Genomic DNA, 111,814 nt, shown 5'->3' on the forward strand with positions numbered 1-111,814 from the left:
CACGTGTTCCTCGCGCATGCGGGTGACGAGGAAGACCTGGTAGTCCATCGCGAGCCCGAACAGGACACCGATCAGCAGGATCGGCAGCATGCTCATGATCGGTCCGGTGGTCTCGACGCCGAGCACGTCGGACAGCCAGCCCCACTGGAACACCGCCACCACGGCGCCGAACGTCGCCACGACGGAGCCGAGGAAGCCGACGGTGGCCTTGAGCGGCACCACCAGCGAGCGGAACACCAGGGTCAGCAGCACGAACGCGAGCCCGACGATGAGTGCGAGATAGGGCAGCAGCGCGTCCGACATCGTCTGCGAGACGTCGATGTTCATCGCCGTCTGCCCCGTGACGGCCACGTGGTCGCCGGTCCGGTCGCGGATCGTCTCGACGAGGTCCTCGGTGGCCTGGCTGCTCGGGCCGCTCTGCGGGATGGCCGTGAGCAGCGCGGTGCCGCCCTGCGGGCTCAGCTGCGGCGGCGTCACGGCGGCGACGTCCGGCAGGTCCCCGATCAGCCGTGCCGTTTCCTGCGCCGCGGCACTGGCGCCGTTGCCCGCGTCCTCGACCACGATCGTGAGCGGACCGTTGGCTCCCTCCCCGAAACCGGAGCTGACCAGCTCGTACGCCGCGCGCTGGGTGGTGCCGGGCGCGGCCGTGCTGTCGTCGGGCAGGCCGAGCTGCATGCCGGACGCGGGAATCGCCACGACGCCCAGCGCGGCGACGGCGGCGACGAGCACCGGGATCCGGCGGCGGGCGACAAACGACGCCCAGCGGGCACCCACCCCGCGCCGGTCGCCGTCGCGGCCACGCAGGCCGGGGATACGGCCGCCGAGCACCCTGGCGCCCGCGAACCCGAGCAGCGCGGGCAGCAGCGTGAGCGCGATGAGCACGGCGATGGCCACGGTCACCGACGCGGCGAGGCCCATCTCGCCCAGCAGCGGGATGCCGACCACGGTCAGCCCGGCCAGCGCGATGATCACCGTGAGCCCGGCGAACACCACGGCCGAGCCCGCCGTGCCGACGGCGTGGGCGGCGGCGTCCTCGGGGGCGCGGCCCTGCTGCAGCTCGTGGCGGTAGCGGGACACGATGAACAGCGCGTAGTCGATGCCCACGGCCAGGCCCAGCATGAGTGCCAGCACCGGGGTGTTGGAGTTCAGCTCGAGCGGGCCGGAGGCGATCCAGATCGCCGACATGCCGACGCCGATGCCGAGCAACGCGGTGAGCAGCGGCAGCCCCGCCGCGATCAGCGAGCCGAACGTGATCACCAGGACGAGGGCGGCGACCGCCACGCCGATGCCCTCGGTGGGCTCGGTGACCGGCATCGGCTGCACGGCGTCGCCGCCGAACTCGACGGTCAGCCCGGCCTGGCGGCCGGTGTCCGCGGCCGCCATGAGCGCGTCGCGGTCGGCCTCGGTCAGCTCGAACGCCTGCACCTGGTAGCTGACCTGCGCCAGGGCGACGCGGCCGTCCGGCGAGACCGAGCGCGACTGGAACGGGTCGGCGACGTTCACGACCTTCGGCGCCTCGCGCAGCGCGCCGACGACCTCGGTCACGGCGGCCCGGTTCGCGGGCTCGGCGAGCGTCTCGCCCTCCGGCGCGGCGATGGCCACCCGCGCGGTCGCTCCGCCGACGGCGGCCTGCGGGAACTCGTCCTGCAGGCGGTCGATCGCCTGCTGCGACTCGGTGCCCGGCATGCTCACCGAGTTCGTCATCTGGCCGGACAGCGTCATCGCGCCCAGCCCGAGCAGCACGAGCAGGGTGGCCCACACCGCGGTGACCAACCCGCGCCTGCGGAAGGAGAACCGGGCGAGCCGGGACAGGAGTAGTGCCACGCCAGAGGCTCCGTTCTGCTGCGTTCACTCGTACGGGTAGCGCCCCCGAAGCTAGCCGATCGGCAAGGCCACGTCCAAGCCGTTCGGCAAGTATGTGACTTGCCGAACAGCTAGTGGCGAACTTGCCGATCGACAAGTACGGGGTTTGCCGATCGGCAAGCGACCGCGTAGTGTCGGCTGGCTCATGGAGGAGGACGATGACTGCCGGCACCGTTGCGGACACCCGGTCGCGTCTGCTGGCGACGGCGCTCAAGCTGTTTCGCGAGCACGGCGTGGAGGGCACGTCGCTGCAGATGATCGCCGACGAGCTCGGGGTCACGAAGGCGGCGGTGTACTACCACTTCCACACGAAGGACGAGATCGCGGAGGCCGTGGCGGCCCCGGCGCTGCGCGAGCTGCTGGAGATCACGGAGGCGGCGGCCGCCCACCGCAGACAGGGCGCGCGGGTGGATCACGCGCTGGCCGGATTCGTGGACCTGGTGGTGCGTCATCGCGCGCTGCTGGCGCTGTGCAACAGCGATCCGGGCCTGGTGCGCGCGATCGACCGGACGCTGAACGGCCTCGACGACTTCAAGGTGCGCCTGCTGGACGTGCTCGCCGGGCCCGACCCCGACCTCGAACTGATGATCTCCGTGCACGTCGCGCTGGCCGGCATCGCGCTGGCCGGCGGCTCGCCGGATCTGGCCGACGTGGACGACGAGACGCTGCGCGAGCACCTCACCGGCATCGGCAGGCGGCTGCTGCGCCGCCCCCGGCGCCGGGCCTGACCGCGCCGCACCGGACGCACCCAAGGCGCGCACCCAATGTGGCTTTCGGTGCGTTGGGCGCACCCAATGTGGCGTTCGGTGCGTTGGATGCACCCGATGTGGCTTTCGGTGCGTTCAACGCAACCGATGCCACATTGGGGAGCTTCCCGCGGCGCGGTCAGATGCCGCCCTCGGTGGCCGGCTTGAGCAGCGGAGCGCCGGGGCCGAACCGGGCCAGCCGGTCGTCCACGTTGTGCAGCGCGCACGTGCGCAGGGACAGGCAGCCGCAGCCGACGCAGCCGGTGAGCTGATCGCGGAGCCGCTGCAGTGCGTCGATCCGGGCGTCGAGTTCGTCGCGCCAGTTCCGCGAGAGCTTGGCCCAGTCCGCCTTCGTGGGGGCGTGGTCCCTCGGCAGCGTGGCGAGCGCGTCACCGATCTGCTCCAGGCTGAGACCCACCCGCTGCGCCGCGCGGATGAACGCGATCCGGCGGAGCACGGTGCGGGGGTAGCGGCGCTGGTTGCCCGCCGATCGCTCCGACGTGATCAGCCCTCGCTCCTCGTAGAAACGCAACGTGGTGTGAGGTACGCCACTGCGTTCCGCCACCTGTCCGATGCTCAGGTAATCGGCAAGCTTCGTCACACACCCAGCCTACCTGGACTTACAGCTAGGTCGAGGTTCGCGTGGACGTGTCGTCCCAGGTCGGCGTGTCGCGGGGTGGAGGGTCGTCCTCGATCCGCCGGCGGGTCTGCCGGGGCAGCACCACGTCGGTGATGACCGGGAAGGGCTCGCTGTCGACGTCCTCCCGCCACGCCCTGAGCAGGCGTTCCAGCTTGTCGTCGGCCATGGTGGCCTCCCGAGGCAGCGGATACCAACAGTGTATACCCGCAGGGGGCCGGGTTAAACCTCGAATCCGGTCCGGCGACCGGCCGCCGCCCTGGTCGAGGCGGCCAAACGATGTCCACAGTGGACTATTCCGGCTCGGGTGCGGGCGGCGCCGTGCTCGCCCGCACCACCACCTCGCCGGGCAGCCGGACGACCCGGCTGCGCTTGCCCCGGTTGTCGCGGATCGCCAGCTCCATCGCGCGCTCGCCGAGCTCCTCCAGCGGCAGGGCCACGGTGGTCAGCGGGGGGGTGAGGTCGCGGACCACGGGGATGTCGTCGAACCCGGCCAGCGACACGTCGCCGGGGACCCTGAGGCCCGCCTCCCTCACCGCGGTGAGCGCGCCGATCGCCATCACGTCGGTCACGGCGAACACGCAGGTCGCGCGCAGACCTCTGGCCAGCAGCTCGGTCATCGCCGCGTGCCCGCCGTCGCGGGTGAAGGCCGACTCGACGATGTCCTCCTCGGCGAGCTCCACGCCGGCCTCGGCGAGGGCGTCCCGGAACCCGCCGAGCCGGTCGACGACGGTCGTGAGCGCGCGCGGGCCCGCCAGCACGGCGAACCTCCGGTGGCCCTGCTCGAGCAGCGTCCGCGCGAGCGCGGCGGCGCCCTCCCGGTTCTCCGGCTGCACGCAGTCGACCCGGAGGCTGCGGTGCCTGCTGACCACCGCGACCTGCCCGCCACCGCGCCGGTACGGCTCGATCTCGGCGGACAGCGCGCGCTCCCACGCCCGGTCCTCGAATCCCGAGCCGATCAGCAGGATCGCCGAGGCTCGCTGCGCCCGCAGCGTCGAGACGTACGCGATCTCCTTCTGCGGGTCGCGGAAGGTGCTGGCCAGCATGACGAGCAGCCCGTTGTCCCCGGCCACGCGCATCACGCCGCGCGCGATCGCGGCGAAGTAGGGGTCGCTGACGTCGTGGCAGATCACCCCGACCGTCCGGTGCGAGGCGCCCGCGAGCGCCTGCGCGTGCGCGTTCGGCGTGTAGGCCAGCCGTTCGGCGGCCGCGAACACCCGGTCGCGCAGGTCGGCACGGACCTTCGTGGTGCCGTTGAGCGCCCTGGAGGCCGTGGCCAGGGACACCTCGGCAGCCCGGGCCACGTCCTCCAGCGTCACGTGCGGGCGGGCTTCCATGCTGTCTCCTGTGCCTGGGGAGGGGGTACGGCATCGTCCTGGGCCGGACCGCTCCGACCGTCCCACTGTACCTGAAAGCGCATTCAGAAAGCGCATTCAGATCCGCTTTCACCGGTTCGGTCCGGGTTTCCGCGCTCGCCGGAAACGGAGGGCAGGACCGATCACGGATGGTGACTGTCGGGCACCCTCGGTGACATCGGGTCGGGTCGGCATCCCGCCGAAGGTACCTCCCGTGACTCTCCACAAAGGAACCGGACGGCGGGGGAGCCGGTCCCGTCGATTCCTGGCATCCTGATCAGTGACCGCACCTTCGGTGAAGGGAACGAGTGGATGCTTTTCGGTGACGAACACGTCCGGCGCTACGAGGAGACCGACGGGGAGGTCGGGCACGACTGGGAGGGCGGCGCGCCCTGCCTCGTGCTCACCATGAAGGGCCGCCGGACGGGGGAGCCCCGCAAGTTCGCCCTGATCTACCAGGAGCACGACGGCGACTACGTCGTCGTGGCGTCCAAGGGCGGGGCCGACTCGCACCCCGGCTGGTACCTCAACCTCCAGCAGGACCCCGACGTGCAGGTGCAGGTGCGGGCCGACCGCTTCCCCGCGAAGGCACGCACCGCGACGCCGGAGGAGAAGGCGCGGCTGTGGCCCAAGATGGTCCGCGTGTGGCCGGACTACGACGAATACCAGAAAAAGACTGACAGGGACATTCCGGTCGTCATACTGGAGCGTGTGGCCTGACTCCGGACGAAGGGGGCGACCATGGCGCGGCAGTCCACCGTCGACGTCGCCGGTCTGCTGGCCAAGCTGGCGGAGGCGCAGCACCAGGCCGAACGGGGCGAGCTGAACCCCGCCGAGCTTCCGGGCCTGGTCAGAGCGCAGCGGATCGTGCGGGAGGCGGCGGGCTGGCCGATCGAAGCCGACTCCGACCGCTGAGCCCGCGTGGGCTGCCCCGCCGTGGGCGCGGCTTCTGGTTCGGCCTCGCCATCGACGTCCTGTGGCCGCTGCTCACGCTGGCGACGCGGTTGCGGGTGGGCGGCACGCGGCACGTCCCCCGCACCGGCGGGGCGCTGATCGCGAGCAACCACCTGTCCAACGCCGACCCGATCACCGTCACCGCGTTCTGCCTGGTCGCCGGGCGGGTGCCCCGATTCCTCGCCAAGGCGGTGCTGTGGCGGGTGCCGGTGGTCCGCGCCGTGATGCGGTCGGGAAGGCACATCCCGGTGCACCGGGGAAGGGCCAGCGCGCTCGACTCGTACCGGGACGTGGTGGCCGCGGTGCGCGAGGGCGACTGCGTGGTGGTGTTCCCCGAGGGGACGTTCTCCGACCGCGCCGACGAGTGGCCGATGCAGGGCAAGACCGGGCTCGCGCGGATCGCGCTCACCACCGGCGCGCCCGTGGTCCCGGTCGCGAACTGGGGCACGCACCACGTCCTGCCGGACGGCGCGCGGTGGCCCCGGCTGCGGCCGCGGCGGAGGGTCGAGCTGCTCGCGGGCCCGCCTGTGGACCTGTCCGACCTGGCGGGGCCCAAGCCGTCGGCCTCGCAGTTGCGGGAGGCGACGACGCGCATCATGACAGCCATCACAGTCCTGCTCGCCGAGGTGCGCGGGGAGTCCCCGCCACCCGAACAGGTGAAGGCATAATCCCGGCCATGAGCGAACACTTCGACGTTGTGGTGCTGGGTGCCGGCCCGGGCGGCTACACCGCGGCCGTCCGGGCGGCGCAGCTGGGCTACGACACCGCGATCATCGAGGAACGCTACTGGGGCGGGGTGTGCCTGAACGTCGGCTGCATCCCGTCGAAGGCCCTGCTGCGGAACGCCGAGCTGGCCCACCTGTTCACCAGGGAGGCCCGGACGTTCGGCATCCAGGTCGACGGCGAGGTGACGTTCGACTACCTGGCCGCCTTCCAGCGCAGCCGCAAGGTGGCCGACGGGCGCGTCAAGGGCGTGCACTACCTGATGAAGAAGAACGCGATCACGCAGTTCGAGGGCAGGGGCACGTTCACAGGCGACAGGTCGATCGAGGTGCGGCGGGCGAGCGGGGAGACCGAGACGGTCACGTTCGACCACTGCATCATCGCGACCGGCGCCTCGGCGAAGCTGCTGCCCGGGACGTCGCTGACCGAGCGGGTGGTGACGTACGAGGAACAGATCCTCGCCGCGGAACTGCCGGAGAGCATCGTGATCGCCGGTGCGGGCGCGATCGGCGTCGAGTTCGCGTACGTGCTGCACAACTACGGCGTCAAGGTCACCATCGTCGAGTTCATGGATCGCATGGTGCCCCTGGAGGACGAGGAGGTGTCGGCCGAGCTGGCGCGGCGCTACCGCAGGCTGGGTATCGACGTGTTCACCTCCACCCGCGTGGAGTCCATCGAGGACCACGGTCCGCAGGTGCGGGTCACCGTGTCCCAGGACGGTGAGCAGCAGACCATCGAGGCCGACAAGGTTTTACAGGCCATCGGATTCCAGCCCAATGTGGACGGATACGGGCTGGAGAACACCGGCGTTCGGCTCACCGAGCGCGGTGCGATCGACGTGGACGGCCGCTGCCGCACGAGCGTGCCGCACATCTTCGCGATCGGCGACGTCACGGCGAAGCTGATGCTCGCGCACGCCGCCGAGTCGATGGGCATCGTCGCCGCCGAGACCATCGCCGACGCGGAGACGATGGAGCTCGACTACCGGATGATCCCGCGCGCCACCTACTGCCAGCCGCAGATCGCCAGCTTCGGGCTCACCGAGGAGCAGGCGCGTGCGGAGGGCCACGACGTCCAGGTGCAGAAGTTCCCGTTCACGGCCAACGGCAAGGCGCACGGCCTCGGCGACACGGTGGGCTTCGTGAAGATCCTGTCCGACGCGAAGTACGGTGAGCTGCTCGGCGCGCACCTCATCGGCCCGGAGGTCACCGAGCTGCTGCCGGAGCTGACCCTGGCCCAGCAGTGGGACCTGACGGTGCACGAGGTGGCCCGCAACGTCCACGCCCACCCGACCCTCGGCGAAGCCGTGAAGGAAGCCATCCACGGCCTTGCCGGCCACATGATCAACATGTGAGCCGGGACCCCTGCGAGCTGGTTTCCCGGTTCGCAGGGGTCCCGGCCAAGCTGGGCGACTTCCCGTGGTGCGGACGACGAACAGGCTCGTCCTCGGTCGTGCTCACTGACGCGTCGCGGCGGAAGCACTCACGATGAGTTGCGCGGTGATCTCGTCGGCCTTACGGCTCTCCCGGCCAGCCCAGTACAGCGCCTCGTGGTGATGGCCCCGGTCGATCTCAGCTACCCGCGCGTAGGTGGCGGCGCTCCGCCGATAGTAGTCGCGCCACACCTGCGGTGCGGCGTCGTCGGGCGGCCGGATCGAGCTTAGCGCCTCATGAGCCTGCATCAGCGTCCGGACCTCCCGGGGACCGCCTGTGTCTGCCATGCGGTTCACCTCCTCTCGCCGTTTCGGATCAGCCAGTCGCCGTCGCTTCCCGGCCGAGATCGCCATGGAAACTCCTTCGTGGGGTTATCACCTGGGCCCGTCCCGGCAATCTGCCCCCACTATCGGCGAGATCGGCGGACGTGATCACCACCAGGTAGGACATCTCGGGACGTCCTTGGTACGGTTCGAAGACGTCCCTACAAGTCCCCTGGGGTTGACATGCCGAATGAGCGGCTCAGAGACGCGCTGATGCGCAACGGGTTGGCGCTTGACCAGGTAGCCAAGGCCGTGAATGTCGACCCGAAGACGGTGGAACGCTGGATCACCAAGGGGCGGCTTCCGTACCCGAAACACCGGCACAAGATCGCCGCGATGACACGGGAGCCGGAAAGCTACCTCTGGCCGCAGGCGATCGATCCGGAACGGAAGGCGGAGAGTGCCGTCGCTGAGGTGGTCCGTGTGTTCCCCCACCGCAATGCGATTCCGGCCGAGCTGTGGGACCGGCTGATCGACGAGGCCGAGCACAACGTCGACATCCTTGTGCACGCCGGACTGTTCCTCGTGGAGCGGCCGACGTTCGTCAAGGATCTGGCGCGTAAGGCGAAGGCCGGAGCGACGATTCGGCTGTTGTTCGGCGACCCCGACTGTGACAGTGTGGCGCTGCGCAGCGAGGAGGAACAGCTCGGGGAGGGCACACTCGCCGCGCGTATCCGGAACGCGCTGGCATTCTACCGCCCGCTGCAGGACGTCGACGGCGTCGACATGCGGTTCCACCACACGACGCTGTACAACTCGATCTTCCGTTTCGACGACGAGATGATCGTCAACACGCACGTCTATGGGTTCCAGGGCGCGCACGCGCCGTCGCTGTACCTGCGCAGGCTCTCGGCCGGGGACCTGTTCGACACCTACTCGGAGAGCGTCGAGGCCGCCTGGACCCGCTCCCGCCCGGCCACCTTCTAGGAGGCACGATGGCCCGCCGGGACTACTACAACGACCCGAACGCACCGGCCGCGAACAGCATCGCCATCGCGGTCAGCGTGTTCATCCAGGACGAGCAGGGCCGGATACTCATGATCCGCCGAACGGACAACGACTACTACGCCATCCCCGGCGGGCAGTTGGAACTAGGGGAGACGCTGAGCCAAGCCGCCGTGCGGGAGGTCCGCGAGGAGACCGGCATCGAGTGCGAGGTCACGGGCCTGATCGGCATCTACTCCAACCCGAACCACGTCATCGCCTACGACGACGGCGAAGTCCGCCAGGAGTTTTCCATCTGCTTCCGCGCCAAGCCGCTCGGTGGGGAGCTACGCACGAGCAGCGAGAGTAGGGAAGTGCATTGGCTCGAACCTGGCCAGCTCGCAAGGCTGAACGTCCATCCGTCAATACGTCTGAGGCTGCGTCACGCTCAGCACGTTCGAACGGAACCATTCTTTACGTGATCGGCGGTTCTTTGCCGTGCCTCCTTCGGATGTTTCGCCCTCCGTGGTGAACCCGTGGCACAGAGCCGTTCCGGTCCGGCTTCGCCCACAGGGATCCGCCTCGGTCAAGGACGGTCGGCCAGCCAGCGTTCCAGGGTCTCGGCCTTGGCCGGCCGGTTCATCAGCCGGTACGCCCGCGCCCAGACGGCGGGGTCCGCGAGCGGCACGCCGCGCCAGCGACCGGTGACCCTGGCGGGCAGCCGTTCGGTGCCGCCCGGCGTGCGGATCGCGAAGTTGACCAGCAGATCCAGGTCGTGGTCACCGCCGTCGACCACGTACCGCCGTTCCGTGGCGTAGAAGTCGTGGTCGGTGCCGTCGCGGTAGGGCAGCCCGGTGTGCTCCAGCGCAGCGACGACGGGCGGGACCTCCGCGTCGACGGTGACGTCCCAGTCCCGCGCGGTGTCCGCCAGCCCCAGCGCGACGAGCAGTCCCGAGCCGCCCACCGCGGGTGCCAGTCCCTGCTTCTCGAACGTTGCGACGAGGTGCAGCAGCGGGTCGAGTGGAGGAATGCGCACGCGACCCAGGAAACCACGTCCGGCGTTCACCGGGGCCGGGCGACCAGGAGCCGGAAACCCACGTCCAGCTCGTCGCGGCGCAGCAGATCGGCGTGCCGCTCCTGCCAGCGACCCGACTCCAGATCCCGGCGCAGGCGCGCCATCCCGCGCTCCACCGCGACCGGATCCGACTGGGCCAGCGCGGAGCAGGCCCGCCGCACGCCCGGTTCCAGGTACGCCGCGGGCCTGCGCCAGTGCGCGGGGAACACGCCGTCGGTGAAGTCCCACGGCACGGGCAGCGGGATCACCTCGTCCGCCTCGAGCTCCTCCGCGATGTCGAGGACCGACGGCCGCGCCCGCTCCAGCCGCGCGATCTCCGGCACGTACTCCCGCACCAGCCAGAACTCGGCGTGCCGGGCCGGGTCGTACGTGAGCACGACCTGGCGGTGCGATACCCGGCGCAGCTCGACGACGCCGCGTCGCCAGTCGCTCCAGTGGTGGACGGTCAGCACGGCGAGGGCGGCGGCGGCCGCGCCGTCGCGCAACGGGAGCGCCTCGGCCACCGCCCGGACGACCGGCGCCGCACCGTCCGGCCGCTGCCGGATCATCCGCGCGGAGGGTTCGACCGCCAGCACGGTCGACGCGGGTTCGTAGCATCCGGTCCCCGCACCCACGTTCACCACCGAACGGGCCCCGGACAGCGCCGCTTCGACGGCGGCCAGCCACCGGCCGTCCGTGCGGCGCACTTCGGAGTAGCCGATGCCGATGCGGTCGTAGATGTCCTCCTGGCCCGGCATCTCCCCACCGTAGTGACGCGCCACCCGGTCGGCACGCGGCTGGTGCGTCAGAGGGGCAGGTTCAGCCGGGCCAGGCGCTCCGGGTCGGCGAGGATGTCCAGCGCGATGATCCTGCCGCCCGCCACCGTGAACGCCGCCAGCGACACCGGCTCGCCGTCCGCGAACGCGACCGCTCCGGGTCCGCCGTTGACCAGCACGGGCCGGGTGAACTCGGTCAGCCGGGTGAACGCCATCGCGCCCTTCGCGACAGCGGCCACGCCCCGCAGCACCGTGCTCGGCCGTGCCGTCCCGCCGTCGGTGCGCACCACAACCTCCGGGTCGAGCACGCCGATCAGCGTCGCCAGGTCTCCGTCGCGCGCGGCGGCGAGGAACGCGTCGACCACCGCCCGCTCGCGGCCGGGGTCGCCGTCCCGCTTCGGCGCCGCCCGCTGCACCCGCCTGCGCGCGCGGCTGGCCAGTTGCCGTGCGGCCGCCTCGGTGCGGCCGACGATGGGCGCGATCTCGTCGAAGGGCACACCGAACATGTCGTGCAGCACGAACGCGAGCCGTTCGGCCGGGCTCAGCGTCTCCAGCACCACCAGCAGGGCGAGGCCAACCGAGTCGGCCAGCACCGCCTCCCGCTCCGGGTCCTGGCTCTCCGCGGTGCTGACCACCGGGTCCGGTAGCCGGACGTCGAGCGGTTCCTCCCGCCTGCGGTCGCGGGAGCGCAGCATGTTCAGGCACACCCTGCTGACCACGGTCGTCAGCCAGCCGCCCAGGTTCTCGACGCCCGCGGTGCCCGCGCCGCTGACCCGCAGCCACGCCTCCTGCAGCGCGTCGTCCGCCTCGCTGAGGGAGCCGAGCATCCGGTACGCCACGGCGCGCAGGTGGGCTCGGTGCTGCTCGAACTGGCTGGTCAGGAACGTGTTGTCGGTCATCGGTCGCGGTCGCCCTTCGTTCCGGTGTCAGCACACTGACCCGCCGGGCCCCGCGAGTGTGACCGGTGCGGACCGATGAGTTCTCGCCCGGCGCATCGTCCACAGTGCCAGAACTCGTGGAGGTGTGCCCATGGCCAGACTGCTGTACTCGGCGACCATGTCACTGGACGGCTTCATCGCGGGTCCCGGCGGGGACATGTCGTGGCTGACCGGGTACCTCGGCCCGAACCCGACGATCGAGGCGCTCCTCGCCGAGATCGGCGCGATCCTCGTGGGGAACCGCTCGTTCCGCGGCGACGACCCGCACCGCGGCGACACCGAGAAGGAAGGCAAGGCGTTCGGCGGCGGCTGGGAGGGCCCGCAGTTCGTCCTCACGCACCACCCGCCCGCGACGCCGGTGCCGGGCATCACGTTCTGCACCGACCTCGACAGCGCGGTCGTCGCCGCCAGGTCCGCCGCGGGGGACAGGTACGTCAACATCATCGGCGCCGACGTCGCCCGGCAGTGCCTCGCCGCGAACCTGCTCGACGAGGTACTGGTGTGCGTCGCCCCGGTGCTGCTCGGCGACGGCGTCCGGCTGTTCGCCGAGCCCGGCGGGGCGCAGGTCGAACTGGAACGGCTGCGCTCGGCCGAGGCGCCGCTGGCGAACGTGCTCCGGTTCCGCGTGGCGCGCTGACCGCGGCACGCGCGAGCGGAAACGCAGCACTCGCGGTCCGGACGGGGGACTCGCGGTATGGTAGAACTCGTTCTAGTTCGGGAGGTGCCGTGCGCTACGGGATCGTGCTGTTCACCAGTGACCGGGGGATCACGCCGGCGCGGGCGGCCCGCGCCGCCGAGGAGGCCGGGTTCGACTCGTTCTCGGTTCCGGAGCACACGCACATCCCGGTGCGCCGCGACGCGGCACACCCGGGCACCGGCGACGGCAGCCTGCCCGACGACCGCTACCTGCGCACCCTCGATCCGTGGGTCGCGCTCGGCACCGCGGCGGCGGTGACCGAGCGGATCCGCCTCGCCACGGCGGTCGCGCTGCCGGTGGAACACGATCCCATCACGCTCGCCAAGACCGTCGCCTCGCTCGACCACCTCTCCGGCGGCCGGGTCACGCTCGGCGTCGGCTTCGGCTGGAACACCGACGAGCTCGCCGACCACGGCGTCCCGCCGGACCGGCGGCGGGCGGTGCTGCGCGAGTACCTGGCGGCGATGCGGGCCCTGTGGGCGGAGGAGCAGGCGGCCTACGAGGGCGAGTTCGTCCGGTTCGGCCCGAGCTGGGCGTGGCCGAAACCCGTGCGGGGCGCGGATGTGCCCGTACTGGTGGGCGCGGGCGGGACCGCGCGGACGTTCGCCTGGATCGCGCGGTCCGCCGACGGGTGGATCACCACGCCGGGCGAGGAGGACATCACGGCCAAGGCCGACCTGCTGCGGAAGGTGTGGCGGGAACACGGCCGCCAGGGCGAGCCCGGGATCACGGTGCTGGCGGGCAGGCCCGACCCGGACGCACTGGCCCGGTGGGCGGACGCGGGCGTCTCGGAGGTCGTGTTCGGCCTCCCGGACCGGGCCGAGGACGAGGTCGTCGGCTATGTGCGGCGGCTGGCGGAGAAGCTGGCGCTCGGGGCGGGCGCCACGCGGCCCTGCTGAGCCTCCTCCGCCACGTCGCCTAAGGTCGCGGCATGGTCGAACAGCAGCCGGCTCGGGCCCGATCGGCTGCCGCACCGTCCCCCGCGCCCGAGCCGCCCGCGCCGGGCGCGCCCGCGCCGTTCGCCCGACTCCCCGTCCTCGCGATCGCGGGCAGCGCCATGGGTGTGCTGCTGGCGTTCGCGGGCCGCTACGGCTACCACGGCGACGAGCTGTACTTCCTGTCCGCGGGCAGGCACCTGGCCTGGGGCTACGCCGACCAGCCGCCCCTGCTGCCGCTGCTCGCGCGGCTGATGGACACCCTGTTCCCCGGCTCGGTGGTGGGCCTGCGCCTGCCCGCCGTGCTGTTCACCGGCATCGGGATCGTCGTCGCCGCCCTCACCGCCCGCGAGCTGGGCGGCGGGCGCCGCGCCCAGGCGCTGGCCGCCGGTGCGTTCGCCTGCTCGCCGTTCCTGCTCGCCGGCGCCGGGCACATCCTCGCGACGCACATGGTGGACGCGTTCCTCTGGACGGTCGTCGTCTGGCTCGTCGTCCGCTGGGTTCGCCTGCGCGCCGACCGGCTGCTGCTCGCGGCGGCGCTGGTCACCGCGGTCGCGTTGCAGGTCAAGTTCCTCATCCCGGTGTTCTGGCTCGTGCTCGGCGTGTCCGCGCTCGTCCTGGGCCCGCGTGAGCTGCTGCGCAGGCCGCTGCTGTGGGCGGGCGCGGCGGTCGCCGTGCTCGTCACCGTGCCCACTCTGCTGTGGCAGGCCGACCACGGCTGGCCGCAGCTGGAGATGGACGCCACGGTGGCCGCCGAGGTGTCCTTCGCGGGTGGCCGCACCACCTTCCTGCCGATGGCCCTGCAGCAGGCGGGGATCGGCGTGGGCGCGCCGCTGTTCGTGCTCGGCGTGTGGTGGCTGCTGCGCTCGCCGCGCCTGCGGCCCTACCGGTTCCTCGGCCTGACCGTGCTCGGTGTCACCGCCGTCTTCTGGCTCAACGCGGGCAGGCCGTACTACGTCGGCGGCCTGTTCGCCCTGTGCTTCGCGGCGGCGGCGGTCGAGCTCGACCTGCGCCTGCCCGCCCGCTGGCGCTGGGTCTACGTCCCCGTCTACGCCGTGTCCGCCGCCGTCGCGATCAGCTGGCTGCCGGTCAAGCCGATCGCCTCCTACGCCGGTGAGCCGTACAGCCCGATGAACATGGAGCTGGAGGAGTTCGGCTGGCCGCAGGTGGCGGCCGACGTCGCCCGCGCCTACCGGGAGCTGCCCGCCGGCCAGCGGGCGCGGACCGCGGTCGTCACCGACAACTACTGGCAGGCCTCGGCGATCGAGCACTTCGAGCCTGGCCTGGCCCCGGTGTACAGCGGCAGCCGGGGCTACTGGTACTTCGGCGCGCCCCCGGACTCGGCCACCGGCGCCCTGTTCGTCGGTTCCGACCGCGACCGCCTGCTCGGCTACTTCGCGTCGGTGCGGCAGGTCGCGACCCTCGACAACGAGCACGGCGTGAACAACTCGGCCCAGGGCACGCCCGTGTGGCTGTGCGAGGGGATCCGCGCGCCGTGGTCGGAGCTCTGGCCGGAGTTCCGGCACATGAGCTTCGGCTGGTGAGCCCTATGCGCGGCCCCGTGCCCCGGGCATAACAACTCGGCGTCTTCCCGCGGATACATCAACTTCGTCTTGACGGGTGTCGGCGGCCACTCTACTTTTGCATGTCAAAGGACGAAGTGGGGCTGATGTGAATTTAAGTCTGCACACGCCGAGCGAAGAGGCTGGTGGTGCACCCCTGCTGCACATGCGGGGCATCGTCAAGCTCTTTCCGGGCGTCCGCGCGCTCGACGGCGTCGATCTGGAAGTCAGGGCGGGTGAGGTGCACTGCCTGCTCGGGCAGAACGGGGCGGGCAAGTCCACGCTGATCAAGACGCTGGCCGGCGCCCACCAGCCGGACGCGGGCGAGATCATCTGGCAGGGCGAGCGCGTCTCGCTGTCCTCGCCGGTGGCCGCGTTGAAGCGCGGCATCGCCACGATGTACCAGGAGCTCGACCTCATCCCGACCCTTTCCGTCGCGGAGAACATCTTCCTCGGCCACGAGCGTGCGCGGTACGGATTCACCCGTCCGGCCGCGGCCAGGGCGGAGGCGAGCGCGCTGCTGGAGCGGCTGGGGCACGCGGAGATCTCGCCGGACACCGAGGTCGGCAAGCTCTCCGCCGCGGGCCAGCAGCTGGTGTCCATGGCCAGGGCGCTCGCGCACGACGCGCAGCTGATCGTCGCCGACGAGCCGACCGCCGCGCTGGCCAGCGACGAGGTGGACAACCTCTTCCGGATCATCGAGGAGCTGACCGCCGAGGGTGTCGCGGTGGTCTACATCTCGCACCGAATGGAGGAGATCCGCCGCATCGGGCACCGGGTCACCGTCATCAAGGACGGCCGCACCGTCGCCGCCAACCTCGACGCCCGCGAGACGCCGGGCAACGAGCTGGTCGACCTGATGGCGGGCCGCAAGGTCCAGGCCGCCTTCCGCGAGGGGGGCGAGGGCTCGGCCGAGTTCGGCGACGAGATGCTGGTGGTCGAGGGACTGACCCGCGCGGGCGAGTTCCGCGACGTGTCGTTCACCGTGCGGGCCGGGGAGATCGTCGGCCTGGCCGGGCTCGTCGGCGCGGGCCGCAGCGAGGTGCTGGAGACGATCTTCGGCGCGCGCAGGCCCGACGCGGGCACGGTCGTCGTCGGCGGGAAGAAGCTGCGGCCCGGCAGCGTCTCGTCGGCGGTGCGCGCCGGGGTGGGGCTCGCTCCCGAGGAGCGCAAGAGCCAGGCCCTGCTGCTGGACATGTCCGTCGCGCACAACGCCACGCTCGCCAGCCTGCCCGGCTACAGCACGCTCGGCTTCAGCCAGCGGGCCAGGGAGCTGCGCGACGCGACGGCCACCCTGGAGCGGCTCGACCTGCGGCCCGCCGACCCGCGGCGGCCCGCGGGCACGCTCTCCGGCGGCAACCAGCAGAAGGTGGTGCTGGCGCGCTGGCTCGTCCGCGGCTGCCGCGTGCTGCTGCTCGACGAACCCACCAGGGGTGTCGACGTCGGAGCCAGGGCGGAGCTCTACCGGCTCATCCACGAACTCGCCGCCAGCGGCGTGGCGATCGTGCTGGTGTCCAGCGAAATTCCCGAGGTGCTCGGCCTCGCCGACCGCGTCCTCGTCCTGCGCGAGGGCGACGTGCTGGCGAACCGGCCCGCGGGCGAGCTGAGCGAGGCGGATGTCCTCGACATGGTTATGGAAGGGAGTGCCGCGTGACCAAGGCACTTGACCGGCCACCCGTCAAACCGGCGGCCACGGGTGCGGGACGCCGCGCGTTCCCCGTCGACGTGCGGCTGCTCGGGCTGACCGGTGTCCTCGTGCTGCTCTGCCTGATCGGCTACGTGACCAACCCGGACACGTTCCTCACGGAGGGCAACATCTCGATCATGCTGCGGCAGGCCGCGGCGATCGGGGTCGTCAGCGTCGGCATGACGTTCGTGATCCTCACCGCGGGAATCGACCTGTCCGTCGGCTCGCTCGTCGCGCTCGCCAGCGTGTGGATGACGACGGTCGCGACCCAGTCCTACGGGCCCTTCGTCATGGTGCTCTGCGGACTGCTGGTCGGGCTCGTTGCGGGGCTGGTGAACGGCATGTTCATCGCCTACGGCAAGGTGGTCCCGTTCATCATGACGCTGGCGATGATGGCGTCGGCCCGCGGCCTCGCCGAACGCATCAGCGGCAGGCAGACGCAGGTCGTCACCGAGCGCGGGTTCACCGACTTCTTCGGGGCCGATTTCCTCGGCATCCCCGTGCTCGTGTGGATGCTCGCGCTCGTCTTCGCCGTCGGCTGGGTGGTGCTCAACCGCACGACGTTCGGCAGGAGGACGTTCGCCATCGGCGGCAACGCGGAGGCCGCGCGCCTCTCCGGCATCAACGTCAAGCGGCACGTCGCGCTGGTGTACGGGATCAGCGGGCTCTGCTGCGGCATCGCCGCGATCATCACCGTCGCGCGGACGACCTCCGGAGCCTCGACCGCCGGCATGTTCTACGAACTCGACGCGATCGCCGCGGTGGTGATCGGCGGCACGTTGCTCTCCGGCGGGCGTGGCAGCCTCATCGGCACGCTGATCGGTGTCCTCATCTTCACCGCCCTGAGCAGCATCTTCACCCAGAACAACCTGGACACCGACATCCAGAACATCGCCAAGGGCGCGATCATCGTCGCCGCCGTGCTGCTGCAGCACACCACCGCCCGGCGGCGCAAGGCGAAACCACGAGGCCCCGCAGAAACCCCAACCGAAGCAACCGGGAGCGAGAAATGACAGGATCGAACTTAGCGCGGCGTGGCTTCCTCTTCGGCGCGGCAGGCGTCGGCGCCGGTGCGGTGCTGGCCGGCTGCACGTCGAACGAGCCCGCCGGGTCCGAGCAGCCACAGCAGGCCGCGGCGCAGGGTGACAACGCGGAGCCCGGCAAGCAGGTGACCATCGGGTTCTCCGCGCCCGCGGCCGACCACGGCTGGATGGCGGCGGTGACCATCAACGCCAAGCAGATGGCGGAGCAGTTCTCCGACGTCACGCTGAACGCCACCGAGGGCACCAACGACGTCAACCAGCAGATCGCGCAGGTCGAGTCGCTCATCAACGGCGGCGTGGACGCCCTGGTGATCCTGCCCTACGACGGCAAGGCGCTGACGTCGGTCGGCAGGAAGGCCATGGACAACGGCATCCCGGTCGTCAACGTCGACCGCGTCTTCGACACGGCGCTCGCCTACCGCATGTGGATCGGCGGCGACAACTACCGCATGGGCGTCAACGCCGGCTACTACATCGCCCAGCGGCTCAAGGACAACAACGTCAGCAACCCGGTGATCGCCGAGGTCGCCGGGCTCGACTCGCTGCCGCTGACCCAGGAGCGCAGCCAGGGCTTCAAGGACGCGCTCAACACGGAGGGCTTCAAGGTGACCCGCCGCGTCGCCGCCGAGTTCACGCCGGAGACGGGCGAGCAGAAGACCGCGCAGCTGCTGCAGGCCGCGCCGAAGATCGACGCGCTGTGGAACCACGACGACGACCAGGGCATCGGCGTGATGGCAGCCATCGAGAACGCGGGCCGCGACGAGTTCTTCATGGTCGGCGGCGCCGGTTCGAAGAACATGATGGAGCGCATCAAGGCCGACGACTCCGTCATCAAGGCGACCGTCCTCTACAGCCCGTCGATGGCGTCCTCCGCGATCGCCATGGCCCGGCTGATCGCGCAGAACAAGGGCATGTCCGACCTGGCCGAGCACGAGGTCCCCGCCAGCATCACGACCTACTCCGCCGTCGTGACCAAGGAGAACGTGGACCAGTACATGGATGTCGGGTTCGACTCGTGACGGGGGCGGACACCGAGAACGGAAAGACGCTCGGCGTCGCCATGATCGGCCACGCGTTCATGGGCGCGGTGCACTCGCAGGCGTGGCGCAACGTGCACCGGTTCTTCGACGTGCCGGTCACCCCGCGCATGGTGGCGCTCGGCGGACGGGACGAACGCAGGACGAAGGAGGCCGCCGACCGGTTCGGCTGGGCGTCGTTCGAGACCGACTGGCGAAAGCTGGTCGAGCGGGACGACGTCGACCTCGTCGACATCTGCACGCCCGGCGACACGCACTGCGAGATCGCCGTCGCCGCGCTGGCCGCGGGCAAGCACGTGCTGTGCGAGAAGCCGCTGGCCAACACGGTCGCCGAAGCCGAGCAGATGGCGGAGGCGGCCGCGCGGGCCGACGCGCGGGGTGTGCGCTCGATGGTCGCGTTCAACTACCGCAGGGTGCCCGCGCTCGCGCTGGCCAGGCGGTTCGTGGCCGAGGGCAGGCTGGGCGAGCTGCGGCACGTGCGGGCGGCGTACCTGCAGGACTGGCTTTCCGACGCGGAGGCGCCGATGACCTGGCGGCTGCGCAAGGAGCAGGCCGGTTCCGGCGCGCTCGGCGACATCGGGGCGCACATCGTGGACGCCACCCAGTTCGTCACGGGTGAGCCGCTGGTCGGCGTCTCCGCGCTGACCAACACGTTCGTGCCGAAGCGCCGCTCGGCGGGCGGCGGCGAGGAGGACGTGACCGTGGACGACTGCGCGCTGTTCACCGGCCGGTTCGCCTCCGGTGCGGTGGCCAGCTTCGAGGCGACGCGGTACGCGCTCGGCCGGAAGAACGCGATGCGGCTGGAGATCAACGGCTCCCGAGGCAGCATCAGCTTCGACTTCGAGTCGATGAACGAACTGTGGTTCTACGACGGCGACGAACCGGCCGAGCGCGCGGGCTTCCGGCGCATCCTCGCCACGGAGGACGCGCACCCGTACGTGTCCGCGTGGTGGCCGCCCGGCCACCTGCTGGGCTACGAGCACACGTTCACGCACGAGGTGGCCGACCTGCTCACCGCCATCGGCGGCGGGGAGCGGCCGAGCCCGAGCTTCGCCGACGGCCTGCGGGTGCAGCGCGTGCTGTCGGCGGTGGAGAACAGCGCGGCCAACGGCTCGCGCTGGGAAGCAGTGGACAGCTAGCCGACGGCAAGTAGGAGGAACACCGAGAACCCGGCATTCACCGAGTCCCCACCGGTTGATCAAGGGAAGGTACACGTGCGACGAAGCAGTAGTACCCGGAAGGCAAGATCTCCCCGAATGCTGTGGCGCGCCGGCGCCGCCGCCCTGGCCCTCTGCACGGGCCTGGGCGGCGTGTCGGTCGCCTCGGCGCAGGAAACCGAGCAACCCAGCGTCCTGGTGTTCTCGAAGACGGCGGGCTACCGGCACGCCTCGATCCCCACGGGCATCAGCACCATCCAGCAACTGGGGGCCGACAACGGCTTCACCGTGGAGGCGACCGAGGACGCGACGGCGTTCACCGACGAGAACCTGGCGCGCTTCGACGCGGTGGTGTGGCTTTCCACCACCGGCGACGTGCTGAACGACGCCCAGCAGTCCGCGTTCGAGCGGTACGTCGAGGGCGGCGGCGGTTACGCGGGCGTGCACGCCGCGTCCGACACCGAGTACGACTGGCCCTGGTACGGCGACCTGGTGGGGGCGTACTTCGACTCCCACCCGCAGATCCAGGAGGCGACGGTCAACGTCGAGGACCGCCAGCACCCCTCGACGTCGCACCTGCCGTACCAGTGGACCCGGACCGACGAGTGGTACAACTTCCGTGCCAACCCCCGGCAGGAGGTGCACGTCCTGGCTTCGCTGGACGAGTCCAGCTACGACGCGGGCGGTGGCGCGATGGGCGACCACCCGATCGCCTGGTGCCACACGAACAGCGGCGGCCGCGCCTGGTACACGGGCGGCGGGCACACCGAGGCCTCGTTCGGCGAACCGGAGTTCCGGCAGCACCTGCTCGGCGGCCTCCGGTACGTCACCGGGCTGGCCGACGGCGACTGCTCGACGCCGGACCCGGGCACCGGCACCCCGGAGGACTCCGACTTCGACCAGGTCACGCTCGCCCGCGGCCAGCAGGTCACCGGTGAGCCGATGGCGCTGGCCGTGCTGCCGGACCGCCGGGTGCTGCACAGCTCCCGCGACGGCCGGGTCTTCCTGACCACACCGGACGCCAACACCAAGCTCGCCGGGACGATCCCCGTCTACAACCACGACGAGGACGGCCTGCAGGGCATCGCGGTGGACCCCGACTTCGAGACCAACCGGTGGGTGTACGTCTACTACGCGCCCCCGCTGGACACCCCGTCCGGGGACGCGCCGGAGACCGGCACCGCCGCGGACTTCGCGCCGTTCCAGGGGCACAACCAGCTGTCGCGGATGAAGCTGGCCGACGACGGCACGCTCGACCTCGCCAGCGAGCAGAAGATCCTGCAGGTCCCCGCCGACCGGGGCATCTGCTGCCACGCCGGTGGTGAGATCGACTTCGACGCCGAAGGCAACCTGCTGCTGTCCACAGGGGACGACACCAACCCGTTCGCCTCGGACGGCTACACGCCGATCGACGAACGGGCGGACCGCAACCCCGCGTTCGACGCGCAGCGCAGCTCGGCCAACACCAACGACCTGCGCGGCAAGCTGCTGCGCATCACGGTCGAGGCCGACGGCGGCTACTCGATCCCCGAGGGCAACCTGTTCGCGCCGGGCACCGAGAAGACCCGGCCGGAGATCTACGCGATGGGCTTCCGGAACCCGTTCCGGTTCGCCGTCGACAAGGAGACCGGCTGGATCCATCTCGGCGACTACGGCCCGGACGCCGGTTCCGCCAACCCGGACCGGGGCCCCGGCGGCACCGTCGAGTTCAACCTCATCAAGGGGCCCGGCAACTACGGCTGGCCGTACTGCGTCGGGGACAACCTGGCGTACAACGACTACGACTTCGCCACCGGGACCTCCGGCGAGAAGTTCGACTGTGCGGCGCCGCGCAACGAGAGCCCCCACAACACGGGGCTGGTGGAGCTGCCGCCGGTGCAGCCGGCGTGGATCCCGTACGACGGCGGGTCCGTGCCGGAGTTCGGCACCGGCAGCGAGTCGCCGATGGGCGGTCCGGTGTACCACTTCGACCCGGAGCTGGACTCCCCGACGAAGTTCCCCGAGTACTTCGACGGCAAGAACTTCGCCTACGAGTGGGAGCGTGGCTGGATCAAGACCATCGAGGTCGGACCGGACGGCGAGCGCGGTGCGATCGAGCCGTTCTTCGAGTCGATGGAGCTGGTGCGGCCGATGAACATCGAGTTCGGTCCCGACGGTTCGCTGTACGTGCTCGACTACGGCAGCAGCTACTTCGGCGGGGCACCGGACTCGGCGGTGTACCGGATCGACTACACGAAGGGCAACAACACGCCCAGCGTGCAGGTGTCCGCCACGCCGACGTCCGGCAGCGCGCCGCTCGAGGTGAGCTTCGACCCGGCGGGGACGTCCGACGAGGACGGTGGCGAGCTGTCCTACGCCTGGGACTTCGACGGTGACGGCAGCACGGACTCCACGGAGGCCGGCCCGGTGACGCACACCTACACCGAGCGCGGGCAGTACAGCGCGAAGCTGTCGGTGACCGACCCGACCGGCCTGGTCGGTTCGGCCAGCGTCGTGGTGACCGTGGGCAACACGGCCCCGAGCGTGACGCTGGAGAAGCCGGTCAACGGCGGGTTCTTCGGGTTCGGTGACCAGGTGCCGTTCCAGGTCACCGTGACCGATCCGGAGGACGGCGAGATCGACTGCTCGAAGGTGACCGTGGAGTACGTCCTCGGCCACAACGACCACGGCCACCCGCTGTCGCGGGCCACCGGCTGCGAGGGCGTCATCGAGACCCCCGCGGACGAGGGCCACGGGCTCGACGCCGACATCTTCGGTGTGATCAACGCCTACTACACCGACAACGGCGCCGAGGGCGCTCCGGCGCTGGAGGGTTCGGACGAGGTCGTCCTGCAGCCCAAGGCGAAGCAGGCCGAGTTCGCGTCCGAGCAGAACGGCATCCAGATCGTCGAGGCCTCCGGGGCCAGCGGCGGCAAGCGCGTCGGCTACATCGACGACGGTGACTGGATCAAGTTCGACCCGGCGAACCTCACCGGGATCGGCGCCATCGGGTACCGGGTGAGCTCCGGCGGCGCGGGCGGCACCATCGAGGTCCGCGCGGGCGCCGTCGACGGTCCGGTGCTGCAGACCGTGCCGGTCGAGAACACCGGTGGCTGGGACAACTACGTCGACATCGACCCGGTCCCCGTCGAGGACACCGGCGGAACCAAGCCGCTGTACCTGGTGTTCAAGGGAAGCGGTGGCGGCGGCCTGTTCGATGTGGACGTCCTGCGGTTCACCGGGCACGGGGTGGCGCTGCCCGCCCCGGCGTGCGAGCCCGCGCAGCCGGACGAGGGCTACCGGATGCTCTTCGACGGCACCGAGGCGAGCACGGCGGGCTGGAAGCAGGCCGGGCCCGGCTCCTTCGAGCTGACCGATGACTGCACGCTGAAGTCGGTCGGCGGCATGGGGCTGTTCTGGTACGAGCAGCAGTTCGGTGCCTACAGCCTGAAGCTGGACTGGAAGCTGGCCGGGGACGACAACTCCGGCGTGTTCGTCGGGTTCCCGGACCCGGGCGACGACCCGTGGGTTGCGGTCAACCAGGGCTACGAGGTGCAGATCGACGCCACCGACGCCCCGGAGAAGACCACCGGCTCGATCTACGACTTCCAGTCGGCCGACATCGCCAAGCGGGACGAGGCGCTCAACCCGCCGGGTGAGTGGAACTCCTACGAGATCGTGGTGCGGGGCCAGACCATCCAGGTCTACCTGAACGGGGTGCTGATCAACGACTTCGTCAGCACCGACCCGAACCGCGACCTCACCAGGGGCTTCGTCGGCATCCAGAACCACGGCGACGCCGACGACGTCTTCTTCCGCGATATCCAGGTCAAGGAGCTGGACACCGTCGCGCCGGTCACCGAGGCGGCCTTCGGCGGCCCCGGTGGCGAGGGCGGCTGGCAGCGTGGCGAGGTCCCGGTGACGCTCACCGCGACCGACGAGGGATCCGGTGTCGACCGGATCGAGTACCGCCTGGACGGTGGCGAGTGGACGGCCTACACCGAGCCGGTCGTGATCTCCGGCGACGGTGAGCACACGCTGCTGTACCGGGCCGTGGACAAGGCGGGCAACGTGGAGGCCGACAAGGCGGCGACGGTCAAGATCGACGCGACCAAGCCGACCCTGATGGTCTCGGGCGTGGCCGACGGCCGGGTCTACGGGGACGCGACCGACCTGTCCGTCGCGTGGCGGGCCGAGGACGGCACGTCCGGCGTCGTCGAGCGGTCGGCACGGCTCGACGGCGAGGCACTCGAGTCCGGGTCGGTGATCCCGCTGCACACGCTCGACCTCGGTGAGCACCGGATCACCGTGTCGGCCACCGACGCGGCGGGCAACACGGCGGAGCAGTCGCTGACGTTCACGACGACCACGTCGATCCGGGACATCGGGCTGCTCGTCGACCGGTTCCGGGACGCGGGCCGACTGTCGTCGCGGGACCACGTGCGGCTCTCCGTGCACCAGTCGCTGGCCGGATGGATGCACGACCGGGGCTGGGACGGGCAGGCGGTACGGGCGCTGCAGCGCTTCGTCCGCGTGGCCGACCGCGTCGGCGACGAGGGTGTGCGCGCCACTCTGGTCCGGGACGCCCGGGCGGTGATCGCGCACATCGAGGGTGACTCGACGCTCCCGGAGGCGTCCGGCACCGAATGATCCACTCCCGGGTGGGTGCCCGCGGCGCGGCGGGTGCCCACCCGGGAGCTTCCAACCATTGGACCCGGCGAAGAACTGAGGTTGGGATTATGGGAACCACAGGGTTGTGGTTGGTCGGCGCGCGAGGCTCGGTGGCCACCACGGTCGTGACCGGTCTGCTCGCACTGCGGTCGAGGGTCGTCGGACCCACGGCCTGCGTCAGCGCGCAGCCGGAGTTCGCGGAGCTCGGGCTGCCGGACTGGGACGACATTCTCGTCGGCGGGCACGACATCGTGGACACGCCGCTCGAGAAGCGGGCCGAGCAGCTCACCGAGGCGGGCGTGCTCCCGCACCGGGTGCTGGAGTCCGTCCGTTCCGGACTGTCCGAAACAGACGCCGAGATCCGGCCGGGCTACCATCCCGCGACCCACTCGGGTTCCCAGGCCGACGCCGCGCGGCGGCTCGCCGACGACATCGGCGAGTTCGCCGAGCGGCACGGCCTCGAACAGGTGGTGGTGGTCAACGTCTCGTCCACCGAGCCGGTGTTCCCGGGGTTGCCCGAGCACGGCACGCTCAAGGCACTCGAGTCCGCGATGGCGGTGCCGGGACGGACGGTGCTCCCGCCCAGCTCGGTCGCCGCCTACGCGGCACTGCGGTCGGGTTGTCCCTTTGTCGACTTCACGCCGTCGACGGGGATCCGGCTGCCCGCCCTGGAGGAGCTGGCCCGCCGCCAGGCCCTGCCCTACGCGGGCTCCGACGGCAAGACCGGCGAGACGCTGGTGCGCAGCGCGCTCGCGCCGATGTTCGCCTCCCGGGCGCTCGACGTCCGGTCGTGGGCCGGCACGAACCTGCTCGGCGGCGGTGACGGGCTCACCCTCGCCGACGCCGAGCACGCGGGCAGCAAGCTCGCGTCGAAGGGCCGCGGCCTCGCCACGTTGCTCGGCAAGGACGTCACCGCGCCACTGCACATCGACAACGTGCCCGACCTCGGCGAGCAGAAGGTGGCGTGGGACAACATCTCGTTCGAGGGGTTCCTCGGCGTGCGGATGAGCCTGCAGTTCACCTGGTCCGGCTACGACTCGGCGCTGGCCGCGCCGCTGGTGCTGGACCTGGCCCGGTTCGTGGCCAAGGCGCACGAGGCGGGCCGGTCCGGTGCGCTCGGTGCGCTCGGGTTCTTCTTCAAGGACCCGATGGGCACCGACGAGCACCGGCTCGCCGAGCAGTACGCCGCCCTGCGCGAGTGGGCGGCCACCCTATGACCGCCGTGGAGCCCGCCCGGCGAGCAGTGAAGGCCACCTTCACTGCGTCCAACGCACGCGGGGTGGCCTTCACCGCCCGCGGTCGCGGGGGGAAGGTGGGGGTGTTCGTGCAGTTGGTGCGGGCGCCCGCCGCGCTCACCGTCCTCGGCGACACGATCGCCGGTGGCGCCGCGGCGGGCACGCCGCTGCATGGCAGGCGGTGGACGCTGCCGCTGGCCTCGGCCTGCTTCTACTGGGCCGGGATGGCGCTCAACGACTGGGCCGACCGGCGGCTCGACGCGGTCGAGCGGCCCGAGCGGCCGATCCCTTCGGGCCGGATCACCCCGGGCACCGCACTGACCACTGGGGGTGTGTTGACCGCCGCCGGGCTCGGCCTCGCCGGGTTCGGCGGCGGGCAGCGCGCGCTCCGCGCGGCCGTGCCGCTCGCCGCCGCGGTGTGGGCCTACGACACCACGCTCAAGGGCACCGCGGCCGGACCGCTCGGCATGGCCACCTGCCGCGCCCTCGACGTGCTCATGGGTTCCGGCGGGCGGTGGCGGCGGGCCGCCCCGGCCGCCGCCGCGCTCGGCGTGCACACGGCAGGCGTCACCGCCGTGTCCGCGGGCGAGGTGCACGGCGGCTCGCCCGGAACGGGGGCGCTCGCGCTGGCCGGCACGGCGACCGCCACCGGGCTGGCCGTCGCCGGGCGCGCGGGCGGGCGCACCGACCGGATCGCCGCGCTCGGGTACGGCGCGGGTTACGCGGCCACGGTCGGCCGCGCCCAGTACCGCGCCACGACGACGCCGTCCGCGGACCGGGTGCGGGCCGCCACCGCGGCCGGTATCCACGGCATGGTCCCGCTGCAGGCGAGTCTCACTGCCCGGTACGGCTCCGGTCGCGTGGCGGCGCTGCTGGCCGGGGCGCTGCCGCTGGCCCGCCGCCTCGCGCGGAAGGTGAGCCCCACATGACATCGGCCCGCCGTGGCGCGTGTCCGCGATCTGTGCACGCGTGTCCGCGTCGCGCGACGCGGACACGCGTGCACAGATCGCGGACACGCGCGAGGAAGGGGAGGCGTCCATGAGCGGCCTGCGACTCGGCTACGGCACCAACGGCTTCGCCAGCCACCGCCTCGACGACGCGCTCGACGTGATCGCCGGGCTGGGCTACGACGGCGTCGCGCTGACCCTCGACCACGCGCACCTGGACCCGTTCGCCGCCGACCTGCCCGGGCGCACCAGCGCGGTCGCCGCCCGGCTCGGCCGCCTCGGCCTCGGCGTGGTCGTGGAGACCGGCGCGCGGTACCTGCTCGACCCGTGGCGCAAGCACCAGCCGACCCTGCTGTCGGCGGAACCGGTGGCCAGGGTCGACTTCCTCCGCCGCGCCGTCCGCGTCGCCGCCGACCTCGGCGCCGAATGCGTGTCCTTCTGGTCCGGGGTGAAAGAGCCCGGCCTGGCCGACGAGACCGCGTGGCAGCGGCTGCGCGACGGGGTGTCCGCCGTCCTGGAGGAGGCGACGGAGCGGGGCGTGCGGCTCGCGCTCGAACCGGAGCCGGGGCACTTCGTGCAGCACCTCGACCAGGCGCTGCGGCTGCGTCACGACCTCGGCTCGCCCGAACTTCTCGGCATCACGCTCGATGTCGGGCACTGCGTGGCGGTGGAACCGGTCGACGCGGCCGAGTGCGTGCGCAGGGCGGGCGCGCTGCTGTTCAACGTCCAGCTCGACGACATGCTGCCCGGTGTGCACGAGCACCTGGAGTTCGGCGCGGGCGAGCTGGACCTGACCGCGACCCTCGCCGCGCTCACCGGAATCGGCTACACCGGCCTGGCGGCCGTGGAGCTGCCCCGGCACAGCCACGCGGCGCCCGAGGTGGCGCGCCGCAGCCTCGCGGCGCTGCGCGCGGCCGAGTGGACCGGCGACGCCGAACGCCGGATCGCCGCCGACCCGGCGAGTGTGCGCACGCTGTTCCCCGCGGCGGGCCGGAAGGCCGGGCGCGCGCCGCTGCACCCGGAGACCGATCCGCAGGGGCTCGTGCACGGCACGCGGGACGACGAGGCCCGCGGCCGCCTGCTCGCGGCGCTCGCGCGGGCGCTGCCGCCCGAGGACCTCGCGAAGGAGGTCGGCGAGCTGTACCGCTACGGTGACGGCGCCGAGCGCAGGGGCGTGCTGCGGAACCTGCACCGGTTGCCCACGGGGGACCCCGAGTACTCGGTGGTCCGCGACACCGGGCTGCGGCTGGTCGAGGACGCCCTGCGCGCCAACGACACCGGGCTCGTCGCCGCGGCGCTGGGGCCGTTCGCCGCCGCGCACCTGGACGCGCACTCCTGGCGGCACGGCGTGCTCAAATGCCTTTTCGTCGGCGTGCCGGTGGCCGCCGTCGCCGGTCTCGCGGAGCGGACCGACGACGAGCTGGTCCGGATGGTCACCGACTACGTGGCGGAACGGAAGGCGGCGGGCCGGGACGTGCCCCCTGATGCCGACGCGATTCTCCAGGAGGCTGGGCAATGAGTGCGATGAGGATCTTCGACCCGCACATCCACATGACGTCGCGGACGACCGACGACTACGAGGCCATGTACGCCGCGGGAGTCCGCGCTCTGGTCGAGCCCGCGTTCTGGCTCGGCCAGCCGAGGACCAGCGTGGGGTCCTTCGTGGACTATTTCGACGGGCTCATCGGCTGGGAGCGGTTCCGCGCGGCGCAGTTCGGAATCCGCCACCACTGCACGATCGCGCTGAACCCCAAGGAGGCCAACGACCCGCGCTGCGCCGACGTGCTCGACGTGCTGCCCCGCTACCTCGCCAAGGACGGGGTGGTCGCGGTCGGCGAGGTCGGCTACGACTCGATGACCGCCGCGGAGGAGAAGGCGTTCCAGCGCCAGCTCGCCATGGCCGTGGAGCACGAACTGCCCGTGCTGGTGCACACGCCGCACCGGGACAAGCGCAGCGGCACCCAGCGCACGCTCGACGTGGTGCGCGAGTCCGGCATCGCACCGGAGCTCGTGGTGGTCGACCACCTCAACGAGCTCACGGTCGGGCTCGTCGCCGAGTCCGGCTGCTGGATGGGATTCTCGATCTACCCGGACACCAAGATGGACGAGCACCGCATGGTGACGATCCTGCGGGAGTACGGCACCGACCGGGTGCTGGTGAACTCCGCCGCCGACTGGGGGCGCTCCGACCCGCTGAAGACGAAGTACACGGGCGAGGCGATGCTCGCGGCCGGCTTCACCGAGGACGACGTGGACAAGGTGCTGTGGCGCAACCCGGTGGAGTTCTACGGGCAGAGCGGCAAGCTCCTGCTCGACCCGCTCGAGCAGGCCGCTCCCACCGGGGAGACGTTCGAGGGCAACTCGGTGCTGCGTGGCGCGCGGCCGGACAGCGGTGCCTGATGTTGCTGTCCTACTGCACGAACGTGCACCCCGCCGAGGACCTCGACGGCATCCTGCGGCAGCTGGACGCCTACGCGGTGCCGGTGCGGGAACGGCTCGGGCAGGACCGTCTCGGCGTCGGGCTGTGGCTGGCCGCCGAGGTCGCCGCCGGGCTCGCCGCCGACCGGGAGAGCAGGCGCAGGCTCGCCGCCGAGCTGTCCGCGCGCGGGCTCGTCGTGCAGACCCTCAACGCCTTCCCGTACGGCGGGTTCCACGCCGACGTGGTCAAGCACGCCGTGTACGTTCCGAAATGGACCGACGCGGCCCGGCTGCGGTACACGCTGGACTGCGTCACCGTGCTCGCCGATCTGCTGCCCGCCGACGCCGCCTACGGCAGCATCTCGACGTTACCGCTGGGCTGGCGGGAGCCGTGGGGTCCCTCGCACGACCTGCGCGCCGGGATCGCCTTCGAGGAGGTCACCCGGGTCCTGCGGACGGCGCTGGCACGCCACGAGCAGCCGATCCGGCTGGCGGTCGAACCGGAGCCGGGGTGCGTGCTCGACACGGTCGCCGACGCCGTGACCTGGCTGGCCGACCGCGTCGAGCCCGAGTACGTGGGGCTGTGCCTGGACACCTGCCACCTCGCGGTGTCCTTCGCCGACCCCGCCGAGACGGTGGCGCGGATCCGCGCCGCGGGCCTGGACGTGGTGAAGGTGCAGGCGTCCGCCGCGCTGCACGTCGAGGACCCCGGCACCGAGGACGCCCGCGCGGCGCTCGCCGAGTTCGCCGAGCCCCGCTACCTGCACCAGGTGCGGGAACTGACCGGCACCGGCGACGTCCTCGCCGCCGACGACCTGCCCGAGGCACTCGACCGGCTGCCCGCACGGGGGCCGTGGCGCGTGCACTTCCACGTGCCGTTGCACGCGTCGCCGGAACCGCCGCTGACCTCGACCACCGGGGTGCTGCGGGACGCGGTGGCGGCGCTGGCCGAGGGGGGCGGGCCGCTGCCGCACGTGGAGGTGGAGACCTACACGTGGAACGTGCTGCCCGCCGCGCAGCGGCAGGACCTCGCGGACGGGATCGCCGACGAGCTGCGCTGGGCACGGGCGCGGCTGCTCAGCCAGGAGGTGCGCACATGACCAGGTTGCTCGTGCTCGACGTCGTCGGGATGACCCCGAAGCTGTTGCGGCACATGCCGAACCTCGCCGCGCTCGGCGGCCGGGGCTGGCGGGCGGAGCTGGGCACGGTGCTGCCCGCGGTGACGTGCAGCGCGCAGTCCACCTTCCTCACCGGGCGGATGCCGTCCGGGCACGGGATCGTCGGCAACGGCTGGTACTTCCGGGACCTCGGCGAGGTCTATCTGTGGCGGCAGCACAACCGGCTCGTGCAGGGGGAGAAGGTGTGGGAGACGGCGCGGGCCGCGCGTCCCGGCCACGTCTCCGTCAACCTCTGCTGGTGGTACGCGATGGGGATGTCGACCGACTTCACGGTCACTCCCCGCCCGATCTACCACGCCGACGGCCGCAAGTCGCCGGACTGCTACGCCCGGCCGCCGGAACTGCACGACCGGCTCACCGCCGAACTCGGCCCGTTCCCGCTGTTCCACTACTGGGGGCCGACCGCCTCGATCACCTCCACCCGCTGGATCGTGGCGGCCGCCCGCAGGTTGTTCTGGGACGAGAGCCCCGACCTGCAGCTGGTCTACATCCCGCACCTGGACTACGACCTGCAGCGGTACGGGCCGGACTCGCCGCAGGCCGTGCGCGCCGCGAAGGCCGTCGACCGGGAGCTGGCACCGCTGCTGGCCGACGCCGAACGCGCCGGTGCCACCGTCGTCGCGCTGTCGGAGTACGGCATCGCGCCCGCGGACACCCCGGTCGACGTCAACCGGGCGCTGCGCCGCGAGGGCCTGCTGGAGGTCTACACGCAGGACGGCATGGAGTACCTCGACCCGTGGACGTCCCGGGCCTTCGCCGTCGCCGACCACCAGGTGGCACACGTCTACGTCGCCGACGAGGCGGACATCCCGAAGGTGCGCGGCCTGCTGGCGGCCCTGCCCGGCGTCGACGAGGTGCTCGACCGCGAGGCGCAGGCGGCCTACGGCCTCGACCACGAGCGCTCCGGTGAGCTGGTGGCGGTGGCCGAGCCGAGGGCGTGGTTCACCTACTACTACTGGCTCGACGACACGCGCGCGCCGGACTTCGCCAGGGGAGTGGAGATCCACCGCAAACCCGGTTACGACCCGGCGGAGCTGTTCTTCGACCCCGACGACCGGCTCGCGAAGGCGAAGGCCGGGCTCAACCTGCTCCGCAAGAAGGCGGGCCTGCGCTACACGATGAACGTGGTGCCCACCGATCCCCGGCACGTGCGCGGTTCCCACGGCAGGCTGCCGGACTCGGCCGACGAGGGACCGGTGCTGCTGTGCTCCGACCCCACCGTGCCGTCCACTGTGGAGAGCACCGGTCGCATGGCGGCGACGGAGGTGCGTGACCTGTTGCTGACACTGCAAGGAATCCCGGAGGTGGCGAAACGATGAGCCGACCGATCACCCTGTTCACCGGCCAGTGGGCCGACCTGCCGTTCGAGGAGGTCTGCAGGCTGGCCTCCGAGTGGGGCTACGACGGCCTGGAGATCGCCTGCTCGGGCGACCACTTCGAGGTCGACCGCGCGCTCGCCGAGGACGACTACGTCGAGGGCAGGCACAAGCTGCTCGAGTCGTACGGCCTGAAGGTGTGGGCGATCTCCAACCACCTGGTCGGCCAGGCCGTGTGCGACGACCCCATCGACGAGCGGCACCGCAACATCCTGCCCGCACGGATCTGGGGCGACGGCGAGCCCGAGGGCGTGCGGCAGCGGGCCGCCGCCGAGCTCGCCGACACGGCGCGGGCGGCCGCGAAGCTGGGCGTGGACACCGTCATCGGGTTCACCGGCTCGAAGATCTGGAAGTACGTGGCGATGTTCCCGCCGGTGTCCCAGGACATGATCGACGACGGCTACGCCGACTTCGCGGCCCGCTGGAACCCCATCCTCGACGTGTTCGACGAGGTCGGCGTGCGGTTCGCGCACGAGGTGCACCCCAGCGAGATCGCCTACGACTACTGGACGACCCAGCGCGCGCTGGAGGCCGTGAACCACCGGCCCGCGTTCGGGCTGAACTGGGACCCGTCGCACTTCGTGTGGCAGGACCTCGACCCGGTCGGGTTCATCCTCGACTTCGCCGACCGGATCTACCACGTCGACTGCAAGGACACCAAGAAGCGCTTCGACGGGCGCAACGGCAGGCTCGGCTCCCACCTCCCGTGGGCCGACCCGCGCCGTGGCTGGGACTTCGTGTCCACCGGGCACGGGGACGTCGACTGGGAGAGCGCCTTCCGCGCGCTCAACTCGATCGGCTACACGGGGCCGATCTCCGTGGAGTGGGAGGACGCGGGGATGGACCGGCTGCGTGGCGCGGCCGAGGCCGTGCACTACATCCGGAACCTCAACTTCGACAAGCCGGCCGCGGCGTTCGACGCGGCGTTCAGCACGGAGAAGGAGTGAGCAGGTGAGTTCGACCAGCGAGGGCAGGCACCTTTCCCGGAGGTCGCTGCTGCGGACGGCCGCGGGCGCGGCCGCCGTGGCGGGCATGACCGGGGCGCTGTCGGGTACCGCGAACGCCGCCTGGAGCGGGCCGGGGCGGCGGCTGCCGCGGGAGCGGATCGCCATCCAGCTCTACACGCTGCGGCACGCGCTGGAGGCCGACCTGGAGGGCACGCTGGAGGCACTGGCCGACATCGGGTACCGCAACGTCGAGCTGGCAGGCACCTACGGCCGGTCCGCGGAGGAGTTCCGCGGCCTGCTGGACACCTACGGGCTGCGGGCGGTGTCCGCGCACGTCGGCTTCGACGGCGCGGACATCGACCAGCTCGTCGCCGACGCGCGCGTGCTCGGCTACCACTACGCCGACTGCGCCTGGGCCCGCTACGGCACGCTCGCCGAGTGGGAGGCGTTCGCGCGGCGGCTCGACCGCGCGGGGGAGGCGTTCCGCAAGGCCGGGATCCGCTACGGCTACCACAACCACGCCCACGAGTACGAGCCGATCGACGGCGTGCGGCCGATCGACGTGATCGCGCGCAACACCAGTCCGCGCAACGTCCACTTCGAGTACGACCTGTACTGGGTGGTCACCGGCGGCGCCGACCCGGTCGCCGAGTACTACCGGTACTTCGGGCGGGTCAAGCAGTACCACGTCAAGGACCGCGCGCCCGGCGGCGGTTTCGCGAACCTCGGGGAGGGCACGATCGACTTCGCGGAGATCTTCCGCAGGACGTGCGCCGGGGCCGTGCAGCACTACATCGTCGAGCACGACTCGCCGAGCGACCCGCTGCACACCGCCCAGGTCGGCTTCGACTACCTGGCGAACCTGCGGTTCTGAGGCCGGTCACCCGCCGGACGCGAGGAGGACGGACACGGCCCGGACGGTGGCGTGCCCCCGCCAGTCGAGCGCCGCGGCGGGGGAGTAGCTGGTGAAGTCGACGGCCCAGCCACCGTCCGGCCGCTGTTCCGCGGCGAGGCGGCGCAGGTCGGCGGCCACGACGCCGGGACCGAACAGGGCACGGGCAGGCCGGTCCGGCAGCGGCGCGAAGTCGAGCGGCCGCAGGGACTCGCCGTCGGCGCCGCCCGCCACGGGCACCCGCCCGTCGGCGGGCAGGTGCGCGCGGAGCCCGTCGAGCAACGGGGCCGCCTCCGGCTCGCGGTCGTGCACGGCGTCGAGCAGCTGGACGGAGAACGCCAGCTCCAGCGCGTGCGGTGCGGTGAGCCCGGCGATCTCGGCGAGGCAGAACCGGGTGGCCCCCGCCAGCCACGGGTGGGCGGCGACCGCCGGGTCGTGGCGGGCGACGCGGTGGGCGACGGCGGCCACCACCGCGGTGATCTGCAGGGACGACGTCGTGCTGTCGGCCCCGGCCCAGAACGGCGCGCATCCGGTGGGATCGGTCACCGGCAGCGCGAACGGCAGCCCGCCGTCCGGCAGCGTCACCGACTCCAGCCAGTCGCACAGCCCGGCCGCCCAGGGCGAGGTGTGCGGCGCGATGTCGGCGAACACCTCGAACGCGTGCAGCGCCGCGCCCGGCTGGCTCTCCGGTGAGCGCAGGTCGGGTTCGAGTCCCCAACCGAAACCGCCGTCGGGGTTGCGGTAGGCGCCCAGCGCGGCGAGGGTGGCCTCCGGGTCGCCGGTGCCGAGCACGAGGCGCAGCCGGTGCCGGTCGAGCAGCCGGGCGTGCGTGCTCTGGAAGGCGGTGGCGGCTGCGGTGTCGATGTCGAGTTCCCTGTCCATGCGGTACAGCATCGCCGCACCCCGGCCCCCGTTCTTGAACGGACCGGACACGCCCGGGCGGAAAGCTCCCCAATGTGGCATTGGGTACGTTGAACGCACCCGATGCGGCATTCGGTGCGTCGAGCGCAACCGATGCCACATTGGGGAGCTTTTCCCGGGCGGGTGGGTCGCTCACGGGCCGTCGCGCAGACGCGGGACCCGCACGCGCAGCGCGTCGGCGAGCCGTCCGGGATCGGTGACCCGCAGCGTCAGCGAGCGGTGCCGCAGCCCGATCGGCTCGTGACCGTGCACCGGCTCCCGGAACACCAGCGTCACGCGGTCCTCCGCGAGCCGGACGGCGGCCAGGTTGGTCAGCGGGGTGCCGAAGCACCACGGGCCGAAGTGGACCCGCAGCCTGCCGTCGGTGATCCGCAACCGCGAGTTCGCCCGGCGAACTCCGAACAGGGACAGCACCGTGCCGAGGCGCCCGGCGAACGAGAACGTGAACGACGGCGACCCGTCCGCGCGCGGCCACGCCGTCCCCGCGGCGCGCTCCAGGTCGCCGCAGGTGCGGGCCTCCAGGCGCAGCCGGCGTGCGCGGCGTCGGATGTAGGCGGTCACGCGCACCGGAGTACCCCCGGAGCGCCGAGGTACTCACCGCCCGCCGGGGGCTTCCTCGTCCGCGCGCAGCGCGGCCTCGAGCGAGGGATGCAGCACGAGCGTGTCGTCCAGGCCGACGGCCTCGACCGGGCGGCTGATCGCCCGCTGCCGGGCCACCACCCGCAGCGGGGTGCCGCGCGCGGCGGCGCGTTCGGTGCTGGACGCGAGCAGCGCCAGGCCACACGAACCCAGGAACGCGACCTCGCTCAGGTCGAGCACGAGCGGGGCGGGCGGTACCAGCGAGTCGAGGGCGTCCTGCACGTGCCGTTCCACCTCGGGAGCGGTGCTCAGGTCGATCTCACCCTTGACGCGGACGACGAGGGCGATGCCGTGGTGCTCCCGTTCGATCGCGAGGAGCGGGCTGGGTGGTGGAAGGTCGGACACGGAGCCTCCAGCGGTGTCCAGGGCACGAGCCGCCCAATGGGGCCGTCACGGCCGCTGACTGCCTAACCGCCCTGACTGGCCGAAGCGTAGCGGCATACGCGCGTCAGGCAAACCGCACGCTGCAACTTCGTCCCTCCGTGGCGCCCGCCGGGGCGCATGGCCGCGATCCACGCGGGTAACCGCAGGGTGGAAGCTCCCGTCGCGACGCAAAGGAGAGAGGGCGATGACAGCGGTACGGGACATCATGACCAGCGACCCGGCCTACGTGGACACGAGCGAGACCGTCGCCCGCGCGGCCCGGCTGCTGGCGTCCGAGGACATCGGCTCGGTGCCGATCCGCGGCGAGGACAAGCAGCTCAAGGGCATGCTCACCGATCGCGACATCGTCGTGAAGGTGCTCGCGGAGGGCAAGGACCCGGTCGCCGTGCACGCGGGCGAGCTGGCACAGGGCGAGGTCGTCTCCGTCACGCCGGACGACGACGTCGAGCAGGCGCTGGCCGTCATGGCCCGGCACCAGATCCGCCGCGTGCCCGTGGTGCGGGACGGTGAGCTGGTCGGGATCGTGGCGCAGGCCGACGCCGCGCGCACCCAGCCCGAGCAGAAGACCGGCGCCGTCGTCGGCTCCATCTCCCAGGACTGACCACCCGCCTCGTGAGTGCGGAACGTCGTGAGAACCACGTTCCGCACTCACGAGCGGCCGAGCCCCCGGTAACCGAAACCGGCCTCGGCGAGCGCGGCCGGGTCGAGCAGGTTGCGGCAATCGACGACCGTGGCCTGCTCGGCCAGCCCCGCCAGCTGGGGCCAGTCCAGTTCCCGGAACTGGGGCCACTCGGTCAGCAGCACGATGCAGGCGGCGTCCTTCGCCACCAGCACCGGATCGTCCACCAGCTGCACGCCGTCGACGGGCCCGCTCGCGCCCGGGTCGTACCCGGTGAGGTGGGCTCCCGCCGCGGCCAGCCGGTGGGCCACGGCGACGGCCGGTGACTCCCGCACGTCGTCGGTCCCGGCCTTGAACGTCAGCCCCAGCAGTCCCACGCGCGCACCCCGCAGCGAGCCGTGCGGCGAACCGGTGACGGCCTCCCGCACCTTCGTGACCACGCGTTCCCGCTGGTGCGCGTTCGCCGCCACGGCCCCGTCCAGCACCGCGAAGTCCACCCCGGCGTCGTCCGCCGCGCGCAGCAGCGCGCGTGTGTCCTTCGGCAGGCAGGACCCGCCCCAGCCGGGGCCGGGTGCCAGGAACGCCCCGCCGATGCGGTCGTCCCGGCCCATGGTCCCGGTGACCTCGCCGATGTCGGCGCCGTAGCGCTCGCACAGCTCGGCGAGCACGTTGACATAGGACACTTTCAGCGCCAGGAACGCGTTGCTCGCGTACTTCGCCAGCTCGGCGCTGGCGGGCGCGGTGCGCAGCACGGGCGCGTCGAGCCCCGCGTACAGGCGGGCCACGAGCTCGGCCGCCGCCGGGTCAGTGCCGCCGACGACGATCCGGTCCGGGTGCAGGAAGTCGTGCACCGCGTGCCCCTCGCGGAGGAACTCCGGGTTGCTCACCGCGGGCCTGCCCAGCTCCCGCTGCGTCCGCGCGGTGGTGCCCACGGGCACCGTCGACTTCACCACCACGACCCCGGTGCGCGGCGTCCGCGCGAGCGCGCCGAGCGCCCGGTCGAACGCGCGCAGGTCGGCGCCACCGTCGTCGCCGGTGGGCGTCGGCACGCACAGCAGCACGGCATCCGTTCCGGCGAGGTCGGCGAACTCGGTCGAGAACCGCAGCACGCCGCGGCCGAGGCCCTCCCCGACGAGGGCAGGCAGGCCGGGCTCCTCGATCGGCACGTCCGCCCGGCGCAGCCGCGCGACCTTCTCGCCGTCCACGTCGACGCAGGTGACGCGGTGCCCGAGGTGGGCGAGGCAGGCGGCGCTCGTCAGACCGACGTACCCGGCGCCGACGACGCCGACCTCGTACGAGTGGGTCCCGTCTGGCATGTCGTCTCGTCCTCTCGCGTGAGCAACGGCCACGCCGCCGCGAGCACGTCCTTCTCGGTCAACCGCAGCAGGCCCGGATCGGGGTGCGCGGCGAAGGGATCTCCGGTGCCGCCCGCCCACAGCACGACGTGCCGGGGATCGGCGGGCGGGCCCCAGCGGGCGGGCGCGGTCGGCCCGAACAGCAGCACCGAAGGGGTGCCGAACGCGGTGGCCAGATGACCGACGCCGGTGTCGCCGCACACGACGAGCGCGGCGGCGGAGACGAGGGCGGCGAGCCCGGTCAGGTCGGTCTCACCGGCGAGCACCGCCCCGGAGGGCAGGCCCGCCAGCGCCGCCACGCGCGCCGCCAGCGCCCGCTCCCCGGCCCCGCCGGTGACCACCACGTCGTGACCCGCCGCGGCGAGCTCCCGCGCCACCGCCGCGAAACGCTCGGCGGGCCAGCGCCGCGCCGGATAGGCGGCACCCGGGTGCACCACCACGGCCCCGGGGGCGGGGCTGGGTGCCGGGGGCGGCGGCAGGGACAGGTCACGGGGGTCGGCGGGGATGCCGTGCCACTCCAGCAGGCGGCACCAGCGCACGACCTCGTGCTGCTCGGCCCGCCACGGCGGCCCGGCGACCTCCGGCACGTCCGGGTGCCAGTGCGTGATCAGCCGCGCCGGCCGGGTGCCCAGCAGGTCGGCGCTGCTCTGCGGGCCGCTGCCGTGCAGGTTCACGGCGAGCGCGGGCGGCTCCGGCGGCGGGCGCAGCGCGCCGAGCCCGGACGTCGGCCACACCTCGTCCACCGCCCCGCTCAGCGCGGCCAGCGGGCCGAGTACGTCCGGCGCGGCCAGCAGCAGCCGGTCGCCCCGCGTGGCGCGGCGCAGCGCGCGCAGCGCCGGGACCGCGGTGAGCAGGTCGCCGAGTCCCAGCGCGCGCAGCGCCAGCGTCACGGCCACGAGCCCTCCTCCGAGTGGCACACCACGAGCTCCCTGACCTGGCAGCCGGGCGGCTGGCGCAGCGCGAACAGCACCGATTTCGCCACGTCCTCCGGCCGGTTCAGCTTCGCGTCGGGTGGCGGCTTGTACTGCTCGTCGCGGTCGGCGAAGAACGCGGTGTCCATGCCGCCGGGCACGAGCATCGTCACGCCGATGCGCCCCGCCGTCTCCGCGGCCAGCGCCCGGGTGAAGCCGACGACGCCCGCCTTCGACGCGCAGTAGGCGGTGGCGTCGCTGACCGAGCGCAGGCCCAGGGTGGACGCGCACGTGACGAGCGTGCCGCCCGAGCGCTCCAGGTACGGCAGTGCGGCCCTGGCCACGGCGGCCGTGCCGAGCAGGTTGACCTGCACGACGCGCTCCCAGTCCTTGCCCGGCACCCTGTCCAGCGGACCGCACGCGTCGATGCCGGCGGCGGTGAACACCGCGTCCAGCCCGCCCGCGTGCTCGGCGAGCTCCCGCACCGCGTTCTCGGCGGCGGGGGTGTCCGCCAGGTCGGCGAGCCGGTGCTCGATGCCCGGCGCGGGCTCCGCCCGGTCGAGCACGAGCGGCGTGCCGCCCGCCTCCCGCACGGCCTCCGCCGTCGCGGCGCCCAGTCCGGACGCGCCACCGGTGATCAGCACGTTCCCCAGGTCTGTCATCGCGCTCCTTCCGCGAGTAGTCGGGTGGTCGAGTACCCCTCGACCAGGGGCACGAGGACGACCTCGCCCCCATGCCTGCGCACGACCTCCGCCTCGGGCAGGTCCTCGCCCGCGTAGTCGCCGCCCTTGACCCACACGTCCGGCCGCAGCCGCTCCAGCAGCGCGGCGGGGGACGACTCGTCGAACACGGCGACGGCGTCGACGGACTCCAGCTCCGCGAGCAACCGCGCCCGGTCCCGCTCGGGGACGAGCGGCCGGGCCGGTCCCTTGAGCCCGCGCACCGACTCGTCCGAGTTCAGGCACACGATCAGCGCGTCCCCGAGTGCCCGCGCCTGCCGCAGCAGGCTGACGTGGCCCGGGTGCAGCACGTCGAAACAGCCGCCGGTGGCGACCAGGCGCCCGCCGCGCCTGCGCACCCGCTCGGCGAACCCGGCGGTGTTCGCGGCGTTCCCGGCGTTCCCGGCGTTCGCGATGTCCCCGGCCTTCCCGGGGCCACCCGTGCCGGTCTCGCCGGACGTGGCACCGGCGGCCACGGACAGTGCCGCCGCCCCGCCCGCGGCCACGAACCGGGACGCCGCGTCGACCGCGGACCGCACGGCCCTGCCGACGTCCGCGCCGTCGACCAGGGCGGTGGCCACGGCACTGGCGAACCGGTCGCCCGCGCCGCAGGTGTCCGGGCGCACCGGGCCGGTGACCTTCGCGCCCGACGTGATCGGCACCTCCGTCGCGGGGCCGTCGCCGGGACCGCACAGCAGCGCGCCCCGCTCACCCACGGTCACCGCCGTGGCCGTGCACGCCCACGCCTCCCGCAGCGCGGCGGCGGCCTCGGCGGGCCGCGCGCAGCCGTCCGCGAAGCCGAGAGCCTCCGCGTCATTGGGGGTCACGACCGTGGCGCCCGGCACGGGGGCGGGTCCGCGCGGGTGCGGGTCCCACACCAGCGGCACGCGCGGGGCCAGCTCGGCCAGCAGCCGCCGCAGCCCGGGATGCGCGGCCAGGCCCCGCCCGTAGTCGGACACCAGGATCGCGCCCGCCTCCCGCAGCGCCGCCGTGGCGCGGCCGGGCAGCGGAGCCCGGCTCGCCCTGCCGTCGCCGGTGTCCAGCCGCAGCAGCGACTGCCCGGCCGCCCGCACGCGGGTCTTGCGCACCGTCTCGCCGTCCATGGGCACCCGCACCACGCGGACGTCCCGGCCCAGCAGCTCCGCCAGCGCCCGGCCGGACTCGTCGTCGCCGAGCGCGGTCACCAGCACCACGTCGGGCGCGGTCCGCGCGGCCAGCAGCGCGGCGAGCCCGGCGCCACCCGGCCGCCGCCACTCGCGGGCGACGTCGACCACCGGCACCGGCGCCTCGGGGCACAGCCGGTCCGCCGTGCCCTCGACGTCGACGTCGAGCAGCGCGTCACCGACCACCACGAGCGGCCTCACGTGGGCACCCCCAGTGCCTCGTCGAGCTGCGCGCACAGGGCGTGCACCACGGCCAGGTGCAGCTCCTGCACGGTCGCCACACTCGGCTCGTCCACGGCGATCGCGTCATCGCACAGCGACACCAGCGGATTCGGTGCCGGACCGGTCAGCGCCCACGTCGTCACGCCCAGCTCGTGGGCGGTCTTGGCCGCGGCGACGACGTTCTGGCTGCGCCCGCTCGTGGACAGCGCCACCAGCACGTCACCGGGGCGGCCGTGCGCGCGAACCTGCCTGGCGTACAGCTCGTGCTCGCCGTAGTCGTTGCCGATCGCGGTGGCCGCCGAGGTGTCGGCGTGCAGCGCGATCGCGGACAGCGGCTGCCGGTCGTGCAGGAACTTGCCGACGAGCTCGCCGGTGAGGTGCTGGGCCTCCGCCGCGCTGCCACCGTTGCCGCACGCCAGCAGCCTGCCGCCACCACCGAGCACGGCGGCCAGGTGCGTTCCCCAGTCCTGGATCGTGGGCGCCGCCGCCTGGATCCGGTCCAGAGCGCCGCGCAGCGCCGCGAAGTGCTGTTCGATCACGCGAAACCTCCTGACGTGAGTCGCCCGACGGCCGAGACGACCTCGGCCGGGTCGATCGCGAGGCACGGGTGGCCCTCGACGGGGCACACCCGCGCCCGCGTGCCCCGGCACGGGGCGTCCTGGTCGCCGAGCAGAACGGTGGGCACGCCGTACGGCGCCCAGCGCGCCGCGGGTACGACGGGGGCGAACAGCGAGACCACCGGGGTGCCGACCGCCGCCGCGAGGTGGGCGGGGCCGGTGTTGGGCGCGACCACGGCTCGCGCGCCGTCCAGGACGGCGGCGAGCCCGCGCAGATCGGTCCGGCCACCGAGGTCGACGACCGTGTCACCGACGTCACCGACGTCACCGGCGTCCCCCGCGGCCGCGGCGACCTCGGCGGTCAGCTCCCGCTCGCCGGGCGCGCCGGTGACCACCACGCGATGCCCGGCCTCGGCGAGCGCGCGGACGAACGCGCCCGCGTGCCGGACCGACGGCTGCCGGGCGGGCACGGACGCGGCGGGGTGGACCACGACGTAGCCGTCCCCACCGGCCGCGCCGGTCAGCCCGGTCACGTCCGGCAGCGGGCGCCGCACGGCGAGCGCGCCGTCGTCGCCGCGCGGGAGGTCGAACCCGGCCGCGCGGGCGAGCGACAGCGCGCGCTCGGCCTCGGGCGGGTCCCCGTCCACGCGGTGCCGCAGGTCCAGCAGCGATCCGGGGTAGTCCTCGCTGATCGCGCCGATCCACGGCACGCCGGCCAGGCGCAGCGCCAGCGCCAGCGGCAGCGGCGACTGGTGGAACGAGGTGAGGATCAGCGCCACGTCCGGCCCCAGGTCCCGCACCTGCTTCACCAGCGCGTCCACGTGGTCCTGGGTCGTCTCGGGCGGTTCCGGGTCGATCCACGGCGCGCACCACTCGAGCACCTCGCCGAGCCCGGGCAGCAGGTCCGCCGCCGCGCGCCCGCGCGGCCCCGCGAGCAGCGTCACCGACTCGGCCCCGGCGGCGACGGCGCGCACACACGGACCGGCGAGCAGCACGTCGCCCGCGTTGTCCAGGCGGGCCACGAGCACGCGCGGGCTCACAGCAGCCCCCTCGCGAGCTCGGTCGCCTCGGTGAGGTCGGCGGCGACGTGCGCCTCGCGGCGGGCCCGCTCGACCTCCCCGGGCAGCGTGCGCGCGGTGGGCACGAGGATGCCGTGCGCGCCCGCGGCCGCGGCGGCCGCCACGTCGGCCCCGGTGTCGCCGATGACCACGCACCGGGCAGGTTCGACGCCCAGCTGCTCCGCCGCGCGCAGCACCAGACCCGGCCGCGGCTTGCGGCAGCCGCAGCCGTCGGCGTCGCCGTGCGGGCACACCTGCCACGTCTGGAACGGGCCGAGCAGCTCGTCGACCCGCGCGTTGACCGCGCGCACCGCACCGGGCGTGAGGTAGCCGCGCGCGATCCCGGACTGGTTGCTCACCACGCCCAGCAGCGCGCCGTCGGCCCGCAGCCGGTGCAGTGCCTCGGCCGCGCCGCGCCGAGGGCGGACCTTCTCCGGGTCACCGAGGTACGGCACGTCCTCGATCAGCGTGTCGTCCCGGTCGAACAGCACCGCCGAGGGCCTGCGGTGCCGCAGCTCGCCGCGCGCGCGGTGCAGGCACGCGGCGGGCGGGATCAGCGCGCTCGTCACGAGCATCCGGCCGATCTCGCGCGGGGTGCGGGGACCGGGCAGGATGCGGCGCAGCGCGAACTGCCCGGTCAGCCCGGTCCACAGACCGCCGAGCGCGGTCGCCGCCCGCCAGCGGCGTGCCGCGAGCAGGCCCAGCGCGCCCGCGGCGGCGGCGGTGGTCAGCGCGTGCGTGCCGAGCCTGCCGGGGCCCTCGCCGATCCGCTGCCGCCACGCGCGGCCGTGCTTGCGGCGCATCAGCGCGTTGTCCGCGTTGCCGCGCTGCCTGCGCAGGCTGGCGAGGAAGTCCCCGTCCGCCGCGGGATGCGTCGTGGTGCGCGTGCCCTCCGCGATCCGGTAGCCGGCGTGCCGCACCCGCAGCGCCAGGTCGGCGTCCTCCCGGAACGCGCGGGGGAACCGCTCGTCGAACCCGCCCGCCTCGAGCAGCGCGATCCGCCGGTAGGCCATGTCCGCGGTGATCCAGCGCGCCCCGGTGAGGCCGAGCGTGGCGCGCTCGTCGTCGGTGGGCCGCCTGCCCTCCGGGACAGGCACGACGAGGCGCGCCACCGACGCGGCGACGTCCTCGTCCAGGCCGGTCAGGTCGTCCGCCAGCCGCCGCGGCCAGTCGGGCGGCGTGAGCACGTCGTCGTCGAGGAACGCGATCCATTCGGTGCGGGCCGCGCGCCAGCCCGTGTTGCGTGCCGCCGCGGGGCCCCGGCCGCCCGAGCGGACCTGCCGCACCGGCAGCCGCAGCTCCGGCAGCGCCAGCGGGCCGCCGTCCGGCCGGTCGTCGGCGACGATCACCTCGGCGGGCCGGGGACCGGCGCCGTCGTCGAGCGCCCGCAGCAGTGCCGCGAGGTTGTCGCGGCCCGCGGTGGGGATGACGACGGTGTACTCGGTGCTCATGCGGCGCTCCCGGGCCGTCGCACGGCGAACGGTCCGATGGCGAGCAGGTCGACGGGGGCGGAGCCGAAGCACTCCAGCGCGTCGGCCGGGCTGTCGACCATCGGCCTGCCCGCGGTGTTGAGGCTGGTGTTCACCACGGTCGGCAGGCCGGTGCGGCGCTCGAACGCGGTCAGCATGCGGGCCACGACCGGTTCCGTTCCCGGGTCGACCGTCTGGATGCGCGCGGTACCGTCCACATGCGTCACGGCCGGGACACGCTCGCGCCACGCGGGGGCGACGTCGTGCACGAACAGCATGTACGGGCTCGGCAGCGGGCCGCGGCCGAACAGCTCGCTCGCGCGGTCGGCGAGCACCATCGGCGCCACCGGGCGGAACTGCTCGCGGCCCTTCACGTCGTTGAGCCGCTCCAGGTTCTCGGCGCGGCCGGGATGCGCGAGCAGCGAGCGGTGGCCGAGCGCGCGCGGCCCGAACTCGGCGCGGCCCTGGAACCACGCGACGATCGCGTCGTGGGCGAGGGCCTCGGCGACGGTCTCGGCGATGTCGTCCGGCCGCTCGTAGGGCACCTTCGCGGCGCGCAGCTTCTCCTCGATCTCGGCGTCGGTCCAGTCGCGACCGAGGTCGGCGCCGGTCATCGGCGCGACCCGCTCCCCGAGGTCGGCGGCCAGTTGCAGGGCCGCCCCGAGCGCGGTGCCCGCGTCGCCGGAGGCGGGCTGCACCCACACCCGCTCGAACGGGCCCTCGGCGTGCAGGCGGGTGTTGGCCACGCAGTTGAGCGCGACGCCACCGGCGAGCGTCAGGTCGGTCGCGCCGGTGCGGTCGTGCAGCCAGCCGGCCAGCTCCAGCAGCACCTCCTCCAGCCGCTGCTGCATGCTCGCGGCGAGGTCGGCGTGCTCGGGCAGCATCTCGCCGGCGGCCGTGCGCGCGGGCGCGAACGACGCCCAGTCGATCGGCTCGGTGCGGTATCCGCCGTCCCCAGTGGTATAGACCAACTCGCGAAGCCGGGGCAGGAACCGTGGCTCGCCGTAGGAGGCGAGGGCCATCACCTTGTACTCGTCGCTGGAGCGGCGGAATCCCAGATGCGCGGTCAGGTCCTCATAGGCCAGTCCGAGCGAGTGCGGCAGGCGCTGCGTGGCCAGCTCCTCGAACTTGCCGTCGCGGTACTCGCCCGCGAGGTACGAAGTGGACTCCCCGCGGCCGTCGGCGACGAGCACGGCGGAGTCGCCCAACGGCGCGGCCAGCGCGGCGGACGCGGCGTGCGCGACGTGGTGCCGGACAAACCGGACAATGCCGGGATCCAGCCCGGGCAGCGCGGTCCGCAGGAAGTGCGGCGCCCGCTCGGCGTAGCGCGTCCGCAGTTCCTCCCATCCCGGGTCCGTGCCGTCGAGGTCGTGGTCGACCAGGCCGGGGTCGTAGGAGTAGCCCACGGCGTCGAGCTGGTCCGGGGTCAGCCCGGCCCGCTCCAGGCACCACCGCGCGGACTTCTCCGGCAGTTCCCACGCCGAGAACGGCACGGGTTCCTTGCCGTGCTTGCGGCGGCTGAACCGCTCTTCCTCGGCCGCGGCCACGATCTCCCCGTCCACGATCAGCGCGGCGGCGGGATCGTGGAAAACGGCGTTGATCCCGAGAATGCGCACGTGGGTTACCTCCCGCCTGTGGTCCTCGGTCGCGTTCGCGACCCCACTACAACCGCTACCCCTTGCAGCGACGGTTAAACCGAAACCCCCGGAAAGCCCAGGACGTCGCTACACACAGGAATTGACTGCCCGGCCCCGCGGCCCCGCGGCGGTGAATGGCACATCGCCTGCGTTGAGCGCAGGGAATGTGCCATTCACCGCGGGCGCACCGGCGGGGGCGGCGGGGTCAGGGCCACCTTCACCGCACTCGCCGCCGTCACTACCGAACGCAATGAACAGCACCCGCACCGCCCGCGCCCGGAAGCCCCCGCCCGCACTCGGACGCAGTGAAGGCCACCTTCAGTGCACCCAACGCACCCAAGGTGGCCTTGACTGCGTCCCGTGCATCCGGCGCGCCCAGCGCGCCCAGCGCGCCCCAGCGCCCCAACGCAACCAAGGTGGCCTTGGGGAGCGGCGGTTCAGGCGGCGGCGTGGCGCGCGGCGAACCAGTCGATGGTGCGGCGCAGTCCCTCGCCCAGCGCGACTTCGGGCCGCCAGCCCAGTTCCTCGCGTGCCAGCGAGATGTCCGGGCAGCGGCGGCGCGGGTCGTCCTCGGCGCCGTCCACCCGGCGCACCCCCGACCGCGCCCCGGTGAGCGCGCGCACCTCGTCGGCCAGCCGCCACACCGGGAGCTCGTGCGGGTTGCCGATGTTTACCGGCCCGGTCAGCTCGCTGTGCGCCAGCGCGAGCAGCCCGGCGACCGTGTCCGTGACGTAGCACACCGACCTGGTCTGCTCGCCGGATCCCTGGATTGTCAGCGGTTCCCCCGCCAGCGCCTGGGTCACGAAGGTCGGGATCATCCGCCCGTCCCCGGCACGCATGCGCGGGCCGTAGGTGTTGAAGATGCGCGCGATCGCCACGTCGGCGTCCCGCTCGCGGCGGTAGGCCATCGTGAGCGCCTCCGCGTACCGCTTCGCCTCGTCGTACACACTGCGCGGCCCGACCGGGTTCACGTTGCCCCAGTAGCCCTCCCGCTGCGGGTGCTCCAGGGGATCGCCGTACACCTCGCTGGTGGACGCGAGCACGAACCGCGCACCGTGCCTGCCCGCGAACTCCAGCATCCGTTCGGTGCCCAGCGATCCGGTGCGCAGGGTCTCGATCGGCAACCGCAGGTAGTCCTTTGGGGACGCCGCGGAGGCCAGGTGCAGCACCACGTCGACGCCGCCGGGCAGTTCCAGCGGCTCGGTCACGTCGTGCTCGACGAGCTCGAAGCTCTGTTCCGGCAGCAGGTGCGCGATGTTCTCCCGCGCGCCGGTGGCGAAGTTGTCCACACACACCACTCTGGTCCCGGAACGGACAAGGTTCTCACAGACGTGCGAGCCGACGAACCCCGCGCCACCGGTGACGAGCGCGTGCGTGAAGACGGTATGCATACGGCGGGACTACCCGATCGGACGGCGCCGAAACGGCATGGTTAGCGCGGCGGCGCGGGCGGGTACAGGTGGGCACATGCGAGTGCTCGTGACCGGCTGGCCGTCGTTCGTGCACGGCGAGGCGACCGCGGGCGACGTGCTCAGCATGCGCCGGGTCGGCGCGGCGCTGTCCGGGGCGGGGATCGCCGCCGACGCGGCGTGGAGCCCTGGTTTCCTGCCCGGCGAGCTGCACCTCGGCGACGTCGACCCGGGCCGCTACACCCACCTGGTGTTCGCCTGCGGGCCCGCGCACGGCGAGCAGGTGCGGTGGTTGCACGAGCGGTTTGCCCGCTGCCGCCGGATCGCCGTCGGTGTCTCCGTGATCGACCCGGCGGACCCCGCGGCCACCGGCTTCCACCGGCTGCTGCCGCGCGACGGCGGCCCCGCGGCCCACCCTGACCTCTCACTGTCGGCGGGCACGTCGCCGGTCCCGGTGACCGGGGTCGTGCTGGCGCCGGGCCAGCGGGAGTACGGCGCGCGCCGCAGGCATGAGCGGGTGCACGAGGCGCTGCTGCGGTGGGCGGGCGGCCTGGACTGCGCCCGCGTCCCGCTCGACACGCGCCTGGACACCACCGACTGGCGGCACTGCGCGACCGCCGACCAGTTCACCTCCCTGCTGCGGCGGCTCGACGTCGTGCTCACCACCCGGCTGCACGGGATGGTGCTCGCCCTGCGCGCCGGGGTGCCCGCGCTCGCCGTGGACCCGGTCGCGGGCGGCGGCAAGGTCACCGCGCAGGCCCGCGCGCTCGACTGGCCCGCCGTGCTGTCCGCCGAGGAGGTCACCGGCCCCGATGCCGAGGCGGCCCTCGGCCGCTGGTGGACGTGGTGCCTCTCCGACGGCGGGCGGGCCCGCGCGGAGGGCCGCGCGGCGCCCCAGGCGGGCCCGCACCCGCTGCTGGCCGAGCTGATCGCGGAGGTGCGCCGGTGACCGGACCGAGGACGACCGTGGTGATCGCGACCCGCGACCGCGCCGGCGAGCTGGCGCGCAGCCTCGGCATGCTGTCCGCGCTGCGGCCACGCCCGCCGATCGTCGTGGTGGACAACGCCTCCACCGACGACACCGGGGCGCGCGCGCTGCGGGAGTTCCCCCACGCGCGGCTGATCCGGTTGCCCCGCAACGCGGGAGCGGCCGCGCGCAACGTCGGCGTCCGCGCCGCGGACACCCCCTTCGTCGCCTTCAGCGACGACGACTCCTGGTGGGCCGCGGACGCCCTGCCGCGCGCGGAAGTGCTTTTCGACGCCTATCCCCGGCTGGGCCTGCTCGCCGCCCGCACGCTCGTCGGGCCCGGCGAGAAGCCCGACCCGGTGTGCGCCGAGATGGCCGCGAGCCCGCTCGGCAAACCCGCGGACCTGCCGGGTCCGCTCGTGCTCGGCTTCCTCGCCTGCTCGGCGATCGTGCGCAGGGCGGCGTTCCTCGACGCGGGCGGGTTCAGCCCGGTGCTGCACTTCGCGGCCGAGGAGAAGCTGCTGTCCTACGACCTCGCGGCGCGCGGGTGGGCGCTGTGCTACGCCGACGAGATCGTCGCCCACCACCACCCTTCGTCGACCCGGCCGCCGTCGGCGTGGCGGCACCGGCTGGAACGGCGCAACAACGCGCTGATCACGTGGATGCGCCGCCCACCGGCCGAGTGCGTGCGGGCCGCCCGCCCGCTGGTGCGCGACCCGCGCGCCGCGGCGAGCGCCCTGCGCAGGCTGCCGCGCGCGCTCGCCGCCCGCGATCCGCTGCCGGGTGCGGTCGAGACACAGGTCAGGGAACTGGAGCGCCGATGAGCCGGGTCACCGTCGTGATGATCACGCACAACCGCAGGGAGGAGGCGCTGCGGACACTCGGCCACATGACGGCGCTGCCGGACGGCGCGCCGGTCGTGGTCGCCGACAACGCCTCCGCCGACGGCACCGCCGACGCGGTCGCCGAGCGGTTCCCCGGCGTGCGGCTGCTGCGCTGCGAGCGCAACCTGGGCGCGCTCGCCCGCAACGTCGCCGTGCGCCAGGTGACGACCCCGTACGTGTCGTTCTGCGACGACGACACCCGCTGGCAGCCCGGTGCGCTCACGCGCGCGGCCGACCTGCTCGACGCCCACCCTGGACTGGGCTCGGTCACCGGCCGCTGCCTCGTCGAGCCGGGCCTGGAGGAGGACCCCATCACCCCCGAGCTGCGGCACTCCCCGGTGCGGGGCCCGGACTGGCTGCCCGGACCCGCGCTGCTCGGGGTCATGGCTGGTCTGTCCACGTTCCGGGTCAGCGCGTTCCGGGAGGTCGGCGGGTTCTCGCCGAGGATGTGGCTCGGCGGGGAGGAGGAGCTGCTCGCCCTCGACCTCGCCGCCCGCGGCTGGTGGATGTGCTGGGCCGAGGACGTGGTGATCCATCACGCGCCCTCGCGGCAGCGCGACCCCCGGCGGCGGCGCCAGCTCGGCATCCGCAACACCCTGTGGACCCTGTGGCTGCGCAGGCCCTGGCGCAGCGTGGCCCGGCGCACCGCCGACGTCCTGCGTTCGGCGCCGGCGGACCGGGCCACCGCCGCCGCCGTCGCCGAGGCACTGCGCGGCCTGCCGTGGGTGCTGCGCGAGCGGCGGGTGGTGCCCGCGAGCGTCGAGGCCGGGCTGCGGTCGCTGGAGGAGTCGCAGCGCCGCTCGGCGGCCCGCCGCTACGTCGGCTGACCGCCGGTTGAGCACTCCCGGACGTGGGTAGGCGGGGGAAGGACATCGCCACCCTTCCGGCAGAGGAGTAGTGCCCATGACCGGCTTCTTCGGGGCGGACCCCGGCCCCAGCCCGTTCGACGCGATGCTCGCGCACTTCTTCGGTAACGCCGTGCCGGGCAGGCGACCGCACGCCGTCGGCATCACGCGGCTGATGAGCGAGCAGGCGCAGGCACTGCTCGCCGCGGCGGTCCAGCAGGTCGCCGAGTGGGGTGGAGCCGAGCTCGACTCCGTGCACCTGCTCTGGGCGGCGACGCGCACCCCCGGCAGCCGCGAGCTGATCCAGCGCGCGGGCGCCGACCCCGACCAGCTGGCCGAGCGGATCGCGAGCGAGGCCGAGCGCGGGGAGCAGCGGAGCGTGGCGCCCACGCTGACGCCCGCGGCCAAGCGGGTGCTGCTCGACGCGCACCAGATCTCCCGCGGGCTGCAGGCGTCCTACATCGGGCCCGAGCACGTGCTGCTCGCGCTCGTCGCCAACCAGGACCTGACCGCGGGCCGCGTCCTGGCCGAGGCGGGCATCACGCCCGACTCGATGCGGCGCACGCTGTCCGGTCAGGGACCCGCCGCCGCGGCGCAGCCCGGCGCGCAGCGGGCCCAGCAGGGCGCCAGCCAGACCGAGACACTCGACACCTACGGCCGCGACCTGACCGCCATGGCCCGCAACGGCGAGATCGATCCCGTGGTGGGCCGCGACGACGAGATCGAGCAGACCGTGGAGGTGCTGTCCCGCCGCACCAAGAACAACCCGGTGCTGATCGGGGAGGCGGGTGTCGGCAAGACGGCCATCGTCGAGGGACTCGCCCAGCGCGTCGCCGACGGCCAGGTGCCGGACACGCTGGCGGACCGCAGGGTCGTCCAGTTGGACCTGACCTCGCTCGTCGCGGGCACGCGCTACCGCGGTGACTTCGAGGAGCGGATGAGCAAGCTGCTCGACGAGATCCGCGGCCACCGCGACGAGCTGATCGTGTTCATCGACGAGCTGCACACGGTGGTCGGCGCCGGCGCCTCCGAGGGGTCGATGGGCGCGGGCAACATGCTCAAGCCCGCGCTGGCGCGCGGGGAGCTGCACATCGTCGGCGCGACGACGCTCGACGAGTACCGGGCCAACATCGAGACCGATCCGGCGTTCGAGCGGCGCTTCCAGCCGATCCTCGTGCCCGAGCCGAACGTGGAGGACACCCTCGCGATCCTGCACGGGCTGCGCGACCAGTACGAGGCCCACCACCAGGTGCGGTTCACCGACGAGGCGCTGTCGGCCGCGGCCACGCTGTCCGATCGCTACATCACCGACCGCTACCTGCCGGACAAGGCCATCGACATGGTGGACCAGGCTGGTGCGCGCGTCCGGATGCGCTCCGGGCACCGGCCGGACAAGCTGCGGGAGCTGGAGGGCAGGCTGGAGCAGCTCTGCCGCGACCGCGACCAGGCCGTCAGCGAGGAGCACTACGAGCGGGCGTCCGCGCTGCGGGACGAGATCAACGAGCTGCGCGTCCAGCTCCACGAGTCCAAGCACGACGGGCGCTCCGCGGGGGCGCCCGAGGTGAGCGCGGTGGACATCGCCGAGGTGGTCTCGCGGACCACGGGCATCCCGGTCAGCCAGCTCACCCAGGAGGAGCGGGAGCGCCTGCTGCGCCTCGAGGAGCACCTGCACGGGCGCGTCGTCGGCCAGGACGAGGCGGTCGAGGCCGTGGCCGAGGCGGTGCGCCGCACGCGGGCCGGGCTGGCCGAGCCGAACCGGCCCTCCGGCAGCTTCCTGTTCCTCGGGCCGACCGGGGTCGGCAAGACCGAGCTGGCCCGCGCGCTCGCCGAGGCGCTGTTCGGCGAGCAGGAGCGGATGATCCGGATCGACATGTCCGAGTACGGCGAGCGGCACACGGTGTCCCGGCTCATCGGCGCCCCGCCCGGGTACGTCGGCTACGAGGAGGCGGGCCAGCTGACCGAGGCGGTGCGCCGCCGCCCGTACTCGGTGGTGCTGCTCGACGAGATCGAGAAGGCACACCCCGAGGTGTTCAACGTCCTCCTGCAGGTGCTCGACGACGGCAGGCTCACCGACGGCAGGGGCCGCACCGTGAACTTCACCAACACGGTGCTCATCATGACCAGCAACATCGGTTCCGAGCTGGTGCTGTCCGGCACCCAGGGCGCGCTGGGCTTCGCCCCGCCGAGCGAGGCCGATACCGAGCAGCCGCTGCGTGAGCGGCTCATGCGCAGGCTGCGGGACTCGTTCCGGCCCGAGTTCCTCAACCGCATCGACGAGATCATCGTCTTCCGCAGGCTGTCGGCCGAGCAGTTGCAGCGCATCACCTCGCTGCTGCTGGAGGACACGCGGCGCAAGGCACACGCGCAGGACGTCGAGGTGGAGGTGGATCCGGAAGCCGTGCGGTGGCTTTCCGAGGCCGGTTACCAGCCGGAGTACGGCGCCCGGCCGCTGCGCCGCACCATCCAGCGGGAGGTGGACAACGTGCTGTCCACGATGCTGCTCGACGGCAGCGTGACGGCCGGGTCCCGGGTGCGCATCGGCGTCGCCGACGGCAGGCTCGACTTCGACGTCTCGCAGCGCGTGGAATCCTCGCGTGAGTGAGGCCCGGAGCGGGGGACTCGCGGCGTTACGAGGTGGCCGAGCGGGTGGTGGGGGAGGCCAACCTCGCCGCGGAGGGCACCGCCCGCTCGTAGACGCGCAGCGTGTCGGCGGCGATGCGGTCCCAGGAGTACCGGCAGCGGGCGCGGTCGGCGCCCGCGATGCCGTAGGCGTCCCGGAGCGCGCTGTCGCCGAGCAGCCTGCGCAGCGCGACCGCGAGTGCGTCGGCGTTGCGTGGCGGCACGAGGGTGCCGGTGACACCGTCGACGACGGTGTCGGTGAGGCCGCCGACCGCGGCGGCCACGACGGGGACGCCGCAGGCCATGGCCTCCAACGGCACGATGCCGAACGGCTCGTACCAGGGCGTGCACACCACCGCGTCGGCCGAGCGCAGCAGCGCGGGCATGTCCGTGCGGGCGACCTGCCCCGGCATCCGGACCCGGTCGGCCACGCCGACGCGCTCGGCGAAGTCCAGCAGCCGCCGCGCCTCGGCGTCCTCGGACAGCCTGCCGCCCTCGGGGCCGCCCGCGATGACCAGTTCGGTCTCCGGCAGCGCCGCCAGCGCGGCGATCGCCACGTCGAAGCCCTTGCGGGGCACGAGCCTGCCGACGGAGACGATGCGGTGCCGGTGCCGGCGGGGCGCGCGGGGACCGTCCGGGGTGAACAACCCCAGGTCGACGCCGCACGGCACCACCGACATGCGGGCGCGGGGCACGCCCATGCGCGCCAGCTCGAACACCTCGTCCGAGCAGGTCGCGGCGACGCGGGTGGCGTGGCGGCCGACCATGCGCTCCAGGCGGACGCGCTCGTGCGGGCTGGTGTCGTCGTCGCCCTGGTACCGGCGCTTGACCACGCCGAGCGCGTGGAACGTCTGCACCACCGGCAGCGCGTGGGCGCGCGCGGCGAGCACGGAGGCGAGCCCGGACATCCAGAAGTGGGCGTGCACCAGGTCGGGCCGGTCGCCGCCCCACATCCGCTCCAGGTGGTCGGCGAAGGTGCCCATGTGCGGCAGCAGCTCGTCCTTCGGCACGTACCGCGGGGGCCCCGCGGGCACGTGGACCACGCGGTAGCCACCGGGCGTGCCGACCTCGTCCGGCAGGCCCGGATCGTCCCGCCGGGTGTAGACGGTCACGTCGTGGCCGAGCCGCGCCAGTCCGGCCGACAGCTCGGCCACGTGCACGTTCTGTCCTCCCGCGTCGACCTCGCCGAGTGCGGCCAGCGGGCTGGCGTGCTCGGAGACCATGGAAATCCGCATTGCTCCCTCCCAGGATCAGGACAGAACGCGCTCCAGCAGGGCGTCCCAGTTCCGCAGGAATGCCGCCAGCCCGTAGTGCGCCAGTGCGTGTTCCCGTGCCGACTTGCCCATGCGCGCGGCGCGTTCCGGCTCGGCGAGCAGCGTCCGGACCGCGGCGGCGAGCCGCGTGACGTCCGTGGACACGAAACCGGCCTCCTCGGGCACCGCCACGGCGGCCTCGGTGCACGCGAGCACGACCGGGGGCATCCCGAGGTGCATGGCTTCGAGCAGGGACAGGCCCAGCGACGTCCAGCGGGCCGTGTGCACGTAGACGCGCCTGCGGGCCATCTCGCGGTGCAGCGCCTCCTGGCCGAGGTCGCCCACCGGGGTGACGCCGTCGATGGCGAGGCCCGCCAGCCCCATGCCGTACAGGTCGACGGGGGCGACCTCGGTGAACACCGGCAGCAGGTCCGTGCCGACCATCCGGCCACGGCGCACCGGCTCGTTGACGAGCACGGCGGCGCGTTCCAGCTCACCGGTGTAGCGGTAGCCGGGGTCGACGATGCCGTGGTCGATGACGGTGGTCGGCGCGCGGCCGTTGTCCCACATCAGCTCGTTGAAGTGGGTGACGTGGGCTAGCACGATGTCGTCCCGGTCGGCCACCGGATGCCGGGACGTGGCCGCGTGCTCGCGCGGGGTGTTGTGCTCGACGTACACGGCGGGCACGTCAGTGCCGGGCCGCCTGCCGAGCCACCGCTCGCACAGGTCCAGCTCCTCCGGCCGCTGCAGCACGACGACGTCGACGTCGGTGTCCCGGAGCCGGTCGGCGGGAACCTCGACGGCGGTGTCCGGCCAGTCCCGGCCGCACCGGCCGCGGCCCCACTGGCCCCCTTCGGGCAGCGTGGGCAACAGGTACCGGTGTCCACCTTGGACGAACGAGGTGGTCCACGAACCGTGCAGGTGCCAGACGAGCACGTTGAGCTCGCCGGGCACCGGCCGACCGGGAGACGTGGCCTCTCGCATGCCACAGTGATAGCCCGGCGCGACCGGGACTAAACACTATGGACTGCTAACGGTCGCGGTGCCGGGCGGGGACGAACGCGAGCGCCAGCCCGGCCACCGCGGTGCAGGCGTACAGCCACACGTCCGGCGCGTTGACGTTCACCAGGTTGCCCGGCAGGTCGGTGAGGGCCGCCACCAGCCCGTACGCGGTGAGGCCGCTGAACCCGAAGAACGTCAGCCAGCCGTAGAGCCGGGCGGTCGACCCGGTGCGGGAGGCGCCGACACCGAGCAGCCCGACCGCGGTGTGCACGATGTTGAGCGGTGCGCTCACGCCGAACAGCCAGGCCGTGCGGCTTGGCTCGGAGCCGACGCCGCCACCGCCGGTGACCACGAAACCGGCGACGCCCAGCGCCAGGTACCCCACGCCGATCAGCAGGGCCAGGCCCCGCAGCCACGTGATGCGGGGGCGGTACGTGGTGGCCGGCTCACCCATGGTCACCGGTCCGGGTCAGCCCACATCGGCGCCTTGGTGTCCAGGCACGCGGTCCGCATCAGCCCGCCGTCCACCACCACGGACTCGCCGGTGACGTATCCGGCGGCGGGGGTGGCCAGGAAGGCGACGACGGAGGCCACCTCGCGGGCGTGCCCCGGCCTGCCGAGCGGGATGCCCGCGCGGGTCCGCTCGGCAGGGTCCGCGTTCTCCTGGCCGGTCATCGGCGTGGAGATCTCGCCGGGGGCCACCGAGTTCACGGTGATCCCGTGCTCGGCGAGCTCCACCGCCAGCACCTTGGTCAGTGCCCCGGCCCCGGCCTTGGCCGCGCAGTACGCCGCGGCGCCGTACTTCGGCTCGTGCTCGTGCACGCTGGTGATGTTGATGATCCGCCCGCCGCGGCCTGCCTCGATCATGTGCCTGGCGGCGCGCTGCGCGCAGACGAACGCGCCGTCGAGGTCGATCGACAGCACCTGGCGCCAGGCGTCGAAGTCGGTTTCCATGAACGGCTGCCTGAGCCCGGTGCCCGCGTTGTTGACGAGCACGTCGACGCCGCCGAGGTCGTCGGCCAGCTCGTCGATCACCGCGCCCGCCGTCGGCAGGTCGGTGAGGTCGAGGCGGCGGACGGCCGCCGACACACCCTGCTCCTTGGCCTCCTGGGCGGTCGCGGTCGCGCCTGCCTCGTCGGAGTGGTACGTGATGCCGACGTCGAGCCCGCCCCCGGCCAGTGCCACGGCGATGGCCCTGCCGATCCCGGAGTCGGAGCCGGTCACCACGGCCGTGCGCGGGCGGTCGCTCTCCTCGGGGAGTGGTGCTGGCTGGTTCACGTTCGCTCCTCGGTTGGCGGGTGCGGGGGCGGTCGTGAGTGAGGAACGTGGTAAGAACGACGTTTCTCACTCACGAGCCCACGCTGGGTCAGGCGGGTACGGACTCGGTGCGGCGGTCCCAGACGCGGTGCCGGGCGAGCGCACCCGCGAAGCTGTCGAAGAACTCCTCGGGCAGGGACCGCTCGGCCGCCTTCGACGTCACGACACCGTTCTCGACGCGCACCCCGGTGTCCTCGGCCAGCGGTTCGGCCACCCCGGCCGTGCGCAGCAGCTTCAGGCCGGAACCGAACGCCGCGACCGGCTTGGCGTGCTTGTACGCCTCGGTGACGAAGTGCACGGCGTAGCCGTCCCGCGCGAGGGTCGCGTTGCTGTCCGGACCGCAGGGCACCGCCACGGCGTCGTAGAGCACCGACGCCATCGTGTTCAGCGCGCGGTCGGTGGGCAGGTCCTCGCCGGTTCCCGCACGCAGGCGGCCCTCGGCGGGCGCCAGCACCTCGGCGATCGCGCCCCGCTTGGTCAGGTACTCGACCAGCCTGCGCGTGCCCTCGGCGTCCACGCCGTCCGCGGCGAGTACCGCGATCCTGCGGGTCTCGATCTTGTGCGGGGGCGCGTTGAGCTGGGACAGCGCGGGCGAGGAGCGGCCGTGGTTCGGGGTGGCCTCCGCCGTGGGTGGCGGCACGCCGATGCCCTCGGCCACCCGCCGGGCGAGGCCGTGGTCGACGTGGTTGAGGTGCTCGACCACGCGTTCGCGCACGGGCATCGTCTCCACCTTGCCGAGCTCGAACCGGAACGCGCTGACGATGTGCTCGGCCTCCACTTCGGACATGCTGTTCCAGAACAGCGTCGCCTGGCTGTAGAAGTCCTTGAAGCTCTCGCTGCGCTCGCGGATCTTGTGCCCTTCCACCTTCTCCGTGTAGTGCGAGAAGGTGCCCGAGTCGGCGATCGCGGGACAACTGCCGCCAAGCGTGTTCTTGAAGTACGACGTGCGTCCCTTGTGGATCGCCTGCTGGCCGTAACCGTCACGCTGATTGTGGTGCACGTCCGCGAGCGGCCGGTTCACCGGCAGCTGCGAGAAGTTCGGCCCGCCCAGCCGGATCAGCTGGGTGTCCAGATAGGAGAAGTTGCGGGCCTGCAGCAGCGGGTCGTTGGTGAAGTCGATGCCGGGCACCACGTTCGCGGTGTGGAACGCGATCTGCTCGGTCTCGGCGAAGAAGTTGTCCGGGTTGCGGTCCAGCACCATCCGGCCGACCGGCCGCACCGGCACCTCCTCCTCCGGAATGATCTTGGTGGCGTCGAGCAGGTCGAAGTCGAACGAGAACTCGTCGTCCTCCTCGACGAGCTGGACACCCAGCTCCCACTCGGGATACTGGCCGGCCTCGATGGCGTCCCACAGGTCGCGGCGGTTGAAGTCGGGGTCCTTGCCCGCGATCTTCTGCGTCTCGTCCCACACGAGCGAGTGCGTGCCGAGCACCGGCTTCCAGTGGAACTTGACGAACGTTCCCTTGCCCTCGGCGTTGACCAGGCGGAAGGTGTGCACCCCGAAGCCCTGCATCATGCGGTAGCTGCGCGGCAGTGCCCGGTCGGACATCAGCCACATCATCATGTGCATGGTCTCCGGCTGCTGCCCCACGAAGTCCCACAGCGTGTCGTGGGCCGACTGCGCCTGCGGGATCTCGTTGTGCGGCTCGGGTTTCACCGCGTGCACGAAGTCGGGGAACTTGATCCCGTCGTGGATGAAGAAGACGGGCATGTTGTTGCCGACCAGGTCGTAGTTGCCCTGCCGGGTGTAGAACTTCGTCGCGAAGCCTCGCACGTCGCGCACGGTGTCGGCGGAGCCCCGCGAGCCGGCCACCGTCGAGAACCGCACGAAAACGGGGGTCCTCGTGTCCGGGTCGGTGAGGAAGTCGGCCACGGTGTAGCCGGCCAGCCAGTCGTCGTACGGTTCGAAGAAGCCGTACGCCCCCGCGCCGCGCGCGTGCACGACGCGTTCGGGGATGCGCTCGTGGTCGAAGTGCGTCAGCTTCTCGCGGGCATGGAAGTCCTCGAGCAGGGTCGGCCCCCGCTCGCCCACGGTCAGCGAGTCGTCGGTGTGGTCGACCCGCACGCCCTGCTGTGTGGTGAGGGCGGTGCCTTCCTGGTGGTCACGGAAGCGGTCGAGCTGCCGGTTCTTGTCGTCGGAGCGTTCGGGCACGGTCGATCGGCCTCTCCGCACGGTTTCGGTGTCTTTGCCGCCGGGCTACCCGCAGCGGGTACCGGCAAACCGCCCCTGCATTCAGTGCACGCTCACGTGCCTCAGCTTGGCGAACACGATGTGCACGGCGCGGTCGGCCGCCCGGTGCCCGTTCTGCTCGTCCCGCCAGGCGGCGAGCGAGTCGGTCAGCGTCCGCAGCACCTGCCAGCCGAAGGCCTCCTGACTGGGCAGCGTGCCTTCCCGTGTGGTGGTCGACACGGTCACCCGGACCGCCTCCGGTGTCGTGATGTACCGGCAGGACAGCATCGCCCCGGGAACCGACCTGCTGATCAGGCAGGTGCACGCCTCGTCGACGGCGAGCTTGATGTCGGCGACCTCGTCGCGGTCGAAGCCAGCCCCCAGTGCCACCTGGTGCGCCACCGTGCGCAACAACGACAGCTGACGCGCCTGGGCGGGAAGCCGGAGCTCGACGGGTCCGGCGGAGCGGTACCCGATCCACTCCGCGAGCTCAGGTTCTCGCATGTCGCCTCGGGTACCCGCACGGGCCGGGCGCACACCCGATCGGGGTCACGGTCGGCTACCGCTTCGGTCTCGGGCCGGCACGCGGCGGTGCCGGACGACGTTTGCGGAGCGCATGGCGCCGCGGGCGGCCCGGGCATGTTTGCGCGCGGGGGGCGGGGGAAATCCGACGGCCGTAAGGAGAAGCACTTCCAGCGCCGGTCACCCCGACGAACGGAGGTAGTCATGGTGTACGAGGAACGTCGCGATGTCGCGCTGGAGGACCGCTCGGTTTCTCAGCTCGTCAACGACATGTCGGAGCAGGTCAGCAGGCTCGTCCGCGACGAGATGCGGCTCGCTGTCAGCGAGGTGCAGCGCAAGGGCAAGCGGGTCGGCCTCGGAGCGGGGCTCGCCGGTGCCGCCGGGGTGACGGCGTTGCTCGCCGCCGGTGCGCTGGTCGCCGCGGCGATCATGGCGATCGCGCTCGTGCTGCCCGGCTGGGCCGCGGGCCTCATCGTCGGCGGCGGGCTGCTGCTGGTGGCCGGGCTTCTCGGGATCGTGGGCAAGAGCCAGGTCCAGCAGGGTGTGCCGCCGGTGCCGCAGGAGGCCGCCGAGAGCGTGCAGCGTGACGTCGAGTCGGTCAGGGAGAGGGTGCGCCGATGAACATCCCCGAGGAACAGCGGACCGAGAGCGGCACCGAGCGGGAGTTCCCCCGGGACGCCGAGCAGGCCCGCACGGACATCGAACTGACCCGGCAGGAGCTGGGCGACACGGTCGAGGCGCTGGCGGAGAAGGCGAACGTGCCCGCCCGCGCGCGGGAGCAGCTGCAGCAGCGGTCCGACCAGGCCGTGCAGAAGGCGCGGGAGTCGCTGCCGCCCGAGGCCGCCCACCGGGTTGAGCAGGCCGTCGAGACGGTGAACCGCAACCCGGCGGCGGTGCTCGGCGCCGTCGTGGCGACCGTGATCGTGCTGCGCCTGGTGTTGCGGAGGAGGAAGCAGCGGTGAAGGTGCTGTACCGGCCGTTGAGCACGCTCGCGGGCATCGCGGGCGGCCTGCTCGCGAGCGCGATGTTCAAGCGGGTCTGGCGGAAGGCGACCGGCGAGGAGGACGCGCCCAAGGCCACCGACCGGGACTACGGCTGGCGCGAGATCCTGGTGGCGGCCGCCGTGCAGGGCGCGATCTACGGGGCGGTCAAGGCCGCCGTGGACCGCGCCGGCGCCGCGGGCTACGAGCGCGCCACCGGTGACTGGCCCGGCGACGACTGACCGAGCCACCTGTTTTTCGACTGTCCCCCAAGGCCACCTTGGTGGCGCCCACCCGTCTCCCACCACCACCCAGACGGAGACGCTCCGCGTCACGGTGCTCGATTCCAGCCACCAAGGTGGCCTTGGGGGACGTCTGTCCGGAGAGGAACCGGTACGAGGTGTGGGTGTTGAGTGCGCCGGGCGTCTACCGGCCGCAGGAGGACACGCGACTGCTCGCGGAGGCGGTGGCGACCGCCGCCGTGCCCGCCGGAGCGCGGGTCCTCGACGTGTGCACCGGAACCGGCGCGGTGGCCATCGCGGCGGCGCGGGCGGGTGCGGGGACGGTCACGGCGCTCGACGTGTCGCGCAGGGCGCTGCTCGTGACCTGGCTGAACGGCCGTCTCCGCGGCCTGCCGCTGCGGGTGCGCAGGGGTGACCTGCGGAACGGCGTCGCCGGCGGCCCGTTCGACGTCGTGCTCGCCAACCCGCCGTACGTGCCGTACCCGGGTGCGGGCGACGGCCCGGCGGCCCGCTGGGACGCGGGCCGGGACGGCAGGTCCGTGCTCGGCCCGCTGTGCGCCGCCGCTCCCGCGCTGCTCGCCGAGCGCGGCTTCCTGCTGCTGGTGCAGTCCGCGATCAGCGGCGTCGACCCCACGCTGGACCGGCTCAGGGAGGCGGGGCTGAAGACGTCGGTCGTGGCCCGCGCCCGGCAGCCGTTCGGCCCGGTGCTGCGCCGCAGGGCGGCGTACCTGGAGGATCGCGGCCTGATCGAGCCGGGCCGTCGCGACGAGGAACTGGTGGTGATCCGTGCCGACCGCACCGAACCGGGATCGTGAGCCCCGCCGGGTGACGATCGTGCCCGGCGGTCCCGTGCTCGTCGACGGCCCGGTCGAGATCGAGCTGCCCGACGGCGGCACCGTGACGTCCGACCGGTTCCGGGTCGCGCTGTGCGCGTGCCGCCGCAGCCGCACCTACCCGTTCTGCGACACGAGCCACCGCCGCCGCACCCGCCGCCCGCAGTGAAGGCCACCTTCAGTGCGCTGAACGCACTGAAGGTGGCCTTCACTGCGGGCGCTCAGGTGAGGGGCTGGCGCAGGGCGGACTCGCCGCGCCGCCACCAGCCGAGCACGTGGGCGGCCAGCCGGTCCTCGAGCAGCTCGGTGGCCTGGATGCCGAACACGATGTCGGCCGCCAGCTCGGGCTCCCGGTCGAGCAGGTCGCCGATCACCTCGCGGCGCAGCACCTGCTCGTGCACGGCATCGGCCTCCACGTGCTCGCTGAAGAACAGCACGCACGACTCGTCGGCGCCGAGCCGCCGCAGCGCGCGCACCATGCGCTGCGCGCTCGGGGCGGTGGTGATCTCGGCGGCCGCGAAATGCCCGACGAGCCCGCCGCGCAGCGAGCGGTGCAGGCCCAGCATCGACATGAGGTTCACCGTCGCGAAGGCGTGCGCGGGCACGTGCTCCAGGTAGCCGAGGTACGACGGGTTGAGCCCGGCTCCGGTGAGCAGGTCGGCGTAGAGCCGCGAGTGCATCCGCTCGGCGTGCCCGCCGCCGAACTCGTCGAACTCGACGGCGACCAGCGCGGCCTTCGCCTGCCCGCGCAGGCGGGGGATGGCGAACGCGTGCGGGTCGGCCTCCTTGAGGTGGTAGATCGAGCGCAGCGCCAGGTACTCCCGCAGCTGCTCCCACGTGCCTTCGGCGGCCAGCCAGCCGGTCAGCCCGCCGCTGTCGTCGACGGGTTCGGTGAGCAGCGTGTCGAGCGTGGCCGTGACGTCGGCGCCGCCCGCCGTGTCCGCGCGCAACGCGCCGAGGAACCGCCGCTCCAGCACCGCCCTGGCCCGCAGCAGCTCCGGGTGCCACTCCCAGTCCGGGTCGACCCCGGCGAACCCCTGGTAGTGCAGTTCGTAGCAGACCTGCAGGGCGAGCTGGAGGTCGTCGCCGTACGGCTCCGCGGCGCTCGCGTCGACGGGCAGCCCGCCCTGCTGCCCTGGCGTGCCCGCCAGCGCGGTGACGATCGACGCGGACAGTGGCCCGCGCGGCAGGGGGAGCGGTGCGACGTCGGGCGTGGCCTCGCTCGTGGCCACCGGTGCGGCCATCGGTTCTCCTGACGGGTCGGGTACGGGATCGGGCGCCGCGGGATTACCCGGCTGGTCCCGGGAGTACACGGTCGGGGTTGACATCCCAAACAAAGCCACCTATAACCAAATGAACCCAAGTGAAACGGCAAGGAAGCCACATGTACGCACAGGAGCGGCAACAGCGGATCGTCGAGCGCGCCCGCGCCGAAGGGCGGGCCGACGTCGCCGAGCTCGCGGCCGACTTCGACGTCACCACCGAGACGATCCGGCGGGACCTCACCGTCCTCGAACGGCAGGGCCTGCTGCGCCGGGTGCACGGGGGCGCGATCCCGGTCGAGCGGCTCGGCTTCGAACCGGGTCTGGCCGATCGCGACGCGGTCCTCACGGCGGAGAAGGAGCGCATCGCCAAGGCCGCACTGGCCGAGGTGCCCCGGGAGGGCTCGATCCTGCTCGACGCGGGCACGACCACCGCCCGGCTCGCGGAGATCCTCCCGCACGACCGGGAGCTGACCGTCGTCACCAACGCGGTGACGCTCGTGCCCACCCTCGCCGTCCGCCCGCAGGTGACCGTGCTGCTGCTCGGCGGCCGGGTCCGCGGCCGCACCATGGCCGCCGTCGAGGACTGGACGCTGCGGGCCCTCGCCGACACCCTCGTCGACGTCGCTTTCCTCGGCACCAACGGGATGTCCGCCGAACGGGGACTGACCACACCGGACACCGGCGAGGCCGCGGTCAAGCGCGCCATGATCCGCGCCGCCAAGCGGGTCGTCGTGCTCGCGGACCACACCAAGGCGGGCAACGACTGCCTCGCCCGGTTCGGCTCGCTGTCCGAAGTGGACTCCATCGTCACCGACACCGGGCTCGACCAGGACCTCGCCGACCGGCTCGCGGCGGCCGGGCCGAAGGTGGTGCGCGCGTGATCGTCACCATGACGCCGAACCCGAGCCTCGATCACACGGTCGAGGTGGACGCCCTGCGCCGGGGCGAGGTGCTGCGCGCGCTGCGCTCGCACGTGGAGCCGGGCGGCAAGGGCGTCAACGTCTCGCGCGCGCTCGCCGCGCACGGGCGGAAGACCACGGCCGTGCTGTTCACCGGAGGCGTCGAGGGCGGGCGGCTCACCGACCTGCTCGACGCCCAGGGGGTCAGCGTGCGGGAGGTCCGGGTCGCGGGCGACACGAGGACCAACCTCACCCTGGCCGAACCCGACGGCACGGTCACCAAGCTGAACCTGCCGGGGCCCGGCTGCGGCGAGACCGACATCGAGGCGCTGCTGGGTGCCGTGCGCGGCGCGTGCGGCGAGGGCACCGAGTGGGTGGCCGGCTGCGGCAGCCTGCCGCCCCGGGCCCCCGCCGACACCTACGCGCGGCTGGTCCGGCTCGCCCACGACGCCGGGGTGCGGGTGGCCGTCGACTCGTCGGACGCCGCGCTCGAACACTGCCTGCCCGCGGGCCCCGACCTGGTCAAGCCGAACCGCGAGGAGCTCGCCGCCTGCGCCGGGACGGCCGTGCCGACACTCGGCGCCGCCGTGCGGGCGGCGCGGCTGCTGCGGGACAGGGGAGCGCGGGCCGTGCTGGCCAGCCTCGGCGCCGACGGCGCGGTGCTCGTCGACGAGCACGGCGCGGTGCACGGCGAGGCGCCGGTCGCGGCCGCCCTGAGCAGCGTGGGCGCGGGCGACGCGCTGCTCGCCGGGTTCCTCGCCGCCGGGGGCACCGGCCGGGAGGCGCTGGCGACGGCGCTCGCCTGGGGCGCCGCCGCCACCGGGCTGCCCGGCAGCCGGATGCCCGCGCCCGCGGACATCGACCGCATCGACGTCGTCATCCATCCCGCGGTCGACGCCGACCGTGTACTCGAGGAGGGCCGCTGACATGGCCGAACTGATCACCACCGACCTGGTCGACCTCGACCTCGCCGGCACCGGGCGCGAGGAGGTCACCGCGGACCTCGCCGGGCGGCTCGCCGCCGCGGGCCGCGTCACCGACCTCGACGGCTTCCTCGCGGACCTGCGCAAGCGCGAGGAGCAGATGCCCACCGGGCTCGAAGGCGGTATCGGCATCCCGCACGCCCGCTCCGCCCACGTCACGGAACCCACGCTGGCGTTCGGGCGCAGCGAGTCCGGAGTGGACTTCGGCGCCGCGGACGGCCCCGCCCACCTGATCTTCCTCATCGCCGCGCCCGAGGGAGGCGGCGACGAGCACATGACCATCCTCGGCTCGCTCGCCCGGCGCCTCGTGCACGAGTCGTTCCGCCAGTCGCTCCACGCCGCGCCCGACGCGGACGCGGTCGTCGAGCTCGTTCGCAAGGAGGTGCTCGGACAATGAGGTTCGTCGCCGTCACGTCCTGCCCCACGGGCATCGCGCACACCTACATGGCCGCCGAGTCGCTGGAGCAGGCCGCCAAGGCCGCCGGGCACGAGATCGCGGTCGAGACCCAGGGTGCCGCGGGCTCCACCCCGCTCACCGCGCGGCAGATCGCCGAGGCCGACGCGGTGGTGTTCGCCGCCGACGTCGACGTGCGCGACCGCGCGCGGTTCGCGGGCAAACCGCTGGTCACCGGCGGCGTCAAGGCCGCCATCAACGACGGCGCCCGGCTGATCGCCGAGGCCGAGGCGGCGGCGGAGCGGGGCGCCGGTGCCGCCGCGGACCCCGCGCCGGGCGCGGGTCCCGAGCTGGCGACCAAGGTCGAGGCCGGGGCGGGAGCGGGCACCCGGCTGCGCCAGTGGCTGATGACCGGCGTGAGCTACATGATCCCGTTCGTGGCCGCGGGCGGCATCCTCATCGCCGTCGCGTTCCTCCTCGGCGGCGCGGAGATCGCCGCGGTGGTGAACGGCGGCGAGTTCGGCGGCGTGACCTACGAGGGCATCAGCGACCCGTCCGACCTGCTCGCGCAGGCCGGGATCGCCGGGGTGCTGTTCAAGATCGGCACGACGGCGTTCGAGATGCTGGTGCCGATCCTGTCCGGCTTCATCGCTTTCGGGATGGCCGACCGGCCGGGCATCGCGCCCGGCGTGGTGGGCGGCCTGCTCGCCTCCGCCATCGGCGCCGGGTTCCTCGGCGGCCTGGTCTCGGGTCTGCTCGCCGGCGCGGTCGTGCTCGGGCTCAAGCGCGTGCCGGTGCCGCGCGGCGTCGCGGGCGTCATGCCGGTCGTCGTGATCCCGCTGCTCGCCACGCTCGTCGTGGGCGTGCTCATGGTCGTGGTCGTCGGCGAGCCGATCGCCGCCGCGCAGGGCGCGCTGACCGGCTGGCTGTCCGGCCTCTCCGGTGGCACCGCGTGGCTGCTCGGCGCCCTGCTCGGGCTCATGATGGCCTTCGACATGGGCGGGCCGGTCAACAAGGTCGCCTACACGTTCGGCCTCGCGGCGCTCGCCAGCGGTGACACGGTCATCATGGCGGCGGTGATGGCGGCGGGCATGACGCCGCCACTGGGCCTGGCGCTCGCCACCGTCCTGCGCAGGCGCCTGTTCACGAAGTCGGAGCGGGACGCGGGCAAGGCGGCCTGGCTGCTCGGCGCGTCGTTCATCACCGAGGGCGCCATCCCGTTCGCGGCGGCCGACCCGTTCCGCATCATCCCCTCGCTCATGGTCGGCAGCGCCACCACCGGCGCGCTGTCCGTGGTCTTCGCCGCCACCTCGCCCGCCCCGCACGGCGGCATCTGGGTCGTCGGACTCATCGGCCACCCGCTGCTGTACCTGCTGGCGGTCGCGATCGGGGCGGTCGTGACGTGCGCGTGCGTGCTCGTCGCCAAGAGCGTCGGCAGGCCGCGTGCCGCCGAGACCACGACGTCCACCACGCCGGCCGGGCAGCCGGTGACCGTCTGACCCCGAGGAGCCCGTCATGATCGAACGCCGAGTCGTCGTCGCCTACAGCGTCGGCCTGCACGCCCGCCCCGCGGCGCTGTTCGTCAAGGCCGCCGCCGCGCAGCCGGTGCCGGTCACCATCGGCAAGGACGGGTCCGACCCCGTCGACGCGCGCAGCATCCTGTCCGTGATCGGGCTGGCCGCCAAGGCCGGCGAGGAGGTCGTGCTGCGTGCCGAGGGCCCGCAGGCCGGCCAGGCACTCGACGCCCTCGCCGACGTCCTCGCCACCGACCACGACGCCTGACCCGCCCGCCCGGGAGAACAGTGAAGGCCACCTTCACTGCGTCCAGCGCAGTGAAGGTGGCCTTCACTGCCGCGGGGCCGGTGGGGGTCAGCGCAGGGGGTGGAGGGCGGCCAGTTCGGGGGCGGGGGTGCCGGTGACGATCGTGTCGGCGAGCAGCCTGCCGGTCACCGGGCCGTGCGTGACACCCCACATGCCGTGCCCTCCGGCCACGAACACCCGAGGGGACAGCGTCGGGCCGATCAGTGGCAGCCCGTCGCTGGTCACCGGGCGGGCCCCGACCCACTCGTCGGTCCGCGCCGCCCAGTCGACACCGGCCACGAGCGGCCGCACGGCCGCGACGATGCTCGCGACCCGCCGCGGGTCGAGTGGCGCGTCGGCGGACCGGAACTCCATCATCCCCGCCACCCGCAGCCGGTCGCCCAGCGGCGTGCACACCACCTTCCGCGCCGGGAAGTACACCGGGCCCGGCGGCATCCGCTCGGGCACCACGCTGAAGCTGTAGCCCCGTCCCGCCTGCACCAGCCTGCGCACCCCGAACGGCCGCGCCAGGCGGTTCAGCAGCGCGCCACTGGCCAGCACCACCGCGTCGGCCCCGAACTCGGCGCCTCCCGCGTGGACCCGGACCCCGTCGCCGCGCTCGCGTACCGCCGTGACCTCCGTGCCCTCCTCGATCCGCACGCCCGCGCGCCGGGCCGCGTCCGCCACCGCGGTCACGTACCCGCCCGGGTCGACGTAGCGCTGGCCGTGCACCGCCAGCCCGCAGGCGATCCGCTCGCTCAGCGACGGCCACAGCTCCCGCACCCGCCGCCCGTCCACCGGGGCGACGTCGACCGGCTGCCCCGCGGCGCGCACGTGCTCCAGCTCGGTCACCACCGCCTCCCGCTGGGCCTCGCTGCCCGCGGCCACGAGGCACGGCTCCATCGGCAGGCTCACCGCTCCGGTCTCGGCCGCGAGCGCGTCGTGCTCGGCCAGCGCCCGCAGGTTCAGCGGCACGAGCGCGGCCATCGCCGCTCGCCACCGCCGGTGCGTGCTGCGCAGGGCGAACGTGGCCAGGAACCGGGCGAGCCTCGGGTCCGGCCGGGCGGGCACGTACAGCGGGGCCGAGGGAGAGGCGAAGCCCTTCAGCCCGGCGCGGACGGTGGCGGGCTCCGGCAGCGGCACGGCGAACGCGGGGGACAGCCAGCCCGCGTTGCCCCACGAGGCGCCCGTTCCGGCGCGGTGCCGGTCGAGCACGGTCACCTCGACGCCGCGAGCCCGCAGGTGCCACGCCGTGCACAGTCCGACGAGGCCCGCCCCGACGACGAGCACACTCCGCGGCGGCCGGTTCGCACGAGTCACGGCCGCCATGCTGCGCGCCGTCCGGTGCCACGGCAAGCGCCACGTCCGTATGCTCGGGTTCGTGCCGATCGCGCCGGAGGAGCTGCGGGAGTTCGAGGCCCAGCGTCCGCGGCTGTTCGCGGTCGCGTACCGCCTGCTCGGTTCCGCGAGCGAGGCGGAGGACGCCGTCCAGGACACGTTCCTGCGCTGGCACTCCGCCGACCGGTCCGCCGTGCGGGAGCCCGCCGCGTGGCTGACCAAGGTGCTCACCAACCTCTGCCTGACCCGGCTCACCTCCGCCCGCGCCCGGCGCGAGAGCTATGTCGGGCCGTGGCTGCCGGAGCCCGTCGCCACCGGCCCCGACGCGGAGGGCCCGCTCGCCACGGCCGAGCGGCACGACACCGTCTCGCTGGCCTTCCTGTTGCTGCTGGAACGGCTCACCCCGCCGGAACGCGCCGTGTTCGTGCTGCGGGAGGCGTTCGAGTACGGCCACCGCGAGATCGCGGACATCCTCGACCTCACCGAGTCGGCCAGCCAGCAGCTGTACCGGCGGGCGCGGCTGCGGCTCGCCGACGACCGGCCCCGCTTCGCCGCCGCGCCCGAGGAGGGCAGGCGGGTCGCGCGGCGGTTCCTGGCGGCCGCGCGCGGTGGTGACCTCGCCGCGCTGGAGAGCCTGCTCGCCGACGACGTGGTGTCGTGGGCCGACGGCGGAGGGCGGACCCCGGCCGCCCGGCGCCCGGTGTTCGGCGCGCAGCGGGTGGCGCGCTACCTTGCCGGCTGGACCAGCCGCGACTATCCGGGTCTGCGGGTCGTGGTGACGGAGGTCAACGGCGAACCGGCGCTGGCCGCGTTCGTCGACGGCACGCTGCTGGTGGTGGTCGTGCTGGAGGTGGCCGGCGGGCTGGTCCGTACCGTGCGCGCGATCAACAACCCGGACAAGATCGCGTACCTGGCCGGCCAGCTCTCGGCTGCTAGCCTGCGCTGATGAGCCCGTTTCGTGGATCGGCCCCGCTCACCGGGGACTGGCGGAACTTCCGGTTCTCCTGCGCCGACGGAGTCGCCACGGTCACGCTCGACCGGCCGGACCGGCTCAACGCGCTGACCTTCGACACCTACGCGGACCTGCGCGACCTGCTCGCCGAGCTGCCGCACCGCGGCGACGTGCGCGTGCTCGTGCTGCGCGGCGCGGGCCGGGCCTTCTGCTCCGGCGGGGACGTCGACGAGATCATCGGGGAGACCCTGCGCCTGGGCCAGCGGGAGCTGCTGGAGTTCACGCGCATGACCGGTGAGGTGGTGCGGGCGATGCGCGAGTGCCCGGTTCCCGTGATCGCCGGCCTGCAGGGCATGGCGGCGGGAGCGGGTGCGGTCCTCGCGCTGGCGGCGGACTTCCGCGTGGCCACTCCCGCGGCCCGTTTCGCGTTCCTGTTCACCAAGGTCGGCCTCTCCGGCGGGGACATGGGCGCGGCGTACCTGCTGCCGCGGCTGGTCGGGCTCGGCAGGGCGACCCAGCTGCTGATGCTCGGCGACCCGGTCGGCGCCGAGGAGGCCGAGCGGATCGGGCTGGTCAGCACCCTCGTCGAGGACGGCGAGCTGGACGGCGCGGTGGACGCGCTCGCCCGCAGGCTGGCGACCGGGCCCGCGCACGCCTACGCGCAGACGAAGGCGCTGCTGACCCGCGAGCAGGACATGAGCCTGTCCGGCGCCATCGAGCTGGAGGCGATGACGCAGGCGCTGCTGATGACCGGTGAGGACTACGCCGAGTTCCACGCCGCGTTCACCGGCAAGCGCGAGCCCCGCTGGCAGGGCCGCTGACCCGCGGTGCTGGGCGGGGGACTCGCGGGGTCACCAGCAGAGGAACCAGCAGTCGTCGTCATCGTCGTCCGGCGGGGGCGGTGGTGGTGGCGGCGGGGTCGTCGTGGTGGTGGTCGTGGTCGTGGTGCGGGACGTCGGCCGGGACGGCTCACGGGTGGGCGAGCTCGGTGCGGACGGTTCCGACGGCGTCGACGTGGTGGTCGGGGACTCGCTCGTGGACGTCGTCGTCGGGGTCTCGCTGGAGGTCTCGGAGTCCTCTGTGGTCGTGACCGCGCCCGTGGTCGTCGTCGCCACCGTGGCGTCCAGCACCGAGGTCACGGTGACGTCCACGCCGCCGTCGGCGGTCCGGTCGGGGAAGGTGATGACCCGGACCTCGTCGGGTTCCTGCACCCGGCGGTCGTCCTCCGGCAGCGTCTGCACGAGGAAGGCCGCGACGCCGCACCCGACCACGACGGCGCCCATGACCGCCAGCACGCGCACGCGTGACCGGGGATCCGGCGGGAGCCGGTCATCCCAGTCGTCGTCGGAGAGCCTGGTCACCGACACGTCGTCGTACACCCGGGACCCCTTCGTGCTCGGACAGCAGCAGCGGCGCCTTTCTACCGTAAAGCACCACCCGGTGGGGCGATTACTGGGTGGTTCTCTCGAAAAGTGGGAAACCGTGTGTAACGATCTTCATCTTTCGGGGTAACGCGGCTACCCAGTGTTTCGCGGATGCCACCGTGCGTGCGCGGTGCGGGGTGCGCCCTCGCGGATCAGCTCCAGCCGCGGCCGGGGCTCGGCGGTGCGCCCGCCCTGCGGCTTGCGGCTGCCCGCCGCGAACTGCACCGGCCACGTCACGCCGGGACCGGCGTAGTCCTGCTCCGCGGCCGCGTGCAGCGTCCACTGGGGATCGTAGAGATGGGTGCGGCCCAGCGCGCACAGGTCGGCGCGTCCGGCCAGGATGATCGAGTTCACGTCGTCGTAGGAGGAGATCGCGCCGACCGCGATCACCGCGACCCCGTACTTCCGGCCGATCTCGTTGCGGATGCGGTCGGCGAACGGCGTCTGGTAGCTGCGGCCGAACGCGGGCCGCTCCTCGTGCACCACCTGGCCGGTCGACACGTCCACCCCGGCGGCGCCGTGCTCGGCGAACGCGCGCGCGATCTCCACCGCGTCGTCGGCGTCGATGCCGCCCTCGCACCAGTCCGTGGCCGAGATCCGCACCGTCATCGGCTTCTCCGGTGGCCACGCCTCCCGCACGGCGTCGAACACCTCCAGCGGGTAGCGCAACCGCGCGGCGAGCGAACCGCCGTAGGCGTCGGTGCGCCGGTTGGTGAGTGGCGAGAGGAACGACGACAACAGGTAGCCGTGCGCGCAGTGCAGTTCCAGCAGGTCGAACCCCGCTCGGTGGGCGGAGCGGGCCGAGGCGGCGAACTCGTCCCGGATCGCCGCCATCTCCCGGGTGGTGAGCTCCCGGGGAACCTGCGCGGCGGGGGAGTAGGGGATCGGCGACGGCCCGCACACCGCCCAGTTGCCCTCCGGCAGCGGCTCGTCCATCCCCTCCCACATGAGCCGGGTGGACCCCTTGCGCCCCGAGTGTCCCAACTGGACCCCGATGCGCGCGGAAGTGAACTCGTGCACGAAGTCCACCACGCGCCGCCACGCGTCCTCCTGCTCGGCGGTGTAGAGCCCCGTGCAGCCGGGGGTGATCCGGCCCGGCTCGGACACGCACACCATCTCCGTCATCACCAGGCCCGCGCCGCCGAGCGCCTTGCCGCCGAGGTGCACGAGGTGGAAGTCGTTGGGCACACCATCGCCGCGCGCGGAGTACATGTCCATCGGGGACACGACGACGCGGTTGGGCAGCTCCAGCTCGCCGAGCCGGAACGGCTGGAACATCGGCGGGCGCGGCTCGGCCGGGACGTGCTGCTCCCCGGCGAACCAGCGGTCGGCCTCGGCGACGAACTCGGGATCGCGCAACCGCAGGTTCTCGTACGTCACGCGGCGGCTACGGGTGACGATGTTGAACGCGAACTGGCGCGGATGCTGCGTGGTGTACTGCGCGATGTTCTCGAACCACTCCAGGCTCGCCTGCGCCGCGCGCTGGGTGGACGCGACCACCGGCATGCGCTCGGCTTCGTAGGCCGCCAGTGCCGCCGCCACGGCGTCCGCACCGCGGACGCTGTCCACAGTGTTCTGTCCGGTGTGCTCGTGCAGGCACGCGGCGAGTGCCAGCGCGTCCTCCATCGCCAGCTTGGTACCGGAGCCGATGGAGAAGTGCGCGGTGTGCGCCGCGTCGCCGAGCAGCACCACGTTGCGGTGCCGCCAGGTGGCGCAGCGGACGGTGACGAAGTTCAGCCAGCGGGAGTTGTTGCCCAGCACCGCGTGGTCGCCGAGCACGTCCGCGCACAGCTCGCGGATCCGCTCGATCGAGGCTTCGTCGTTGTGACCGGGCGGGAGCCGCTCCGGCGCCAGCTCCGCGAACCCCGCCCGCCGCCACACGTCGTCGTGCGCCTCCAGGATGAACGTGCTCCGGTCGCGGCTGTAGGGGTAGCCGTGGATCTGCATGATCCCGGACGGCGTGTCGAGGATGTGGAACGTGAACGCGTCGAAGACGAGATCGGTGCCGAGCCAGATGTACCGGCACTGCCGGGTGTCCAGGCTGGGCCGGAAGGTCCCGGCGAACCGGGCGCGGGTCGCGGAGTTGGCGCCGTCGGCCGCGACGACCAGATCGTGCGTCGCGGCGAGCTCGGCCGGATCGGGAGCCTCCGTGCGGAAGCGGAGTCCGACGCCGAGGGCGAGGCAGCGCCGTCGCAGGATGTCGAGCAGGCGCCTGCGGCTGATCGCGGCGAAGCCGTGGCCGCCCGAGGTGACGGTGGTGCCCCGGTAGTGCACGTCGATGTCGTCCCAGCGGGCGAACTCCGCCCGCAGGGCGGCGAAGATCTCGGTGTCGGCGTGCTCGATGCCACCGAGCGTCTCGTCGGAGAGCACGACACCGAAGCCGAACGTGTCGTCCGGCGCGTTGCGCTCCCACACGGTGATCTCGTGCCCGGGGCCGAGCTGCCGGGCCAGCGCGGCGAAGTACAGGCCGCCGGGCCCGCCGCCGAGAACCGCGATCCGCACGTCGCTCACCTCTTCCCGCTCACCCAGGCTATGGCGTTCTCGCGACGAGCGTCAACTGGACGGGATAACGGTGCTGTGGCACGCTGGCCGCGTGCCCGTGCGCAACTGCCTGGTGACCGGTGCCGGCCGCGGTATCGGCAGCGCCGTCGCGGCCATGCTGGCGCGGGGCGGGCACCGCGTGGCGGTCACGGCGAGGAGCCGGGACGAGCTGGCGGCCGTCGCGGCCGCCCTGACCGCGCCGACGCTCGTCCTGCCCGCCGACGTCACCGCCGACGGCGCTGTCGACGACGTGTTCACCGCGGTGGAGCGCGAGTGGGGTCCGGTCGAGGTGCTGGTGGCGTGCGCGGGGGCGGGCGGCTCCGCGCCGCTGGCCGAGGTGACCGACGCCGAATGGGACCGGATGCTCGCGCTGAACCTCACGGCGCCGTTCCGCTGCCTGCGCCGCGCCGTGCCGGGGATGGTGGAGCGCGGCTGGGGCCGTGTCGTGGTGCTGGCCTCGGTGGCCGCGAAACGCGGTGAGCCCTACGTCAGTGCCTACACCGCGAGCAAGCACGGCGTGCTGGGACTCGTCCGCTCGGCCGCGAGTGAGCTGGCGCGCACCGGCGTCACCGTCAACGCCGTCTGTCCCGGCTACGTCGACACCCCGATGACCGACGCGACCGTCGCGTTCATCGCGGAACGAACCGGGCGCACGACGGCCGAGGCGCGCGCGGCGCTGGAGCGCAAGCAGCCGATCCACCGGCTGGTGACTCCCGAGGAGGTGGCGGACGCGGTCGACCTGTGCGTGCGCAGCGCCGCGATCACCGGGCAGGGCATCACCGTGGACGGGGGAGGGGTGCAGTCGTGATCGAGCGGATCGACCCGGACGGTCTGGCGCCGCCATCCGGGTTCGCGCACGCCGTGGCGGTCGACCGGGGCCGGATCGTGTTCCTCGCGGGACAGACCGCGCTCGACGCGGGGGGCCGCGTCGTGGGGGACGGCGTGGTGGAGCAGTTCGAGCGCGCGCTGGGCAACCTGCTCACGGCCCTGCGCGCGGCAGGCGGGGAACCGGAACACCTGGTGAGCCTCACCGTGTACGCGGTGGACCTCGGCGACTACCGCGCGCGGGCGCGGGAGCTCGGTGCCGTCTGGCGGAAGCTCGCCGGGCGGCGGTACCCGGCGATGGCCGCGGTCGGCGTCAGCCGGCTCTGGGACCCCGAGGCGCTGGTCGAGGTGCAGGGGGTCGCCGCCGTGCCCTCGTGAGTGTTCTCCGTGGTTCTAACCACGGAGAACACTCACGAGTCCACCACGTCGGCGACGTGTGCCGCGGCCTCGGCTTCGAGGCGTTCCCGCAGCTCGAAGAAGAGGTCCGCGGCGCGGGCGCCGATCCAGTCCGCGGGCAGCAGTTCGGCGGGCAGTCCCGGGTCGAGGTAGGGCAGGCGCCGCCAGTCGGTGAGCATCCGGACGTAGTCGGCGAACGCCGCGGCCGGGCGCGGCGCCCGGCGCCGCCGCCAGGTCCGCAGGAGGGGACCGTGCGTGCCGAGGAAGTCGGCGTAGTGCCGCCGCAGCTCGTCGAGATCCCACCACGTGCGCACCTTCTCGGCCAGGTCGCCGAAGGCCAGGTGGTCGGCGCGGAACAGCTCCACGTACCCCGCGAGGCCGAGCTCGCCCAGAACCGCCACCGTCGGCTCGCGCAGGTGCGCGGGCGCGATCCACACGCCGGGCGCGGCCGTGCCGAAGCCGAGCCGGGTCAGCCGCGAGCGCAGCACGTGCCGGTGGTGCCGTTCGCTCTCCGGCACCGAGAACACCGCGAGGATCCAGCCGTCGGCCACGCCCGCCCGCCCGCGCCGGAAGATGCGCTCGTCGCCCTCCCGCAGGATGGCCAGCGCGTCGCCGGTCAGCGCGTACCCCGCGGCGCCGCCACGCCGCTCGGGCAGCAGCAGGCCGCGCCGCTTGAGGCGGGAGATCGACGAGCGCACGGCGGGCTCGTCCACCCCGAGCAGCCCGAGCAGGTCGATCAGCGCGGCCACCGGCAACCAGCCGCCCCGGTCGCGGCCGTAGCGGCCGTACACGGTGACGATCAGCTGTCCCGGCGGCGCCGCGACCCGCGTTTCCGTTACGGCCGTCACGCGGCCACGGTAGCAACGGCCCGGCCGAGGAACTCACCGAGCACGCGGTTGAACTCGGCGGGCCGCTCCAGGTTCGGCAGGTGGGCCGCCCCCTCGATCACCGCCAGCCGGGAGCCGGGCACGTGCCGGTGCGTGAACTCGGCCACCTCGACCGGGGTGAACTCGTCCTCGGTGCCGACCACCACCAGCGTGGGCACGGTGACGCGGCCCAGCATCGCCACGTAGTCCGGGCGCTCGGCGCGCCCGCGCAACGCGGCGGCGGCACCCTCGGGTGACGTGGCCCGCATCATCCCGAGCACGTGGTCGGCGACGGCGGGCAGTGCCCGGATGTTGTGCGGGGCCACCATCTTCGGCAGCACCTCCGCCGCGTACGGGTCCATCCCCTCGCGCAGCAGCCGGTCCGCCAGGACGCGGCGCGCGACCTTGCCCTCGGCTGTCTCGGCCGGAGCGGAGGTGTCGGCGAGCACGAGCGCCCGGATCCGCCCGGCGAACAGGCGGTGCAGTTCGAGGACGATCTGGCCGCCCATCGACAGCCCGCCCAGCAGGAACCGGTCGACGCCGAGGTGGTCGAGCAGGGCGGTGATGTCGCGCGCGAACGTCTCCAGCGGCGTCGTGCCGGGTACCACCGTCGACTCGCCGTAGCCCCGCAGGTCCGGGGCGATCACCCGGAACCCGGCACCGCCGAGATGCTCGGCCTGCGGCCGCCACATCGACCGGTCGAACGGGTGGCCGTGCACGAGCACGAGCACGTCGCCCTCCCCCTCGTCGTCGTAGCCCATCCGGATTCCGTTGACCTCCGCGAACATCGCCGCTCCCGCCCTCGTCGCCTGTTGACACCACGACGCTATCCGGAGCACTATCTCGGTGCAATAGAAACATTGCACTCGGTGCAATCAGGGAGGCAGGGTGGCCGCGGGGGACTACCGGGCGATCGCCGACGCGATCGCCGCCGAGATCGCGGCGGGGCGGCTGGCGCCCGGCCAGCGGTTGCCGCCGCAGCGCCGCTTCGCGCGGCGGCACGGCATCGCGGACTCGACCGCGGCCCGCGTGTACCGCGAGCTGGTGCGGAGAGGGCTCGTCGTCGGCGAGGTCGGCCGAGGCACGTTCGTGCGCGCGGGCGAACCGGGACCGGAACCCGCGCTCGCCGAGCCGGGCACGGCCAGGGTGGACCTCGAGCTGGTCGTGCCCGCGCCGTCCGCGCAGGCCGGGCGGCTCGCGGCCGCGGTGAGCGCGCTCGGCGGGCCCGACGCGCTCGCGGCGGCGCTGCACCCGGTCGGCGTCACCGGCACTCCGGGGCTGCGTGCGGCGGCGGCCGGCCTGCTGGCCAAGGCGGACTGGGTGCCCGAACCCGAGCGGATCCTGGTCGCGGGCAACGGCAGGCAGGCGATCGCGGCGGCGCTCGCCGCGCTGGTGCCCTCGGGCGGGCGGCTGGCGGTGGAGGCGCTGACCTACCCGCTCGTCAAGGGCATCGCCGCGCGGCTCGGCGTCGGCCTCGTGCCCGTCGAGACCGACGCCGAAGGGCTGGTGCCCGGTGCGCTGGCCGCGGCACACCGGGCCACCCCGGTGCGGGCCGTCTACGTCCAGCCGACCCTGCACAACCCGCTCGGCACGACAATGTCCGCCGCGCGGCGGGCGGAGCTCGCGGCGACCCTGCGCGCACTGGACCTGCCCGCGGTGGAGGACTGTGTCTACTCGTTCCTGCGCGAGGAAACCCCGTTGGCCGCCCACGCGCCCGAGCGCACCGTGCTCGTCGACAGCCTGTCGAAACGGCTGACCCCGGGGCTCACGCTGGGCTTCGCGGTCGCCTCCGGGGCGCTGGCCGACCGCGTCGCCACCGCGATGCGGTCGGGCGCGTGGACGCCGGCCGGGTTCGCCGTGGCCGTCGCGACCCGCTGGATCGGCGAGGGCGCGGCCACCGCGGTGCAACAGGACAAGCGGCAGGACGCCGCGTTACGGCAGGAGATCGTGCGCGACCACCTCGCCGGGTTCGCCGTCCGCGGCGACCCGGGGGCGTACCACTGCTGGTGGGAGCTGCCCGGGCCCTGGCGCGCCGAGACGTTCGTCGCCGCCGCGGCCCGGCGCGGGATCGCCGTCACCCCCGCCGGGGCCTTCGCCGTCGGGAGCGGGCGGGCGCCGAACGCGGTGCGGCTGGCACTGGCCACGCCCCCACCGGCCACCCTGGCGTCGGCACTGCGCACGCTCGCCGGGCTGGCCCGCGCCGAGCCGCACGACGAGGAACCCGGCTGAGGACGGCTTCCGTGCGCCGGGAAGCCGGAAAGTCCACTGTGGACCGGTTTCGCCCCGGGGCAGGCCGGGTAGCCGCGTGGGCGGAGGTGACACACGATGGCGACGACCGATGTGGAGCGGCTCCGCACCGCGCTGTCCGATGCCGACTTCCCGGCGCAGAAGGACGACCTCGTCCGGGACGCGGAACAGGCGGGTGCGGACGGTGACACGATCCGGGCCCTGAACTCGATCCCGCCGGTCGAGTACGCCAGCCTGGACGAGGTGGAGCAGTCCGTGCCTTTCGATCCCGGCCCGCCCGACGCGGAGACCGGTGAGCGGCGCAGGCGGCACGCCAAGCCGGGGCTGAGCCAGCAGGAGAAGGACGTCCCGGAACACCCGATCGTCGAGGAACTGGGCGAGAACCGGGGAAGCTGACCCCGGCGCGTGGCGCCGTTCAGCGCCGTTCAGCGGCGAAGCTCGGCCCACACGCGGTCGAGGTCGTCGCTGAACGGGGCGCCCCGCGCGCAGGCCCGCTCGGCGTCCTGCCGCAGCCCGCGCAGCTCGTCCGGGGTCAGGCCGGGCGCGCTGAGCCCGTCTCCCCGCAGCCACTGCAGCAGCTCGTCCCAGCTGCGCCACGGACCCGCCTCCAGCGCGTACGCGACCGTGGACCGGCCGTAGCCGCCCGCGGGCGCGTTCCCACCGGGACGGTCGGAGCCCGGCCGCGGCGCGCTCACGACGACCCCCGGAAGTTCTCCCAGCCGGGAGGCATGCTGCTCTCCTGCCCGGAGGCGTGGTCGTCCCCGTCGGCCGGAAGCAGGTCGTTGGCCTCGCGTTGCTGCTCGATCGCCTCCACGATCTCCTCCGTGCTCATGTGCTCGACGCTCGGAATGCCCACGCGCCGGGCTTCCTCGGCGAGCTCGGCCATCGTCATCTCGTGCAGATTCCGCCGCACCATCGCAGGTCCCTTCGTCGTGGTCGATGGTCGGGTAGCCGCCGGCGCGGGGGCCTAACCGCCCGTCCGGTTTGCCGCTTCCCGTGCGGGGTAGCCGACGATCAGTCGACGGAAGGCTTTCTCTCCATGACACCGACGATCAAACTCGGGCGCATCGGCGGCGTTCAGGTCGGCGTCCACTGGAGCGTGCTGGGGATCCTCGCGATCCTCGTCGTGGCACTCGGCTTCGCCCGGTGGCCCCAGCTGCTGCCCGGCTACCCGTGGTACGTCTACGTGTTCGCGGCGCTCGTGGGAGCGGTGCTGTTCCTCGGCTCGCTGCTCGCGCACGAGGTCTCGCACGCGATCGTCGCGCGGCGCAACGACATCCCCGTCGAGGGCATCACGCTGTGGCTGCTCGGCGGTGTCGCGCGGCTGCGGGGCGAGGCGCGCACGCCGGGCGCGGAGCTGCGGATCGCCGCGGCGGGCCCGCTGACGAGCGTGGCCGTCGCCGTCTTCTTCGCGCTCGTCACGGGGCTGCTGGTGCTCGCCGACGCACCGGACCTCGTGTCCGCCATCGCCGGTTACCTCGCGGCCGTCAACGTGGTGCTGGCGGTGTTCAACCTCGTGCCCGCCGCACCGCTGGACGGCGGGCGCATCCTGCGCGCCGCGCTGTGGAAGTGGCGGGGCGACCGGACGCGCGCGGCGATCTGGAGCGCCCGCGCGGGACGGGGCTTCGGCCTTTTCCTGATCTTCCTGGGCGCGTGGCGGCTGCTGTTCGCGGGATTCGGCGACGGCCTGTGGTGGATCCTGATCGGCCTGTTCATCACCAGCATGGCGAGCGCGGAGGAGCGGCAGGCCGAGTTCGGGTCCGCCGTCGCGGGGGTCCGCGTGCGCGACGTCATGACCCCGGATCCGGACACCACCGACGGCGAGAGCACCGTGGCCGACTTCCTGCGCGACGTCGCGCTGGCGCGGCGGCACTCCGCGTTCCCGCTGCTGGACCAGGCGGGCAGGCTGCAGGGGCTGATCACCCTCAACCGGCTCAAGCAGGTGCCCCCGGACCGGCGCGAGACGACACCACTGCGCGAGGTCGCCTGCCCGCCCGGCGAGATCGCGATGGCGGAGCCGGACGAGCCGGTCTCCGACCTGCTGGAGCGGCTCGGTGGCTGCGCGGACGGCAGGGCCCTCGTGTTCTCCGAGGGGAACCTCGTCGGCATCGTCTCGCCCAGCGACATCAGCAGGCTCGTCACGCTCCGCGGCCTCGACACCGGGTGGTCGCGGGGCGGGGCCGACGTCACCACCTCGCCCTACGCGCGGCCCGAGCGCCGGGTGTAGCCGGCCGCCGTGCGGGTCAGGGCCTGCTGCCGACGCCCGTCGCCACCTCGTGCAGGCGGCGGCCGGGCGTCGACCCGGCCAGTGGCGGGGTCGACGCGCCCGCGTTCTCCCGGAGGCCGGTGAAGAACTCGGCGAGCGCCTCGGCCGCGGTGTGCCGCGGCGTCCACGCCAGGTCCGTTCTCGCCCGCGTGGTGTCCATCAGCGGCAGCCGCAGCACGGCGTCGAACAGCTCGGGGGAGGCGGGCACCGCGTGCAGCCGCCACGCGGCGGTGAGGGCCGCGCGCGCCACGAACGCGGGCATCGGCACCGTCCGCGCCCGCAGCAGCTCCGCCAGCAGGCTCGCGTCCACCACCGGCTCGGCGGCCAGGTTGAACGCGCCGCGCACTGGGTTGACGGCGGCCAGCCGGAACGCCTCCCCGATGTCGGCCGAGTGCACGGCCTGCATGCGCAGTCCCGGCAGGTCGGGCACGACCGGTACCACCCCGGGACGGACCAGCGAACCCGGTACGAACGGGCCCGCGAACAGCCGCCGCTGCTCCTGGGCCGCCTCCCGCTTGAAGACGAAGCCGGGGCGCAGGCGCGCGACCCGGGTCTGCGGGTTCGCCCTGGTGAAGGCGTCGAGCACGCGTTCAAGGTACGCCTTCTCCCTGGTGTACGCGGCCGCGGGCCAGCCGTGCGTCGGCCAGCGCTCGTCCACCCTGCGGTCCTTCGGGCCGGGGGAGTAGGCGCCGACCGACGACGAGTACACCAGCGCGGGCACCTCGCACCGCGCCACGGCGTCGAACACCTTGACGGCGCCGAGCACGTTCGACCGCCACGTCGTCACGGGATCGTGGGTCGGCTGGAACAGCCACGCCAGGTGGATGACGGCGTCGGCGCCGTCGAACAGCTCGTCCAGCCGCTCGTCGGGGACGTCGGGCAGGTCCGCCTCGACCATGTCCAGCTTGGGCACCGACCACGCGGGCCGCCTGCGGGCGAGCCCGACGATCGAGTCCACCCGCGCGTCCTCGCTGAGCGCTTCCACCACGCTGGTCCCGATGTTGCCCGTCGCCCCGGTGACGACGACGCGGATTCCGTTGCTCATCACGGTTCCCTCCGGCTCGTTACGCGCCCGTCCGTTCCGCGACGAGGGCCGCCAGCCGGTCCAGCGACTCCTCGATCCTGCGGTCGACCTCCTCCGAGAACTCGCCACCGAGCGTCTCCGGCTGCTTCCCGCCGAACGTGATGTGCAGCGTGGCGACGCTGTGCAGGTCGCCCCGGGATCCCGGCTCGACCTGCAGCCAGCCCTCGTAGCGCGCGCTGTCGTTGCTGCCCCACTCCAGGCGGAGCTCGGCGGCGTCGACGTTGACGTAACCCTCGGCGTCGTAGACCTCGCTACCGCTGGACACCCAGGCGCGCAGCTCGCCGGGGGTCGCGTCCGACTCCTCGATCTGCACGCCGTCGGGCGACCAGCTGTCGATCGTGCGCAGGTCCGTCGCCACGTCGAAGACGGCACGCGGCGCCGCGGCGATGTCCCGCTGGTGTTCGAATTCGGCCATGCCCCGCAGGTACCCAGCTGGCGGCCGGGTATGCGTGCTACTGCGCGGCGAGCGCGGTCGCCGCGTCGGCGACGGCGTCCGCGTCGATCCCCGCGTGCCACAGCTGCTCGGCCGGGGTGGCCGAGCCCGGCAGCGCCAGCACCCCGAGCTTCGCGAACAGCGGCGGCTCCACGGCGCCCACGAAGGCGTCGAGCACCGCGTCGCCGAGACCGCCCTGCGGCCAGTGGTCCTCGACCGTGACGATGCGGCCGGTGTCCGCCGCGGCCTGGTGCAGGGTGGCGGTGTCGACCGGCTTGACCGAGTACAGGTCGATCACCCGCGCCGCGATGCCCGCGTCGGCGAGCCGGTCGGCGGCGGTCAGCGCCTCGAACACCGTGATCCCCGCGGCGACGATCGTGACCTGGTCGTCGGGGGAGGAGCGCAGCACCTTGCTGCCGCCGATCGGGAACGTCTCCTCCGGGGAGTACAGGACGGGCGTGTCGCCGCGGGTGGTGCGCAGGTAGCTGATCCCGGACAGGTCGGCCAGCGCCGCCGTGAGGTGCGCGGTCTGGTTGGCGTCGCACGGGTACAGCACGGTGCTGCGCCACAGCGCGCGGTAGGCGGCGAGGTCCTCCAGGCCCATCTGGGACGGCCCGTCGGGGCCGATGGACACCCCGGCGTGGGAGCCGTTGACGCGCAGGTCGGCCCCGCTCACGGCCGCCATGCGCACGAAGTCGTGGGCGCGGCTGAGGAACGCGGCGAACGTGGACACGTAGGGGATCCAGCCGCGCACCTGCATCCCGACCGCCGCGGCGACCAGTTGCTGCTCGGCGATGTAGCACTGGAAGAACCGGTCGGGATGGGCCTGCGCGAAGTACCGGGTGCGGGTGGAGTCGGAGACCTCCCCGTCGAGCACGACGACGTCGGACCTGGCGTCACCGAGGGCGGCCAGGGTCTCGCCGAACGCGGTGCGCGTGGCGACCTCGGTGCCCGGCTCGTAGGTGCTGAGCTTCAGCGACGTGGTGTCGAGCGGCATCCGTTCCGGCGCGGGCAGCGGGTCGGCGACGCGGACGCGGGCGTACCGGCGGCCACCGAGCTCGGCGACCGCCTCGTCGGTGTCGGGCAGCGGCTTGCCGTGCTTGCCCTCCTGGTCCTCGACGGACTCGACGCCCCGGCCCTTGCGGGTGCGCGCGAGGATCGCGGTCGGCCTGCCCGCGGTGGCGAGCGCCTCCGCGTAGGCCCGGTCGATCTCGTCGATGTCGTGCCCGTCGATCTCGACCGTGTGCCACCCGAACGCGCCGATCCGCCGCGCGTACGCGGCGGTGTCCCAGCCGTGCCGGGTCGGGCCGCGCTGCCCGAGCCGGTTGACGTCCACGACGGCGATCAGGTTGTCCAGCCCGGCGTGGCCGGCGTGCTCGAACGCCTCCCACATGGAGCCTTCCGCGAGCTCGCTGTCGCCGCACAGCACCCACACGCGGTAGTCGATCTCGTCGAGCCGCCTGCCCGCGAGCGCGAGCCCGGTGCCGATCGGCAGCCCCTGCCCGAGCGACCCGGTGGCGACGTCCACCCCCGGCAGCTGCGGGGTGGGGTGCCCCTCCAGCCTGCTCTCCGCTTCGCGGAAGGTCAGCAGCTCCTCGTCGGAGATCGCGTCCGCGGCGACGAGCATCGCGTACAGCAGCGGTGAGGCGTGTCCCTTCGAGAAGATCAGGTGGTCGTTGCCGGGATGCTGCGTGGTGTCGAAGTCGTAGCGCAGGTATCTCGCCAGCAGCACCGCCATGAGGTCGGCGGCGGACATCGACGACGTCGGGTGCCCCGACCCGGCGGCCGCGGCGGCCCGGACGGCGTCGACCCGCAACTGCTGGCCCAGTTCCGCCAAGTCGTCCATGCGCTTCCGGCTACCCGGTGCGGGCGCCGCTCACACCCCGCGAGCCCCCGCTCCCGCGCGCGAGTGCCGCGTTCCGCACGGCGGGTGCCGCGTTCCGGGACGCCGCGGCCGGGCCCCTCACCCGGGCACGATGGTGTTCTGCCTGGCCACCACCCACCACCGGTCCCGCTCCTTGACCAGCACGTACAACGCGAGCATGGCGTGCTCGACGTCCAGCGGCTCGCCGTCCGCGGTGATCGCCCGCGCGCCCTTGTGGGCGAGGGCGACGTCGGGCCGGACGAACAGGACGTCCAGCAGCTCATAGCGGGCGTACTGGTCGCGCAGCGGCCCGGCCAGCCCCTCCCGGCTGACCCGCAACAGCTCGTCCCGCCCGGTGGTCCGCATCCCGGCCGCGTTGACCACCGAGGCGTTGCGGGCGAAGTGCGCGGTGAGGAGTTCCGCGTCGTTGGTGTTGAACGCGCGCTCGGTGTCGGCGATGATCCGTTCGATCGCGGCGATGTCGGCGTCGTGCCCGGCCGCGGTGTCCCCGACCACCGGTGCCACGGTACTGGTTTCGGTCACGGGACCAGCCTGCGACCTCGACCATACTGGAGGTCAAGGGTTCGTCAGGCGAGGCCGCGGACACACTCCGCCGGGGGACGGGTGCCGCGGATGCTGGCGACCATGTCGAGCACCTGGCGGGTGCGGCGCACCTCGTGCGCGCGGAACACCGCCGCGCCCTCCCACGCGGCGACCGCCGTGGCCGCGAGGGTGCCGTCGACCCGGTCGCGCAGCGCGGCGCCGAGCGTCTCCCCGATGAAGTCCTTGTTGGACAGTGCCATGAGGACGGGCCACTCGCCCGAGGTCAGCTCCCTGACCCGGCGCAGCAGCTCCAGCCCGTGCCAGGTGTTCTTGCCGAAGTCGTGCGTGGGATCGACGAGGATGCCCTCGCGGGGGACGCCGAGCGTCACCAGCCGCGCGGCCTTCTCCGTGACCTCCCGCACCACGTCGGCGACGACGTCGGCGTAGTGGACGCGGTGCGGGCGCGTGCGCGGGACCGCGCCACCGGTGTGCGAGCACACGTACCCTGCCCCGAACTCGGCGGCCACCTCGGCGAGGTGGGGATCGGCCGCCTGCCACGTGTCGTTGATCAGGTCGGCGCCCTCCGCGCACGCCTGCCTGCCGACCTCGGCACGCCACGTGTCGACGCTGATCACCAGGTCCGGGTGCCGCGCGCGCACGGCGGCGACGAAGGGGACGACCCGCCGGATCTCCTCGGCGACGTCGACGTCGGATCCCGGACCCGCCTTGACGCCACCGACATCGACGATGTCCGCCCCCTCGGCCACCGCGGTGTCGACCGCCGCGAGCGCCTGGTCGAAGGCGTAGGTGGCGCCCCGGTCGTAGAACGAGTCGGGGGTGCGGTTGACGATCGCCATGACGAGCGCGCTGTCGCGCCGCACCGGGCGGCCGCGGAACTCCAGCTCCACGGCAGCGGTCGTCGGCACGGGCGCCGGCTTCTCGGGCACGCTCACGTCAGCCGACGATACGCGGGCGCCCGGGGCGCCGTGCCACCCCGCGACCGGAAACCCGGGCACGAGGGCCGGGTGGCGGCGGACACCAGGCGTGCGGGCCGGCGCCGTCGGCCGCCCCGCGGCCCGGCGGCGCTCGGGGACGCGGGACGCCGCGTCGACCAGCCGCCGCTCACCCGGACGCTGGCCGACGCGGCGGTCCGGCCGGCGTGACTCGCCGTGCCCGCGGCGGGTGGGTGCCGGCGTTCGCGACGAGGTGTCATGAGGCGACGGTCTCGGACGCCCCGGTGCCGTGTTCGGCGGTGGGTGCCGGATTCCTCGGCCCGCGGGCGAGGAGACCGACCACGAGGACCGCCATGATGGCGACTCCGGCCCACATGGCGGTTTGCCAGCCGTCGACGAAGGATTCCCGTGCGGCTCGGACCAGTGCCCGCGCGCCCGGGCCGTGGGCGGCTTCGAGGGCGTTGGCGATGCCTTCGCGTGCGGCGTCGGCGGTGCCGGCGGGGATCCCGTCGAGCCTGGGGGTGATGGCGCTGCGGTAGCCGGCCGAGAGCAGCGCTCCGAGCAGCGCGACGCCGAGCGCGGTGCCGAACTCGCGGGTGACGTCGTTGAGCGCGGAGGCCACGCCTTGCCGTTCCCGGGGCAGAGCGCTGGTGATGGCGGCGGTGGCGGGCGGCATCGACAGGCCCATACCGGTTCCCATGGCGATCATGCCGGGCAGGACCGCGAGGTAGCCACCGTCGACGGAGACGAGAGTCGCCAACAGGGCCAGGCCCGCGGCGGTCAGGAGGATCCCTGCCACCATGGTCGCGCGCGCTCCGACCCGCTCGGCCAACCGGGGCGCGACACCGGAGGTGATCATCATCAGCCCGGCCATGGGCAGCAGGGCCGCCGTGGACCGCAGGCCCGACCAGCCGAAGACGGTCTGGAAGAACGGGTAGAGGACGACGGAGACTCCTGCCTGGACCCCGAAGACCGCCAGGAGCGCCACGGAGCCACTGGCCAGGCCGCGCTCACGGAAGAGGCGGACGTCCAGCAGCGGGGCGCGGTGGCGAAGCTCCCACGCCACGAAGCCGACGGTGCCGGCGATCCCGGTGAGCAGGCTGACGACGGTGCCCGGCGCCGCCCAGCCCTTCTCCGGGCCTTCGTGCAGGAAGAAGATGAGCCCGACCACGGCGACGAGGGACGCCAGCGAGCCGACCGTGTCGAAGGAGTGTGGTGACGCCTCGCGCGAGTCGGGCACCGAGCGCCACGCCGTCGCGAGCGCGGCAACGACGAGCGCGAGGGGCAGAACGAACAGGTAACGCCAGTTGGCCACGTCGATGAGGACGGCGGAGAGGAACATGCCCAGTAGTCCGCCGCCCCCGGCGACGCCGGTCCACACGCCGATCGCGCGGCCGCGTTCCTGCTCCGGGAAGCTCGAGGTGATGACGGCGAGCGTGACGGGCATGATCATCGCCGCGCCCACCCCGCTGAGCACGCGTGCCGCGAGCATGACCCCGGCCGAGGGGGCGAGGCCCGCGACCACGTTCGCGACGCCGAAGACCGTCAGGCCCGCGAGGAGCACGGGTTTGCGCCCCCATCGGTCGCCGACCGCGCCGAGCGGCAGCAGCAGCGCGGCCAGGCTGAGGACGTAGACGTTGATGATCCACAACACCGTGCTCTGGGAGGCGTCGAAGTCGACGGCGAGGTCCGGCTGGGCGACGTTCAGCCCGGTGACCGAGGCGATCACCGCCATCAACGCGATGGAGACCGCGATGAGGATCGAGCGGCGTTGGCGGGCGTCCGAGACCACGGCGCCGACGGAGTCACTCGGGCCGGCGGGCGTCCGTGGTGGCCGGTTCGTGCTCATGATGTCCTTCCACAAGGCGGAGAAGATCCACGCCGGAGTGAGGCGCGCCGCGGCGGGGCGTGGACCGCCGGGCCGGGTGTGGGGCCGCCGTGGGGTGCGGCGCGTCAGCGGTGGGTGCCGCTGGACGCGGCGGCGAGGGCGGCGTTGGTGTCCGCGGTGGCGAGGTGGGCGTTCATGTGGGCGCCGGCGAGGGCTCCGGCCGCGGCGGAGGCGCCGACCTGGGCGGTCAGGTCGGTGGCGTTGCCCGCCACCCACACCCCCGGCACCTCGGTGGTGCCCGCCATGCCCGTGACGAAGCGGCGGCCCATACCGCCGGGCAGGTCCTCCGTCGGCAACCCCAGGCCGTCGAGCCCGCCGGCGCGAGCCAGCGTCGTGGTGACGACGGCGAGGACCCGGCGCGCCACGACGTGCCCGTCGGTCAGCAGCACGCCGGTGATGCCGTTCCCGTCGGACCGGACCTCGGCGACCGGGGTGTCGACGACGCGAACGCCGCGGGCGGTGAACCGGGCACGGGTGTCCTCGTCCAGACCGGTGCCGTGGGCGAAGTACACCAGGTCCTCGGTCAGCTGGCGGAACAGCAGCGCCTGGTGGACCGAGGCCGGGCCCGCGGCCAGCACACCGATCGGCTCGTCGCGGACCTCCCAGCCGTGGCAGTACGGGCAGTGGACCACGCCGCGGCCCCAGTGCGGGGCCAGGCCGGGAATGTCGGGGAGCACGTCGCGCAGTCCGGTGGCGACCAGCACCCGGCGCGCCCGCACGAGGCCGCCGCCCCCGCCCTCATCCGCGGGGGCGCCCCCACTGGCCAGGGATACGGCGAACCGCGGATCGCCGTCGGCCGACGGCGCGGCAGGCGCGGCGGAGACCACCTCGCCGGTCACGACCCGCCCGCCGTAGCGGCGCACCTCCTCCCGGCCCCGGCGCAGCAGCTCCGCGGGCGGCGTGCCGTCCAGGCCGAGCGGGCCGTGCACTCCCTCGGCCGGGGCGTTGCGGGGACTGCCGCTGTCGATCACGACGACCGAGCGGCGGGAGCGGGCGAGCACGAGCGCGCCGTTCAGGCCTGCCGCGCCACCGCCGATCACCACGACGTCGACGGTGTCCTCCGGCAGTGGGTCCGTCCTGGTTTCCGGCATGGCGGTGGCTCCTTCATCACGGGGCACGTCGGCTACACCACGACGGTAAGCACAGTTTGCGGTTTTGGCATACGATCGTGCCTATGACGCAAGAAGAGGACGGCTTGGACGGCCTGGTACGCAAACGCATCCGCGCGCTACGGGTGGCGCAGGGCTGGTCGCTGGAGGAGCTGGCCACCCGCGCGAGGCTGAGCCCGTCGTCACTCAGCCGGATCGAGAACGGCCGGCGTCGCCTTGCCCTCGACCAGCTCGTCACCCTGGCCCGGGCCCTGGACACCTCGCTGGATCAGCTGGTCGAGACGGACACCGACGACGTGATCGTCAGCCCGATGATCGACGGCAGCCACGGCTTGCTGCGGTGGCCGATCAAGTCGGAGCCCGGGATGACCGTCATGCGCCAGCGCATGACGAGCCCGCCACCGGACAATCCCGCCAGCATGCGTGCGCACCCGGGCCGGGAGTGGCTCGTCGTGCTCTCCGGCACCGCCATCCTGATGCTGGGCCACCGCCGCCTCCGCGTGGAGACCAACCAGGCCGCCGAGTTCCCGACCATGCTCCCGCACGCGATCGGCACCGCGGGCGGACCGTGCGAGATCCTGGGCATCTTCGACCGCGAGGCCCGCCGGGGGCACCAGTCCGACCGCACCGCCCGGCCGGACGAGGACCGACCATGACCCCGGGCCGTGGTCACGTGCGTGGCCGGCAGCCCGGACCTCCTCCGTCTTGCCTTTTGCGCAAGGTTCTGTGCATCTGGCGCATGGGCGGCCTACCGTCGCCGTCATGACATCCACCGCGCGGGACCATGACGGTTCCCCGACCCACCGGCACGGGCACCCCAGCGATCTGGAGGGCCAGGCGGAGATCCTGGAGCTCGACGCGGAGGTCCTCGCCGACCACACCGCGTCCATCACCGCGTGGCTGCCCCTCGCGGCGAGCCCCCGCCAGATCGTGGACCTGGGGTGCGGTACCGGTGCCGGGACGTTCGCCCTGCTCGCCGGCTTCCCCGAGGCACACGTCACGGCCGTCGACTCCTCGGCCGACCATCTGCGCCGCCTACGGGAGAAGGCCCACGAACACGGGGTGGCCGACCGCGTGCGCACCCTCCAGGCCGACCTCGACTCGACGTGGCCGGGTCTGGGCGAGCCCGACCTGGTGTGGGCGTCGGCATCCCTGCATCACCTGGCCGACCCCGACCGCATCCTCCGCCAGGTGCGCGGCACGCTCCGCCCCGGCGGGCTGTTCGCCGTCGTCGAACTCGGCGGCTTCCCCCGGTTCCTGCCCGATGACGCCCCGGAGTTCCGCCCCGGTCTGGAGCTGCGCTGCCACGCCGCGAGCGAGCGTCGCCACGCCGAGCACCTGCCGCACCGGGGAGCCGACTGGGGCGCCAAGCTGACCGCAGCCGGATTCACGCTCGAAGGCGAACGGACGATCACTGTCCACATCGGACAGTCCGGCTCCGGGTCGGTCGGCCGGTACGCGCTCAGCGCCCTGCGGCGGATGCGCGGCGCCGTCGCCGATGAGCTCACGACCGAGGATCTCGCCGCGCTGGATGAGCTCCTCGACACGGACGGCCCGCACAGCATCCTGCGCCGCGACGACCTCGCGGTACGCACCGAACGCAGCGTCTGGGCCGCACGCCGCGGCTGAGCCCGGACCCGCGGCCATACCCGGAAACAGCGCCGCGACCGCCCGGCGGACAGCGCTCGCACCACGACAGAGAAGAAACAGGGCATCTCATGAACACGGATCACGTTCCTGCCCGCCAGCGGGCAGCGAACCACGTGCCCGCCGCCTACCAGGCATGGCGCGAGGCCAGGTGGGAAGAGATCGCCGGCCCCCACGGCAAGGGCAAGGTGGTCGCCAACGGCAGGGTGAGCGGCCGGGACACCCACGTCATCCCCGGCGTTCCCGGACAGTGGCGCATCTCCGCGGCGGGCACCCTGACGGTGTCGGCGGCCGCCGCCGACGGCGTGACGGTCAACGGCGAGGCGGTGCGCGGAACCGCCGAGGTGCCCTCCGGCGGCACGCTGGAGTTCCCCGGGGGACGCGTGGGCTTCGCGGGAGGCGCGGACGGGTTCTACGGGGTGGTCGTCATGGACCACGGCGCTCTCGCACGGTCGGGCCTCAGCGGGATCGACACCTACCCCTACCACCCGGACTGGGTCTTCGCGGGGGAGTATCGAGCGGCTCCGGAGGGCCGCCGGATCGAAGTGGATCGCCTGACGACCCCCCGCAGCACGGAAGCCATCCTGGCGCCCGTCGACCTCGCCGTCACCATCGACGGCGCCGGGTACGTGCTGTCCGTGCTCGAAGACATGCCGGGGCAGCGGCTCGTGGTCTTCACCGACGAGACCAACGGAACCGGGACACCCGACATCGGCCGCTGGCTGGTCCTGCCCCTCCTGGAGCCCGGCAGCACCCTGACGGTCGACTTCAACCGGGCAACCCTCTCGCACCACCACCTGGCCCCGGCCGTCTTCACCTGCCCTCTCTCGCCTCCCGGCAACCACCTGCCCCTGCGCGTCGAGGCAGGGGAACGCGCTCTCGTGCGGAAGGACGTGTCACGATGAGCCAGGACCTCAAAGACAGGGCCATCGCCTACCTCCGCCACCTGGAGAACAGGGAGTGGGCCGAGGCGCGAGCGATGTGCTCCGAGCGGGCCACCGTCTGGCACAACGACGGAAAGGGCGACTCGACGATCGAGGAGAACATCTCCGGCATGAAAGCGCAGATCGAGCCCATTCGGTCGATGCGCTACGACATCACCCGGCAGTTCGCCCAGCCGGGCGAAGTCCTCCAGCAACACGTGGTCAACGTGGTCATGAAGGACGGAGCGCTCTTCCGGGTCGACGCCGCCGTGTACTTCCGCTTCGAGGGCGGTCGCATCACCCGCATCGAGGAGTACGCCAGCCTGCCCCGCGGCGAGGCCACCTGAGCAAGCGGCATCCCACCGGTCCGCGCAGCCGAGCCTCCTCCTGCCCGCCCCTCGGTGAGCTAGCTGTGCTGTCCGGGCCGGAACGGGTGCCGCTCGAGCAGGGCTTCGGGTGCCGAGAGCCGCCACGCCTCGTAGAGCAGCTCGGTGAGCTCGTCGGCGTCGATGCGGGGCAGGTGGACGACCACCCAGCCGAACCCGCCCGCGGTGAACTGCACCTCGAACACCTCCGGCCGCTCGGCGACCAGCGCGGCCTGCTCGGACAGCGTCTGCTTCAGCCCGGCCGTCCGGGTCCGTGGCCAGTGGTAGCCGAACCGCTTGCCGCACACGCTGAACGACGTGTAGTCCCTTCCCTCGGCGTGCGTGACCTCGGCCAGGCTGTGCACCATCCGCAGGAACTGACCGCTCGACACACCCATGGCGGTCATTGTCGCGCGGCACACCGACATCCGGGCGAGCGTGGTCACCCGCGGGCGAAACGGGCATTGACCGCGTGAGAGCGCTTCCATATAGTACAGGAAAATTTCCTGTACGGCCTGGGCGTGACAAGGAGGTCACCACCATGCCCATCCCTCCCCCGCACCCACCCGCGCACACCGCTCGGCCCCGGCGCTCCCTCCGCGCCCGGTTCGCGGCGGCGGCCGCGACCGTCGCCGCGGCGATCGCCACCGCCGCCTTCCCCTCGGGCACCGTCGCGGCGTCGGTACCGCCGCCCGACCCCGGCTGGACCCCGGTCTGGAGTGACGACTTCGACGGTCCCGCCGGATCGCCGCCCTCCTCCGCGGACTGGATGATCGACCTCGGGCACAGCTATCCCGGTGGACCCGCCAACTGGGGGACCGGCGAGATCCAGCGCTACACCGACGACCCGGCGAACATCGGCCTCGACGGCTCGGGCAATCTGCGGATCACCCCGCGCCGCGACAGCGCCGGGAACTGGACGTCGGCCCGCATCGAGACGCGGCGTGGCGACTTCCGGCCGCCCGACGGCGGCGTGCTGCGGATCGAGAGCAGACTGCAGCTGCCGAACGTCACCGGAGACGCGGCGCTCGGCTACTGGCCCGCGTTCTGGGCGCTCGGGTCGCCCTATCGCGGCAACTACTGGAACTGGCCGGGAATCGGCGAGTTCGACATCATGGAGAACGTCAACGGCATGAACCGCGTGTGGGGCGTACTCCACTGTGGAGTCGCTCCGGGCGGCCCCTGCAACGAGCACGACGGCATCAGCGCCAGCCGCACCTGCCCCGGTGCGAGTTGCCAGTCGGCGTTCCACACCTACCGGTTCGAGTGGGACACCAGCAGTTCTCCGCAGGAGCTCCGCTGGTACGTCGACGGGCAGCAGTACCACACCGTGCGCCAGGACCAGCTGCCCGCGGACACGTGGAACCAGATGACCTCGCACGCCGGCTACTTCATCCTGCTCAACGTCGCGATGGGCGGCGCCTTCCCGGACGGTGTGGCCGGCTTCGCGACGCCCACCGCCGCGACCGTGCCCGGTCACTCGATGGTCGTCGACTACGTCGCGGTGTGGACCCGCGGCGGCGACGGGCAGACCGAACCGCCGCCCGGCGGTGGCGGTGATGCCTACACGACCCACCAGGCGGAGAACTTCCAGGCACAGTCCGGACTGCAGGTGAGCGACGGCTACCTCGGATGGGCCGCGAACGGCGACTGGGCGCGGTACGACGACATCGACTTCGGCAGCACACCCGCGCGGCAGTTCGTCGCCAGGGTCGCCTCCGGCGCGGGCAGCGGCGTCAGCGGGCTGGTGGAGGTCCGGCTGGACGACCTCGCCAGCGCACCGGTCGGCAGCTTCGCCATCGCCAACACCGGTGGCTGGCAGAGCTGGCGCGACGTGCCCACCAACATCAGCGGGGTCACCGGCGTGCACGATGTCTACCTGACGTTCAGCAGTGGCCAGCCGGCCGACTTCGTCAACGTCGACCGGTTCACCTTCACCCACTGAACGGGAGCGAGAAACGCATGCGCGGAACGAGGCACGTCCTCACCGCCACGCTGGCCGCGAGCGCACTGGTGCTCGCGGCCTGCGGTGGTGGCCAGGGCGAATCCACCGACGGGACCACGACGCTGACCATCAACGTCTACGGGGACAGCTTCTCGCTGCCGGACAACCGGTCGATCTACGACGAGTACGAACGGCTCAACCCCGGCGTCGAGATCGTGGAGAACCGCAGTGACTTCAGCACGCACCACCAGAACCTGCAGGCCCGGCTGACCGCGGGCAGCGGGACGGCCGACCTGGAGCTGATCGAGGTCGGGCAGGTCGCCGGCTTCGTCGGCCAGCACGACAGGTTCGTCGACTTCCTCGACCGGGGCGTCGATCCGGGACAGTGGACCGACGCGATCGTCCAGCAGGCGTCCACTCCGGACCGGAGCGCGCTGATCGGCCTGCCGACCGACGTGGGCGGGCTGGCCATGTGCTACCGGACCGATCTGTTCGAGCAGGCCGGGCTGCCCGTCGACCGCGACGAGGTCAGCGAGCTGTGGCCCACCTGGCGGGACTACGTCGAGACCGGCGACCGGTTCCTCGAACGGGCGCCCGACGGAGTGAAGTGGTTCGACTCCGGCGGCCACGTCTTCACCGGCATCCTCGGCAACGAGGAGCGGACCTTCTACGACCGGTCCGGGGAGCTCATCGTGGAGAGCAACCCGGCGGTGCGCGCGGCGTGGGACCTCACCGTCCAGGCCATCCGGTCCGGCCAGTCGGCCGCACTGCCGGAGTTCTCCCCGGAGTGGAACACCGGCTTCCAGCGGGGCCAGTTCGCCACGGTCACCTGCCCGGCCTGGATGATGGGCTACATCCAGGGCAACGCGCCCGAGACCAAGGGCAAGTGGGACATCGCGACCGTGCCCGGCGGGTCGGGCAACTGGGGCGGCTCGTACGTCACGGTGCCCGCGCAGGGCGAGCACGTCGAGGAGGCGGTGAAGCTCGCCAAGTGGCTGACCGCTCCCGAACAGAGCATCACGATCTTCCAGGAGATCGGCAACTTCCCCAGCCAGCGCACCACCTGGGACGACCCGGAGGTGGCGGAGTTCTCGTCGCCGTTCTTCAACGACGCGCCCGCGGGTGAGATCTTCCCGGCGTCCCTCGCCGACGCACCCGTCCAGATATCGGGCCCGCAGAGCGCGGTGATCGGCAAGACCTTCGCCGACAAGCTCAACAGCGTTGAGCAGGGCACCCCGCCGGACGAGGCGTGGCAGCAGGCGATGCACGACATCCGGGCCGCGGCGGGCGCCGGATGAGCACCCGGCGGCAGGCCGGGCCCTCGGCGAGGGCCCGGCTCCACCGGTTCGACCTCAAGGGCGCACCTTATCTCTACGTCACGCCGTTCTTCGCGTTGTTCGGCGTGTTCGGCCTGCTGCCGCTCGCGTACACGGCGCTGCTGTCGACCACGGCGTGGAGCCCGCGGCAGCCGGGCAGCGAGGACGCCTCGGTCGGCCTGGGCAACTACGCCGACCTGCTCTCCGACACCAACTTCCACACGGCGCTGGTCAACACGTTCGGCATCGGCCTGCTGTCCACCGTTCCGCAGCTGCTGCTGGCGCTGGGCATCGCGCACCTGCTGAACTACCGCCTGCGGGGCAGGCTGTTCTTCCGGATGGGCGTGCTCGTCCCCTACATCACGTCGATCGCCGCCGCGGCGCTGATCTTCAACCAGATCTTCGCCCGCGACTTCGGCCTGCTGAACTGGCTGCTCCAGCCGTTCACCGGAGGCACGCCGATCGACTGGCGGGCGAGCACCCTCGCCTCCTGGTTCGCGGTGTCGGTCATGGTGACCTGGCACTGGACCGGCTACAACGCGCTGATCTACCTGGCCGCGATGCAGACGATCCCGTACGAGCTCTACGAGTCGGCGGCGATCGACGGCGCGAGCCGGTGGCGGCAGTTCTGGCACATCACCATCCCGAGCCTGCGCCCGACCATCATCTTCACCGTCATCGTGTCGACGATCGGCGCGCTGCAGCTGTTCGCCGAGCCGTACCTGTTCGACACCACCCAGAACAACAACGGTGGCAGCGAGCGCCAGTTCCAGACCGCGGTGCTGTACCTGTACCAGCAGTTCTGGGCCAACGGGCGATACGGCTACGGCGCGGCGATCGCCTGGACGCTGTTCCTGATCACCGTGGTCATCGCCCTGGTCAACTTCCTGCTGGCGCGCCGGATCAGGTCGGCCGAGTGAGGGGAGGACGACCATGACCATCACCCAGTCGCCACCGGAGCCCGTGGTCCGCGGGGATCGTCCGGCGCCGGTCCGGCGGCGCACCCGGGGTGCCGGCCGCGCCGGGTGGCTCACCTACTCCGCGCTGGCCGCCGTCGTGCTGTTCTCCGTGTTCCCGCTCTACTGGTCCATCGTGGTCTCGTCCCGCGACCAGTCCGCGATCGGCAGGTACCCGCCACCCCTGGTGCCGGGCGGCAACCTGTGGGACAACCTCGCGGCCGCGTTCGAGCAGGGCAACTTCGGCACGGCGCTGACGAACTCCGTCATCGTGGCCGGCACGATCACCGTGTCGGTCGTGTTCACCTCGACACTGGCCGGTTTCGCCTTCGCCAAGCTGGACTTCCGCGGGCGCAACGGGCTGTTCACACTCGTCGTGGCGACGATGCTCGTGCCGCCGCAGCTGTCGATCATCCCGCTGTACATCATGGTCACGCAGTGGTTCGGCTGGGCCAACGACCTGCGTGGCGTGATCGTGCCGACCCTGGTCAGCGCGTTCGGCGTGTTCTTCATGCGGCAGTACCTGACCTCGGCGATTCCCGGCGAGCTGATCGAGGCGGGACGGGCCGACGGCGCGAGCACGTTCCGGATCTACCGGAGCATCGTGCTGCCCATCGCCCGGCCGGGTGCGGCCGTGCTGGGCCTGCTGACCTTCATCATGTACTGGAACGACCTCTTCTGGCCGCTCATCCTGCTCAACGCCCAGAACCCGACGGTGCAGGTCGCCATCGCGAACACCGCGAGCGGGATCGAGGTCGACTACTCGCTGGTGCTCGCCGGCACGGTGATCGCCACCTTCCCGATGCTGATCGTTTTCCTGTTGCTCGGCCGACACATCATTGGAGGAATCATGCAGGGCGCGGTGAAGGGATGACCCGGCTGGTGTTCCCGGAAGGCTTCGTCTGGGGCGCGGGCACGGCCGCCTACCAGATCGAGGGCGCGGCGCGTGCGGACGGGCGCGGGTTGTCCATCTGGGACACTTTCGCCCACACCCCGGGGAAGGTGCTCCACGGCGACACCGGGGACGTGGCGACCGACCACTACCACCGGTTCCGCGAGGACGTCGCCTTGATGGCCGACCTCGGCCTCGCCGCGTACCGGTTCTCCGTGTCCTGGCCGCGCATCCAGCCGGACGGGGACGGTGTGGTCAACGAGCGCGGCCTCGACCACTACGACCGGCTGGTCGACGAGCTGGCCGCCCACGGCATCACCCCGGTACTCACCCTGTACCACTGGGATCTGCCACAACGGCTGGAGGACGCCGGCGGGTGGGGAGCGCGGGAGACCGCCGAGCGGTTCGCCGGCTACGCGGCCGTCGTCGCCGGGCGGCTCGGTGACCGCGTTCCACTGTGGACGACGTTGAACGAGCCGTGGTGCTCGGCGTTCCTCGGCTACGCCGCCGGGACGCACGCCCCCGGCAGGGCCGACGGCGCGCTGGCCCTGCGCGCCGCCCACCACCTGCTGCTCGCGCACGGGCTCGGCGCGGGCGCGCTGCGCTCGGCGCTGCCCTCCGGCGCGGAGATCGCACTGGCGCTGAACCTGTCCCCGGTGCGCCCGGCGGACGCCACCGACGGGGCAGCCGACGCCGCGCGGCGGGTGGACGGGCTGGCGCACCGGTTGTTCCTCGACCCGGTGCTGCACGGAAGCTACCCCGCCGACGTGCTGCGGGACACCGCGCCGGTCACGGACTGGTCGTTCGTGCGTCCCGGCGACGAGCGGATCATCCCGGCACCGATCGACCTGCTGGGCATCAACTACTACGCGCCCCTCGTCGTCGACGGGGGCGGGGAGGGCGCACCCCCCGGGCACCCCTCGGCGTGGCCCGGCTCGGAACACGTCCGGCTCCGCGAGCGGCCGGGGCCGGTCACCGCCATGGGCTGGAACATCGAGCCGGACGGCCTGCGCACCCTGTTGTCGCGCCTGCACAAGGAGTACCCGGACATGCCGCTGGTGATCACCGAGAACGGCGCGGCGTTCGACGATGTGCCTGGTCCCGACGGCGGCGTCGCGGACACCGACCGCATCGGCTACCTGCGGGACCATCTCGCCGTCGCCCACGAGGCGATCGAGTCCGGCGTCGACCTTCGTGGATACTTCGTGTGGTCGCTGCTGGACAACTTCGAGTGGGCCTTCGGTTATTCGAAGCGCTTCGGCATCGTGCACGTGGACTACCCGACCCAGCGCCGCAGCTGGAAGCACAGCGCACACTGGTACCGGGAAGTGATCAGGACGAACGGCATCGACCCGGACCCGGTTCGGGACGCGCCAGGAAGGGCTTGACCGACGGTGACGGAAGGGCAGGCGGAGCTGGTCCGGCGGCAGCCGACGCTGGACACGGTGGCCGCCGAGGCCGGGGTGTCGAGGGCCACGGCGTCCCGCGTGATCAACGGCTCACCCCGGGTGTCGCCGGAGGTCAAGCGCGCGGTCCAGGACGCCATCGCCCGGGTCGGCTACGTGCCGAACCGGGCGGCCCGCACCCTGGTGCGGCGGCGGACCGATTCGGTCGCGCTGGTGATCCGGGAACCGAACGCGACCGTGCTCGCCGACCCGTACCTGGCGAACATCATCGTCGCCACCAGCGACGAGCTCATCGGCACCGGGGTGCAGCTGGTGCTGGTGAACGCCCGCAACGACGACGAGCACGAGCGAGTCGCCGACTACGTGCGCGGCGGGCACGTGGACGGCGTCCTGCTGGCGTCCATGCACGGCGACGATCCGCTGCCGGGCATGCTGCTGGCCGCGGGCGTGCCGACGGTGGTGGGTGGCCGCCCGCCCCGGCGCATCCCTGGGCTGTGCTATGTGGACGTCGACAACCTGGGCGGGGCACAGCTGGCCACCGAGCACCTGCTCGGCGCCGGAAGGAAGCGGATCGCGACCATCGCGGGCCCGGCGGACATGACCGCGGCCGCCGACCGGCTCGACGGGTTCGGGCGGGCACTCACCGAAGCCGGGCTGACCGCGGACCGTGTCGTGCACGGCGAGTTCACCCACGAGTCCGGGGAGCTCGCGATGACCACCCTGCTCGACCGGCATCCCGACCTCGACGGGGTGTTCGCGGCCAACGACCTGATGGCGGCCGGGGCGCTGCGCGTGCTGCGGGCTTCGGGCAGGCGGGTGCCGGACGACGTCGCCGTCGTCGGGTTCGACGACATCGACCTCGCCCGGCACACCGAGCCGGCGCTGACCACCGTGCACCAGCCGGTGATCCACCAGGCCCGGCTGATGACCGAACTGCTGCTCACCCAGATCAGCGGGGAGCCCGGCGGGGACCCGGTGGTGCTGCCCACCCAGCTCGTGCGGCGCGACTCGGCGTAGCCGCCACGGCCGCGCGGCGCGGTGGCGTGCTCACCCGGCGGCGTCGAGCAGCCGGGAGCCGAGCTCGCGGAGCCGGTCCGCCAGCTCCACCGGCTCGTGTACGCGGAACGGGGCGCCCAGCAGGCCGACGTAGAGGGCGATCTCGTCGAGCGAGTTCGAGCCGGCGCGCAGCACGCAGGACCGGGGTCCGGTCGCCTCGACGGTGCCCGCCGTGGCCGGGACGCGCTCGGCGACCGCGGCGGCGGGCGCCTCCACGGTGACGCGTGCCTGGTAGCGATAGGGCGCGGTGGACACCCCGTGCACGAGGAATCCCGCCAGGTCTTCCGGTGCGTCGCGGACGGTGAAGCGGGGCCCGGTCGGGATCCTCGGCCGCAGCCGGTCGACGCGGTAGGTCCGCCAGTCCGCGCGGTCGACGTCCCACCCGACCAGGTACCACCGCCTGCCCGCGTGGACCAGCCGGTGCGGCTCGGCCCGGCGGAGCGCCGTCGTCCCGTCGTGCGTGCGGTAGTCGAACCGGAGCTGGTGCCGGTCGCGGCAGGCCGCCGCGACCGCGGTCAGCGTCTCCGGGTCCACCGCGGGCCCGGCGTCCGCCACGGTCACCGTGTGCGCGTGCAGCATCGTGACGCGGTGCCGCAGCCGGGCAGGCAGCACCTGCTCCAGCTTGGTGAGGGCACGCAGGGACGCCTCCTCGATACCGGCCACCGTGCCGCCGGCCGCCGTGCGCAGCCCGACGGCCACGGCGATGGCCTCGTCGTCGTCGAGCAGCAGCGGTGGCAGCGTCGCGCCCGCGCCGAGCCGGTAGCCCGGCACACCGGGGTTCGCGTCGACCGGATACCCGAGTGCCCGCAGCTTGTCGATGTCGCGGCGTACCGTGCGCACGTCGACTCCGAGGCGGTCGGCGAGGTCGGCGCCGGTCCACGTGCGCGGGGTCTGCAGGAGCGACAGCAGGCGCAGCAGCCGCGCGGAGGTTTCGAGCATGGCACCAGTCTGCCGCTCACCTAGGACGAGAACCGCCCTCTCGCCTTCCTTCCCGGCGTCACCCGGGAGTTCTTCCGCCCGCCCGCGCCGAGCAGCGCGGTCCGCCGCGATCTCACCCGGCGGGGGAGGGTGCCACGCCGGTGAACGTGGCGAAGGCGATGACGTTGTCGCGGTAGCTGTCGGCGTCGCTGTCGAACGCGCCGCCGCACGTGATCAGCCTCAGCTCGGGCCCGGCCGTGTCGCCGTACACGTCCTCGGCGGGGAACCGCGTCTTCGGAACCTGTGCCATGTGCTCGACGACGAACCGGGCGATCCGCCCGTCCTGCCTGCCGACGCGGATCTCGTCGCCCGGCCGGAGCTCGCGCAGCCGCGCGAAGATGCCCTCCCGCCCGTCGCCGTCGACGTGCCCGAGCACCACCGCGGGGCCCTTCTCCCCGGGCGTGGGGCCGTACCGGTACCAGCCGGCCTGCATCGGCTCGTGCACCGGCGGCACGGCGATGGTCCGGTCCGGGTTGAGCCCCAGCGGCACCAGCGACGAGCGGGCCCCGATCCGCGGCACGGCCACCCACGCCGGCACCGACCGGGGAAGTGCCGACGCCGTCCCGGAGCCCGGCGGGGCGGGCCGGTCCGCCGCTGAGGTCGCCGGGGTCATCGCGCCCCGGTCGATCTGCTCACCGGTCGCGGTGCAGCCGGACAGCGCCAGGGCCACGAGGGCCAGGGAGGCCACGAGCGATCGGTGGCCTCCCCGGTTCCCCCGTGCGCGGCGACGCACGTGCACGTGCGGTGCCTCAGCTCTCGCCCGCCCGGCGACGGCGCAGCACCAGCACGGCCCCGCCGCCCGCGACGGCGAACGCCGCGGCGGCCCCGCCGAGCATCGCCGGGTCGATGCCCGGCTCCGCCGGCCCGCCACCGGTTTCCGGTGCGCCGACGGGCCGCGGCGACACCTGGGCGCGCGGGGGCGGAGCGCTCGCCGCCGCGGGTGCCTGGGTCGCCTCGGGGGCGGGCGCCGCCTCGGGGGCGGGCTCGGCCTCCCTCGGCTCCTGCGCGGGCGTGGCCCGCGGGGCAGGCTGCGTCGCGGAGGGTGCCGGGGCGTCGTCCTGCCCGTCGGCCCAGCCGGTCGCGGCCGTCAGCGGTAGTGTCGCCGCGCCCAGCAGGACGGCTGCCGCGCACGTTCGACCAAGCTTCACGATGGGAGTCCTTTCGTTCGGTGTTCGCCCTTCGCAACCAAGGACGAACACCAGCATGGGGCGGCCGTTTCAAGATCCTGTCTGGCGAATGTGAAGAAGTTGTTCGGCTCGCGGCGGCGCGAGAGGTGAAGATCCTGTTCAGGATCCGGCCGGATCCCGTGGCGGCGGCACCCGGCGGGCGGCGACCGGCGATAATGCGCGAGGTGAAGGCGCAGGTACTGGTCGCGGAGGACGATCCCAAGCAAGCCGAGCTGATCCGGCGCTATCTGGAGCACGACGACCACCGGGTGGTGGTCGTGCACGACGGGCGAGCGGCGATCGACGAGGCGCGGCGGCGCAGACCCGATCTCGTCGTGCTCGATGTGATGATGCCCAAGGTCGACGGGCTCGACGTGTGCCGCGTCCTGCGCGCCGAGTCGGACGTCCCGATCGTGCTGCTCACCGCCCGGACGACCGAGGACGACGTGCTGCTGGGGCTCGACCTCGGCGCCGACGACTACGTCACCAAGCCCTACAGCCCGCGGCAGCTCGCCGCCCGCGTCCGCGCGATCCTGCGCCGGTCGCGCCGTGCGCGGGAGCGCGGGGAGGATCCGCTGCGGGCCGGGGACCTCGTCCTGGACCCGCAACGGCACGAGGTCACGCTCGGCGGGACGCCGCTGGACTGCACGCCCGCGGAGTTCCGGCTGCTCGCGGTGCTGGCTGCCGAACCCGGCCGCGTCTTCACGCGGGGCCAGCTGCTCAACCAGGCCTTCGGCACCGACAAGTTCATCACCGAGCGCACCGTCGACGTGCACGTGATGAACCTGCGCCGCAAGCTCGAGCCCGACCCGCGGCGGCCGCTGCGCCTGCTCACCGTCTACGGGGTGGGTTACAAGCTCCAGGACACCGTCGCCGATGGCACGCCGGCATAGCCTGCTCACCCGGCTGCTGGCGATGTCGGCGCTGGTGGCCGGTTGCTCCATCGGAGCGACGGCGTGGCTGGCCGCGCAGAGCACCAGCGGCGCGATCAACCGGGAGCTCGGCGAGAGCCTGGCCGCCGACGCGAAGATCTACGACTCGCTGCTCGGCTACGCGGCCACGCACGCGCGGTGGGCGGGAGTCCAGCGGCTGGTGGACGACCTGGCCGCGCAGACCGGCCGCCGTGTCACGCTGACGACCACGTCGCGGGCCCCGATCGCCGACTCCGGCGGCCCGCAGGACCCGCCGTTGCCGCGGACCCCGTCCGCGGTGGTCGACCCGCTCGCCGTGGACGTGGTGCTCAAGCCCGAAGCGGCCGTGTCGGGCATCGATCCCCGCGCGGTGGGTCCGTACCGGCTGACCGGCGCCGAGCGGGCCGACCTGCGCCGGGCCGCGCAACGGCGGCTGGAGTGCCTGCGCGCCTACGGCGAGGACGGCGAGATCGTCGAGCGGCCCAACGGCCGGTCGGTGGTCGAACCGATCACCGGCTCCTCGGCTCCCGACACGACGGCCGCGCCGCGGGAGGAGCCCACGCAGGCGCCCGCCGCTCCGGCCGCTTCGCCCGTGGCCGAGCCCGTGGCGCCCTCCCCGCGGACGGTGTGCTCCGGGCCGGAACAGCCCACGGACACCGAGCGTGCGGCGACCGCCGAGCTGCTCGGCCTGATCAACGCGTGCCTGGAGCGGCAGGGTCTCGGCCCGCTGAACACCGACGCGACCGAGATCATCTCGCCGGACGAGCTGCGCGCCGGATCCGAAGCCAAGCGTTGCGTGGACTCGGGGCGCCGGGAGCAGCTCGCCTCGTTCGTGTCGGGACCCGCGCAGCTGTTCATCACCAAGCCCGGTGAGAACCTCGCCACCGTCGACCTGTCCACCGTGGGCGTGTCCCGGATCGTGTGGACGGCGGCAGCGGTACTGGTGCTCACGGTCGGCGTGACCGCGCTCGCCGCGGGCCGGCTCGTGCGCCCCATCGACGCGATCACCGCCGCGGCGCGGAAGGTCGGCGACGGCGACCGGTCGGCCAGGGTGGAAACCGCCGCGCGTGGCGAGATCGGCGAGCTGGCGGCGGCGTTCAACACGATGTCGGCCCAGATCGAGCGCACCGAACGACAGCGGAAGACGCTGGTCAGCGATGTGGCGCACGAACTGCGCACACCCCTGGTGAACGTCCGCGGCTGGCTGGAAGCCGCTCAGGACGGCGTCGCCACGCTGGACCAGCCGCTGGTGGCGTCGCTGCTGGAGGAGACGCTGCTGTTGCAGCACCTCATCGACGATCTGCAGGACCTCGCCCTCGCCGACGCCGGGAAGCTGCGCGTGCACAGGGAACCGGTGGACATCGGGGCGATCCTGGAGCAGGTCGCGGCGGCGCACCGCGGCCGGGCGGAGGCGGACGGCGTCGACCTGACCGTGCTCGTCGACGGCGAACCCGACCTCTGCGCCGACCCGACACGGCTGCGCCAGGCGCTCGGCAACCTCGTGTCGAACGCGCTGCGGCACACGCCGTCCGGTGGCCGGGTGACGCTGTGGGCGCGGCGCGTGGCCGACGAGGTACTGGTCGGCGTGGCGGACACCGGATCCGGGATCGACGAGGCGTCGCTGCCGCACGTCTTCGACCGGTTCTGGCGCGCCGAGAAGTCCCGCAGCCGCGGCGGCGGTGGCAGCGGCCTGGGCCTGGCGATCACCCATCACCTGGTGGACGCGCACGGCGGCCGGATCGAGGTGCGCAGCACCGTCGGCGTCGGCACCACCTTCACCCTCCACCTCCCTGGGTCGCGTCAGACGCGGTGAAGGCCACCTTGGGTGCGTTGGACGCACGCAAGGTGGCCTTCACTGGCCAGCACTGACCTGGGACTCAGTCGAACGCGTTCAGGGCCGCGTCGGCGACACCGGCGGAGACGACGGCGGTACCGCCGAACACGTGGAGGAAGGCCGGGTCGTCAGGGCTGCTCGGCCGCTGGTGGTTCTGCAGGAACTGGCGCGTCGGGGCGTCCAGCGTCGTCGCCCGGGTCAGCAGCAGCGGGTCACCATAGGTCATCAGCAGGCCGGTGCCACCCAGTGCGTCCGGGAAGTTCATCCCGTTCGCCAGGCCGGCCCCCCAGGCGAGAAGCTCGCCGCTGCTGGGATCGGTGTACAGCCGCCGGGCGATGACGGCGGCGGTCTCGAACCGGTTCGCGCCGACGAAGGACTCGATCACCGCCGGGGGGAACGTAGCCCTGACCGCGCGATCGGCGGCCCCGCCCGCGGTCATCATGAGCAGCGACCTGTCGTGCTCGCTGGCGCGGGCGTCGGCGAACTGTGCGGTGGTGGCGGGCATCCTGCCGTCGTTGGTGAACAGCAGGGCGATCGGCCTGCGATCCGTGAGATCGGGAGCGTGGGTGGCGTAGTAGGTGTACTGGGCCGCGTACTCGCCCGCCGCCAGCGCGTCGGGGAAGTTCATGCCGGTGGTGACGAAGAACAGGTTCGTCGTCGGCATCCGCTCGGCGATCCTGATCGCCGTCTCGAACCGGTTGGCCCCCGCGATCCGCTCGGTCTGGTAGCCCATCGCGGTGATCGCGGACCTGACGCCCGCGGACAGCGATCCGGTGCCGCCGAGCAGGAAGACCTTTCCGCCGGGGGCCAGCACCCGCTGGATCTCGGCCTTCACCTCCGGCAGCAGCCGGTCGGGGCTGTTCAGCAGGAGAGGGCCGTTGACGTACGCGGCCAGCGGGCCGCCGGCCAGCGCGTCCGGGAAGTTGTCACCCCTGGCGAGCACGACGGCGTCGGCCTTCAGCAGCTCCTCCCCGGGCTCGTCGTGGTCCCACCACGTGCCGTAGGAGGTGCAGACAGCGGTGGTGTACCGGTTCTGCCCGGCGTACCGGAACCGCAGTACATCGCCCTCGGCGGAGGACTTGGTGGTGATGCAGCCCTCCGGCCCCGCGGCCATGGTCCGCTGGTCCGGCTTCTGTGCGTTGACCCGCGTGGCGTGCGCATGGATACCAGGCGCCGCGTCGACGCGCTGAGCCTTGCTGAGCTCCGCCCGGTCGGTCTGGTCGGCCTGGTCCGCCGCGGCCGTGCCCCCGGCGAGACCGCCGAGCACGGTGGCGGCGGCCAGCACGACCGCGCCGAAGGATCTCGCGGAGCGCGTGTGGACGCGCCGCTTGAGTGTGACGTGCACGAAACTTCCTTCCCCAGAACAGAACTTGCGGGCGGCTCGCACAGCCCCGACCACTCGCCCGCGACGCCGGGGACAGTCTGCACGACAACCCCCCGGGAGACCAGACCTTTCCGGCAAACCGGCATGGGCCGGCGTCGGGTCGCCGGCCGGTTTCGGGGCGGCGTTGGAGCCCGCGCGAGGGAAGAGCCGTAGTCCGTGCGGTGGTAGGGGACCACAGCGTCGTGCCAGCGCCCACGGCATTGCCGGATCGCCGTGATGTGATCGGCAACACGGTGGATAGGCGGCATGTGCGTCCACCGGCCGGAGCCCACCACGCACGGGCAGGTCGGCGCCGTCGGATCCGAAGTGGACCGTGATGGGCCGGGGTCAGGTATCGTGACCGCGGCCTCTGCTGCCGAGTGCGGAACGGCCCGGCTCCGAGCATTGCCGGCGCCACAGCGGAATCGGCCAGCCGGCGCGGGTGCGCGAGGAACAAGCCGTCGCCGCTCGCGAAATCAGCGATGCGCTCGGGGTTTCCACACCTTTCCGGACACGGTGTGGCGGGATCCGGTGGACAGGGCGGGTCTCCTCTCCGGGCTTGGTTGCCGACGGAAAAGGCCTTGATGCCGGATCGGGCCGTGCCGAAGACGAACTGTCCCCTCCAGGCTGGGTCATCAAGACGGGAAAACGACACGGCATCGATGTGGAATCGGAATGCTGTCTCCTTCCGTCAGCAGTCGTGCGTCCGTCCGGGGCCGCACACCGCTTGACGTGACCGGAGTAGTCGGTGACGCGGGCGCACCACACGAGAGATCGCGGACTGTCTCTTGGTCATGAGCGTCACGGGCGCAGGCCGAGTGGCCGAAGACGTTCCGAGAAACCCCTGGTCGACGCCGCGACCAGGGGTTACGTGCCCCCGGCAGGACTCGAACCTGCGACCTAGAGATTAGAAGGCTCTTGCTCTATCCAGCTGAGCTACGAGGGCCCGCGCTGACCGCTGCTGGTCCCGCGCCTATCCACGGACCAGCTTAGTCACCGCTACCCCCGTGATCGTCGGACGCCGCGTTTTCGTTTCACCTCGTTCTCACCCGGCTCAGTGGGGTGTGCGTCACACTTCCCGGCCCGGATCTGGGGGCCGCGGGCGTGCCGCCGGCCGGCGGCACGCCCGCGCCGGGCTCAGTCCCAGATCTGGATCGCACGCACCACGAACTGGGCCTGTGGCACGAAAGTTCCTGGCCCGGGGTAGGTGCTGAAGTCTCCTTCGGTGGCGCAGTGCACGTCCTGGTACACCGTCACGTGCCGGTCGATCCGGTTGGCGAAGGAGTGTCCCTCGGCGCCGTCGGGCAGCGGCACGCACTCACCCGGATTGGTGTTACGGAGGTCGAAACGTGTAATCGAACTGTTGTAGAACTCCTCGTTCCACGTGCAGAACTCGCCTTTCGCGCAGGCGAACTCCGGTGGTTGCCCACCGGCCCCGGCCGGTTCCGCTTGTGCGGCACCGGCTCCGCCCAGCAGGCCGACGGTCGCGAGTAGCAGCACCCGGGAAAGCCGGGATCGGAATGCGCGGTCGGTGCGGTACATGATGCTGATCTCCCCCTCTTCTGGCGATTTCTCGCCGCCGTGGAATGTCGTGGCTCCACGGTGGCGAATCGGGAGGGAACTGTCAGCGCGGAATGCGCGAGCTGTGGACAACCGGTCCCGGGACGGGGCTTGTCCACAGTTTTCGTGGATGTGGTTGCGCGGGGAAGGACCGGGTGCTAGCCGGGTGCTGGGCCGCTCGACCCGCGCACCACGAGTTCGACGTCGAGCGTCACCGGTGGGGGAGGAGCCTCCCCGGCCAGCAGCCGCAGCGTCAGTTCCCCGGCCAGCCGTCCCTTGCGTTCGAGGTCCTGCCGGACGGTGGTGAGCGGGGGATCGGCCCAGCGCGCCGGAGGGGTGTCGTCGAACCCGACCACCGAGACGTCGCCCGGAACGGCGAGCCCGCGGGAGCGCGCGGCCGTGAGCGCGGCCAGCGCCAGTTCGTCCGACATGCACAGCAGCGCCGTGGGCCTGGGCTCGGCGTCCAGCAGCGCGCCCGCCGCGGCCACCGCCTGCTCCCGCGCGGTGCCCGACGTCTCCCAGACCGGCACGGTCCGCGCGGAGACTCCCGCGGCCGCCAGCGTGTCCACGTAGCCGGCGAGCCGCTCCCGGTTGTCGAGGAAGTGGCTGGTGGCCGCCTGCTCGACGGACATCGGCCCGCCCCTCGGCTCGGAGAGGCACTGCGCCGCGAGAATGGCGAACCGGCGGTGGCCCAGCCCGACGAGGTGCCGTGCGGCGGCTGACGCGCCGCCCCGGTCGTCCGTGCCCACGCGTGCGGAACCGGGCACGACCGGCTGGTCGATCACCACGAGCGGCAGGCCGCGGTCGCGCACGGCGCGCAGCGCGGGCGCGCCGTCGGCCAGCGAGTACGCGACGGCGAGGTCGGCCTGCGCGGTGAGCACCCGGTGGGCGGGTGGCCCGCCCGCCTCCCCGCCGGGCAGCAGGAGCAGGGCATGGCCCTCCCTGTCCACCGTGGTGGCGAGGGCGTCGAGCGTGATCGACAGCGCGGGATCGGAGAACGCCGCCGACACCCCGGTGTCCAGCATGAACGCGACCGCGCCCGACCGTTTGGTCGCCAGGCTCCTGGCGACGGGGTCCGGCCCGGCGTAGCCGAGCGTGCGGGCCGCACGCAGCACCTCCTCGCGCAGCCGCGCGGACAGCTGGTCGGGCCGGTTGTACGCGTTCGACACGGTCGCCCGCGACACCCCGACGGCCGCGGCGACGTCGTCCAGGGTCGGCTGGCGCCTGCGCGCGCTGCTCACCCGAGAAGTCTAGAACCGCGGAAAACACGTTGCGCCTTCTGAAGCGCTTAAGTCATCCTGGTCCGGTGCCTGGGGAAGGGAGGGGCGGCGTGGTGTCGCAGCGGTGGGCCGTGATCCTGGTGTTCGCGCTGAACGGTGCGGTGCTGGGTTCGTGGGCGCCCCGCACGCCCGCGCTGAGCGAGCAGATCGGCGCCGGACCCGGACTGCTCGGCCTCGCCCTGCTCGGCGGGAGCGTCGGGATGCTGCTGTCCGCGGCCGTGTCCGGCCGGGTGATCGAGCGGTTCGGCCCGCGTGCCGTCATCGCGGGCTCGGCCATCGCCATCGCCGCCGGGCTGCCCGCCCTGGGCGCCGCGCCGTCCCTGCCGTGGTTCACCGCCGCCCTGTTGCTGCTCGGCATGGCCTCGGGTGTGTTCGACGTCGCGATGAACATCGCGGGCGTGGCGGTGGAGCGCAGGCTGGCGCGGCCGATCATGCCGGTCTTCCACGCCGGGTTCAGCTTCGGCGCGCTCGCCGGTTCCGGCGCCGCCGCGCTCGCCGCCGCCGGAGGCTGGTCCCCGCTGCTGCACTTCGCCGTCGCCGGGACCGCGGGCATCGCTCTCGTGGCGACCGTCGTGCGGGCCCTGCCCGGTGTCGCTCCCCGCGACCGGCGGGCCGCGGCGTCGCCGCCGACCGTCAGGGCGGTGCCGATCCGGCGCCCGGCGCTGTGGCTGCTGGCGGCGATCGCGCTGTGCTCGGCGGTGGCCGAGGGCGCGAGCTCGGACTGGTCGGCCCTGCTGCTGGTCAGCGAGCAGCACGCCGGAGAGGCCGCCGCCGCGCTGGCCTACTCCGCGTTCTCGCTCGCCATGGGCTTCGCCCGGCTCGGCGGGTCGTGGGCGCAGCGCAGGCTCGGCCCGGCGCGGCTGCTCGCCGTGGGCGCCGCCTGCGCGAGTGCGGGTCTGGTGGGCGCCGCCCTGGTCGGTGTCCCCGCGGTCAGCTACGCGGGCTTCGTCCTCGCGGGCGCGGGACTCGCGGCGTCGTTTCCCGTCGCGCTCAGCCTGGCGGGGGAGGCGGGCAGGCGGGCCGACGGCACCGGGGGCGAGCGGGAGGTCGCGTTCGTCACGGCCATCGCCTACACGGGCTTCCTCGCCGGTCCGCCCGCCATCGGCGGGATCGCGCATCTGACGTCGCTGTCCGCGTCGTTCGTCGTGGTGGGCGTGGTCGCGGGCGTCATCGCACCCGCCGCCATCGCCGCCGCCAGGTCACTGGCGCGCGAGCGCGCCGTGGTCGAGCGGAGCGTGGTCCGCTGACCGCGGTCCCCGCGGGACGCCTACGCTCGTCACGTGCCCTCCGAAGACTCCGCACCGGCCGGTGTGGCGCGCCGTCCCGCCGGCGCGGCGCCGCTGCTCGCGGTGGCCGTGCCGCTCGCGATGCTCGTGGCGGTCGCGCTGGCCGCGCTCACGGGTGGTGCCACGTACGTCATCGCGGGACTGACCGATCCCGGCGTCGTGACCCGCTACGGGATCTCCGTCGTCCGGGTCGCCGCCGACGCCTCCGCCGTGGTCTGCATCGGCTCGCTGCTGCTCGCGGCCTTCCTCGTGCCACCGCAGCGCTCCGGCACGCTGTCCGCCGACGGCTACGCGGCCGTGCGCACGGCGGGTACCGCGGCCTGGTTCTGGTTCGTCTTCGCGATCGCGTCGGTGTTCTTCACCGCGGCCGACGGCGCGGGCAGGCCGGTGCGCGAGGTGCTCCAGCCGCGCGTGCTGCTCAACTTCGTGGAGGCCATCGAACAGCCGAAGGCCTGGCTGCTCACCGCGTTCATCGCGATCGGTCTCGCGCTCGGCTGCCGGCTCGTGCTGTCGTGGGGCTGGACGACGGCCCTGTTCTTCCTCGCCGTCGGCGGGCTGCTGCCGATCGCGGCCACCGGTCACTCCGCCAGCGGCGGCTCGCACGACCTGGCCACCAACAGCCTCATCTACCACCTGGTCGCCGCCGCGCTGTGGGTCGGCGGACTGGTCGCCCTGCTGGCGCTGGGCAGGCGGCGCGGTGGCCACCTCACGCTCGCGGCCACCCGGTTCTCCGCGCTCGCCCTCGCCTGCTGGGTCGTCATGGCCGTCTCCGGTGTGATCAACGCCCTCGTCCGGGTGTCGCCCGAGCGCCTGCTGACCACCGACTACGGGCTGCTCGTCCTCGCGAAGGTGGTCGCGCTGCTGGTGCTCGGCGTGTTCGGCCACCAGCAGCGCAGGCGGAGCATCCGCGACCTCGTCGACGGCGCGGGCGGGGGCCAGCTGATGCGCCTGGCCGGGGTCGAGGTGCTCGTCATGTTCGTGACGATCGGGATCGCGACCGCCTTGTCGCGCACCCCGCCGCCGCAGGAGATCTACACCGAGCCGTCCAACACCGAGCTGCTCATCGGGTACGTGCTGCACGGTCCGCCGACCCTGTGGCGGCTGCTCACCGACTGGCGGTTCGACCTGATCTACGGCACGGCCGCGCTGGCGCTGGCCGGGCTCTACCTGCTCGGGGTCCGGGCGCTGCGGCGCCGGGGTGACCCCTGGCCCGCGGGACGGACCGTCGCGTGGCTGCTGGGCTGTCTCGTCGTGCTGCTCGCGACATCGTCCGGGCTGGGCCGCTACTCGCCCGCGATGTTCAGCGTGCACATGGTCAACCACATGCTGCTGTCGATGGTGGCGCCGGTGCTGCTGGTACTCGGTGGCCCCGTGACGCTGGCCCTGCGCGCGCTGCCGACAGCGGGCAAGGACGCGCCTCCCGGCCCCCGGGAATGGCTGCTCGCCCTCGTGCACTCCCCGGTGGCGCGGCTGCTCACCCACCCGGTGATCGCGCTCGGCCTGTTCGTCGGGTCCTTCTACGCCCTGTACTTCTCCGGCCTGTTCGACAGCGCGCTGAACTATCACTGGGCGCACCTGGCGATGAACGCGCACTTCCTGCTCGCCGGGTACGTCTTCTACTGGCCCGTGATCGGGATCGATCCTTCGCCGCGGCGGCTGCCGCCGATCGGCAGGCTGGGGCTGGTGTTCGCGTCGGTGCCGTTCCACGCGTTCTTCGGCGTGATCCTGATGAACATGCAGACCGTGCTCGGCGGTGCGTTCTATCGCGGGCTCGACCTGCCGTGGACCGGGGACCTGCTCGCCGACCAGCGGCTCGGCGGCGGGATCGCGTGGGCGGGCGGGGAGCTGCCCGTGATCGTGGTGATGGTGGCGTTGCTGATGCAGTGGGCGCGGGCCGACGAGCGGGAGGCGCGGCGCAAGGACCGCCGCGAGGCGGCCACCGGCGACCAGGAGCTCGCCGCGTACAACGCGATGCTCAAGCAGATGGCCGAGCAGGGCGGCGCCAAACACCCCGAGTAGCCCGCGAGTCCCCGCTCGGGACCGCGAGTGCCACGCTCCCGTCTCCGCATGCCGCGCTCCGCGGCGTGCGTCGCGCGGGCTCTAGCACGGCCCGCCGACAGTTCTCCGGTGACGGCCGCCCACCGGACCGGGTTGTGCACAGCAGGGCCGGTTGTCCACAGATTTCCGCCGACGCCCCCGCCACCGGCCGGACCGGTGCAGCCTTGCGCACAGGGCCCGGTGAGCGAATCGACGAACGAACACAGGCGGAGGGTGAACGCGATGGCTATCGGTGAGACGGTGCTGACGGTCGTTAGTAAGCACCTATTGGTGTTACCGTAGCCGAATGGTCGACGAGCCGCTAGAACTGGTCCTGTACCTGCGGGTCTCGAAGGACTCCAGTGGCCGTGAGCGGTCACCGGAGGACCAGCTCACCGACATGAGCCAGGACGCGCAGGAGAATCGCTGGCGGCTCTCCGAGGAGATCTACCGCGACGTGGGCAGTGCCTCGAAATTCGCGGGCAAGCCGCGCGGCAACTTCGACAAGCTGATCGCCGACCTCAGGGCGGACCGGTTTCCCGGACATGTGCTCGGTCTCTGGAACAGTTCTCGGGGCTCGCGCCAGGTCGGCGAGTGGCTCACCCTGGTGGACCTCCTGACCGAGCGCCGGAAAACGGTCTGGGTACACGCGCGGCGGCGCCTGCTCGACCCCCGTAACGCCCACGACCGGGCCGACCTTCTTCAGGATGCGGTCAAGAGCGAACTGGCTGCGGCCGAGATCTCGGAGCAGGTTCGGCGCACGACGGCGACGAGCGCCGCCGCTGGTCTACCGCATGCGCGCTGTCCGTACGGCTACAGGAGGCACTACACCGTCGCGGCGAACGGCAAGCGTGTCCTGGTCGGACAGGTCCCGCACGAACCCGAGGCGACGGTCATTCGGAGGATCTTCGACGAGATCGCCGCGTTGCAGTCGCTCCGGCAGATCGCCCGAGCCCTCAACGAGGAGGGGTATCCGGCGCCGGGCGGCGGAGAGTGGACCCCCGAGGCCGTACGCAGGCAGGCGCGGAACGTGGTCTACGCCGGGAAGCGGGTACACATCGCGGGGCGGCGCGGTGGCGGCCAGCGGGGCAAGGCGACCCTCGTAGATGCCGTGTGGCCGCCGATCGTCACTCCGGAGCGCTTCTACGAGGTCCAGGGCATTCTGACTGACCCCTCGCGCAGGACTATGCGCCCCGGGCGGCACAAGCACCTCCTGTCGATGATCGCGCGGTGCGCAGCCTGCGACGGACCGTTGTCGGTGACCTACAGCCGGGGCAAGAAGGAGCGCCCCGGCGCCTGGTATTTCTGCCGCGACGCCGGGCATGTCCGCGTCGGCCAGGCCGACCTCGACGCGCTGATCACCGACCTTCTCATCGCGAGGCTTGCGAAGTCAGACGCCTGGGAAGCGCTCGCCGCGACCGGGAACGATGGAGAGTTGCAGACCGCCCGCAACGAGCTGGCCGAAGCCGAGGCGTTCCACCGGGAGCTGGTGGCGGAGCTGACTGCCAAGCGGATGTCTCCGGGCGCATTTAGCGCCGCCGAGCCCACTGCCCTGCGGGACATCGAGCGCGCCCGTGAGCGTCTCCACGAGGTGCAGACACCCCCGGCCGTGCGGAACCTGCTCGGCGGTCCGCGAGCCGACGTGCGGGAGCGTTGGGAAGTCGCCACGATGGTCGCGCGGCGTGAGGTCGTGCGGGAGCTTCTCACGATCACTGTGGACCGGGCAGGGGGGCGCAACGTGCCGGCTCACGAGCGCACGCGGGCCGTCTGGAAGAGAATTTCCTGACCCGCGGCCTCGTCGCCGAACTGGCCTAACGGTCACTGTGGATTAACCAAAACGGTTACGTATCAAGGGAACCGGATACCGTTCCGTTTGGCATTCGTGGAATGGCACAGTACCATGGCTGATACCGAAGGCCCGAGCACATTCTCGGACCAGAACCCCGGAGCGTAGGGCCGGATCCTGAGCGGAGCCGTGCAAGACGGAGCCAGGAACCCTACGCCGTGTCGTCACGGTCGAGTACCGGAGCACGACACGCCAGGCCGCACCTACCGCGGGTGACCAGGTCGAAACGCAGACCTGGAGACTTCTGTGTTCGACGACAGGATCACTCCCGAAGCGGCCAGGCTTGCGGCCGAACTTCGCGCCTTGCGTGCCGAACGACGGCGTGCCCAGCTCGTTTCTACCGTGGCGATCTGCATTGCGGGCATGCTGGTTGTTGTGGCGGCCACTCTCGCTGGGATGTGGCTCTGATGGCCCGCCGTCGCGACGATCTCACCGAACTGCCCGAACGCGTGTACTACGACCAGGGGTCCGAGTGTGGCCGTCGGGGCTTGTACGACTGGGATCAGTGGTTGGACGGCCGAATCTGGGAGCTTCGGCTCGACGAGGATTTCTTCGTCCCGATCCATCAGTTCACGCCGCATGCACACCGCGCGGCGGCGCGACGGGGTCTTCGATGCAGTGTGCGCAGGTTGGATTACCGGCGCCTGCTTATCCAGTCCCGCGAAGCCGACGAGGTCATGTCATGAGCCGCGAGAAGTGGCTGGCCGCCCGGCTCGGCGAAGCCCCACCGCTGGCGCCGGAGCAGCGTGATCGTCTTCGGCGACTGCTACCCGCACCAGACCCATTGCGACCT

General features: G+C 72.9%; 111 protein-coding genes and 1 tRNA gene (2 of these 112 cut by a window edge). 63 read left to right on the top strand and 49 right to left on the bottom strand.

What is annotated here, in order from left to right:
- Positions 1–1,824: the 5' portion of an MMPL family transporter gene (locus tag B0I33_RS11665; protein WP_106178632.1), read on the bottom strand. The gene continues 330 nt to the left of window position 1, outside the view; the window shows 1,824 of its 2,154 coding nt (coding positions 1–1,824); it begins with the start codon at positions 1,822–1,824; the stop codon falls past the left edge of the window.
- A gap of 197 nt (positions 1,825–2,021) precedes the next feature.
- On the opposite strand from B0I33_RS11665, the gene B0I33_RS11670 reads away from it, so the two are divergent.
- On the top strand, positions 2,022–2,591 hold the full coding sequence (locus B0I33_RS11670) for a TetR/AcrR family transcriptional regulator (protein WP_106178633.1): 570 nt from the start codon (positions 2,022–2,024) through the stop codon (positions 2,589–2,591).
- A gap of 157 nt (positions 2,592–2,748) precedes the next feature.
- Here the strand turns inward: B0I33_RS11670 and soxR are convergent, their stop codons facing one another.
- From soxR to B0I33_RS11685, 3 genes are all read right to left on the bottom strand, one after another.
- Positions 2,749–3,210 (bottom strand): redox-sensitive transcriptional activator SoxR, encoded by a 462-nt coding sequence (gene soxR, locus B0I33_RS11675; protein WP_106178634.1) that lies wholly within the window; start codon positions 3,208–3,210, stop codon positions 2,749–2,751.
- A gap of 25 nt (positions 3,211–3,235) precedes the next feature.
- Positions 3,236–3,415 carry a hypothetical protein gene (locus tag B0I33_RS11680; protein ID WP_106178635.1) on the bottom strand — a complete coding sequence of 60 codons (180 nt, stop codon included), beginning with the start codon at positions 3,413–3,415 and terminating at the stop codon, positions 3,236–3,238.
- A gap of 124 nt (positions 3,416–3,539) precedes the next feature.
- The gene (locus B0I33_RS11685; protein ID WP_106178636.1) at positions 3,540–4,583 is read right to left on the bottom strand and encodes a LacI family DNA-binding transcriptional regulator; all 1,044 of its coding nucleotides are present in this window, start codon (positions 4,581–4,583) and stop codon (positions 3,540–3,542) included.
- Positions 4,584–4,913: 330 nt separating this feature from the next.
- Here B0I33_RS11685 and B0I33_RS11690 point away from each other — a divergent pair, with 330 nt between their 5' ends.
- The 4 genes from B0I33_RS11690 to lpdA are packed head-to-tail and all read left to right on the top strand — an operon-like array spanning position 4,914 to position 7,632.
- Positions 4,914–5,321: a nitroreductase family deazaflavin-dependent oxidoreductase gene (locus B0I33_RS11690; protein ID WP_106178637.1), complete on the top strand. Its 408-nt coding sequence runs from the start codon at positions 4,914–4,916 to the stop codon at positions 5,319–5,321.
- A gap of 21 nt (positions 5,322–5,342) precedes the next feature.
- The gene (locus B0I33_RS29920; protein WP_181193256.1) at positions 5,343–5,516 is read left to right on the top strand and encodes a hypothetical protein; all 174 of its coding nucleotides are present in this window, start codon (positions 5,343–5,345) and stop codon (positions 5,514–5,516) included.
- A complete protein-coding gene (locus tag B0I33_RS11695; RefSeq protein WP_106178638.1) occupies positions 5,486–6,223 on the top strand; it encodes a lysophospholipid acyltransferase family protein in 738 nt (245 codons plus the stop codon). The genes B0I33_RS29920 and B0I33_RS11695 overlap by 31 nt, the downstream gene beginning before the upstream one ends.
- A gap of 8 nt (positions 6,224–6,231) precedes the next feature.
- The gene (gene lpdA, locus B0I33_RS11700) at positions 6,232–7,632 is read left to right on the top strand and encodes a dihydrolipoyl dehydrogenase (RefSeq protein WP_106178639.1); all 1,401 of its coding nucleotides are present in this window, start codon (positions 6,232–6,234) and stop codon (positions 7,630–7,632) included.
- 102 nt (positions 7,633–7,734) lie between these two features.
- Here the strand turns inward: lpdA and B0I33_RS11705 are convergent, their stop codons facing one another.
- Positions 7,735–8,064, bottom strand: a complete 330-nt coding sequence (locus B0I33_RS11705) for an AMED_5909 family protein (RefSeq protein WP_342750057.1) — start codon at positions 8,062–8,064, stop codon at positions 7,735–7,737.
- A gap of 153 nt (positions 8,065–8,217) precedes the next feature.
- Between B0I33_RS11705 and B0I33_RS11710 the strand changes: the two genes are divergently transcribed.
- Both B0I33_RS11710 and B0I33_RS11715 read left to right on the top strand, forming a co-directional pair.
- Entirely contained in the window at positions 8,218–8,961 is a 744-nt protein-coding gene (locus B0I33_RS11710; RefSeq protein WP_106178641.1) for a DUF5919 domain-containing protein, read from the top strand.
- An 8-nt stretch (positions 8,962–8,969) separates the two neighbouring features.
- Positions 8,970–9,440: an NUDIX hydrolase gene (locus B0I33_RS11715; protein WP_106178642.1), complete on the top strand. Its 471-nt coding sequence runs from the start codon at positions 8,970–8,972 to the stop codon at positions 9,438–9,440.
- Between the two features lie 104 nt (positions 9,441–9,544).
- Here B0I33_RS11715 and B0I33_RS11720 read toward each other — a convergent pair whose 3' ends face one another.
- Genes B0I33_RS11720 through B0I33_RS11730 form a run of 3 tightly spaced genes read right to left on the bottom strand, consistent with a single transcriptional unit; the run spans position 9,545 to position 11,687 of the window.
- Positions 9,545–9,994 carry a hypothetical protein gene (locus tag B0I33_RS11720; RefSeq protein ID WP_146147483.1) on the bottom strand — a complete coding sequence of 150 codons (450 nt, stop codon included), beginning with the start codon at positions 9,992–9,994 and terminating at the stop codon, positions 9,545–9,547.
- A gap of 26 nt (positions 9,995–10,020) precedes the next feature.
- Complete coding sequence (locus B0I33_RS11725) at positions 10,021–10,770, bottom strand: class I SAM-dependent methyltransferase (protein WP_106178644.1); 750 nt, start codon at positions 10,768–10,770, stop codon at positions 10,021–10,023.
- Between the two features lie 47 nt (positions 10,771–10,817).
- Positions 10,818–11,687, bottom strand: coding sequence for a sigma-70 family RNA polymerase sigma factor (locus B0I33_RS11730; RefSeq protein WP_106178645.1), 870 nt, complete (start codon positions 11,685–11,687; stop codon positions 10,818–10,820).
- A 130-nt stretch (positions 11,688–11,817) separates the two neighbouring features.
- Between B0I33_RS11730 and B0I33_RS11735 the strand changes: the two genes are divergently transcribed.
- The 16 genes from B0I33_RS11735 to B0I33_RS11810 all read left to right on the top strand — a co-directional run bounded on the left by B0I33_RS11735 (position 11,818) and on the right by B0I33_RS11810 (position 33,469).
- Positions 11,818–12,363: a dihydrofolate reductase family protein gene (locus tag B0I33_RS11735; protein WP_106178646.1), complete on the top strand. Its 546-nt coding sequence runs from the start codon at positions 11,818–11,820 to the stop codon at positions 12,361–12,363.
- 89 nt (positions 12,364–12,452) lie between these two features.
- The gene (locus tag B0I33_RS11740) at positions 12,453–13,322 is read left to right on the top strand and encodes an LLM class F420-dependent oxidoreductase (RefSeq protein WP_106178647.1); all 870 of its coding nucleotides are present in this window, start codon (positions 12,453–12,455) and stop codon (positions 13,320–13,322) included.
- A gap of 158 nt (positions 13,323–13,480) precedes the next feature.
- Complete coding sequence (locus tag B0I33_RS11745; RefSeq protein WP_245900634.1) at positions 13,481–14,902, top strand: glycosyltransferase family 39 protein; 1,422 nt, start codon at positions 13,481–13,483, stop codon at positions 14,900–14,902.
- Between the two features lie 184 nt (positions 14,903–15,086).
- Complete coding sequence (locus B0I33_RS11750) at positions 15,087–16,574, top strand: sugar ABC transporter ATP-binding protein (protein ID WP_106178649.1); 1,488 nt, start codon at positions 15,087–15,089, stop codon at positions 16,572–16,574.
- Positions 16,571–17,620 (top strand): ABC transporter permease, encoded by a 1,050-nt coding sequence (locus B0I33_RS11755; protein ID WP_106178650.1) that lies wholly within the window; start codon positions 16,571–16,573, stop codon positions 17,618–17,620. The genes B0I33_RS11750 and B0I33_RS11755 overlap by 4 nt, the downstream gene beginning before the upstream one ends.
- A complete protein-coding gene (locus B0I33_RS11760; RefSeq protein ID WP_106178651.1) occupies positions 17,617–18,669 on the top strand; it encodes a substrate-binding domain-containing protein in 1,053 nt (350 codons plus the stop codon). Before B0I33_RS11755 ends, B0I33_RS11760 begins: the two co-directional genes overlap by 4 nt.
- Positions 18,670–18,710: 41 nt before the next feature.
- Entirely contained in the window at positions 18,711–19,826 is a 1,116-nt protein-coding gene (locus B0I33_RS11765; protein ID WP_106178910.1) for a Gfo/Idh/MocA family protein, read from the top strand.
- 117 nt (positions 19,827–19,943) lie between these two features.
- Positions 19,944–24,473, top strand: coding sequence for a ThuA domain-containing protein (locus B0I33_RS11770; protein WP_181193257.1), 4,530 nt, complete (start codon positions 19,944–19,946; stop codon positions 24,471–24,473).
- 89 nt (positions 24,474–24,562) lie between these two features.
- Entirely contained in the window at positions 24,563–25,711 is a 1,149-nt protein-coding gene (locus tag B0I33_RS11775) for an inositol-3-phosphate synthase (RefSeq protein WP_106178653.1), read from the top strand.
- A gap of 95 nt (positions 25,712–25,806) precedes the next feature.
- Positions 25,807–26,658 (top strand): SCO3242 family prenyltransferase, encoded by an 852-nt coding sequence (locus tag B0I33_RS11780; protein WP_106178911.1) that lies wholly within the window; start codon positions 25,807–25,809, stop codon positions 26,656–26,658.
- A gap of 109 nt (positions 26,659–26,767) precedes the next feature.
- Entirely contained in the window at positions 26,768–28,195 is a 1,428-nt protein-coding gene (locus B0I33_RS11785) for an EboA domain-containing protein (RefSeq protein ID WP_106178913.1), read from the top strand.
- A gap of 5 nt (positions 28,196–28,200) precedes the next feature.
- Positions 28,201–29,076, top strand: a complete 876-nt coding sequence (locus tag B0I33_RS11790; protein WP_106178654.1) for a TatD family hydrolase — start codon at positions 28,201–28,203, stop codon at positions 29,074–29,076.
- A gap of 2 nt (positions 29,077–29,078) precedes the next feature.
- Entirely contained in the window at positions 29,079–30,194 is a 1,116-nt protein-coding gene (eboE, locus tag B0I33_RS11795) for a metabolite traffic protein EboE (protein ID WP_106178915.1), read from the top strand.
- Positions 30,191–31,591 (top strand): alkaline phosphatase family protein, encoded by a 1,401-nt coding sequence (locus B0I33_RS11800; protein ID WP_106178655.1) that lies wholly within the window; start codon positions 30,191–30,193, stop codon positions 31,589–31,591. Before eboE ends, B0I33_RS11800 begins: the two co-directional genes overlap by 4 nt.
- Positions 31,588–32,595, top strand: a complete 1,008-nt coding sequence (locus B0I33_RS11805; protein WP_106178656.1) for a sugar phosphate isomerase/epimerase family protein — start codon at positions 31,588–31,590, stop codon at positions 32,593–32,595. The genes B0I33_RS11800 and B0I33_RS11805 overlap by 4 nt, the downstream gene beginning before the upstream one ends.
- An 85-nt stretch (positions 32,596–32,680) precedes the next feature.
- A complete protein-coding gene (locus B0I33_RS11810) occupies positions 32,681–33,469 on the top strand; it encodes a sugar phosphate isomerase/epimerase family protein (protein ID WP_106178917.1) in 789 nt (262 codons plus the stop codon).
- A 6-nt stretch (positions 33,470–33,475) separates the two neighbouring features.
- Here B0I33_RS11810 and B0I33_RS11815 read toward each other — a convergent pair whose 3' ends face one another.
- The 3 genes from B0I33_RS11815 to B0I33_RS11825 all read right to left on the bottom strand — a co-directional run bounded on the left by B0I33_RS11815 (position 33,476) and on the right by B0I33_RS11825 (position 35,392).
- The gene (locus B0I33_RS11815; protein WP_425440471.1) at positions 33,476–34,381 is read right to left on the bottom strand and encodes a hypothetical protein; all 906 of its coding nucleotides are present in this window, start codon (positions 34,379–34,381) and stop codon (positions 33,476–33,478) included.
- 159 nt (positions 34,382–34,540) lie between these two features.
- Positions 34,541–34,969, bottom strand: coding sequence for a hypothetical protein (locus B0I33_RS11820; protein WP_146147484.1), 429 nt, complete (start codon positions 34,967–34,969; stop codon positions 34,541–34,543).
- Between the two features lie 33 nt (positions 34,970–35,002).
- On the bottom strand, positions 35,003–35,392 hold the full coding sequence (locus B0I33_RS11825; RefSeq protein ID WP_245900615.1) for an anti-sigma factor antagonist: 390 nt from the start codon (positions 35,390–35,392) through the stop codon (positions 35,003–35,005).
- Positions 35,393–35,615: 223 nt separating this feature from the next.
- Between B0I33_RS11825 and B0I33_RS11830 the strand changes: the two genes are divergently transcribed.
- Positions 35,616–36,032: a CBS domain-containing protein gene (locus tag B0I33_RS11830; RefSeq protein ID WP_106178658.1), complete on the top strand. Its 417-nt coding sequence runs from the start codon at positions 35,616–35,618 to the stop codon at positions 36,030–36,032.
- A 47-nt stretch (positions 36,033–36,079) separates the two neighbouring features.
- Here B0I33_RS11830 and B0I33_RS11835 read toward each other — a convergent pair whose 3' ends face one another.
- The 9 genes from B0I33_RS11835 to B0I33_RS11875 all read right to left on the bottom strand — a co-directional run bounded on the left by B0I33_RS11835 (position 36,080) and on the right by B0I33_RS11875 (position 46,532).
- Positions 36,080–37,366, bottom strand: a complete 1,287-nt coding sequence (locus B0I33_RS11835) for a UDP-glucose dehydrogenase family protein (protein WP_106178659.1) — start codon at positions 37,364–37,366, stop codon at positions 36,080–36,082.
- The gene (locus tag B0I33_RS11840; protein WP_106178660.1) at positions 37,306–38,301 is read right to left on the bottom strand and encodes a glycosyltransferase family 9 protein; all 996 of its coding nucleotides are present in this window, start codon (positions 38,299–38,301) and stop codon (positions 37,306–37,308) included. The genes B0I33_RS11835 and B0I33_RS11840 overlap by 61 nt, the downstream gene beginning before the upstream one ends.
- Positions 38,292–38,978 (bottom strand): SDR family oxidoreductase, encoded by a 687-nt coding sequence (locus B0I33_RS11845; protein ID WP_106178661.1) that lies wholly within the window; start codon positions 38,976–38,978, stop codon positions 38,292–38,294. The genes B0I33_RS11840 and B0I33_RS11845 overlap by 10 nt, the downstream gene beginning before the upstream one ends.
- Positions 38,975–40,399, bottom strand: a complete 1,425-nt coding sequence (gene rfaE2 / locus B0I33_RS11850) for a D-glycero-beta-D-manno-heptose 1-phosphate adenylyltransferase (protein WP_106178662.1) — start codon at positions 40,397–40,399, stop codon at positions 38,975–38,977. The genes B0I33_RS11845 and rfaE2 overlap by 4 nt, the downstream gene beginning before the upstream one ends.
- Positions 40,396–40,959: a D-sedoheptulose-7-phosphate isomerase gene (locus B0I33_RS11855; protein WP_106178663.1), complete on the bottom strand. Its 564-nt coding sequence runs from the start codon at positions 40,957–40,959 to the stop codon at positions 40,396–40,398. Before B0I33_RS11855 ends, rfaE2 begins: the two co-directional genes overlap by 4 nt.
- Entirely contained in the window at positions 40,956–42,017 is a 1,062-nt protein-coding gene (locus B0I33_RS11860; protein ID WP_106178664.1) for a glycosyltransferase family 9 protein, read from the bottom strand. The genes B0I33_RS11855 and B0I33_RS11860 overlap by 4 nt, the downstream gene beginning before the upstream one ends.
- Positions 42,014–43,486, bottom strand: a complete 1,473-nt coding sequence (locus B0I33_RS11865) for an HAD-IIIA family hydrolase (protein ID WP_106178665.1) — start codon at positions 43,484–43,486, stop codon at positions 42,014–42,016. The genes B0I33_RS11860 and B0I33_RS11865 overlap by 4 nt, the downstream gene beginning before the upstream one ends.
- The gene (locus tag B0I33_RS11870) at positions 43,483–45,120 is read right to left on the bottom strand and encodes a carbamoyltransferase family protein (RefSeq protein WP_106178666.1); all 1,638 of its coding nucleotides are present in this window, start codon (positions 45,118–45,120) and stop codon (positions 43,483–43,485) included. Before B0I33_RS11870 ends, B0I33_RS11865 begins: the two co-directional genes overlap by 4 nt.
- A gap of 458 nt (positions 45,121–45,578) precedes the next feature.
- A complete protein-coding gene (locus B0I33_RS11875; RefSeq protein ID WP_106178667.1) occupies positions 45,579–46,532 on the bottom strand; it encodes a UDP-glucuronic acid decarboxylase family protein in 954 nt (317 codons plus the stop codon).
- Between the two features lie 76 nt (positions 46,533–46,608).
- Between B0I33_RS11875 and B0I33_RS11880 the strand changes: the two genes are divergently transcribed.
- The 4 genes from B0I33_RS11880 to B0I33_RS11895 all read left to right on the top strand — a co-directional run bounded on the left by B0I33_RS11880 (position 46,609) and on the right by B0I33_RS11895 (position 51,848).
- Complete coding sequence (locus B0I33_RS11880; protein WP_106178668.1) at positions 46,609–47,499, top strand: polysaccharide pyruvyl transferase family protein; 891 nt, start codon at positions 46,609–46,611, stop codon at positions 47,497–47,499.
- Complete coding sequence (locus B0I33_RS11885; RefSeq protein ID WP_106178669.1) at positions 47,496–48,341, top strand: glycosyltransferase family 2 protein; 846 nt, start codon at positions 47,496–47,498, stop codon at positions 48,339–48,341. The genes B0I33_RS11880 and B0I33_RS11885 overlap by 4 nt, the downstream gene beginning before the upstream one ends.
- Positions 48,338–49,228: a glycosyltransferase family 2 protein gene (locus tag B0I33_RS11890; RefSeq protein WP_106178670.1), complete on the top strand. Its 891-nt coding sequence runs from the start codon at positions 48,338–48,340 to the stop codon at positions 49,226–49,228. The genes B0I33_RS11885 and B0I33_RS11890 overlap by 4 nt, the downstream gene beginning before the upstream one ends.
- Before the next feature lie 76 nt (positions 49,229–49,304).
- On the top strand, positions 49,305–51,848 hold the full coding sequence (locus B0I33_RS11895) for an ATP-dependent Clp protease ATP-binding subunit (RefSeq protein ID WP_106178671.1): 2,544 nt from the start codon (positions 49,305–49,307) through the stop codon (positions 51,846–51,848).
- A 25-nt stretch (positions 51,849–51,873) separates the two neighbouring features.
- Here B0I33_RS11895 and B0I33_RS11900 read toward each other — a convergent pair whose 3' ends face one another.
- The 6 genes from B0I33_RS11900 to B0I33_RS11925 all read right to left on the bottom strand — a co-directional run bounded on the left by B0I33_RS11900 (position 51,874) and on the right by B0I33_RS11925 (position 58,111).
- Positions 51,874–53,100, bottom strand: a complete 1,227-nt coding sequence (locus B0I33_RS11900; RefSeq protein WP_106178672.1) for a glycosyltransferase — start codon at positions 53,098–53,100, stop codon at positions 51,874–51,876.
- Between the two features lie 15 nt (positions 53,101–53,115).
- The gene (locus B0I33_RS11905; protein ID WP_106178673.1) at positions 53,116–54,102 is read right to left on the bottom strand and encodes a glycosyltransferase; all 987 of its coding nucleotides are present in this window, start codon (positions 54,100–54,102) and stop codon (positions 53,116–53,118) included.
- A 46-nt stretch (positions 54,103–54,148) separates the two neighbouring features.
- A complete protein-coding gene (locus tag B0I33_RS11910) occupies positions 54,149–54,574 on the bottom strand; it encodes a DUF4383 domain-containing protein (RefSeq protein WP_106178674.1) in 426 nt (141 codons plus the stop codon).
- A gap of 2 nt (positions 54,575–54,576) precedes the next feature.
- Positions 54,577–55,398, bottom strand: a complete 822-nt coding sequence (locus B0I33_RS11915; RefSeq protein ID WP_106178675.1) for an SDR family oxidoreductase — start codon at positions 55,396–55,398, stop codon at positions 54,577–54,579.
- A gap of 88 nt (positions 55,399–55,486) precedes the next feature.
- Positions 55,487–57,589 carry a catalase gene (locus tag B0I33_RS11920; RefSeq protein WP_106178676.1) on the bottom strand — a complete coding sequence of 701 codons (2,103 nt, stop codon included), beginning with the start codon at positions 57,587–57,589 and terminating at the stop codon, positions 55,487–55,489.
- Between the two features lie 81 nt (positions 57,590–57,670).
- Positions 57,671–58,111: an ATP-binding protein gene (locus tag B0I33_RS11925; protein ID WP_106178677.1), complete on the bottom strand. Its 441-nt coding sequence runs from the start codon at positions 58,109–58,111 to the stop codon at positions 57,671–57,673.
- Between the two features lie 222 nt (positions 58,112–58,333).
- Here B0I33_RS11925 and B0I33_RS11930 point away from each other — a divergent pair, with 222 nt between their 5' ends.
- The 5 genes from B0I33_RS11930 to B0I33_RS11950 all read left to right on the top strand — a co-directional run bounded on the left by B0I33_RS11930 (position 58,334) and on the right by B0I33_RS11950 (position 60,353).
- The gene (locus B0I33_RS11930) at positions 58,334–58,750 is read left to right on the top strand and encodes a phage holin family protein (protein ID WP_106178678.1); all 417 of its coding nucleotides are present in this window, start codon (positions 58,334–58,336) and stop codon (positions 58,748–58,750) included.
- Positions 58,747–59,091: a DUF3618 domain-containing protein gene (locus B0I33_RS11935; RefSeq protein ID WP_106178679.1), complete on the top strand. Its 345-nt coding sequence runs from the start codon at positions 58,747–58,749 to the stop codon at positions 59,089–59,091. Before B0I33_RS11930 ends, B0I33_RS11935 begins: the two co-directional genes overlap by 4 nt.
- Positions 59,088–59,351, top strand: coding sequence for a DUF4235 domain-containing protein (locus tag B0I33_RS11940; protein ID WP_106178680.1), 264 nt, complete (start codon positions 59,088–59,090; stop codon positions 59,349–59,351). The genes B0I33_RS11935 and B0I33_RS11940 overlap by 4 nt, the downstream gene beginning before the upstream one ends.
- A gap of 158 nt (positions 59,352–59,509) precedes the next feature.
- Positions 59,510–60,166, top strand: coding sequence for a HemK2/MTQ2 family protein methyltransferase (locus B0I33_RS11945; protein WP_106178921.1), 657 nt, complete (start codon positions 59,510–59,512; stop codon positions 60,164–60,166).
- A complete protein-coding gene (locus tag B0I33_RS11950; protein WP_106178681.1) occupies positions 60,138–60,353 on the top strand; it encodes a CDGSH iron-sulfur domain-containing protein in 216 nt (71 codons plus the stop codon). The genes B0I33_RS11945 and B0I33_RS11950 overlap by 29 nt, the downstream gene beginning before the upstream one ends.
- Positions 60,354–60,405: 52 nt before the next feature.
- Here B0I33_RS11950 and B0I33_RS11955 read toward each other — a convergent pair whose 3' ends face one another.
- A complete protein-coding gene (locus tag B0I33_RS11955) occupies positions 60,406–61,428 on the bottom strand; it encodes an iron-containing redox enzyme family protein (RefSeq protein WP_106178682.1) in 1,023 nt (340 codons plus the stop codon).
- A 140-nt stretch (positions 61,429–61,568) separates the two neighbouring features.
- On the opposite strand from B0I33_RS11955, the gene B0I33_RS11960 reads away from it, so the two are divergent.
- From B0I33_RS11960 to B0I33_RS11980, 5 genes are read left to right on the top strand one after another with little or no spacing between them, the layout of a single operon-like run.
- Entirely contained in the window at positions 61,569–62,330 is a 762-nt protein-coding gene (locus tag B0I33_RS11960) for a DeoR/GlpR family DNA-binding transcription regulator (protein ID WP_106178683.1), read from the top strand.
- On the top strand, positions 62,327–63,274 hold the full coding sequence (pfkB, locus tag B0I33_RS11965; RefSeq protein WP_106178684.1) for a 1-phosphofructokinase: 948 nt from the start codon (positions 62,327–62,329) through the stop codon (positions 63,272–63,274). The genes B0I33_RS11960 and pfkB overlap by 4 nt, the downstream gene beginning before the upstream one ends.
- Before the next feature lies 1 nt (position 63,275).
- On the top strand, positions 63,276–63,728 hold the full coding sequence (locus B0I33_RS11970) for a PTS sugar transporter subunit IIA (protein ID WP_106178685.1): 453 nt from the start codon (positions 63,276–63,278) through the stop codon (positions 63,726–63,728).
- On the top strand, positions 63,725–65,224 hold the full coding sequence (locus B0I33_RS11975) for a PTS fructose transporter subunit IIC (protein ID WP_106178686.1): 1,500 nt from the start codon (positions 63,725–63,727) through the stop codon (positions 65,222–65,224). The genes B0I33_RS11970 and B0I33_RS11975 overlap by 4 nt, the downstream gene beginning before the upstream one ends.
- Before the next feature lie 16 nt (positions 65,225–65,240).
- Positions 65,241–65,507, top strand: a complete 267-nt coding sequence (locus B0I33_RS11980) for an HPr family phosphocarrier protein (protein ID WP_106178687.1) — start codon at positions 65,241–65,243, stop codon at positions 65,505–65,507.
- Positions 65,508–65,594: 87 nt separating this feature from the next.
- On the opposite strand, the gene B0I33_RS11985 is transcribed toward B0I33_RS11980, so the two are convergent.
- Complete coding sequence (locus B0I33_RS11985; protein ID WP_106178688.1) at positions 65,595–66,854, bottom strand: NAD(P)/FAD-dependent oxidoreductase; 1,260 nt, start codon at positions 66,852–66,854, stop codon at positions 65,595–65,597.
- Between the two features lie 40 nt (positions 66,855–66,894).
- On the opposite strand from B0I33_RS11985, the gene B0I33_RS11990 reads away from it, so the two are divergent.
- Together B0I33_RS11990 and B0I33_RS11995 are read left to right on the top strand one after the other, a co-directional pair.
- On the top strand, positions 66,895–67,809 hold the full coding sequence (locus B0I33_RS11990; protein ID WP_181193270.1) for an RNA polymerase sigma-70 factor: 915 nt from the start codon (positions 66,895–66,897) through the stop codon (positions 67,807–67,809).
- Positions 67,809–68,636, top strand: a complete 828-nt coding sequence (locus B0I33_RS11995) for an enoyl-CoA hydratase family protein (RefSeq protein WP_106178689.1) — start codon at positions 67,809–67,811, stop codon at positions 68,634–68,636. Before B0I33_RS11990 ends, B0I33_RS11995 begins: the two co-directional genes overlap by 1 nt.
- A gap of 30 nt (positions 68,637–68,666) precedes the next feature.
- Here B0I33_RS11995 and B0I33_RS12000 read toward each other — a convergent pair whose 3' ends face one another.
- Positions 68,667–69,194 (bottom strand): hypothetical protein, encoded by a 528-nt coding sequence (locus tag B0I33_RS12000; protein ID WP_106178690.1) that lies wholly within the window; start codon positions 69,192–69,194, stop codon positions 68,667–68,669.
- 138 nt (positions 69,195–69,332) lie between these two features.
- Complete coding sequence (locus B0I33_RS12005; RefSeq protein ID WP_106178691.1) at positions 69,333–71,741, bottom strand: bifunctional salicylyl-CoA 5-hydroxylase/oxidoreductase; 2,409 nt, start codon at positions 71,739–71,741, stop codon at positions 69,333–69,335.
- 91 nt (positions 71,742–71,832) lie between these two features.
- On the opposite strand from B0I33_RS12005, the gene B0I33_RS12010 reads away from it, so the two are divergent.
- Positions 71,833–72,588: an SDR family NAD(P)-dependent oxidoreductase gene (locus B0I33_RS12010; protein WP_106178923.1), complete on the top strand. Its 756-nt coding sequence runs from the start codon at positions 71,833–71,835 to the stop codon at positions 72,586–72,588.
- A complete protein-coding gene (locus tag B0I33_RS12015; protein ID WP_106178924.1) occupies positions 72,588–72,983 on the top strand; it encodes a RidA family protein in 396 nt (131 codons plus the stop codon). The genes B0I33_RS12010 and B0I33_RS12015 overlap by 1 nt, the downstream gene beginning before the upstream one ends.
- Positions 72,984–73,015: 32 nt before the next feature.
- On the opposite strand, the gene B0I33_RS12020 is transcribed toward B0I33_RS12015, so the two are convergent.
- Positions 73,016–73,849 carry a PaaX family transcriptional regulator gene (locus tag B0I33_RS12020; protein ID WP_106178692.1) on the bottom strand — a complete coding sequence of 278 codons (834 nt, stop codon included), beginning with the start codon at positions 73,847–73,849 and terminating at the stop codon, positions 73,016–73,018.
- Positions 73,846–74,655 carry an alpha/beta fold hydrolase gene (locus tag B0I33_RS12025; protein WP_219927177.1) on the bottom strand — a complete coding sequence of 270 codons (810 nt, stop codon included), beginning with the start codon at positions 74,653–74,655 and terminating at the stop codon, positions 73,846–73,848. Before B0I33_RS12025 ends, B0I33_RS12020 begins: the two co-directional genes overlap by 4 nt.
- A 100-nt stretch (positions 74,656–74,755) precedes the next feature.
- On the opposite strand from B0I33_RS12025, the gene B0I33_RS12030 reads away from it, so the two are divergent.
- Together B0I33_RS12030 and B0I33_RS12035 are read left to right on the top strand one after the other, a co-directional pair.
- Positions 74,756–76,096: an aminotransferase-like domain-containing protein gene (locus B0I33_RS12030; protein WP_106178693.1), complete on the top strand. Its 1,341-nt coding sequence runs from the start codon at positions 74,756–74,758 to the stop codon at positions 76,094–76,096.
- A 96-nt stretch (positions 76,097–76,192) separates the two neighbouring features.
- Positions 76,193–76,510 carry a DUF2795 domain-containing protein gene (locus B0I33_RS12035; RefSeq protein ID WP_106178694.1) on the top strand — a complete coding sequence of 106 codons (318 nt, stop codon included), beginning with the start codon at positions 76,193–76,195 and terminating at the stop codon, positions 76,508–76,510.
- Positions 76,511–76,539: 29 nt separating this feature from the next.
- On the opposite strand, the gene B0I33_RS12040 is transcribed toward B0I33_RS12035, so the two are convergent.
- Together B0I33_RS12040 and B0I33_RS12045 are read right to left on the bottom strand one after the other, a co-directional pair.
- Entirely contained in the window at positions 76,540–76,809 is a 270-nt protein-coding gene (locus tag B0I33_RS12040; protein WP_106178695.1) for a hypothetical protein, read from the bottom strand.
- The gene (locus tag B0I33_RS12045) at positions 76,806–77,030 is read right to left on the bottom strand and encodes a Rho termination factor N-terminal domain-containing protein (protein ID WP_106178696.1); all 225 of its coding nucleotides are present in this window, start codon (positions 77,028–77,030) and stop codon (positions 76,806–76,808) included. The genes B0I33_RS12040 and B0I33_RS12045 overlap by 4 nt, the downstream gene beginning before the upstream one ends.
- A gap of 123 nt (positions 77,031–77,153) precedes the next feature.
- On the opposite strand from B0I33_RS12045, the gene B0I33_RS12050 reads away from it, so the two are divergent.
- A complete protein-coding gene (locus B0I33_RS12050; protein ID WP_106178697.1) occupies positions 77,154–78,341 on the top strand; it encodes a site-2 protease family protein in 1,188 nt (395 codons plus the stop codon).
- A 16-nt stretch (positions 78,342–78,357) separates the two neighbouring features.
- Here the strand turns inward: B0I33_RS12050 and B0I33_RS12055 are convergent, their stop codons facing one another.
- From B0I33_RS12055 to B0I33_RS12085, 7 genes are all read right to left on the bottom strand, one after another.
- Entirely contained in the window at positions 78,358–79,425 is a 1,068-nt protein-coding gene (locus tag B0I33_RS12055; RefSeq protein WP_181193258.1) for an NAD-dependent epimerase/dehydratase family protein, read from the bottom strand.
- Positions 79,426–79,444: 19 nt separating this feature from the next.
- Entirely contained in the window at positions 79,445–79,879 is a 435-nt protein-coding gene (locus tag B0I33_RS12060) for an SRPBCC family protein (protein ID WP_106178698.1), read from the bottom strand.
- 37 nt (positions 79,880–79,916) lie between these two features.
- On the bottom strand, positions 79,917–81,743 hold the full coding sequence (locus tag B0I33_RS12065; protein ID WP_106178699.1) for a transketolase: 1,827 nt from the start codon (positions 81,741–81,743) through the stop codon (positions 79,917–79,919).
- Between the two features lie 117 nt (positions 81,744–81,860).
- The gene (locus B0I33_RS12070) at positions 81,861–82,304 is read right to left on the bottom strand and encodes an SgcJ/EcaC family oxidoreductase (protein WP_219927178.1); all 444 of its coding nucleotides are present in this window, start codon (positions 82,302–82,304) and stop codon (positions 81,861–81,863) included.
- Positions 82,305–82,348: 44 nt separating this feature from the next.
- Entirely contained in the window at positions 82,349–83,161 is an 813-nt protein-coding gene (gene folP / locus B0I33_RS12075; RefSeq protein WP_106178928.1) for a dihydropteroate synthase, read from the bottom strand.
- Positions 83,162–83,513: 352 nt separating this feature from the next.
- Entirely contained in the window at positions 83,514–85,106 is a 1,593-nt protein-coding gene (locus B0I33_RS12080) for an MFS transporter (RefSeq protein ID WP_106178700.1), read from the bottom strand.
- Between the two features lie 104 nt (positions 85,107–85,210).
- Positions 85,211–86,236, bottom strand: a complete 1,026-nt coding sequence (locus B0I33_RS12085; protein WP_106178701.1) for an NAD(P)/FAD-dependent oxidoreductase — start codon at positions 86,234–86,236, stop codon at positions 85,211–85,213.
- Positions 86,237–86,319: 83 nt separating this feature from the next.
- Between B0I33_RS12085 and B0I33_RS12090 the strand changes: the two genes are divergently transcribed.
- The 4 genes from B0I33_RS12090 (at position 86,320) to B0I33_RS12105 (ending at position 89,171) form a co-directional block, all read left to right on the top strand.
- On the top strand, positions 86,320–86,910 hold the full coding sequence (locus tag B0I33_RS12090) for a helix-turn-helix domain-containing protein (RefSeq protein ID WP_181193259.1): 591 nt from the start codon (positions 86,320–86,322) through the stop codon (positions 86,908–86,910).
- 106 nt (positions 86,911–87,016) lie between these two features.
- A complete protein-coding gene (locus B0I33_RS12095; protein ID WP_106178702.1) occupies positions 87,017–87,883 on the top strand; it encodes a class I SAM-dependent methyltransferase in 867 nt (288 codons plus the stop codon).
- Positions 87,884–87,972: 89 nt separating this feature from the next.
- Positions 87,973–88,806: a DUF1684 domain-containing protein gene (locus tag B0I33_RS12100; protein WP_146147485.1), complete on the top strand. Its 834-nt coding sequence runs from the start codon at positions 87,973–87,975 to the stop codon at positions 88,804–88,806.
- A complete protein-coding gene (locus B0I33_RS12105; RefSeq protein ID WP_106178704.1) occupies positions 88,803–89,171 on the top strand; it encodes a nuclear transport factor 2 family protein in 369 nt (122 codons plus the stop codon). Before B0I33_RS12100 ends, B0I33_RS12105 begins: the two co-directional genes overlap by 4 nt.
- Positions 89,172–89,230: 59 nt before the next feature.
- Here B0I33_RS12105 and B0I33_RS12110 read toward each other — a convergent pair whose 3' ends face one another.
- Positions 89,231–89,587 carry an MmcQ/YjbR family DNA-binding protein gene (locus tag B0I33_RS12110; protein WP_106178930.1) on the bottom strand — a complete coding sequence of 119 codons (357 nt, stop codon included), beginning with the start codon at positions 89,585–89,587 and terminating at the stop codon, positions 89,231–89,233.
- Between the two features lie 143 nt (positions 89,588–89,730).
- Between B0I33_RS12110 and B0I33_RS12115 the strand changes: the two genes are divergently transcribed.
- The 6 genes from B0I33_RS12115 to B0I33_RS12140 are packed head-to-tail and all read left to right on the top strand — an operon-like array spanning position 89,731 to position 96,721.
- On the top strand, positions 89,731–91,134 hold the full coding sequence (locus B0I33_RS12115; protein WP_106178705.1) for a carbohydrate-binding protein: 1,404 nt from the start codon (positions 89,731–89,733) through the stop codon (positions 91,132–91,134).
- 17 nt (positions 91,135–91,151) lie between these two features.
- Positions 91,152–92,432: an ABC transporter substrate-binding protein gene (locus tag B0I33_RS12120; protein WP_106178706.1), complete on the top strand. Its 1,281-nt coding sequence runs from the start codon at positions 91,152–91,154 to the stop codon at positions 92,430–92,432.
- Positions 92,429–93,370 carry a carbohydrate ABC transporter permease gene (locus tag B0I33_RS12125; RefSeq protein ID WP_106178707.1) on the top strand — a complete coding sequence of 314 codons (942 nt, stop codon included), beginning with the start codon at positions 92,429–92,431 and terminating at the stop codon, positions 93,368–93,370. The genes B0I33_RS12120 and B0I33_RS12125 overlap by 4 nt, the downstream gene beginning before the upstream one ends.
- A 13-nt stretch (positions 93,371–93,383) precedes the next feature.
- Positions 93,384–94,280 carry a carbohydrate ABC transporter permease gene (locus tag B0I33_RS12130; RefSeq protein ID WP_106178708.1) on the top strand — a complete coding sequence of 299 codons (897 nt, stop codon included), beginning with the start codon at positions 93,384–93,386 and terminating at the stop codon, positions 94,278–94,280.
- A complete protein-coding gene (locus B0I33_RS12135; RefSeq protein ID WP_106178709.1) occupies positions 94,277–95,686 on the top strand; it encodes a GH1 family beta-glucosidase in 1,410 nt (469 codons plus the stop codon). Before B0I33_RS12130 ends, B0I33_RS12135 begins: the two co-directional genes overlap by 4 nt.
- 6 nt (positions 95,687–95,692) lie before the next feature.
- On the top strand, positions 95,693–96,721 hold the full coding sequence (locus B0I33_RS12140) for a LacI family DNA-binding transcriptional regulator (RefSeq protein ID WP_219927179.1): 1,029 nt from the start codon (positions 95,693–95,695) through the stop codon (positions 96,719–96,721).
- Between the two features lie 30 nt (positions 96,722–96,751).
- Here the strand turns inward: B0I33_RS12140 and B0I33_RS12145 are convergent, their stop codons facing one another.
- The 3 genes from B0I33_RS12145 to B0I33_RS12155 all read right to left on the bottom strand — a co-directional run bounded on the left by B0I33_RS12145 (position 96,752) and on the right by B0I33_RS12155 (position 98,886).
- Positions 96,752–97,699, bottom strand: coding sequence for a helix-turn-helix transcriptional regulator (locus tag B0I33_RS12145; RefSeq protein WP_106178710.1), 948 nt, complete (start codon positions 97,697–97,699; stop codon positions 96,752–96,754).
- A gap of 112 nt (positions 97,700–97,811) precedes the next feature.
- Positions 97,812–98,426: a class F sortase gene (locus tag B0I33_RS12150; RefSeq protein WP_245900617.1), complete on the bottom strand. Its 615-nt coding sequence runs from the start codon at positions 98,424–98,426 to the stop codon at positions 97,812–97,814.
- Between the two features lie 61 nt (positions 98,427–98,487).
- Entirely contained in the window at positions 98,488–98,886 is a 399-nt protein-coding gene (locus B0I33_RS12155; protein ID WP_106178711.1) for a hypothetical protein, read from the bottom strand.
- A gap of 203 nt (positions 98,887–99,089) precedes the next feature.
- Between B0I33_RS12155 and B0I33_RS12160 the strand changes: the two genes are divergently transcribed.
- Entirely contained in the window at positions 99,090–99,797 is a 708-nt protein-coding gene (locus tag B0I33_RS12160) for a response regulator transcription factor (RefSeq protein WP_219927180.1), read from the top strand.
- Complete coding sequence (locus tag B0I33_RS12165; RefSeq protein ID WP_219927181.1) at positions 99,781–101,628, top strand: sensor histidine kinase; 1,848 nt, start codon at positions 99,781–99,783, stop codon at positions 101,626–101,628. The genes B0I33_RS12160 and B0I33_RS12165 overlap by 17 nt, the downstream gene beginning before the upstream one ends.
- A 64-nt stretch (positions 101,629–101,692) precedes the next feature.
- Here B0I33_RS12165 and B0I33_RS12170 read toward each other — a convergent pair whose 3' ends face one another.
- The 4 genes from B0I33_RS12170 to B0I33_RS12185 all read right to left on the bottom strand — a co-directional run bounded on the left by B0I33_RS12170 (position 101,693) and on the right by B0I33_RS12185 (position 105,813).
- Positions 101,693–102,994, bottom strand: coding sequence for a cell wall-binding repeat-containing protein (locus tag B0I33_RS12170; protein ID WP_106178712.1), 1,302 nt, complete (start codon positions 102,992–102,994; stop codon positions 101,693–101,695).
- A gap of 890 nt (positions 102,995–103,884) precedes the next feature.
- Positions 103,885–103,958 (bottom strand) — tRNA-Arg (locus B0I33_RS12175).
- Between the two features lie 191 nt (positions 103,959–104,149).
- Entirely contained in the window at positions 104,150–104,554 is a 405-nt protein-coding gene (locus B0I33_RS12180) for a peptidase inhibitor family I36 protein (RefSeq protein ID WP_106178713.1), read from the bottom strand.
- Positions 104,555–104,730: 176 nt separating this feature from the next.
- Positions 104,731–105,813, bottom strand: coding sequence for a LacI family DNA-binding transcriptional regulator (locus B0I33_RS12185; RefSeq protein WP_106178714.1), 1,083 nt, complete (start codon positions 105,811–105,813; stop codon positions 104,731–104,733).
- 92 nt (positions 105,814–105,905) lie between these two features.
- On the opposite strand from B0I33_RS12185, the gene B0I33_RS12190 reads away from it, so the two are divergent.
- From B0I33_RS12190 to B0I33_RS12210, 6 genes are all read left to right on the top strand, one after another.
- Positions 105,906–107,099, top strand: coding sequence for an MFS transporter (locus tag B0I33_RS12190; protein ID WP_106178935.1), 1,194 nt, complete (start codon positions 105,906–105,908; stop codon positions 107,097–107,099).
- 120 nt (positions 107,100–107,219) lie between these two features.
- Complete coding sequence (locus tag B0I33_RS12195) at positions 107,220–109,157, top strand: bifunctional copper resistance protein CopD/cytochrome c oxidase assembly protein (protein WP_106178936.1); 1,938 nt, start codon at positions 107,220–107,222, stop codon at positions 109,155–109,157.
- 325 nt (positions 109,158–109,482) lie between these two features.
- Positions 109,483–110,961 (top strand): recombinase family protein, encoded by a 1,479-nt coding sequence (locus B0I33_RS12200; protein ID WP_106178715.1) that lies wholly within the window; start codon positions 109,483–109,485, stop codon positions 110,959–110,961.
- A 306-nt stretch (positions 110,962–111,267) separates the two neighbouring features.
- Complete coding sequence (locus B0I33_RS29925; RefSeq protein ID WP_181193260.1) at positions 111,268–111,429, top strand: hypothetical protein; 162 nt, start codon at positions 111,268–111,270, stop codon at positions 111,427–111,429.
- Entirely contained in the window at positions 111,429–111,707 is a 279-nt protein-coding gene (locus tag B0I33_RS12205; protein ID WP_106178716.1) for a hypothetical protein, read from the top strand. Before B0I33_RS29925 ends, B0I33_RS12205 begins: the two co-directional genes overlap by 1 nt.
- A gap of 60 nt (positions 111,708–111,767) precedes the next feature.
- On the top strand, positions 111,768–111,814 hold the 5' end (the start) of the coding sequence (locus B0I33_RS12210) for a hypothetical protein (RefSeq protein WP_106178717.1). The gene runs 319 nt beyond the window's last position; only the first 47 of its 366 coding nucleotides appear in the window; it begins with the start codon at positions 111,768–111,770; the stop codon falls past the right edge of the window.

It is taken from the genome of Prauserella shujinwangii (assembly GCF_003001955.1).
Classification (GTDB): domain Bacteria; phylum Actinomycetota; class Actinomycetes; order Mycobacteriales; family Pseudonocardiaceae; genus Qaidamihabitans; species Qaidamihabitans shujinwangii.

What these genes read in the sequence shown, in the direction of transcription:
- B0I33_RS11995 (WP_106178689.1), top strand. Translation starts at nt 67,809, where the DNA reads ATGAGCCCGTTTCGTGGATCGGCCCCGCTCACCGGGGACTGGCGGAAC.
- B0I33_RS11980 (WP_106178687.1), top strand. Translation starts at nt 65,241, where the DNA reads ATGATCGAACGCCGAGTCGTCGTCGCCTACAGCGTCGGCCTGCACGCC.
- B0I33_RS11670 (WP_106178633.1), top strand. Translation starts at nt 2,022, where the DNA reads ATGACTGCCGGCACCGTTGCGGACACCCGGTCGCGTCTGCTGGCGACG.
- B0I33_RS12200 (WP_106178715.1), top strand. Translation starts at nt 109,483, where the DNA reads ATGGTCGACGAGCCGCTAGAACTGGTCCTGTACCTGCGGGTCTCGAAG.
- B0I33_RS12205 (WP_106178716.1), top strand. Translation starts at nt 111,429, where the DNA reads ATGGCCCGCCGTCGCGACGATCTCACCGAACTGCCCGAACGCGTGTAC.
- B0I33_RS11910 (WP_106178674.1), bottom strand. Translation starts at nt 54,574, where the DNA reads ATGGGTGAGCCGGCCACCACGTACCGCCCCCGCATCACGTGGCTGCGG.
- B0I33_RS12105 (WP_106178704.1), top strand. Translation starts at nt 88,803, where the DNA reads ATGAGCCAGGACCTCAAAGACAGGGCCATCGCCTACCTCCGCCACCTG.
- B0I33_RS11725 (WP_106178644.1), bottom strand. Translation starts at nt 10,770, where the DNA reads ATGCCGGGCCAGGAGGACATCTACGACCGCATCGGCATCGGCTACTCC.
- B0I33_RS12110 (WP_106178930.1), bottom strand. Translation starts at nt 89,587, where the DNA reads ATGGGTGTGTCGAGCGGTCAGTTCCTGCGGATGGTGCACAGCCTGGCC.
- B0I33_RS11705 (WP_342750057.1), bottom strand. Translation starts at nt 8,064, where the DNA reads ATGGCGATCTCGGCCGGGAAGCGACGGCGACTGGCTGATCCGAAACGG.
- B0I33_RS12135 (WP_106178709.1), top strand. Translation starts at nt 94,277, where the DNA reads ATGACCCGGCTGGTGTTCCCGGAAGGCTTCGTCTGGGGCGCGGGCACG.
- B0I33_RS11990 (WP_181193270.1), top strand. Translation starts at nt 66,895, where the DNA reads ATGCTCGGGTTCGTGCCGATCGCGCCGGAGGAGCTGCGGGAGTTCGAG.
- B0I33_RS11810 (WP_106178917.1), top strand. Translation starts at nt 32,681, where the DNA reads ATGACCGGGGCGCTGTCGGGTACCGCGAACGCCGCCTGGAGCGGGCCG.
- B0I33_RS12045 (WP_106178696.1), bottom strand. Translation starts at nt 77,030, where the DNA reads ATGGTGCGGCGGAATCTGCACGAGATGACGATGGCCGAGCTCGCCGAG.
- B0I33_RS11895 (WP_106178671.1), top strand. Translation starts at nt 49,305, where the DNA reads ATGACCGGCTTCTTCGGGGCGGACCCCGGCCCCAGCCCGTTCGACGCG.
- B0I33_RS11770 (WP_181193257.1), top strand. Translation starts at nt 19,944, where the DNA reads ATGCTGTGGCGCGCCGGCGCCGCCGCCCTGGCCCTCTGCACGGGCCTG.
- B0I33_RS12130 (WP_106178708.1), top strand. Translation starts at nt 93,384, where the DNA reads ATGACCATCACCCAGTCGCCACCGGAGCCCGTGGTCCGCGGGGATCGT.
- B0I33_RS12025 (WP_219927177.1), bottom strand. Translation starts at nt 74,655, where the DNA reads ATGTTCGCGGAGGTCAACGGAATCCGGATGGGCTACGACGACGAGGGG.
- B0I33_RS12180 (WP_106178713.1), bottom strand. Translation starts at nt 104,554, where the DNA reads ATGTACCGCACCGACCGCGCATTCCGATCCCGGCTTTCCCGGGTGCTG.
- B0I33_RS11845 (WP_106178661.1), bottom strand. Translation starts at nt 38,978, where the DNA reads ATGACAGACCTGGGGAACGTGCTGATCACCGGTGGCGCGTCCGGACTG.
- B0I33_RS11975 (WP_106178686.1), top strand. Translation starts at nt 63,725, where the DNA reads ATGAGGTTCGTCGCCGTCACGTCCTGCCCCACGGGCATCGCGCACACC.
- B0I33_RS12035 (WP_106178694.1), top strand. Translation starts at nt 76,193, where the DNA reads ATGGCGACGACCGATGTGGAGCGGCTCCGCACCGCGCTGTCCGATGCC.
- B0I33_RS11735 (WP_106178646.1), top strand. Translation starts at nt 11,818, where the DNA reads ATGGCCAGACTGCTGTACTCGGCGACCATGTCACTGGACGGCTTCATC.
- B0I33_RS12090 (WP_181193259.1), top strand. Translation starts at nt 86,320, where the DNA reads ATGACGCAAGAAGAGGACGGCTTGGACGGCCTGGTACGCAAACGCATC.
- lpdA (WP_106178639.1), top strand. Translation starts at nt 6,232, where the DNA reads ATGAGCGAACACTTCGACGTTGTGGTGCTGGGTGCCGGCCCGGGCGGC.
- B0I33_RS12095 (WP_106178702.1), top strand. Translation starts at nt 87,017, where the DNA reads ATGACATCCACCGCGCGGGACCATGACGGTTCCCCGACCCACCGGCAC.
- B0I33_RS11800 (WP_106178655.1), top strand. Translation starts at nt 30,191, where the DNA reads ATGACCAGGTTGCTCGTGCTCGACGTCGTCGGGATGACCCCGAAGCTG.
- B0I33_RS11680 (WP_106178635.1), bottom strand. Translation starts at nt 3,415, where the DNA reads ATGGCCGACGACAAGCTGGAACGCCTGCTCAGGGCGTGGCGGGAGGAC.
- B0I33_RS11900 (WP_106178672.1), bottom strand. Translation starts at nt 53,100, where the DNA reads ATGCGGATTTCCATGGTCTCCGAGCACGCCAGCCCGCTGGCCGCACTC.
- folP (WP_106178928.1), bottom strand. Translation starts at nt 83,161, where the DNA reads ATGGCGATCGTCAACCGCACCCCCGACTCGTTCTACGACCGGGGCGCC.
- B0I33_RS11710 (WP_106178641.1), top strand. Translation starts at nt 8,218, where the DNA reads ATGCCGAATGAGCGGCTCAGAGACGCGCTGATGCGCAACGGGTTGGCG.
- B0I33_RS11785 (WP_106178913.1), top strand. Translation starts at nt 26,768, where the DNA reads ATGAGCGGCCTGCGACTCGGCTACGGCACCAACGGCTTCGCCAGCCAC.
- B0I33_RS11815 (WP_425440471.1), bottom strand. Translation starts at nt 34,381, where the DNA reads ATGCTGTACCGCATGGACAGGGAACTCGACATCGACACCGCAGCCGCC.
- B0I33_RS11715 (WP_106178642.1), top strand. Translation starts at nt 8,970, where the DNA reads ATGGCCCGCCGGGACTACTACAACGACCCGAACGCACCGGCCGCGAAC.
- B0I33_RS11970 (WP_106178685.1), top strand. Translation starts at nt 63,276, where the DNA reads ATGGCCGAACTGATCACCACCGACCTGGTCGACCTCGACCTCGCCGGC.
- B0I33_RS11960 (WP_106178683.1), top strand. Translation starts at nt 61,569, where the DNA reads ATGTACGCACAGGAGCGGCAACAGCGGATCGTCGAGCGCGCCCGCGCC.
- B0I33_RS11925 (WP_106178677.1), bottom strand. Translation starts at nt 58,111, where the DNA reads ATGCGAGAACCTGAGCTCGCGGAGTGGATCGGGTACCGCTCCGCCGGA.
- B0I33_RS12080 (WP_106178700.1), bottom strand. Translation starts at nt 85,106, where the DNA reads ATGAGCACGAACCGGCCACCACGGACGCCCGCCGGCCCGAGTGACTCC.
- B0I33_RS11905 (WP_106178673.1), bottom strand. Translation starts at nt 54,102, where the DNA reads ATGCGAGAGGCCACGTCTCCCGGTCGGCCGGTGCCCGGCGAGCTCAAC.
- B0I33_RS12165 (WP_219927181.1), top strand. Translation starts at nt 99,781, where the DNA reads ATGGCACGCCGGCATAGCCTGCTCACCCGGCTGCTGGCGATGTCGGCG.
- B0I33_RS11750 (WP_106178649.1), top strand. Translation starts at nt 15,087, where the DNA reads ATGCGGGGCATCGTCAAGCTCTTTCCGGGCGTCCGCGCGCTCGACGGC.
- B0I33_RS11865 (WP_106178665.1), bottom strand. Translation starts at nt 43,486, where the DNA reads ATGAGCACCGAGTACACCGTCGTCATCCCCACCGCGGGCCGCGACAAC.
- B0I33_RS11760 (WP_106178651.1), top strand. Translation starts at nt 17,617, where the DNA reads ATGACAGGATCGAACTTAGCGCGGCGTGGCTTCCTCTTCGGCGCGGCA.
- B0I33_RS11880 (WP_106178668.1), top strand. Translation starts at nt 46,609, where the DNA reads ATGCGAGTGCTCGTGACCGGCTGGCCGTCGTTCGTGCACGGCGAGGCG.
- B0I33_RS12060 (WP_106178698.1), bottom strand. Translation starts at nt 79,879, where the DNA reads ATGGCCGAATTCGAACACCAGCGGGACATCGCCGCGGCGCCGCGTGCC.
- B0I33_RS12085 (WP_106178701.1), bottom strand. Translation starts at nt 86,236, where the DNA reads ATGCCGGAAACCAGGACGGACCCACTGCCGGAGGACACCGTCGACGTC.
- B0I33_RS11935 (WP_106178679.1), top strand. Translation starts at nt 58,747, where the DNA reads ATGAACATCCCCGAGGAACAGCGGACCGAGAGCGGCACCGAGCGGGAG.
- B0I33_RS11830 (WP_106178658.1), top strand. Translation starts at nt 35,616, where the DNA reads ATGACAGCGGTACGGGACATCATGACCAGCGACCCGGCCTACGTGGAC.
- B0I33_RS11805 (WP_106178656.1), top strand. Translation starts at nt 31,588, where the DNA reads ATGAGCCGACCGATCACCCTGTTCACCGGCCAGTGGGCCGACCTGCCG.
- B0I33_RS11685 (WP_106178636.1), bottom strand. Translation starts at nt 4,583, where the DNA reads ATGGAAGCCCGCCCGCACGTGACGCTGGAGGACGTGGCCCGGGCTGCC.
- B0I33_RS11690 (WP_106178637.1), top strand. Translation starts at nt 4,914, where the DNA reads ATGCTTTTCGGTGACGAACACGTCCGGCGCTACGAGGAGACCGACGGG.
- B0I33_RS12065 (WP_106178699.1), bottom strand. Translation starts at nt 81,743, where the DNA reads ATGGACGACTTGGCGGAACTGGGCCAGCAGTTGCGGGTCGACGCCGTC.
- B0I33_RS12145 (WP_106178710.1), bottom strand. Translation starts at nt 97,699, where the DNA reads ATGCTCGAAACCTCCGCGCGGCTGCTGCGCCTGCTGTCGCTCCTGCAG.
- B0I33_RS12050 (WP_106178697.1), top strand. Translation starts at nt 77,154, where the DNA reads ATGACACCGACGATCAAACTCGGGCGCATCGGCGGCGTTCAGGTCGGC.
- B0I33_RS12100 (WP_146147485.1), top strand. Translation starts at nt 87,973, where the DNA reads ATGAACACGGATCACGTTCCTGCCCGCCAGCGGGCAGCGAACCACGTG.
- B0I33_RS11730 (WP_106178645.1), bottom strand. Translation starts at nt 11,687, where the DNA reads ATGACCGACAACACGTTCCTGACCAGCCAGTTCGAGCAGCACCGAGCC.
- B0I33_RS12120 (WP_106178706.1), top strand. Translation starts at nt 91,152, where the DNA reads ATGCGCGGAACGAGGCACGTCCTCACCGCCACGCTGGCCGCGAGCGCA.
- B0I33_RS11765 (WP_106178910.1), top strand. Translation starts at nt 18,711, where the DNA reads ATGATCGGCCACGCGTTCATGGGCGCGGTGCACTCGCAGGCGTGGCGC.
- B0I33_RS11930 (WP_106178678.1), top strand. Translation starts at nt 58,334, where the DNA reads ATGGTGTACGAGGAACGTCGCGATGTCGCGCTGGAGGACCGCTCGGTT.
- B0I33_RS11875 (WP_106178667.1), bottom strand. Translation starts at nt 46,532, where the DNA reads ATGCATACCGTCTTCACGCACGCGCTCGTCACCGGTGGCGCGGGGTTC.
- B0I33_RS11790 (WP_106178654.1), top strand. Translation starts at nt 28,201, where the DNA reads ATGAGGATCTTCGACCCGCACATCCACATGACGTCGCGGACGACCGAC.
- B0I33_RS11835 (WP_106178659.1), bottom strand. Translation starts at nt 37,366, where the DNA reads ATGCCAGACGGGACCCACTCGTACGAGGTCGGCGTCGTCGGCGCCGGG.
- B0I33_RS12195 (WP_106178936.1), top strand. Translation starts at nt 107,220, where the DNA reads ATGCTCGTGGCGGTCGCGCTGGCCGCGCTCACGGGTGGTGCCACGTAC.
- B0I33_RS11890 (WP_106178670.1), top strand. Translation starts at nt 48,338, where the DNA reads ATGAGCCGGGTCACCGTCGTGATGATCACGCACAACCGCAGGGAGGAG.
- B0I33_RS12125 (WP_106178707.1), top strand. Translation starts at nt 92,429, where the DNA reads ATGAGCACCCGGCGGCAGGCCGGGCCCTCGGCGAGGGCCCGGCTCCAC.
- B0I33_RS11745 (WP_245900634.1), top strand. Translation starts at nt 13,481, where the DNA reads ATGGGTGTGCTGCTGGCGTTCGCGGGCCGCTACGGCTACCACGGCGAC.
- B0I33_RS12115 (WP_106178705.1), top strand. Translation starts at nt 89,731, where the DNA reads ATGCCCATCCCTCCCCCGCACCCACCCGCGCACACCGCTCGGCCCCGG.
- B0I33_RS11775 (WP_106178653.1), top strand. Translation starts at nt 24,563, where the DNA reads ATGGGAACCACAGGGTTGTGGTTGGTCGGCGCGCGAGGCTCGGTGGCC.
- B0I33_RS12055 (WP_181193258.1), bottom strand. Translation starts at nt 79,425, where the DNA reads ATGAGCAACGGAATCCGCGTCGTCGTCACCGGGGCGACGGGCAACATC.
- B0I33_RS29920 (WP_181193256.1), top strand. Translation starts at nt 5,343, where the DNA reads ATGGCGCGGCAGTCCACCGTCGACGTCGCCGGTCTGCTGGCCAAGCTG.
- B0I33_RS11955 (WP_106178682.1), bottom strand. Translation starts at nt 61,428, where the DNA reads ATGGCCGCACCGGTGGCCACGAGCGAGGCCACGCCCGACGTCGCACCG.
- B0I33_RS11985 (WP_106178688.1), bottom strand. Translation starts at nt 66,854, where the DNA reads ATGGCGGCCGTGACTCGTGCGAACCGGCCGCCGCGGAGTGTGCTCGTC.